Raw genomic sequence first — 112,965 nt, forward strand, 5'->3', positions numbered from 1 at the left:
ACCCGAATCACGCCGGCATCTATCTTGGCAGTGACCCGAGCTTGCCTGGCGAGGGGGCGGCAGTGTACGGCCCTGGCCCTTTTCTTCTTCACCATCTTTATGGCCGCCCGAGCGAGATCGTTGTATTCGGCGGGCCATGGCTGGAACGAACCCGGCTGATTCTCCGGCACAAGGAGGCTAAGTGAACTCAATTCATCACCCCCAGATGACCACCATTCTGCTGTCCGGATCACTGGCTCAGAAGTTCGGTCGAGTACACCGCCGGCAGGTCGACTCGGGCCAGACGTGGGAAGTCTTCAAAGCGCTCAAAGCGACGCTCACGGGATTCGCTGAGGAAATACGCCGGCTCGACGGGCTCGGCATGCGCTTTGCGATCTTTCGCAACCGAAAAAATGTCGCCGAGGCTGATTTCGCCCGAGGCGGATCGCGGGAGGTTCGTGTAGTGCCCGTCATCACCGGAAGTAAGCGCAGCGGAATCCTGCAAACGATATTGGGTGTTGTCTTAATCGCCGCCAGTTTTTTCGGAGCGCCGACCGCAGGTGTGGGCATCGCGCTGGTCGCAGGGGGCGTAATCCAGATGCTCAGCCCGCAAGCGGGTGGACTGAGCCAGAGCGCCTCGCCTGAGAACATGCCGTCCTATGCCTTTGGTAGCGCCAAGAACACCACGGCCAGCGGCAATCCGGTGCCGATCTGCATCGGCGAGCGCCGCTGGGGCGGTGCAATTATTTCCGCATCGATCTACGCCGAAGACAAAACCTGAACTGACAACGAAGACGCGACCGCCTCCGGGCGGTTTTTTATTGCCTGGAGAAAAGCATGGGCGCTGCACTGAAACTCGACATCCATGGTGAGAAGGGCGGCAGCAGCAGTCCGAAAGCTCCATCTGAAGCGGCCGATAGCCTGCGCTCCACCAACCTTGCCAAGCTACTGATCGCAGTAGGTGAGGGGGAGTTCGAAGGCACGCCGACTGCGGCAGACATCTACCTGGACAACACGCCGATTCAGGACGCGAGCGGCAACGTCAACTTCCCGAACGTGAAGTGGGACTGGCGGCCCGGATCGGTCGACCAGACCTATATCCCCGGCATCCCGTCCGTGGACAACGAAACGACCGTGAACGTTGAGTTGCGCAGTGATGCGGCATGGGTTCGCTCGGTCACCAACACTCAGCTTTCCGCGGTGCGCGTGCGTCTGGCCTGGCCCGCGCTCCAGAAGCAGGACAACGAGGGCAACGTCAGCGGTTACCGAATTGAATACGCGATTGACGTGGCCACTGATGGCGGATCGTATCAGCAGGTTTTGTCCGAAGCGGTCGATGGCAAGACCACCACCCGCTATGAGCGCTCGCGCCGTATCGACCTGCCGGCGGCAACGAGCGGCTGGCAGATCCGCGTGCGCCGCCTGACTCCGAACCAGAACACCAACAGGATCGCCGACACCATGCTGGTGGCCGGGCTGACCGAGGTCATCGACGCCAAGCTGCGTTACCCAAACACCGCGCTGCTGTATATCGAGTTCGACGCCGAGCAGTTCACCAACATCCCCGCCGTGACCGTAAGGTGCAAGGCCCGCAAATGGCAGGTGCCGAGCAATTACGACCCGGTCAACCGAACCTACTCCGGTGTGTGGGATGGCACCATGAAGCAGGCCTGGACCAACAATCCGGCCTGGGTCACTTACGGTATCTGCACCGAAGACCGGTTCGGGCTGGGCAAACGCATCAAGTCGTTCATGGTCGACAAGTGGGAGCTGTACCGGATCGCGCAATACTGCGACCAGTTGGTACCCAACGGCGTCGGTGGCCAAGAGCCTCGATTCCTGTGCGACATGAACCTGCAGGGCAGGGCAGAAGCGTGGTCGCTGCTGCGCGACATTGCCGGTATCTACCGCGCCATGACCTATTGGGCTCAGGGGCAACTGGTGATGCAGGCCGACATGCCGCGCGCGCAGGACTTCGACTACGTATTCACCCGCGCCAATGTCATCGACGGCAAGTTCAGCTACGGCAGCGCTTCGGCGAAGACCCGCTACACCCGCGCACTGGTCAGCTACGACAACCCGGACAACAACTACGACACCGATGTCATCCCTTTCGCCGACCTGGACATGCAGCGCCGGTTCGGAGACAAGCCCACGGAGCTGAGCGCGATCGGCTGCACGCGGGCGTCGGAAGCCCAGCGCCGTGGCAAGTGGGTGGTGCTGAGCAACAACCAGGACCGGACCGTTACGTTCAAGACTGGCATGGAGGGCGCCATCCCGCTGCCCGGCCACATCATCCCGGTTGCTGACACTCTCCTGGCAGGCCGGGAAGTGGGCGGACGCATCGCGACGGCAGCCGGCAAGGTCGTCACCCTCGATCGGGATACACGGGCAAAGCCTGGCGACCGCCTGATCGTGAACCTGCCCGGCGGCAAGGCCGAGGGCCGGACGGTTGAGTCCGTCGCCGGCCGGGCGCTTACCGTGACCAAGGCCTACAGCGAAACCCCGATTCCTGAACTGCAGTGGGCGCTGGATGCCGACGACCTCGCCATTCCGCTGTATCGGGTGCTCAGCACCAGACGCAGCGCCGAGGGCGAGTACGAAATCAGCGCCCTGCAGTACGAGCCCAGCAAGTTCGCGTACATCGATACCGGCGCGCGGCTCGAAGAGCGCCCGATCAGCGTCATTCCAATCACGGTTGTTGCTGCGCCTGCCAGCGTATCGCTGACTTCGACCACCGCCATCGCCCAGGGTCTGGCCGTCACCACCATGACGATCAGCTGGCCAGCTGTAAGCGGCGCCGTTGCCTATGACGTGGAGTGGCGTAAGGACAACGGCAACTGGATCAAGGTGCAGCGCACCGGCTCGACCAGTGTCGACGTGACCGGTATTTACGCGGGCGGTTACCTGGCGCGCGTTCGAGCCGTCAGCGCCTTCGATATCTCCTCGAACTGGCGCACGTCGATCCTGACGCAGCTGAAGGGCAAGGAAGGCTTGCCGCCGGCAGTGACAAGCCTCACCGCTTCGTCGCTGATCTTCGGTATCAGGCTGAACTGGACGTTCCCGCCTGGTGCAGAAGACACCCAGCGTACCGAGATCTGGTATGGCCCGACGACCGAACTGGCGTCGGCGACCAAGCTCAGCGACCTGGCCTACCCGCAGGCCGAGTACACGATGCAGGGCCTGCTGGCGGGCGTCCGTTTCTTCTTCTGGGCGCGACTGGTCGACCGGACAGGCAACATCGGTCCGTGGTATCCGGTCGGCTCTGGCGTCATGGGGCAGTCCGGCTCAGACGCCGCACCGATCCTTGAGCTGATCGCTGGCCAGATCGGCGAAACCGAACTCGGCCAGGACCTTCAGGACAAAATCGAGTTGATCGACGGCCTGCAGGAGCAAATCGACGCGCTGGACGGCCTGAAGGCTTACAACCCTGACGGAACCTACACCAGAGGCCAGATGGTGGTGGTCGACGGGCGCATCTATCAGGCGCAGCAGGATGTCCCGGCCAACACGCCGCCGCTGAACCTTGCCTACTGGGAGGACGTGGGCGACATGCTGGCAACGGCCAATGGCCTGGCTCAGCAAGTGGAGACGCACACCACTGAGTTGATCGAGCTCAACGGCGCGGTCACTGCGCAAGCGGCCTCCATGCAGGCGCTGCGCGCGGCCTACCGGGAGGACAACGGCGAGGGCGAGCTGGCTGACGCTCTGAAAGGTTGGGACAGCACAGCCAGCATCATTACCGAGGCAAAGGTTGCAGCGACCGCGAATGAGGCCACTGCGCGAACGGTCACGCAGCTGACGGCGACGGTGGGCGAGAACGCGGCTCAGGTAACCGATCTGCGGCAAGTGGTCAGCACCAATCAGGCCACTACCGCAGAGGCGATCACCCAGCTCAACGCGAAGGCGGGCGAGAACTCTGTTGCGATCCAGCAGACGGCGTCCGCGCAAGCCACGACAAACGGAAAGCTTGCGTCCATCTGGTCCGTGAAAATGGAGCTGACCTCCAATGGCCAGCCATATGCAGCGGGTTTCGGCCTGGGCCTTGAAGGTGGCGCGTCGGGGACCACATCGAACTTCGTGATCCGCGCAGATACCTTCGCAGTGATGAACACCAGCACCCAGAACCCGGAAGCTTTCTTCGCGATTACCGGCGGGCAGAGCTTTATCCGGTCTGCCTTCATCCAGGACGGCACCATCACCAACGCCAAGATCGGCAGCTACATCAGCTCGACCAACTACGTCGCAGGTCAGTCCGGATGGATCCTGAATAAGGACGGAACGCTGGAAATCAACGGCGCCATCGCTGGGCAAGGCCGACTGGTCATCACCTCTCAGAATGTTTCGGTTTACGACGCCAACAACGTTCTGCGGGTTCGTCTGGGCAAGCTGAGGTAACCCATCACCATGGAATACGGCATAGAAATTTCTGACGGAAACGGGGTGCTGACGCTCGGCATGGCGGATTTCACGATTCAGAAGCTCGCAGAGCTTTTGATCCCCGCCAAACGAGCAACCGGCAGTGGGGTGCGGACCGATTACATCCTTATGGATGTGCCGGGATATGACCCCTCTAGATGCTTCGTGACTATCACCCCCCGCGCTTACGCCCAGTATGCGCAGCCCGGATACCCAGATGCTTGGGGCTATGTACCGGTTTACAGAGACTTGGGAGGCACGCAAATCGCGATTTACACCTACGTAAACAGGCGCAGGGCGACCGGTGTAGGAAGCAACTATGCCGACGAATGGCTCGAAAACAACGTTGAGTGTGTGGTTGAAGTGGTGAGGGTGATCTGATGGACGAGTACGGGTTATCCGTCATGAATAACAGCAACTCCATCTTGATCAGCAACGACTATCGGATGCTCGTGTTTTCGGAAAGGGGGAATTTCAAGATCACCTCACGCTACACGGACCGAGAAGGATCTGGGGCAGTCACGTTTACAAAGGCGATTCAGACTACCGAAGCCCCTCAGATATTCCTCCGGCATGTAAGAGGTGTTCATAGCTCGCTCGGCGTGTACATCACGCTGGCAGGCGGCCCGGGAAACTGGACGGGCTTCACCGTGACGTCTGCTGTGAGAGGTGGAAGCTCTCTCCAGAACTACGATATGGAGTTTGTGGCGTGCAAATATTCGAACCAGACCAGCAAAGAGATGTACGGACTTGAACTCTATGACGGGGCAGCGAATCCGATTTTTGCTTCTGATGATCGGGCCGTTACGTACAGCAAGTTTGCGAAAAAATGGACGAGAACCCAAGGCAGCACAGTGGACGTGTATACCAGCGACCTGGTTATCGCCGGCGACGATTTCATATCCGTCTCGTCAATCGACCGCGGAGTAATGTGGTTTGCAGGAGGCGCGGGCTTTGTGGGTATTAGCTTGCTGGAAAATAACCTGCCCGTGCTGAAGATCACAGCCACCATCGCTGGTGGCGGATATTGGTACTACCAAGGTATCAACGACACCAGTTTCTGTATTCCCGTCTGCAAGTTCCCCATTAATCGATACTACAACTGACCTGGAGCGCATATGCCCTGGTACAAAGCCGGGACGGTTTCTGTCGTCCTGAATTCCAATGCCGTGATCGGCGCCGGTACCGCATTCATTGCCAACACCCGAGTGGGAGACGCCTTCCGCGGCCCGGACGGGCGCTGGTACGAAGTGACCAACATCGCCAGCGACACGGCCATGTCGATATCGCCAGCGTACCAAGGGCCGACCGCAAACGGCGGAAGCTATGCACTGGCGCCGATGCAGGGCTACGTCAAGGACTCGGCTGACGCGCTGCGTGCGCTGGTGAACCAGTTCGGCTCGAAGCTGGCTGCGCTGGGCACAACCGGCAACTACGACACCCTGCCGGTAGCGAAAGGCGGGACCGGTGGCACCGATGCTGGGACGGCTCGCACCAACCTAGGGTTGGGCTCGGTAGCTACCGAAAGCGTAGTGCCTGTAGCTAAAGGCGGCACAGGGGCGAACAACGGGCCGGCGGCATTAGACACCCTCGGATTAAAAGCTGGTAATTACTACGCAACTCTAGGCGGAATGGCACTTCGCGCCGCCGCAGGCGGATATAATATCCAAGGTGGATACATCGGTTGGAACACAGGGGGCTACGCTTTTAATGGCGCCATGAACTTCATCTGTAATCGTGGCGGGGGACTAGGCGGGTTTACTTGGCAATCGGTCAACGCTGATAACAGTGCAGGCGGGCCGGCCATGACCTATAGTTATGCGGGTCTTTTAAACGTGCCTAATATAGTCACTGCTGGCTTAACTAGCTCGGGCGTGATTACCGTTCCGTCGATAGAAATAGCGTCGGCCTATCCTTATATTGACTTCCACTTTAACAACACGCCAAGTGATTACGATGTGCGTCTAGCTAACGGCATAGCTGGAACTTTAAGCCTTACCGGAAAGTTTGAATCGTACGGGACGTGGTGCCGTAACGGCGTCAACGGCGCAAAAGGCGGCACGGTTCATAACTTCAATTGGACAGGCTCCAACGTAGACGTTTGGATTGACGCAACCTACGTCGGAACAATGACGCTCTTCGGTTCCGACCATCGGTTTAAAAAATACATCAAGGACGCCGAAGTAACCTCTTACCTTGACAGGATCGACGCGTACCGAATTGTGACCTATCAGCGCAAGGTGTTTGGTGACGTCTTCAAAGGTGACGGCACTACCTATCAGGGGCTAATTGCGCATGAGGCGCAGGCGGTAAACCCGCTGGCAGCTACCGGGGAAAAAGACGGTGTCGACGAAGAAGGCAATGCTCGAGTTCAACAGCTTGAGCCAATGGCGCTCATCACCGACCTCATGGGCGCAGTGAAAGAGTTGCGAGCTGAACTGAAAGCGCTAAAGGCCGCAACCGGCGCGGAGCCCGAAGCCGCTGCCGCCTGAGTGCCGAACGCAACACCCGCACCCCGCCGTCGAGCGGGTATTTTTTTGCCTGGAGAAGAGCCACCGCACATTCTCGGTTGCTTATACGCTTCAGGCGTTTTTCCGGCCGTTGCAATAGCTAATCGATAGAAGCTCATGTGGTACATGAGCTATTCATGAATGAGGGGAGGGATCTGGATGTCCCTCGCCATACATACGGAGGTGTGCGATGTCAGTTGATTTGAACCAGTACTGCCAGAAGCTGAGTAGAAGCGATGTGCTCAGTGCAAGAATGATTGGCTGGAACGGCCGCTGGTCAATGTTTGGAAGCTTCGTTCTCTGTTGCCAGTGTTTAAACGCGCAGTCGATTGACGACGCAGCGCGCCCCTTTGTGCATGTACCCGGCTGTGCGGCAAAGCACACCGGTAGTATGCCTTGGCAGGAACTGATCACGGTCCTGACGGATGTCCCCTGTCTTCCTGACCGGTTCGACTCCCGAAACGTGCGTCTCTCGTAACGAATATTTATCAGTCAAGTAGCCCGCCTAGCGCGGGCTTTTTTTCGTCTGGAGAAAAGCAATGCCAAGAATTTCCGCGCAGATGGCCGGCGGCGAGAACGTGCTCGTCTTCCTCGACATGATCGCCTTTTCGGAAGGCACCTCGACCGTGAAGGGGAGCGACGACGGCTACAACGTCCTGTACGGCGGTGGCCTGTTCCATGGCTATCAGGATCACCCACGCCAGCGCCTGACCTTTCCCATCAACGGCAAGCCCGTGACTAGCACGGCCGCCGGCCGTTACCAGTTGCTCGAGCGCTATTGGGATGCGTACCGCGTGAGCATGCGCCTGCAAGGCGGTTACACGCCGGAGAATCAGGATCGCATCGCGCTGGAACAGATTCGGGAGCGCCGAGCGCTGGAAGACATCAAGGCCGGGCGGATCGTCGAGGCCATTCAGAAATGCTCCAACATCTGGGCCAGCTTTCCCGGCAACAACTACGGCCAGAACCCGCACAAGGCAGAGAAGCTGCTGGCGTTCTTCGATAAGGCTGGCGGGACCTTCGCATGACGGCACTGCTCAAGGCGGTACCACTGCAGGTATGGGCGGTCATGCTGCTGATCGCCTTGCTCGCCGGCGCGCTGGTCTACCAGACTCTCGCTCTGGCCACCGCCCGAACAGAGCACGCCGGCTATGTGGCCGAGGTCGAAAAAACGGCCAGCGAGGCGAACAAGGCGGCACGCGTCGAAGAGCAGCGGCGCCAACGTGAGATCAACCAGGTACGAAACGATGCCCAACACCAGATCAAAGCTGCGGCAGATGATGCTGCTGTCGCTGCTTCTACTGCTGACAGCCTGCAGCAGCAAGTCGACAAGCTACTTGCCGGCCGATCCGCCTGCGATACCCGAGTTGCCCAGGGAAGCGCGACAGTCCGAGACCTCACCACTGTGCTTGCCGACCTGCGCCGCCGGGCTGACGAGAGAGCGGGAGAGCTGGCGCGAATCGCTGATGCAAGTCGAATAGCTGGGCAGGCGTGCGAGCGGGCTTATGATTCGTTGAGGTGAGCGTCAGGCGTCTCGCCTTTGCCCCACATTCTCGGCGGGACGTTGTGCTGCATAAGGAGAGCTTCGCGCTGTTCGAGGCAGTACTGCAGCGAATTGACTGTCTTCCAGTTCTCACAGGCGGCCCGCAGTAGTTCCGATATCCGCCCGTTCGCGTCAGCGAGTTCCTTTCGCAGGCCGTCCCGTTCCTTCGTCACCTGCGCATGCATGTCGACCAACCTGGCCACATGGTTGCGGTACCGGTTGATCTCTATGCGCAGCAGCAGGTTTTCTTCTGTCACCAAATGCGCATGCTGGCGGAGCATTTGTTCATCTGTTGGGGAGCCGAGCCAGTCGTCTGCGAAATCGATGTCCATGATGTACTTCTCAACACTGTTTTTATATACAGTATTCGGCAGGTCATCGTGAGGCAAGGAAGCTCCGACAAGCTGCGGGCAGATCAGGGTCTGCGCAGCTCGGCCATCCGCCGGTCGAATGCCTGGCTGAAGGCAATCTCCATAGCGTCGATATCAGCCGCTCGCATCGCCCCGACGCAGGTCAGGCCCCTCGCAAAGCCCTCGGCGATTCCGCCCAGGTGCGTCAGTTCGATCACGCCATCGGCAAGCTCGATGTCCGAGAGAATCCTGTTCACTTCCTTGCGGACCATATCGGGCATTACGACTTTGTCGAGGGTCATGGCGTCTCCTGCGCCGGTGCGCATTGGATTTCAGACAGTGGGTTCTTGCAGGTAAAAGATGGCCAGCCCGGTGAGGGATGCACCAGGCTGGCCTGCCGGAGAGGGCGAACGGGAATTCGGACCGGCTGGAACAATGTAGATGCTCGAAGCGAAGCGGGCAATTTTTGACAGATATGCGGTTGGTTGGGGTGATCGTTGGCAGGACGCCGAGATACTTGCTCATTCAGGCGTCATAAGCACCGCGAGCGTTATCCGAATGAATTCTTCATTCTTGTCGATTGTGTCCAGGGCGCCCCGGGCGTTATCGGCCACGTCGGCACCGCCTCGTTGCTCGACCCAGTTGGACAGCTCAAGGATAGCCGCCTCCAGGGCGATTTGGTTTTCGTAGAGTTTGGAGAGCAGTGCTGGTAGCAGGTCTGAATTCGGCATGGTCGTCTCTTCCGTGAAAGAGCGCAGCTTATCAGGAGGTGGGTGGGATGGTGATCGTTGGCAGGACGCCAGGAGAAGGGAGAAAATCGCCGAGTGACTTTCCGAGTGACTTTGCTAAACACGGTAAAACACAGTGAGGCATCGTTGCAGCGAGCGCCAAGCTGGGAGCCGTGTATTAACTGGGCTGTAGCCCCATCCGCTTGCATGGGGTGCTAGGGGTCGAGTGTTCGAATCACTCCGTCCCGACCATATATTTCAATGACTTAGCCCAACCTTTTCAGGTTGGGCTTTTTCATGTGCGTGAGATTTGCGTGACTCGGTTCATTTTCATGCCTTTTTCCTCTGCAAAATTGTGAGTACCGGACCGCGGGAGTCCGTCGACGACACTTTTGTTCGCCGCCTCGATGAGAACATCGCCATGGTCTGGAGATGTGACGGCAGCTCGGCGAATAGAAGCGATTGCTCTTCCCAGTTAAGTCCGCCACTCAGCGGAAGCCGGGAACAGGTGCACCTTCCGGCTTTCAACTGGGAAACCGAAGGGGGTGCATTTCAATGGACGTTTTCCGTGTCGAAGCAGAGGATGGCGCATGGGTGTTGTACAAGGCGCACGGCTATAAACCGATCATGCGCTCCGGCAACCAGGCAGACCTGATCGACCATGTCCAGTCGATGACCGCCGGGAGCGGGGCGGTGATTCGGTTCTGGTCGGAAACGGGCGTGCGAGAGCTTCGAGTGGGCCCGGTCGACGATGACGAGAGCGCTTCGCTGGAAGCTGGCGAATGAAGATAGCGCTGTGACGGCCAGTAGGATGGAAACGGGCCGACTTCGGCGGCTCGCGCTTCGACGTGGAGTCAGCCCTGGATGACGGTGATTACATGCTTGGTGTAGCAAACACTGTTATCAGGGATGTCTTTATTCACGAAGGCCATGGCGCCGACTTTCACGTTATCCCCTATGCGGATGTCGTCGCCGATAATGCAAACATTTGCACCCAGTTCAACATTATCGCCGATATAAATCAGCCCCTTCTGTCCGCTGGTTTTTACGCCGATGGTTGTGTTCTGACGAATGAACAACTTTTCGCCAATGCGTGCGGCGTCCGCAATCACTATGCCTACGCGGTGTGCGAAGGTGATGCCGGGACCTACCTCTGCTGCGAGCATGATATCGATCCCGTGAGTACGAACCAGCCGCGCGTGGATTCGCTGAGCGATTTTCGGATAGTTGAAGACACCTTTTGGGCGGCGATACAAATACTGAGCGAGTCGGAACCAGAACAAGTAGTGCTCCTGTTCTTTCTGTCGAATGCGCCGGATCATCCGCTTGAGCTTGAAGTCCTTTTCTTCGCCGCCCATTACCTCTATGCGCCAGTGTCGTTTCAGATCCGGCCAGTCCATGTATCCCACTTTGCAACTGCTCCCTGGTCATGCCGACCAACTGCTTGGTACCGAGATGCCGCATTGTATCGGGTTTGAAATGTGCTCGACACGATCACAAAGGTCGGCCGCGCGAACGAGCTCGCGTTTCTCGATATGATTGCGCACGCAGAACGCATCTTAACCGTGACAGGCAGCGACGACGGCTACAAGGTTCTGTACGGCGGCGGCCTGTTTCTGCGGTTATCAGAATTACCCGCTCAAACGCCTTACCTTTCCTGTCAACGGCAAGCCGGTCACCAGTACGGCGGCCGGGCGCTACCAACTGTTGGAGCGTTATTGGGCCGCGTATCGGGTGAGCATGCGCTTGCAAGGCGGTTACACGCCGAAGATCAGGACCGCATCGCGCTGCCGCAAATTCGCGAGCGCCCGGGCGCTGGAGATATCGGGGCATCTATTTCAACGACTTAGCCCAACCTTCTCAAGTTGGGCTTTCTCGCGCGTGTAACATTCGCGGGGGCATTCGACTCCCCGTGTCAGTAAATGATTCATCTCGCAGACCATCCGGCTGATTGCTAACAAATTTCAAGCTCAGATCCCCCCATACGTGCTCTCATAGCGACTGTCTTACATATCTCGCCAAATGAGTGCCTCGCGTTGCGGGAGCCACTCATTGGAGGTGGAGCGGAATAGAAGCATTACCGTTGTGCTAAACATGGAGCTTCATATGCCTAAGTCGTTACCCGCTTTCAACAGCTCCTACCGAAGCCGTGCGATTAACGTAGAGTTCCTCCACCACCCGAAAGGCATCACTGTCCGCTTCCAGGTGGACGAAGGGGACTGGCAATACAATCCTGAATATTTCTGGGAAAGTTATGCCGAAGCACAGGCTGGAGGGTTGGCGTTAGGCCGTCGATGCATCGACCGGATATCCGCCAACGATCAAGACTTTTGAGTCGGGCGTACATTCGGTAGAGCACCGCTCATCTGCTGATGGGCACTTCCGTCCGCCGGTTTCTCTCTCAATATAACCGGCGCAATTCCTGCGCCACAGGCGGAGAGACAACATGGTGAGAGAAGACAATGGGCCCGAAAGTGCTTATCCAGGTCCGGCTGAGCCAGGCAGCGAGGAAGAGAACTATCCCGATGCTCAGGGTGACGCAGACCAGAATGACGGCCCGGATTCGGTAGAAGGCGATGAGGACGATGATCTGGTTTTGCCGGACAACCCTCCCGTCGATGAGGACGAAGAGCCGTCCCCCGGCAACAGTGCCTGACAAGCCGACGAACAAACGAACCCCGCCTGATGCGGGGTTTTTTGTGGCGACTGGCGAACAGTGCCCGTCAATCCGGACGTCTTATCCATGATTCATAAGTCGTCCTCTTCTGACTGAGCAATCAGCCCGTCATGCGCCAGCGGCAGCAGCAGGGCCCGAGCAATCTGGCGTAGCGCTTCGTCCGGGTCGGGGCTGTTCAGCGCCTCAGCCGCGGCGCTGGCTGCGTCGGATGACGCTTTGCGCCAGGCCGACAGCACCAGACGCCCCAGCACTGACGGGCTCATTCCTGCGCTGGACAGCTGCTCAAGTGTGAACTCGTCGACTGCCGCGGCGAATTGCTCGAAGGTTACCGCCTGAGGTCCGTGCAAGCGTCGTCGAAACCGGACATCGCCGCCAAGCAGCAGTTGCTCCACGCCGTTTTCGAGCCATTCATGCAGTGCGCTGTCGCAGTTCTCGTCCGGAAGGCGGTTGTCATATTCAAACTGTGCACGCCTCAACGTCGCATCCATATGAGTCGTCTCCAGAGTCTGGAAGCTGGAAGCCCCGCGCGGGCATGACGTTCCAGGCGGGGCAGTGCGCCGGCTTCCACCAGCGCTCAGCATTTACACATGACGAAGGGCAAGGTCGCTGATAACGCAGATGGAGCCATCGCTGGCCGGCGTGGTATCGGTGTAATCGATCTGGTTATACACACCGCCGTGGAAACCCAGAACCTGGCTGAACCACGATTGATCCAGTTGCAGCGGCCCGGACGTGCCGGTGACCCCATTGCACACTGCGGTTACCGTGGCCACACCCGCCGACGTTACCTGAATGGTGATTTCGAACGGCGTGCCCAGCGGTACCTTGTCCAGCACTGTGGAGTTGACCGGATCGGTCTGGTTGAAGTCCTCGCGAAAGCCCATGGTGATCTTGCCTTTCTGCCAGAAGACCTTGATGGGCGGGCTGTCGTCGTTCTTCACATGCATCTGCGAGACAACGACCTTCTGCGCCGAGTTGACCTTGATCAGCGTCATCTTCTGGTAGTTGATATGCTGCGATGCGCTGGCGATGGACCAGTAAGCTGCTTCTTTCCACTCGCAGCGGGTGCGGTGGGTGCTTTTGCTCGATGCACCTTTGGTGGGTGCCGAAAACTGAATCGATCCGTCGCCCAGCACCGTCACCACACTGGGGAACTGTGCTATCGCCTTTGCACCATTGCACTCCAGCGCGACGGGGTTGGTCGTGGAAGTTGCCACCGGTGTTGCGATCGTTAGATTACTGATGTTTACGGCCATGGTTTTGCTCCTAGACGATAAAGATCATTGGCCTGGCACGATTGCCTTACCAACCTTGATGCAGCGAGCCGCATCCCGAATCGCCCGCAATGACAGGCGCTTGAGTGATGTTTTCGCCCCCTCGAAAGCAGAATCACATTATGTGTTTATAGTTGTCAACACGTAACGTGTTTTATTCGCGCATGGCTCTCCGAAGAAGTGTCCTACTGCCACGCTTACCTTTTCCTACAGCGTTGTATATGATTTCCATGCACTGTACGGATATACAGCTAAAAGGAGGAGTGTATGGCCAAGCACAAGATGTCGGCGTCGCAACAGCGCCAGGAGATTACGGGGATCGAGCGACTTGGCTTGAGGGTGTCGGCGATGATCAATCATCCGGTTGCGCAGACGCAGCGATGGGTGATGATTCATCGGCTGGATACGGACGGCGATCAGGAGTGGGAGGCGGTCATGGAGCTGCTGTCCGACACGGATGAACTGGACATGGTGTTCAATGACGACGGTACAGTGCTGCTGAGGTGGGAGCGGGCAAGTGATCAGGATCAGATCGTGAATCATGAAGAGGTCGATGCCATAAGCACGGCACCGCCTTTCTGAGGCGTGATCTGCGCTCGGTCGAGGCAGGGCGGTCACCGCGCCCTTAAAGAGGCGGTGGCCGCTGCGGAGCAATGGCCTCAATGGGCTGCGCCGGGGACTTCAGACCTTCCGCGCGTTCCAGACCAGAAGCACCTTGGCATGAATCGTTACGTCCTCGATCCGTGCGGGTTGATTGTCGTAATGCGGGCTGTCGGAGATCAGTCTGAAGTGGTCGGCATCGATCATCTGCAGACGTTTGATGTACAGCAGGTCCAGCCAGGTAATCACATAAATACCTTCACCTACGAACTCGTTGATTCCTCGGTCAACGATCACCGGGTCCTTGTCGTTGATCGTGCCTTCCATGCTCTGGCCCCAGCCCGTGATGACCGCGAGCGCCGCTGTCGAGGTGTAAGTCACGCCTTTTTCGCGCAGGACTTCCTCACGCACGATGAGGTTGCGGATGGCTTCGTTGTAATCAGCCGGAACCTGGCCGTGACCCATTGCGCCGCGGATATCGTATTGCGGGATCAATATTTCGTCATTGCGCGCGCGGACAGAGCCGCTGATCACTGTTTCGGCGTCCGCGTCAGGTTCGGCTGCCGCGGCAACGATCCGGCGACGGGCTTCGGCAGAGAGCCCACGGCCATGCTGGGCGAGCATCTGGCGAACCAGGTCTGCTGCGGAAGAGTCGATGTCAGGCCCCGACGACATGCGTGGAGCACTCGGACGGCCTTTTTCCGATTCAAGCGGTGCTTCCCGCAAATCCAGCAGGAGCTCGGATTTGTCGACGCCGAGCGCGCTTGCCATGGCTTCGATGTCCGCGAATGACGGCTCCCTGGAATCAGCCTCGTAATTGCCGATCCGGGATTGCGACTTCCAGCCACAGGCCTCGGCCAGCTGAGCCTGGGACATTTGCGCGATTTTTCTCAAGCGCTTGATGCGCTTGCCAATTGATTCGTTCATGCGCCGGATTCAATCACGAAATGAAATACCCGGCTTTCACTTATCGTGTTTACACATAACACAATACGTGTTTAAGTCTATGTGTCGCTTACCAGGACTGACTCTATGAACCACGTCCGCACCATTCGCAAACACGCTGGCATTACACAGGCCCAACTGCGCCGCGCTCTGGGCTGGAATCAGTCGCGAGTGGCCAACTACGAATCTGGCCTGCGCCGTCCGGGGCTGAGCGACGCGCGGCAGATTGTCGCCGCGCTGAATCTTCTGGGTGCCAGATGCAGCCTCGATGACGTATTCCCTCCCGCTCGCAAGTCGAAGCAGTCCGACCGTAATGCTCTGGCCGCATCAGGCCCCCCGGCGCAATCGACTGCATCTGAGCGGGCGGAAGGAGGTTCGATCATGACCTGACCCCGGACCTGGATCCCTAAACCTGAATCGCAGGCACAAAAAAGCCGGGGCGCAATCCCGGCTCTTTCAACAGCATCCGACGCAACACTGTGAGGCCGATTATGCACACGCCATTGACCGAAGTACAGGACCTCAGCCAAACCCTTTTTTCCGACGACCCTTTCGCTCACCTGACACGCAAAAAGTCGTACGGCACGTTTTCGCGCCGTGACTTCCTTGAGCTGATCGATGTGGCCATCGGCGCCGAGAGAGCCAGGATGCAACTGGCAGAGCAGGTTCGGTTGCAGGCCGCGAAGATCGAGCACCTGGAGAACCTGTTCAAGCAGGGCGTGACGGCGGCGCAATTCTGCAAAGGGCTCAACGGGGTAAACGCAAAGCAAGTGAACCCGTTTCTCAAAGCCCGGAACTGGCTCTACAACGAAAGCAGATCCGCCGTGCGCTGGCGGGTTACTTCCTACGCTCGCGACAGCTACATGACCGAGCACCAAGTGGAAATTACCCCGCACGGCAAAGAGCCTTTCATTTGCTACACGCCTGTTCTGCTGCGCAAGGGCGCCGTGCGGTTGTACGAGATGTATATGAACGGCGAGCTGCCCATGAAAAAGAACTGGGACGGCTCGTTCAGCCATGACAAGGCAGACAGGGAGGACGCGTGATGGCCCGCATTCGTACGGTCAAACCCGAATTCTGGTCGAGCGAGCAGGTCATGGCATGTCGCCCACTGGCACGGCTGCTGTTCATCGGGCTGTGGAATTTCTGCGACGACGGCGGCAATCATCCGCTTGCGCCAAGAACCATCAAGGCTCTGGTTTTCCCCGGCGACGCTATCAGCGCGGAGGAGGTCGCCGAGTTGCTGAGCGAGCTCGAACGCGCCGGCCTGACCCAGACCTACCAGTCAGACGGTAAGCACTACTTGCACGTCCTGGGCTGGAGGCACCAGAAAATCGAGAAGAAAAGCTTCAAATACCCGGCTCCGCCTTCGACAGTCATTGAGGCCGCGGCGAGCGATGGCCGAGCAGTCGACGAGCATTCGACGACCGCTCGCCACATGTCAGGGCACGGAAGGGAATGGGAACGGACTGGAGAACACATCACACAACCCGCGACGCCGCCGGCGGTCGATGCCAGAGCCGTCTGCGAAATGACGCTCGACTGGGTTCCCGATCCTGGTCTGTTGCGCAGTTACGCGTTGCGCATGTCGCTACCCGTCGAGCATTTCACCCAGGCGACAACGGCAGCTTTCGTTTGCCATTACTCGGCATCCGGCCGAATCGAAACCCAGGCCGCGTGGGTCAGTCTGCTGGTGAAATGGGTCAAGCGGGACCAGGCTGCCGCCAGCAACGTTCGCCATTTTCCGCGCAAGCCGCAGGTGAGGGTGCCGAATTTCGATGACGACACGTGGGTCGACGACTTGGGGGCTTTGTGATGAAGAACCTCAGCGATGTGATCGCCAGCCTGACCGATATGCCACGCCCACCATCGCCCCAGCCACAGGTTGATAGCCATGCGGCCGCCGTGGTGAATGCCCTTTTCAAGGAACTGCAGGCCATCTTCCCTGCATGGCGCCAGGCCTGGCCTGACGACGCCACGCTGAAGGCGGCCAAGCGCAGCTGGATCAAGGCGTTCATGGCCCAGGGCATCAGGCGGATCGAGCAGGTTCGCCATGGGGTGGAGAACTGCCGCAGACTGCCGACGCCCTTCGTGCCCGGCGTAGGAGAATTCGTCGCGCTGTGCCAGCCGACTCCGGAAGCGCTGGGTGCGCCGTCAAATGACGCCGCATTCGCAGAAGCCGTGGCCAACGCCCACCCATGCGTGAGCGATCAGCGTTCGTGGTCGCATCAAGCGGTGTACCACGCAGCTGCGCAATGCGGTTTCCATGCGTTGGCCAGCATGCCGGCTGACGTCAGCCGAAGGCTGTTTGAGCGCAATTATCAGATCACGTTGCGCCTGCTGCTAGAAGGCAAGCCGCTGCGCAGTATCCCGCTTGCGCTGCCGACGCGGGCCGAGGGACGCCGGACGCCCGGGGTCGGTCAGCGAGCGCTGGCCGAGTTGCGCAAGGGCCGACAGTCACCGACCGCCAAGGGGGCTGCATGATGAAGTTGAATTCAGCACGCCGTGCCTGGCATGACGCTTTCTATAACTCCGGTAGTAGCCTGGCGGTGCAGATCGAGCAGATCGGCCGGCTGGGCTGCAGCGTCCAGACCAGCACGAGGCGCACGGGCAGCGGGCGCGCCGCGCATCAATCCGTGGCGGCAAGGATTCAGCAGGCGATTTCGACACTGCCCTGGCATCTGCGGACGTTCGGCAACTTCATGTACAGCCCGATAGCCACGATCGACGAGCAGGAACAGGCTGAGGAGCTGGTGTTCAGTCTGGCCTACGAAGCGGGGCCACGGATGACTGCGCGCAAATTCGACAAGGCGCGCTACGTGGCACGGGCGATCCTGTTCCGCTATCGGCGTATCAACCAGGGAGGGCAGGGCGCGGGACTGGACCCGCTGCCAAGCGTGGAGCTGATGCGCAAGTGGATACTGGACAGTTTCGGCGTCGCTTTGCCCGGTGACCAATGGGCTCGGGATTGGGGCGGCTTCGTTCAACACTGTTTCATTGCATGCGACAGGCTGGACAGCGAAGCCCTGGCCGTTGTGTCACGCGCCCTCAATCTGATGAACCAGGTGGCTTGACGTTTTGTCGGCGATAGGTCAGTCTTTCGCCATATCGAGTATTTTGCCTACGGCAACTTGCTCAGACGGAGTCAGGATTAATTCCGTGAACAACCCCCGCCATGTAGCGGGGGTTTTTATGCCTGCCGTGAACCGAAGCCGTACATGAGATAGCCCTACTCGAAAAAGCCCCGACCTGTTCGGGGCTTTTGCGTTGTTGTGAATCAAACTTTTCGCAGGGAGTGCTTATGAGCGCAGATACAACACCCGGCGCCCTTTTGACCAGTGCAACCGGTGGGGGAGATGTGGCCATTGCGGCCTATCTGTTCTCATTCGACCACGGCATGGCGCTGGCGGCGATTGGCGGCTGCTGTTTTTTCCTGGGCGCCTCCGCCGCTTTGCCCTGGAGCACGCGCATTTTCTATGCGATGGGCTCCTGCATCATCGGTTACATGTTCGGAATAATGATGCTCAGCCTCCTGTCCTATAACGGCGCGGCGTCCTTGCTGGCATGCATTACATCTGCACTGGCGTCTTGGATCTTCGGCTCGCTCAAGCGCTGGGCTGATGGCGGACCACGGCCTGACTGGGTGGACTGGTTTGCGACCTTGGCAAAAGGCTTTTTGCCGGACTTCATGAAGCGAGGAAAGCGCGATGATTGATCTCCCCGAGTGGATTCACAGCTGCGCCATCTGGCTTGATGGCGTCATCCCCGACGTTCTGCTGAGTACGCGAGGCATCTGTCACCTGCTGATTTTTCTTGTGGTGGCAGGCTACAAGAGTGGCAACGCCAGACATCGCAAGACCGTCGGAGTCATTGCCGCCACGTTCGCCGGGGCCAACGCCGCCGAGGCCTATCGGGTGGCGGTCAATTTCACTCAGTTTTCCGCAGTGGTGCAGCCGCCGCTCACCCTGGTGATGCTGTGTGTCCTGTTCTTCGTGATCTATGCGCGGGGCAATGTGGCCCGCATGCTGCCGCATCATCGAACCGACCTGTTCCATTGAGCCTTGATTGCACACCCATTGAATGCCCGCCCCGCGCGGGCTTTTTTTTATCTGGAGGAAACCCGCATGCCGGTAATTTGCGAGCAGGTGGCCGGTTGCAGAAATGTTCTGGCTTTCCTGGACATGATTGCCTTCTCGGAAGGCACTTCGACCGTGAAGGGCAGCGATAACGGCTACAACGTGTTGTATGGCGGCGGCCTGTTCCAGAGCTATCTGGACCATCCGCGGCAGCGGCTGACCTTCCCCATAAAAGGCAAGCCGGTAACCAGCACGGCAGCCGGCCGCTACCAGTTGCTCGAACGCTACTGGGACGCGTACCGCACGAGCCTGCGGCTGCAGGGTGGCTACACGCCGGAAAACCAGGACCGCATCGCGCTCCAGCAAATCCGCGAGCGCCGGGCGCTGGAAGACATCAGGGCCGGGCGCATCAGCGATGCCATACGCAAGTGCGCGAACATCTGGGCCAGCTTCCCCGGCAACAGCTACGGCCAGAACCCGCATCAGACCGAAAAGCTGCTTGCCTTCTATGCCGCTGTCGGCGGGGCATTCGCATGATCGCACTGGCCAAGGCGGTCCCGCTGTGGGCATGGGTGGTCATTGCGCTGGTTGCGCTGCTCGGTGGAGCCCTCGTCTACCAGACCCTGGCCCTGGCTGACGCGCGCGCTGAGCATGCCAGTTACATTGCCAGGGTCGAAAAAGCCGCGCGGGACGCGATGGATGCGGCGCGTCGGGAAGAGTCGCGGCGGCAACAGGTAATCAACGAGGTACGGAACGATGCGCGAGCACAGATCAAGAATGCGGATGATGACGCTGCCGTGGCTGTCGCTACTGCTGACAGCCTGCAGCACCGGATCGATCAGCTGCTGGCCGACCGAGCCGCCTGCATTACCCGAATTGCCCGCGGAAGCGAGACAATCCGAGACCTCACCGTTGTGCTTGCCGACTTGCGCCGCCGGGCTGACGAGAGAGCGGGAGAGCTGGCGCGAATCGCTGATGCAAGCCGAATAGCCGGGCAGGCGTGCGAAAGGGCATACGACGGGCTGGTCAGATCGAGCCGTTGAGTCGCCAGAGACCAGGACGCGTCGCTGCCGGGCGGTGTCAGCCGGTTACCACGGTTCCGTTGATAAAAACCTCGCGGCGAGCGCGTCTACTGATGATTTCGTGCTTGGCGGGCAGATAGATAGTGTCGAAGCGCTCTCTGTCTACCGCGTAATGACTGGCCAGCTCCTCATACACAAGCTGGTCATAGCGAGCTTCGGTGATGAATCGATAGAGCTCTCGGCGATAGAAAAATCCCAGCTGGAACCCGAGCGTTTCACAAACATGGTTCCGGGGGCGGCTCAGGAAACAGTTTTCCAGATCGATCGCTTTGTGGCCCTGCTGCGGGTCCAGACTGACCATAACGTTGTTGGCCCAGAAGTCCATATGCGTCAGGTTTTTAGCGTGCAGCTCCCGGAGCAGGCCGAACGACAGGCGAATGAAATCTTCAACGTCATTATCCGGGCTCTGAATCCAGTCCATGCCATTGACGTGGGAGGCAAGCAGCTCGGTGAAGATGAAGAACTCCTGGGTAACACCAATTACCGATTTGCTGTAGCCGAAGCCGGCCAGATGAGCGACAGGCGCGCCACGCTTCTGCGCTTCCAGGGTATTGATGACTTCTTCGAGGGGCCAGTCGAACATCCCGTCGCGTTTGGCACGCCAGAGTGTGACGCGGATCTTGGGACGCAGGTTGTCCAGCGGCTGCGACTTAGCGAACACTTCGTGTTCCAGACCGGCCAGCGGAGCACTGACTCGCTCAAGCTTTCGGTGTCGACTGTGACGACGGGCTTCGATCAGGTGAGCAAATGCATTCTCGGCCGCATGAACCGGCGGCTTTGCCAGATGCAACTTCGCATTGAGATGCCTGAACGTCGACGGAAAGTGTTGAACGATATCCCTGCCAGCAAACATTAGAAACGCCATTTTCACGCAATTGTAACGAAATTATTACATGTGGCTCAGTCGTAGTACAACGCGAATCAGGCTGCAGGAAGCTTCAAAATCTGCAAGACCGCGCACCGCAACGAGATGTGAGTCCTCGGCGGGCGCTGCGATCCGTTCACTCTGCCGTCCGGCTGAAACAGCGAACCTTTGTCCGCCGGATCATATCCATGACAGTACGCCTTATCCCTGGCGCATCTATGGAGGAGCGATCATGAACAAAGACACCCAACTCCACTCGGGCCGTGGCAATGATGAGCCGCTGCCGGCGTCCAACGAACCGCTCAGCCCGGGTCGCACTGATCTGAACCCCAGCGATCAGGCCGGCGTGGATGAGTTGCCCGACAACGAGGGCCAGGTGCCGCTGGATTCCAACGATGAAGCGCCGGTCGTCCAGGACATGCCGGACGTAGATGTCGATAACGCCGAAATGGATGACGAGCCCAATCCCCGCTGAACCTTCGCAGGGGAGGAGAACAAAGCTGGCTGACCGGCCGTGCCGGGCGGGAATATCAGGCGTCGCGCAGCAGGTCGTTGGCGTTGAGCAGCGCCCATGCGATATCCGGCCGCGCTTCAAGGCCGCGCCGGATCGCTGTGCGTATCGATTGGCGAGTCTTGCGGCACAGACCGGTTTGCGCATGGACCACTACGTTGATGCCGCGCATGGTCCGCACTTCGTTCGGGCCGGGAGAAACCTCCAGGCGAACGCCCAGCTGCTCTTGGAGCCTGCGTTGCAGACGTTCGAGATCGGCCAGGCTTTCGATACTCTCCAGGCGACCGAGCAGACGCCTTTCTTCCTGGCGAGTCAGAAGCAGGATGCGCCGATCCGCATCGGGTGTGTCCAGCTTCTGCCACTCGCAGTCACAGGCGCCCGGCGGGCAGGTCTGGCGGGCAGGGCTGGTTTGAAGGATGCCGTTCATGGGCGCAGCATAGCGATAGCGGGTCGAGTCTGACCAGCACCGCCTGCGCTGTTTTGTCGCAGGCGCGTCAACGCCCGTCAGCACGCGGTTCAAGGGCCAGGTTACATATGTGACTTGGCGCGGCGGTGTTCGGCCTGACGTTGCGATGGTAAATTCGCGGCATGAAATTCGTCTGAAGCCACCGCCATCCGTGCCGGTGCCTCGCTTGCCTGCGGGATCAGCACTGACTGCCATCATGCAGCAGGCTGCGCTTTATCCTTCTGCGCCTTGTCCTTGATAGGACCGTTCTGACAGGACCGTACTGCATGACTCAACATCTGACCCGCCGCGAGGTGGTCACCGGTCTCTCGCTACTGAGCCTCGGGCTGCTGGCCGGCTGCGGTAACTCCAACGCCTTGCCGTTCAAGCACGGCAAGGACATGAGCAACGAGATCGTCGGCCGCAATTTCAAACTGAAGGATCCACAGGGAAATCCGGTTACCCTGTCGAGTTTTCGCGGCTTCATGCCGATGATTTTCTTCGGTTTTACCCAGTGCCCCGCAGTCTGTCCGACAGCGCTCGCCCGAGCGGCGCAGATCAAGAAGCTGATGGGCAGCGAGGGGGACTCTTTTCAGGTGGTGTTCATCACCCTTGACCCGGAACGCGACACCCCCCAGGTAATAGACGCATACGTGAAAGCCTTCGATCCGACTTTCGTGGCGTTGTCCGGCAGCCTTGAGGAAACCGCCGCCACGGCGAAAGAGTTCGGGGTGTTCTTCGAGAAAGTACCGTTGGGTGATACCTATACCATTTCCCATACCGCCACCAGCTATGTGTATGACACCCGAGGCGTGCTGCGTCTGGGCCTGTCACACAAACTGTCCGCCCAGCAATGCGCGGAAGACCTGCTCACTCTCATGGAAGTCTGCTGATGAACACTCGAATTGGTAATGCCCTTGTATCCGGCCTGCTGGGCCTCTCGCTGCTGGGTCTGAGCCTGCAGGCTCAGGCGCAGTCCAGCGTCGAAGACGCATGGGTGCGCGCCACGGTGCCGGGGCAGCCGGCAACGGGCGCGTTCATGCACATCACATCGACCACCGACAGCAAGCTGGTGGGTGTCAGCTCGCCAGTGGCCAAGACAGTGCAGATTCATCAGATGAGCATGAAGGGTGACGTGATGAACATGCAGCAGGTCGACAGCGTCGAGCTGCCTGCAGGCAAGACCGTGGTGTTCGACTCCAACGGATATCACGTGATGTTCATGGGCCTCGCGGCGCAGGTTAAGGAGGGCGATCAGGTCCCCGTGACGCTCACCGTGCAGGATGATAAAGGCGTCAGGCAGTCCATCGAAGTCCAGGCCCCGGCCCGCGCCCTTACAGCCCAGGACCACAGTCACAGCGGCCATTGACAGGTTGCTGGCGAGCACCAAAGGACCGAATGCAGGTGCGGCCGCGGACCCGTCCGCGAAGACGTACCCATGGTCATAGACGTCGTATCCATGGTCATAACCGCTGGGCCATGGATTGCCCACACTTCCGATGGGTGGGTGTAAGGTAGCTGGGCGCAAGCAACACTGTCTCTCTCAAAGCGGAGGTCGATATGAGTGCTCCCGTTCTGTCGAAAGTCCAGTTCAACGGTTATCAACTGGTGAGCGTCAACAGCGGGCCGTGGACGGTCTGTACGCCGAGTGACCGTCTCGCGTCGTTCAACACGCGGCAGGAAGCCATGGCGTATGCCGCCTCATTGCCAGTGCGCAACTGGGGCGCCAGGCCCGGCGCGAGCGCCTGAGCACACTGGACGGCATCGCCCGCTACAGCCCCATGAAGCGAAACGCGCATGGGGCTTTTTGTTGGGATGCACTGGACTATGCGCCTAAAGCATAAACAACCAACTAACTATTCTTTATCGGAACAAGCCTCTGTCAGACATGATTATCCAGAGCTATCAAACTCGCAAAGGTGACTCGGTGATCACTGCGCGCCGATTTTGTACAGCTGCGCACAGCAAACCCTGCAAGTTTTGGGGCCGCATCCTCAGGCAGGTGCGGCCCCTTTTTTATTCGCTCGGCAGCAAGAAGCTCCAGAGCCATGCCATGCCATGCCAAGCGCAGCGGCTTGGTGTAGTGTGCGCTCCCAAAACAAGGGGGCCACATGCAAGACTTGCTCAACGAAATCCTCGAAGAAGTCCGACCATTGATTGGCCAGGGCAAAGTTGCCAACTATATTCCCGCGCTCGGCGAGGTTCGCCCCGATCAACTGGGTATTGCTGTGTACGGCAACGACGGGCGGATGTTTTGCGCGGGAGACGCCAGGACGACGTTTTCGATCCAGAGCATTTCCAAGGTGTTCAGCCTGGTACAGGCCATCGGGCATTCCGGCGAGTCCATCTGGCAGCGACTGGGCCATGAACCCTCGGGTCAGCCATTCAATTCGCTGGTACAGCTGGAATTCGAGCGTGGCCGGCCACGCAATCCATTCATCAACGCTGGCGCGCTGGTGATCTGCGATATCAACCAGGCCAGGTTCGCGGCGCCGTCCCTGTCGATGCGCGATTTCGTGCGGCGCCTGTGCGGTAACGGGTCGATCGTGTCCGATTCGAAGGTGGCCGAGTCCGAATACCAGCACCGTTCGCGCAATGCCGCCGCGGCTTACCTGATGAAGTCTTTCGACAATTTCAACGGGGAGGTCGAGGACGTGCTGCGCAGCTATTTCCACCACTGCGCCTTGAGCATGGACTGCGTGGACCTGGCCCGGGCGTTCGGTTTTCTAGCCAACCAAGGCTATTGCCTGCACAGCGATGAGCAGATCCTGACCCCGCGACAGACCACCCAGCTCAACTCGATCATGGCCACCAGCGGGCTGTACGATGAAGCCGGCAATTTCGCCTATCGGGTCGGGCTGCCGGGCAAGAGCGGTGTCGGTGGCGGCATTGTTGCCGTAGTGCCCGGCCGGTTTTCGGTCTGCGTGTGGTCCCCGGAGTTGAACGCGGCGGGCAATTCGCTTGTCGGTATGGCTGCGCTGGAGAAGCTCAGCGCAAGGATCGAGTGGTCCGTTTTCTAGTGCCGCGTTGCAGGGGAGCAGGGGTTGAAGGAGTCGATATTCAGAGCGCTCGCCATGAGCCTGGCTGCGTTGGTGATGGCCGGTTGCGCAACCCAGCGCTCGCAGGAACCCAAGCTGACGCCGGAACAGGCGCGCGCACAGATCGAGCGCCTGATACCGGCCCAGACCGTCGACCGAAAGGGCTGGGCCGCCGACATTCACGCCGCATTCGCAGCCCAGGACATTGCGCTGACCACCGAGAACATCTGCTCGGTGCTCGCCGTGACCGAACAGGAGTCAACCTATCAGGTTGACCCTGCGGTCCCGGGGCTGGCGAAGATTGCGCGCGGCGAGATCGATCGCCGGGCGGCGCGATTGCGTATCCCGTCGGTGCTGATCAACGCCGCGTTGCGCATCCGTTCGCCCGGCGGCAAGACCTACGGCGCCCGGCTCGACGCAGCGCGTACCGAAAAGGAACTGTCGGCAATCTTCGACGATTTCATCGGCATGGTGCCCATGGGGCGGACGCTGTTCGGCAATTTCAATCCGGTGCACACCGGAGGCCCTATGCAGGTCAGTGTCGCGTTCGCCGAGAAGCGGGCGGCGGACTATCCCTATACGCCCGACGGCTCGATTCGGCGCGAAGTGTTTACCCGGCGCGGCGGCATGTACTTCGGCATCGCTCACTTGTTGGGCTACCCGGTCAATTACGACCGTTCGCTGTACCGCTTCGCCGACTTCAATGCCGGCTGGTATGCCAGCCGCAACGCCGCTTTCCAGAATGCCGTGAGCCGGGCGACCGGCATCGACCTGGCTCTGGATGGCGACCTGATCATCCACGGCACCACCACACTCGGCGCCACCGAAAAGGCGGTGCGCACGCTGTCGCGGCAGTTGGGCATGAACAATGCGGCGATCTGGAGCCAGCTCAAGCAGGGCGACAGCCTGGAATTCGAGGAAACCAGGCTCTACCAGCGGGTATTCGAGCTGGCGGAGAAGGCCGAAGGCAAGCCATTGCCGCGCGCGGTATTGCCAGGCATTACCCTTAAAAGCCCCAAAATCACCCGCAAGCTGACCACTGCGTGGTTTGCCGAACGGGTCGATGACCGCCGCGAGCGGTGCGTGCAGCGGGCGAGTGCGGGGCGCTAGGGCCGGTTTGGCAGAGCCTGGAGTTTCTCCAGGGTCATGGCGTCCGGAGTGCCGTCAAAAAAGGTGTCCAGCACTTCACGGAACACCTCGCGTTCCGGCGCGGCAGCGGCAAACAGGGTCATGCTCGAATGCAGCTTGAGGTCATCGGGCGAACCGAAGATCTGTTGCGCCGAACGATCCACTTGCGGAGCAATGATGCGCGCGCACTGTTCAAGCCGTGGGCCAAGCACCGGATGCCGCAGGTAGGCGCGCGCTTCTTCCAGGCCGCTGATGGCGTAACGCTGGGCCATGTCGCTACGGCCCAGGCCCTTGATCTGCGGAAACACGAACCACATCCAGTGGCTGCGTTTCCGGCCAGCCTTGAGCTCATCGAGCACCTGGTTGAAAACCGGCTGCTGAGCGTCGACAAAGCGTTGCAGATGATAGGCATCGTTCATGATTGACCCCGTGGAACCCCGATGACGGGGCTTGCGATGAATGTGCCAGCGGCTGAAGGCCGCGCCGTATGATGTCCGCCTTGTTGTTGAGTCATCCTTTTGTTCAGAGTTCGTTTACGTATGTTGGCAGTTCAGCGCTTCACCTCTTTCATTCAACAGGCCCTGCGCGCCATGCAGCTGGTCTGGGGTACGTCCAGACGCTTGTCGCTCGGGCTGGTGCTGGCCACGTTGGTGGCGGGACTGCTGCCGGCGCTGGCCGCATGGCTGGGTCAGCGTATTGTCGACGCGGTCGTCGCCGCGATGCAGCTGCACGCCAGCACCGGTGAGGCGCCGCTATGGCCGGTGCTGCGTTTCGTGCTGCTTGAAGCAGGCGTACTGGCGCTGCTGGCCGGCGCGCAGCGCGTGCTGTCAGTACAGCAGGCATTGCTGCGGGTGCAGCTGGGGCAGAAGGTCAACCGGCTGATTCTGGAGAAGGCGCAGACGCTGTCCCTGCTGCAGTTCGAGGATTCGGAGTTCTACGACAAGCTGGTACGGGTGCGACGCGAGGCCTCGACCCGGCCGCTGGCACTGGTGACCAAGTCGCTGGGGCTGATGCAGAACCTCATTTCGCTGATCAGCTTTGCCGTGCTGCTGGTGCATTTTTCGCCTTGGGCGCTGCTGATCCTGGTGCTCGGCGCCTTGCCGGTGTTCTTCGCCGAGGCACACTTTTCCGGCGACGCCTTCCGCCTGTTCAGCCGCCGCGCTCCGGAAACCCGGCAACAGAACTACATCGAGACGCTGCTTTCCCACGAAGGCTACATCAAGGAGGTGAAGCTGTTCGGCTTCGCGCCTCTGTTGCTCAAGCGCTATCAGGACACCTTCGAGCGGCTGTACGCCGAGGACCGCCGCCTGACCCTGCGCCGTGATGGCTGGGGTTTTGTGCTCGGTCTGCTGGGCACCGCCGCGTTTTACCTGGCGTACGCCTGGGTGGTGATCGATGCGGTGCACGGGCACATCACGCTCGGGCAGATGACCATGTATCTGGTGCTGTTCAAGCAGGGGCAGGCCGCCGTGAGCAGCAGTCTCAGCGCGATCAGCGGCCTGTACGAAGATGGCCTGTATCTGGCCGATCTCTACGAATACTTGGGTCAACCCGTCACCGCGCAGACAGGTCACTTGCGTGAAGGGGCCGTGCCCGGAGACGGGCTGCGTTTCGAAAACGTCAGCTTCAGTTACCCCGGCAGCGGTCGGGCGGCGCTGGAGCACATCGACTTACACCTGGCACCGGGCCGCAGTGTGGCGCTGGTCGGCGAAAACGGCTCAGGCAAGACGACACTGATCAAGCTGCTGACCCGCCTGTACCGACCGGACAGCGGACGCATTCTCCTCGACGGCAGCGACTTGCAGGACTGGGAAGAAGACGCGCTGCGCACCCGCATCGGGGTGATTTTCCAGGACTTCATCCGCTATCAGTTCCTGGTCGGAGAAAACCTCGGCGTTGGCGATATCGACGCGTTCCATGACGAAGATCGTTGGCGCGAAGCCGCCGCGCAGGGCATGGCTGCGCAATTCATCGAACAGCTCGACAAGGGCTACGCTACCCAGCTGGGGCGCTGGTTCGCCGGCGGGCAGGAACTGTCGGGCGGGCAGTGGCAGAAGATCGCACTGTCGCGCGCTTATATGCGCCGGCATGCCGACATTCTGATCCTCGATGAGCCTACCGCGGCGCTCGACGCAGGTGCCGAGGCCGCGGTTTTCGACCATTTTCGCGAGTACGCCAAGGGCCGTATGACGCTGTTGATCTCGCACCGGTTCTCAAGTGTGCGCAACGCCGAGCACATCGTGGTACTGGAGCAGGGGCGTGTGCTGGAACGCGGCGATCATGCCAGCCTGGTGGCGGCGGGCGGGCGTTATGCAGCGCTGTTCGACCTGCAGGCGCAGGGTTATCGCTAAATGAAACTGCGCGCGGGCAATGACAAAATACTTGCAGTGACCCTTCGCACGGCGTTCCATAGCAAGTCTTTGCCATGCGCCGATGTACGCGCCGGCTGTACTGATTGACACCTTCAACGGAAAAAACGGAGCCATCGATGCAATATCGTTCATTGGGCAAAACCGACGTTTCGGTCAGCGCTATCTCTCTCGGTACCATGACCTGGGGCGAGCAGAACACCCAGGAGCAAGCGTTCGAACAGATCCGCATGGCCAAGGAAGCCGGGGTCAATTTTATCGACACCGCCGAGATGTATCCCGTGCCGCCACGCGGTGAAACCTACACCAAAACCGAAAGCATCATTGGCGAGTACTTCAAGAAGTACGGCGACCGCAGTGACTGGGTTCTGGCGAGCAAGGTTGCGGGGCCCGGTCGCATGGATCACATCCGCGATGGCAATCCGCGGCTGGATCGCAAGAACATCACCGCCGCGCTAGAGGCTAGCCTCAAGCGGCTGAACACCGATTATCTGGACCTGTACCAACTGCACTGGCCGGACCGCAAGACCAACTTCTTCGGCGTGCTCGGTTACACCCATGACGAGCAGGATGTTGCCGTCGACATCGAAGAAACCCTCGCCGTGCTGGGCGATCTGGTCAAGGCCGGCAAGATCCGCCATTTCGGTCTGTCCAACGAAACGCCGTGGGGTACCCATCGCTTCCTGCACCTGGCCCAGACCCATGACCTGCCGCGTGCCGTGTCGATCCAGAACCCCTACAACCTGCTCAACCGCAGCTTCGAGATCGGCCTGGCGGAAATGGCCATTCGCGAACAGATCGGCCTGCTGGCCTATTCGCCGCTGGCGTTCGGCATGTTGACCGGCAAATACGAGAACGGCGCACGCCCGGCTGATGGCCGTCTGACCCTGTTCGACCGCTTCCAGCGCTACAACAATCCGCAGGCCGTCAGCGCGACTGCCCGCTATGTTGCGCTGGCTCGCGAGCACGGGCTGGACCCGTCACAGATGGCGCTGGCGTACGTCACCAGCCGTCCGTTCGTGACCAGCAACATCATTGGGGCCACCAACCTCGAACAGTTGGCGGTCAACCTGGGCAGCATCGATGTGTCGTTGTCCGATGAAGTCATCGCCGGCATCGAAGCCATCCACACCGCGCAGCCCAACCCGGCGCCCTGACCGGCAGCTGCTTTGAACTTCCGTTCAGCCTCGTCAGTCAGCATCTAGGGTGCATACTTCGAGGCTGAACTGATGGAAATTTCACTCAAGCAGCAAGTCGCGCTGGTCACCGGAGCCAGCTCCGGGCTGGGTGCCAGTGCCGCGCGCGCGCTGGCCACCGCGGGGGCAGCAGTAGTCATCAATTACAGGTCCCAGGCCGAGCCGGCCGAACAGCTGGCGCGGGAAATTCGTGACGCCGGCGGCCAGGCGCTGGCGCTGGGCGCCGACGTATCCAGCGAAGAAGACGTCGAGCGCTTGTTTGCGCAGACGATCCGGCATTTCGGCGCGCTGGATATTCTGGTCGCCAATTCCGGTCTGCAGAAAGACGCCGCCTTCGTCGACATGTCCCTGGAAGACTGGAACACCGTTATCAACGTCAACCTGACCGGGCAGTTTCTGTGCGCCCGCGCGGCATTGCGCCAGTTCATTGCCCAGGGCATGCGCCCGGATGTGTCGCGCGCCATGGGCAAGATCATTCACATGAGCTCGGTACACCAGCTGATTCCCTGGGCCGGGCATGCCAATTATGCGGCTTCCAAAGGTGGCGTGGACCTGCTGATGCGCAGCCTCGCCCAGGAAGTCGGCGAGCTTAAAGTCCGCGTCAACAGCATCGCGCCCGGCGCGATCCGCACGCCGATCAACGAGGAGGCCACCAGTGGCGATGCGCAACAGCAGTTGCTCAAACTGATTCCCTACGGCCGTGTCGGCGATCCTCAGGACGTCGCCAACGCAGTCGTCTGGCTCGCCTCCGACGCGTCGGATTACGTCCACGGCAGTACGCTGTTCATCGACGGCGGCATGAGCCTTTATCCGGAGTTTCGTGGTAATGGCTGAGCGTTTGGAAGAAGCACAGAATCCCATCCAGAACCACGGCATCATCGGCGACATGCGCAGCGCGGCGCTGGTCGCCGATACCGGCAGCATCGACTTCTGCTGCTGGCCTGATTTCGACAGCCCGTCGATTTTCAGCGCGTTGCTCGACACCCCGCACGCCGGGATTTTCCAGTTCGCGCCGGATTTGCCCAACGCCCGGCGCCTGCAGATCTATCTGCCTGACACTAACGTGCTGCAGACTCGCTGGATCGATGAGCAGGCCATTGTCGAAGTCACCGACCTGATGCCGATCGGGCACAACCCCGACGATCTGCCACGTCTGGTGCGCCGCGTGCAGGTGCATGCCGGGACCGCCACCATCCGCATGCGCTGCCGGGTGCGCATGGATTACAGCCGGGCCGACACCACCGCGCATCGAGACGGCGATTCAGTGTGTTTTCAGGCAGTCGGCCAGCCAGGCATGCGCCTGTCAGCAAGCACCGTGATGCATATCAATGATGACACGGCTTGCGCCGACTTCGAGATCAAGGAAGGCCAGACCATCGAGTTCATTCTCGGCGGCGTGGATGACCCGCAGGTAGCCGCCGGGCAATGTACGCGCTATCTGGAGGACACCCTGAAGTTCTGGCGGCAGTGGAGCCGGCACTCCCAGTACCGCGGGCGCTGGCGGGAAATGGTCACCCGCTCGGCGCTGGCGCTCAAGCTGCTCACCTCACGCAAGCACGGGGGCATCGTGGCCGCGGCGACCTTCGGCCTGCCGGAAAACCGTGGCGGCGAGCGCAATTGGGACTATCGCTACACCTGGATCCGCGACGCGTCGTTTACCGTCTACGCCTTCATGCGTCTGGGCTACACCAGTGAAGCCAACGCCTATATGCGCTGGGTGCGTGGCCGCCTGGACGACGGCGTCGACGGCTGCGAGAAGCTGGGAATTCTCTATGCGTTGAACGGCCGGCAGGAGCTTCCTGAAGAGAATCTGGATCACCTCTCGGGCCACGGCGGCGCCACGCCGGTGCGCATCGGCAACGGCGCCTACACTCAGGTCCAACTGGACATCTACGGCGAACTGATGGATGCGGTGTATTTGGCCAACAAATATGGCGAGGCTATTTCCCATGACGGTTGGGCGCACGTCGTGCGCCAGGTCGATTATGTCTGCGAGCACTGGAGCGACCGTGACGTCGGCATCTGGGAAAAACGCGGCGAAGATCAGCACTTTCTGCATTCACGGCTGATGTGCTGGGTTGCGCTGGACCGCGCCCTGCGTCTGGCGGCCAAACGTTCGTTGCCGGCGCCTTTCGAGCGTTGGGATAACGTGCGGCAGGCCGTTCACGACGAAATCTGGGAGCACTTCTGGAACCCGGAGCTGGGCCATTTCGTGCAGTACAAGGGTAGCCGCAGCCTGGACGCGGCCATGCTGCTGATGCCGCTGGTGCGCTTCGTCGGGGCCAGCGACCCCAAGTGGCTGGCGACCCTGGAAGCCATCAAGCGAACCCTGGTGCGCGACGGCATGGTTTACCGGTATCGCAACGATGACACCCACAACGACGGGCTGGAGGGAACCGAAGGCGCATTCGTTGCCTGTTCATTCTGGTATGTCGAATGCCTGGCCCGTGCCGGGCGCGTCGAAGAAGCTCATCTGGAGTTCGAACAGCTGTTGCGCTACGCCAACCCGCTGGGCCTGTACGCCGAAGAGTTCGACAGCTATGGCTGCCATCTGGGCAACACGCCTCAGGCGCTCAGCCACCTGGCGCTGATCAGCGCGGCGAGTTTCCTCAATCGAAAACTCGACGGCGGGGACGGGCTGTGGCAGCCCTGATATCGGCGTTCACTTGGTGTGCAGGGCATAACCGAAAGGCATGCCTTCCAGCACGAAGTCATCGGCGATCATTCCGCAAAAACTCAGGCGCGCCAGGTACACGCCCGGATTTCCGAGGTAGGCGCGCAAGTCCATGCTTTCGCCGCACATGACCAGCGTGCTGCCGCGTAGCAAACCCACCGCCTGACCGGCGCGCAATGCGCCCATGGGCGTCGGGTCGGCGACGATCACCGAGCCCTCCGGCACGCCCCATTCATAGGCCTGCACAAAACGTTGCGCAGAGCGGTCGGGCAGGTACGGGACCATGACGTAGCGGATGTCTTCTCTGAACGGCAATGACTCTTTATGGGTCGGCAATTGAACCAGACCGCCGGCATAGGCTGAATAGGCAAGCAGGATCGCCAGCGGGCCGCTGAGTACGGAAAGGTTGAGCACGCTGTTGCCCAGCGGCTTGCGGGGCAGCCACTTGCGCAGTTGCAGCACGCCGAGAATGCTCAGCAGGGCGATGCCCGGCAGGAACAGGGTGAAGCGATCAAACACGTTGTAGGAAACGGCGAACACCAGGTTCAGGATTGCCGCCGACCATAACAACCATCGCGAGCGGGTGGCGGGTGGCAGCAGCCCGAGCAAGGACGGGCCAATCAGCGACAGCAGCAGGACGCACAGGGCATTCTTCTCGTGCCAGAGCACGTCGAAGCGCAGCAGGTTGGCGGTCCAGTCGCTGCCATCCGCCAGCACGGAATGGTCAGTCAGGTAGCTTCGTCCGATATCCAGCAGCCCCGTGCCTGCGCGCAGCTCATGGATCACTGCGGGGTAGGCCGCAACGCAGCCCAGCAGAAAACCCGGCAGCGTCAGCAGAACCCGGGCGCGGTGCTGGATCAGCAATTGCACGTACAGCGGCAGCAACACCACAAAGGTCAGCGGATCGACGCAGGCCGCCAGCCCGGTTACCAGGCCGATCGACAAGAGGCTTCGCGATACGCTCAAGCGCTTGCTCAGCCCCAGGTGCAGCCAGTAGGCCAGCAGCACCAGCAGCGTATGCAGCAAATAAACCTCGGCCTTGGTCGACACCCAGAACACGGCATGGGAGAGCATAGTGGCGGCGGCGGCCAGCAACGCCTGGCGTGGCGTTGCCCCGACGCTTGCGGCCAGGCGGACGACCAGCCAGGCCAGCGGTACGAGCAGCATCGAGTTGAGCAGGCTCAGCGCTCGCGACCCGAACAATGCCTGGAATAGCGTGCTGACCATGTGATACAGCGGGTGGGCGCCGAGCGACTCGCTGAAGTATCGGCCCTGTGCGGCGTCGGCGAGCAGCGCGCCATTGTCCGTCCACTGGATCGGACCATTGGAGGCGACGACGCTCATCAGGATCGCAATCGATAACAGCAACAGTGGAACCAGGGTCGGGGGTAGACGTCCGGTGTCGGGGGTCATGGGTTGCTCCTTGTGTGAAGACTGTCTGGCTGCGGCACGCTCAAGAGACTGTTGCAGTCACGGCGCAAGATCCGTAGCGGGGCACGGTCATGGACTCAGCCTCCTGAACACCGGCTGGGGAAGGGCGTCGATGACCGGCATGATCAGCGCCCGGATGCCCGATGCATACAATGTCGTGGCCTTGCGCTCGATGCCGGCGACGATTCGCTGCGCCGCTTTCGATGGCTGGCGTGTCAGGCGGCGGGTGCTGTCGTGGAGGGTCATCACATGGGCGCCGACTCTGCACAGCCGGGCCTGCAAACCCTCGCAGAACGTGGACACCGCCGCCTGACTCGATCCATAGACGTAATCGGTTGCTCTTGCGCAGTCGCCGGTATCCAGAGGAAGCACGACCAGGCTGCCGCAGCGCTGACGTTCCAACTGTTGCGCCAGTACCGTCAGCAGGGTGATGACGGTCGCCGCGTTGGTGATGAATGCCTGTAGCGTGAGGCCCACGTCCAGTTCGCAGGCTTTCTGGTCGGGCGCGGTGCCGTAGGCGACCAGCGCCACGTCGATACGGCCCAGCGCGGTTGCGGCCAGGCCGAGCATGCGCGGGTGCTCGCCGAAATGCGCGGCGTGCATGGTGTGCAACGTGACCGCTTGCGCGCCTTGCGCCTTGAGCTCGACGGCTGCGCTGTGCAACTGCTCGGTATCGTCCGCGACCAGAAAGAATTCCGCGCCCTGAGCCGCCCACAGACGGGCGCAAGCGGCGGCGGTGGCCGAAGTGGCTCCGATGATGAGGATTCGTTTCATGGCTGCGCTCGTCTACCAGTGTTGCACCCGGCGATTGACACACTATGGAACGAAAGTGGACATACGCCTCTTGAATAAAAACTAACGGCAGACCAGGGCACGCCAGGCGGCTGACGCCGGGATTTATCGGCGCGAAAGGCGGCTGATCGATAAAGCTGATGGCGCCGGACAGCAGCGCTGTCGTCGGGCAAACGGTTGGAGTCATAATGACGCACTGTCAATCTCCGCCCTGGAGTCGCGATGACCCACCCGCTGCTGCTGGAACTGGTGCCTCTCGTCGCCGATCTTTCTCGCGAGCTTCCCGACGAGGAGCGCTACCGCCGCCTGCTCAGATCACTGCGCCAGCTTTTGCCGTGCGACGCGGCCGCGTTGCTCAAGCTCGAAGACGACGTGCTCGTGCCCCTGGCTGTGGACGGCTTGAGCGCCGACACGTTGGGGCGGCGATTCCGGGTCCGGGAGCACCCGCGTTTCGAAATCCTCCTGGAAAGTCCCGGTCCGGTACGTTTCTCCACGGACTGCGATCTGCCCGACCCGTATGACGGGCTGGTGGAAGGGCACGGCCATCTGGAGGTTCACGACTGCCTAGGCTGCGTGCTGTATTTCCAGGACCGGCCCTGGGGCCTGATCACTCTGGACTCGCTAGACCCGTCACGGTTCGGCAGCGTCGACCTTGATGGCGTACAAGCATTTGCCAGCCTGGCGGCGGCCACGGTGATGGCCAGCGAACGGATGGAGCAACTGACCCGTGCTTTCGACGACCAGCGACAGCTGGCCGAGGTATACAAGCGCGCCGCCGGCGGCCGGGCCCCGCGTGAGCTGATCGGGCAGAGCGCGGTACACAAGACGCTGATGCAGGAAATTCAGCTGGTGGGCAACAGCGCATTGACGGTGCTGGTCACCGGCGAAACCGGGGTCGGCAAGGAGCTGGTGGCCGAGTCCATTCACCTGCATTCTCCCCGCGCGCACAAGCCGTTGATCAGCCTCAATTGCGCGGCTTTGCCGGAGACTCTGGTGGAGAGCGAGCTGTTTGGTCATGTCAAAGGCGCATTTTCCGGGGCCGTGAACGGTCGCAGCGGCAAGTTCGAGCTGGCCAACGGCGGAACCCTGTTTCTCGACGAGGTGGGTGAGCTGCCGTTGCCCGTGCAATCGAAGTTGCTGAGGGTGCTGCAAAGCGGGCAGTTGCAACGGGTCGGCTCGGATCAGGAACATCGCGTCGACGTGCGGATCATCGCGGCAACCAACCGGGTTCTCGCCGAAGAGGTGCGCGCCGGCAGATTCCGCGCCGATCTGTATCACCGGCTCAGCGTCTACCCGCTGCATGTGCCGCCGTTACGGGAACGGGGCCGCGATGTACTGCTGCTCGCCGGGTACTTTCTGGAGGAAAACCGGCTGCGCATGGGCTTGCGCGGCCTGCGCCTGAATCCCGAAGCCCAGAGGCTGTTGCTCGGTCACAATTGGCCCGGCAATGTTCGTGAGCTGGAACATCTGATCAGCCGCGCGGTGCTCAAGGCGCTGGCCATGCATCCCCAGCGACCACGCATCCTGACCATCGAGCCGCAGGCATTGGGGCTCGATGAGGTGCAGGCCACGACCGGGCCGGTCGCGGCTCCCGGAGCGCTGCTGGATACCTCGTCCGGGCTCGGCCTCAAAGAAGCCGTCGACGCCTGTCAACGGGCGCTGATCGTTCAGGCGCTGGAACAGCATCAGGGTAAATGGACCGATGCGGCGAAGGCGCTCGGCGTGGATCGGGCAAACCTGAATCGGCTCGCCAGGCGCCTGGGTATCAAATAATTCCACTGCAGCAGCGGTCGACGGAGGGCACGCCGACCTTCGCGAAACCGGCCCACGACAGGACCGTTGCGCCAGAACACGGAATTAATGCGCGTCAGCCGCGGTCCGTTATTGACTCGCCCCCAGTAACTGAGGTCCCGCCCTCGATGGCCCTGCCTAAACATTACCGCATCGACTACCTGCTCAATGGTGCGTTCAAGAGCTTCTATATCCGCGCCGAACAAATGGACGCGGCGCTGGCCTGGCAGCACGCCAGTATCGACGCAGGCCTGGTGCGCATCCCCAGATTCCGTACGGCAAAGATTGCCCCGGTCAGCAGGCCCAGCGCCGAGCAGTACGGCATCAGCAATGTCGAATGGGCTCAGGCCTGAGCGGGCTTCGCTGAAGTTGCGCTGATCAAAAGGACGGCCCGAAATCGGCCGCGAGGGGGTTCGAGACATGACGTCGATTCAACCCATGCAACAGGGCGCGGTTTTCGAAACCGATCTGCCGGCGCGACTCGACCGGCTGCCGTGGGGACGATTTCACACGCTGTTGGTCATTGCCCTGGGCATTACCTGGCTGCTCGACGGCCTGGAAGTCACGCTCGCCGGCTCAGTGGCCGGGGCGCTGAAGGACAGCCCAACCTTGAATCTGTCCAACAGCGACATCGGCCTTGCCGGCGCGGTGTACATCGCCGGCGCCGTGCTGGGTGCTCTGCTGTTCGGCTGGCTGACCGACCGGCTGGGGCGTCGCAAGCTGTTTTTCATCACCTTGCTGCTTTACGTTGGTGCCACCGCTGCCACGGCCTTCTCGTTCAATGTCTGGAGCTTCATGCTGTTCCGGTTTCTCACTGGAATGGGCATTGGCGGCGAGTACACGGCCATCAATTCGACGATCCAGGAATTCACCCCGGCTCGTTATCGCGGCTGGGTAGACCTGAGCATCAATGGCACCTTCTGGCTCGGCGCGGCGCTCGGAGCAGGCGGCTCGATCATCCTGCTCGACCCGCAATGGATCGGCGGCGAACTGGGCTGGCGGCTGTGCTTCGGCATAGGAGCGGTGCTCGGGTTGTTCATTCTGCTGATGCGTCTCTGGCTGCCGGAAAGCCCGCGCTGGCTGCTGATTCACGGGCGTGTGGCGGAAGCGACGCGCATTGTCGAAGGCATCGAAGCGGACCTGCGCCGCCACGGCCACGAATTGCCGGCACCAGACAGCAAACCGCTGCGCCTGCACGTGCGCAGCCATACGCCACTGGCTGAAATCTTCCAGACGCTGTTCGTATCCTTTCGCCAGCGCTCGCTCGTCGGGCTCACGCTGCTGACCGCTCAAGCGTTTTTCTATAACGCGATTTTCTTCACTTACGCGCTGGTTCTGACCGACTTCTACGACGTGCCGGCCGAGCAGGTTGGCTGGTACGTGCTGCCGTTGGCGTTGGGCAACTTCTGCGGCCCGCTGGTGCTGGGGCGCCTGTTCGATGTGGTGGGCAGGCGCGTCATGATCAGTCTGACGTACGGTATTTCCGGGGTGTTGCTCGCGGCAAGCGGCTACCTGTTCGAGCGGGAAATCCTCGATGTGACGCAACAGGCGATCGCCTGGATGGTGATCTTCTTCTTCGCATCGGCGGCCGCCAGCTCGGCTTACCTGACTGTCGCCGAAACCTTTCCGCTGGAGATCCGCGCCTTGGCCATCGCGGTGTTCTATGCCTTCGGCACGGGCCTGGGCGGAATCATCGGGCCGACGCTGTTTGGCGAGCTGATCGAGACTCAAGAGCGGGCCAACGTGCAGATCGGTTATCTGATCGGCGCGGGGCTGATGATCTTTGCCGCCATCGTGCAGGCGCGGTGGGGCGCGGCGGCGGAGCGCAAATCGCTGGAGCAGGTGGCGCGGCCACTTTCTCAGGCTGCGGACGTCTAGCTGGCTGCGACAACGGCAACCGGCACCGATAGGGTAATTTCCTTCAATACACTCATGTGCCTGCCTCGTACCTTGAACCGGGTTCGGATTCTGGCCGAGCATGCTTCACGTGCTCGGCGCTGCGCTTGGCTTTACCTTGCTGCTGGTGCTGATCGGCTTCGGTCTGCACGAAACATTGCGCCAATGGCCGTTCTTGACCGGGCTGATCCGCTGGGCAGGCATCGCGTTTCTGCTGTACATGGCGCTGCGCCTGACAATGGACGACGGCCAGCTGAGCGTCGGGCAGCAGGGCACGCGTCCGTCAATGCTCTATGGCGCGCTGATGCAGTGGCTGAACCCCAAGGCCTGGTTGGCATCCATTGCCGGGATGGGTGTATTCGTTGCCAACGGCGAAGCGCGCCTGATCTGGCAATTTACGGCGATCTACTTCGTAGTCTGTTATGCGTCACTGGGATGCTGGGCTTACACGGGTAGTTTTCTCAGCCGGTATTTGCGCAGCGCGGCGGGTGTGCGGTGGTTCAACCGGATCATGGCCGCATTGCTGGTCGGCGATGTTGCATCAGGGTAAAGAACGCGATGGCGGTGCAGTGTTTGTGCAGTCTTTCCAGCTGCGGATCGATCAGAGTTCGAGAGAGGTGCATAAGGCCGTCGTACAGCTACCGTCCGTCGCCGACCGAGCGCGCTTCTACGAACGGCAGCAGCTCGTCACGCCAGAAAAAAGGCGTGGCTGAAGCAGGGAAAGGTGACGGCGGTCCATGTGGATGTCTCGCTGGCAGAGCTTCGAGACTAGTGTATTTCCATCAAAATTGCCCGCGATCTGCCGCATGGCGGTTGGTGCGATGTGCCTGAAGAAACGCAGTCGCCGGGTTTACTGCCGCTTCGCGCCAAATCGCCAGCAAGCTGGCTCCTACGCCCGACGGGCCGAATCAACAGCGGATCGCCGCAGGGCGTAGGAGCGAGCTTGCTCGCGATCTGCCGGGAACCGGCAGCAGGATGGTCAACCTCGTCGACCAGACCTTATATGTACGGACTGCTTACTTCGGTGCAGGTACGATATCGACGATCTGGCCGTTCACCTTCTGATAACGCACATACTTGTCGTTGATCTGAATCCATTCGCTTTCCTTGGCAGGCTCTTTCAGGCCTTTGGCCTTCCAATCCTTGATACCTGAATCGCTGCGGCGGAACTGCTCGGGGACGCGAGAGCCCAGTTCCAGCTCGTGACGGTTGTACTGGGATTCCTCGACCTTGGGCTCCGGCTTTTCGTCAGCCTGCACAGGGAGGGTAACGACCGAGAAGCTGCCAAGCAGGGTCAAGCAGGCGATCAACGATTTGCTCTTCATATGTCACTCCATCATGGGACTAATGCGGGCGGCTTAATGCCTGCCGTTATGAATCGGACCTTGCGCGCCGCAAATCATTCGATCGGCTTGTTCGCCTGGCCGTCAACGCCAGCTGACAGAATCTTCACCTGCCTGCCGACATTTGCAGTCCAGTAATCAATCACTTCTTGCTATGGTGCGCGCCGAAATATTTATTTACATGTTTTTGTCATTCATCGAGAAGCTGTAGAAATGCCCAATGCCATTACGCTCAAGGACCACGAAAAGGAAACCAGGCTGGTCAATCGCCGGGTGATCGCCTGCGCCACGCTGGTGGCGTTACTGAGCGTCTGTCTGATCCTTCGCATGTACTTCTTGCAGGTCACCGAATTCGCGTACCACTCGACCATCTCCGAAAACAATCGGGTTCACGTGCTGCCGATTCCGCCTGAGCGGGGTTTGATCTATGACCGCAACGGCACGGTGCTGGCCGACAACCGTCCGAGTTTCAACCTGACGCTGACCCGCGAGCGCGCCGGCGACTGGCATCGGGTGATCGACGAGCTGATGAGCATCCTGTCGCTGCCCGACGAAGATCGCATTCTGTTCGACAAAGAGCTCAAGCAGGTACGTCACCCGTTCGAGCCCGCCACGTTGCTGTACGAGCTGACCGAACAGCAGATCGCCTTGCTGGCGGTCAATCAGTACCGGCTGCCCGGCGTGGACGTGGCGGCGCAGTTTGTGCGGCACTATCCGCTGGGCGCGCACTTCGCCCATTCCATCGGTTATGTCGGGCGCATCAACGAGAAGGAAGCGCGGCAACTGGACACCGAATACCGCGGCACCCAGTCGATCGGCAAGACCGGCATCGAACGCTTCTATGAATCCGAGCTGCATGGCCACGTCGGCTATGAAGAAGTGGAAACCAACGCTCAGGGCAGAGTGTTGCGCGTGCTGAAACACACCGACCCGGTGCCCGGCAAGAACATCACCCTGAGCCTGGACGTGCATCTGCAGGAAGCCGCCGAAGCCGCGCTAGGCGACCGCCGTGGTTCGGTGGTGGCGCTTGATCCGGAAACCGGCGAGGTGCTGGCGATGGTCAGCAAACCCAGCTTCGATCCCAACCTGTTCGTCACCGGGATCAGCTTCAAGGCCTACGCTGCGCTGCGCGATTCGATTGACCGGCCGCTGTTCAACCGCGTGCTTCGCGGCCTGTATGCGCCAGGCTCGACGGTCAAGCCTGAGGTCGCCATCGCCGGTCTGGACACCGGTGTGATCAACGCTTCGACGCGGGTCTTCGACCCCGGCTACTTCCAGCTGCCGGACTTCGACCACAAGTACCGGAACTGGAACCACAGCGGCGACGGCTGGGTAGACATGGACGCGGCGATCATGCGTTCCAACGACACCTATTTCTACACCCTGGCACACAAGCTGGGCATCGACAGGCTGTATGACTACATGACCATGTTCGGCATCGGCCAGAAAGTCTCGCTGGATATGTTCGAGGAGTCTGCAGGCTTGATGCCGTCCCGTGAATGGAAGCGCGCGACCCGCCGTCAGGCCTGGTTCCCGGGCGAGACGGTGATCCTCGGCATCGGCCAGGGCTACATGCAGGTCACGCCGTTGCAACTGGCCCAGGCCACTTCGCTGATCGCCAGCAAAGGCGTCTGGCATCGTCCGCATCTGGCCATGGAAGTCGGCCACGTTCCACCGGTCGACGAGCATCCGATGCCCAACATCGTATTGCGCGATCCACACGAGTGGGATCAGGTCAACGAAGGCATGCAGATGGTCATGCACGACCCGCGCGGTATCGCCAGGGCGGCGGCGCAGGGGGCGCAGTATCGCATCGCCGGCAAGAGCGGCACCGCGCAGGTCGTGGCCATCAAGCAGGGCGAACGGTACGACCGGATGAAAACCCTGGAACGCCACCGCGATAACGCCTTGTTCGTCGGCTTCGCTCCGGCCGAGCGGCCGAAAATCGTGGTTGCGGTAATGATCGAGAACGGCGAGGCGGGCGGGCGTGTGGCCGGCCCGGTCGTGCGCGAGATCCTCGATGCCTGGCTGCTGGATCAGGACGGCAAGCTCAAGCCGCAATACGCCGCGCCGAGCCGGCCGAGCGCGAGCCCGCACGCATAGCCCCACGCATAGCTTGCGCCCGGACGGAGGGGCTCGGCCTCAGGAACTGAACCACGTGCAGGTTCTGTGAACTGTCGAACCGATGGCGGGTCGACCACAGCAGGCGCAGCCGCCGCTGTGGCGGCGCGCATGGATCTTCATCGCCTCGACAAGGAACCCCGCATGTCCAAGACCATTGCCGACTACCTCGTGCAAACCCTCGCAGCGGCCGGTGTTTCCCATATCTGGGGAGTGGCCGGTGACAGCCTCAACGGCCTGACCGACAGCCTGCAACGCACCGGGTCCATCCGCTGGATGCACACTCGCCACGAAGAAGTCGCGGCTTTCGCCGCCGGCGCTCAGGCCGCCAGCAGCGGTAAGCTCGCGGTGTGCGCCGGCAGCTGCGGCCCGGGCAATCTGCACTTGATCAACGGCCTGTATGACTGCCACCGCAGCCGGGTTCCGGTGCTCGCGATTGCCGCACACATTCCGTCCGCCGAAGTGGGGCTGGATTATTTCCAGGAAACCCACCCCACCGAGCTGTTCAAGGAGTGCAGCCACTTTGTCGAGCTGGTCAGCAAGCCCGAACAATTCCCGCGCGTTCTGGAGCGTGCGATGCGCGCCGCCATCAGTCAGCAAGGCGTGGCAGTGATCGTGGTGCCTGGAGACGTGGCGCTCGAACAGGCTCCCGATGTTGCCGCCAACTGGGTCGAGGTGAACCCGCCAAGCGTAGTGCCAGCCGAGCAGGACTTGCAGACGCTGGTCGGGATGCTCGATGACGCCAAGGCCGTCACCCTGCTGTGCGGTGCAGGCTGTGCCGGTGCGCACCAGGAAGTCATGGCGCTGGCCGACACCCTTGGCGCGCCGATCGTGCATGCGCTGCGCGGCAAGCAATATGTCGAATACGACAACCCCTTCGACGTCGGCATGACCGGGCTGATCGGCTTCAGCTCCGGTTACCACGCAATGCTGTCGTGCGACTCGCTGGTCATTCTTGGCAGCAGTTTTCCTTACCGCAATTTCTATCCGCAGGATGCAAGAATCATCCAGATCGATCTTGACCCGACCCAGCTCGGCCGCCGTACGCCAGTGGCGTTGGGTCTGGTCGGTGGTATCAAGGAAACCCTGCAGACGCTGCTGCCCCGACTCAAGCCTCACACCGACAGGCGCTTTCTGGACAAGGCGCTCAAGCATTACGCCAAGGCGCGCGAGGAGCTGGACGAACTGGCGACGCCAACGCCTGCGGACAGGCCGATTCACCCGCAATACCTGACGCGCATGGTCGACGAGATGGCCGACCAGGATGCGATCTTCACCGTGGACGTCGGGTCGCCAACCCTGTGGGCCGCGCGTTATCTGCACATGAATGGTCAGCGCAAGCTGCTCGGCTCGTTCAACCACGGCTCGATGGCCAACGCCATGCCACAGGCGCTGGGCGCCAAGGCACAGCACCCGGATCGCCAGGTTGTCGCGCTGTGTGGTGACGGCGGGTTGTCCATGCTGATGGGCGACCTGCTGAGCATTCGCCAGCTGAACCTGCCGATCAAAATGGTCGTGTTCAACAACAGCTCGCTGGGCTTCGTCGACATGGAAATGAAAGCGGCGGGTTACGTTCCTCACGATACCGACTTCCACGAGACCAATTTTGCCGGCGTGGCGCTGGGCGCCGGTATTCTGGGCATTCGCGTGCAGTCCGCCGATGAGCTGCCCGCTGCATTGCGCAAGGCCTTCGATCATCCGGGGCCGGTTCTGATCGACGTCGTCACCGCCAAGCAGGAACTGGGCATCCCGCCGAAGATCAAGCTGGCCCAGGCCAAGGGTTTCAGCCTGTACATGATGCGCGCCGTGCTCAGCGGGCGCGGTAATCAGGTGCTGGAACTGGCCCGCACCAACCTGCGCTGATTCTGGCTTCGCCCGCCGCCGCTACGCTAGTCACAGCGCGGCGGCTGGGCGTCGGCGGGGTGGTGAACCCCGTCCGAGGTTCCTACCGGGCCGAGGTCGAAGGGGTTCACGCCTTCCAGGCATCCTACGTTGTAGCCATATTCCTCCGGGTTCGAGCGCCGCTGGTGGTGCGTGTAGACCCCACAGTGGCCGCAGAAATAATGTTTCGCGGTCAGGGTGTTGAACTGATAGAGCTTGAGCATGCTTTGCCCATGCAGCAGGCGAATCCCGCCAGCGGCGACCGTGGCGACCACCGCTCCGCGGCGTCGGCACATTGAACAGTCGCAACGATACGGGTCGACGATGCCGTCCGGCAGGTCCAGCTCCAGCATGACCGCGCCGCAGTGACAGGACGCTCGATGAACAGGGTTGATTCGGGTCGGTCCGACTTTCTTGATCATGATTGAGGCTCCTTGTGCGTGGGTTGAGCGTAACCGCCCATTGCCGACCTTGCCCGTTCCACCCGACGAGGCCGGTGCGGTAAGGCGAGCAGGCGTGGATATTGCAGCACATCGATACAAGCCAGACGGCTTGCAAATGTGGCCAGCTAGGGCAAAGTCTCGTCCTGCTGCAGCCGCTGCCGGTTCGCTTGCAAACGTCCCGACCCCAACACTGCTGGAACCCTCCATGAATCGTAACGATCTGCGCCGTGTCGACCTCAATCTGCTGGTGATCTTCGAAGCCCTGATGTTCGAGCGCAACCTGACCCGCGTGGCCGAAAAACTGTTCATTGGCCAGCCGGCGGTGAGCGCCGCGCTGGGCCGGCTGCGCGACCTGTTCGACGACCCGCTGTTGCTGCGCAACGGCCGCGGCATGGAACCGACCGCTCGCGCGCTGACCATTCTGGAAGAAATCCGCCCGGCACTGGACACCATTTCCGGCGCGGTCAGCCGCGCCAAGGAATTCGACCCCGCGACCAGTTGCGACGTGTTCCGCATCGGGCTGTCCGATGACGCCGAGTTCGGCCTGCTGCCGCCATTGCTCAACCAGCTGCGTGAAGAGGCGCCGGGAATCATTGTAGTCATCCGTCGCGCCAACTATCTGCTACTCCCATCCTTGCTGGCTTCGGGCGAGATTTCGGTCGGGGTCAGCTACACCGTCGATCTGCCGGCCAATGCCAAGCGCAAGAAACTGCGCGACATCGGATGCAAGGTCATCCGTGGCGACTCCCGACCGGGCGAGCTGACTCTGGACGAATACTGCGAGCGCAAGCACGCCATGGTGTCGTTCTCCGGCGACCTGAGCGGCAATATCGACCTCGACCTTGCGCGGGTTGGCCGCGCCCGCAAGGTGGTGCTCGCCGTTCCGCAGTTCAACGGCTTGCGGGCGCTGCTGGCCGGTACCGAACTGATCGCGACAGTTCCCGATTACGCGGCCTGCGCCCTGGTTGAAGGCAGCCAGTTGCGCGCCGAAGACCCGCCGTTCCCCATCGTGCCGGCCGAGCTGGCGATGGTCTGGAGCGGCGTGCATGACAACGATCCGGCCGAGCGCTGGCTGCGCTCGCGCATCGCCGAGTACATGTCCGCGCCGCTGCAAATCCAGCCCTGACCAGCTGCGCTCCGAGGGCCGGTCGGGCAGCCGCGGGCCGCCGGCCGAGAACCATTCGCAAAGAAAGCACATCGATTCAATCATTGAAAACGTAGCGACGGCACTATCGCTTGCATCCAGGGTGCCGTCGTAACGCAAGCGCAAGGCCTGCCAGCACGCAGGCAACAGACGGCCCCGGAACCTGAATCCATTCGTGTTTGCCGGAGCCGCTGCTCATGTCCAATCCCCTTGTTGTCGACGCCCAGTCACGCGTCGTGAACAGCACCGTGTCCAACGAAGTCGTCACCCTGGTCATCAAGCACCGGGTCAAGGCCGGGCAAGAGGCGCAGTACGAAGAGTGGCTGCGTCGTATCGTGACTATCGCGGGCGGTTATCCCGGTCATCTGGGCGTCGATGTCATTCGCAGCACGTCGGCGGGCCTGCGGCTGTTTACCTGTGTCCTGCGCTTTCATTCCACCGAGGCCATGCAGAGCTGGCTGGACTCCGATGAGCGTCGCCGACTGGTCGAGGAAGCCGCGCCGATGCTGGCGGACGGTGATCAGACGCAGGTCAACCCGCACAACGAATTCTGGTTTACACCGGGCTCGGACGAGAGCACACAGCCGCCGCGCTGGAAGCAGGCGTGCGTGTCGTTTCTGGTGATTCTGCCGCTGACCCTGTTCGTGCCGCTGTTCTGGGGGCCGGTGTTCAGGCTCAGCCCGTGGCTGTCCGGTTATGTGGCCAGCACGGCGTTGGTGACCATCACCATCGTGCTGCTGGTGGTTTATCTGATGATGCCGGCCGCGACCCGACTGCTGGCGCCCTGGCTCAATGCACCGAAGCGCGGTACCTCAGGAAAATAAGCCCATGACAGACGAAAAAACCGATCTGCAGCGCCGCAGTTTCATCGCCAAGAGCTCATTGCTCAGCGCCGCCGCAGCGATTCTGCCTTCTCTGCCGTTCTCCGCTCTTGCCTCTCAAACATTCACCAAAGGTGCAGCAATGGATGTCGATCTGATTCTTTTCAACGGCCAGTTCCACACCGTCGATCGAGAAAAGCCCAAAGCCAGCGCCGTCGCGATCAGCGGCGGGCGTTTCGTGGCGGTCGGCACCGAGGCTGAAGTCATGGCGCTGCGCGGCAGCCAGACGCAAGTCATCGATCTGCAAAAACGCACCGTGATACCGGGCCTGAACGACTCGCACCTGCACCTGATCCGTGGTGGCCTGAACTACAACCTTGAACTGCGCTGGGAAGGCGTGCCGTCGCTGGCCGATGCCTTGCGTATGCTCAAGGATCAGGCAGACCGCACGCCGACGCCGCAATGGGTGCGGGTCGTGGGCGGCTGGAACGAATTCCAGTTCGCCGAAAAACGCATGCCGACGCTTGAAGAGCTCAATCAGGCAGCGCCGGATACCCCGGTTTTCGTTCTGCATCTTTATGACCGCGCCTTGCTCAACCGTGCCGCGCTGCGTGTTGCCGGCTACACCCGCGACACGCCGAACCCGCCGGGCGGAGAAATCGTGCGCGACAGCCAGGGCAACCCGACCGGCATGCTGGTGGCCAAACCCAATGCGATGATTCTCTACTCGACGCTGGCCAAAGGGCCGAAGCTGCCGCTGGAGTACCAGGTCAACTCGACCCGCCAGTTCATGCGTGAACTCAACCGTCTTGGCGTGACCAGCGCCATCGACGCCGGTGGCGGCTTCCAGAATTATCCGGACGACTACGCGGTCATCGAGCAGCTGGGCCGCGAAAAGCAGCTGACCGTGCGCATCTCCTACAACCTGTTCACGCAGAAACCCAAGGAAGAACTGGCGGATTTCAAGAACTGGACCAGCACCGTCAAGCTGCACCAGGGCGACGACTTCCTGCGCCACAATGGGGCAGGGGAGATGCTGACGTTCTCGGCGGCGGACTTCGAAGACTTCCTCGAACCGCGCCCGGACCTCGCTCCAGGCATGGAGCAGGATCTGGAGCCGGTAGTGCGCCACCTCGTCGAACATCGCTGGCCGTTCCGCCTGCATGCGACCTACGACGAGTCCATCAGCCGCATGCTGGATGTGTTCGAGAAGGTCAACCGGGACATCCCGTTCAACGGCCTGCCGTGGTTCTTCGACCACTGCGAAACCATCACGCCGAAGAACATCGAGCGGGTGCGGGCGCTGGGCGGCGGTATCGCCATCCAGGACCGCATGGCGTTCCAGGGTGAATACTTCGTTGATCGCTACGGCGCGAAAGCGGCGCAGATGACGCCGCCCATCAAGCGCATGCTGGCCGAAGGCGTGCCGGTCGGCGCGGGTACCGACGCGACGCGAGTGTCGAGCTATAACCCATGGACCTCGCTGTACTGGATGGTCAGCGGCCGGACCGTCGGCGGCCTGGAGCTGTATCCGGAAGGTCTGTCGCGAGACACCGCGCTGGAGTTGTTCACCCATGGCAGCGCCTGGTTCTCGTCCGAGCAGGGCAAGAAGGGCCAGATCAAGGTCGGCCAGCTCGCCGATCTGGTGGCGCTCTCGGCTGATTATTTCAGCGTCGACGAAGAAGCCATCAAATGGATTGAATCGGTGCTGACCGTGGTCGACGGCAAGGTCGTCTTCGGCTCCGGCGACTTCGAAAAACTCGCGCCCCCGGCGGTTCCGGTGCTCCCGGACTGGTCCCCGGTGGCCAAGGTGGCGGGGCACTGGCGCCCGACATCGCCGGTGCTGGCGCAGGTTCACCAGTGCAGCGGGCCCTGTGCTGTGCATTCCCATAGCCACGAGCGCGCGCGGCTTTCCAGCGTACCGGTCAGCGACTTCCAGGGTTTCTGGGGCGCCTTCGGCTGTTCCTGCTTCGCGTTCTGATCGTTTCAAGGCTGTTCTGCCTATGCGGCACCGATGCTTGCGCCGGTGCCGCCGGATACTCAACCCAAGGAGTCAATCATGAGCACTGCTATCCCTTACAAACGCCTCAACAAAGACGAAGCCGTTGTCCTGCTGGTCGACCATCAGACCGGTCTGATCTCTCTGGTGCAGGATTTCTCGCCCAATGAGTTCAAGAACAATGTGCTGGCACTTGCTGACATCGCAAAGTTCTTCAACCTGCCAACCATCCTGACCACCAGTTTCGAGAGCGGCCCGAACGGCCCGCTGGTGCCCGAGCTCAAGGAAATGTTCCCCGACGCGCCGTACATCCCGCGCCCCGGCCAGATCAACGCCTGGGATAACGAGGATTTCGTCAAGGCGGTGAAGGCGACCGGTCGCAAGCAATTGATCATTGCCGGCGTGGTGACCGATGTCTGCGTCGCGTTCCCGACCCTGTGCGCTCTGGCGGAAGGTTTCGAAGTGTTCGTGGTAACCGATTCCTCCGGTACGTTCAACGAGACGGTGCAGCAGGCGGCATGGGCGCGCATGAGCGCGGCGGGCGCGCAACTGGTCAACTGGTTCTCGGTGGCCTGCGAACTGCAGATCGACTGGCGCAATGACATGGAAGGCCTCGCCAACCTGTTGTCCCAGCGCATCCCCAACTACCGCAACCTGATCAACAGTTACAGCGCCTTTACCAGCAAGTAAAAACCCTCGCTCCTCGGCGCCGGCGTGACTGTACAGTCACGCCGGCGCTTTCTTTTGGGGCGGTCCGGCGATTATGTAGTGCATGAAAATAATCACTACATAATCATTGACGCCCCCGTTTTCGTTTTGCATTATGCAGCTGTCTCCCTGATCGGGAGGGCTGGAAATGTACAGAACAGGCTCGGCAAGCCGTCGAGATGTTTCAGGATGCAGGCTGCTCACAAGGCAGATTGATGAAGTTGACCCGGCACGACTGCGCGACAGCAAGAAGCTGGCGAAACCGCCTCATGACGCTTGTGGCCGATTCTTCGCAATCGATGGCCAAGTCGTTTGGTTTCACCACTTCTTCTCTCCCGGGTGCCGCGTGTAGCGGTTTTTCATCAAGGCTACCTGTATGTCCTTGGGGCTGACCGTATTCGATGAATCGTTCGGCACATGAACTTGCTGTATCCACTTGATCAGGCTTACGAGCGAAGGAGCATCAACATGAATATCACCCGTCACGTCACCCTTGATGAACTGGCTCGTCTGTTTGCAGCCCGTAAAGACACGCTGGACTGCCACCTGCTGTGGCTGTCGCATTCGGGCGAAGTGCATCTGGACCCGATGTCACCGTGCTCGCAGGAGAACGAGTTTCGCGACGCGCACCCCGATATGCGCGCCTGCGTGAAGATGTTCCGCCGTGGGCAGGGCTATGTAGGCAAGAAGGCCGCTGCCGACACTGCTTATCTGGAAGGAATAATGAACGACCTGAAAGCCGAGTGGCATCGCGCTCAGGGCCACGGAAGTCGCGTCGCATGACTGGAGGCCAGGAGCGCCCGCCAGGGCGCTTCGGCTGTCACCAAACGCCGGCTTGTGTATCAGGCTTGAAAAATTTCTTGTCCAAGCCTTGTACACATCCGTTTGAGTAATATAACTTTCAAACAGGGGTCAGCGGCGACGGCGCTGATGTGACCGGTTTCGGTCTAGACCAAACCGCTGATTCTCTCTGATTCGCGCTGAACGAAAAACGCCTCACAACGTGAGGCGTTTTTTTAAGGCTGAAGCAATTGCTCAGCCGCCGGTCATGTTCATGAAGCGCACCACCTGAACGTCATCGTTCAGCGTGAAGTTGTGGCTCCAGGGCTTGAGCTGCATCGCGTCGACGATGGCTTTCTCCAGCTTGTGGGGCTGGCCGGGATTGGCGCGCAGCACGGCTTTGAGATCGGCCGAGTGCTCGTTGCCCAGGCACATCAGCAAACGGCCTTCGACGGTCAGACGCACCCGATTGCAGGTTCCGCAGAAATTATGGCTGTGCGGCGAGATGAAACCGATGCGGATATCCGGCGCTTCAGCCAGACGCCAGTAGCGCGACGGTCCGTTGGTCGAATCTGCCGAAGGGACCAGCGTGTAGCGCTCGGCGATGCGCTCGCGCACCTGGTCGCTGGAATAAAACGACTCGGCGCGGCTGTGTTCGCTGATTGCACCCAGCGGCATTTCTTCGATAAAGGAAACATCCAGCTTGCGGTCAATGGCAAAGGCAAGCAGATCGTTGATCTCGTGGTCATTGCGGCCCTGCATCACCACGCAGTTGAGCTTGGTATGCGTGAACCCGGCGGCATTCGCCGCGTCGATGCCGGCGATGACCTTATGCAGGTCGCCGGTGCGGGTGAGTTCACGGAAACGGGCCGGATCCAGGCTATCCAGACTGATGTTGAGGCGGCTGACGCCGGCGTCAAACAGCGGGCGCGCCAAACGATCCAGCTGCGAACCGTTGGTGGTCATGCATAACTCGCGCAGGCCGGGCAGGGCGGCGATGCGTTCGCACAGACCCACTACACCCGAACGTACCAGCGGTTCGCCGCCGGTCAGGCGAATCTTTCTGGTGCCCAGGGCAACGAACCGCTCGGCAATCTGAAGGATTTCCTCCAGCGACAGGATCTGCTGCCGCGGCAGGAAGGTCATCTCTTCGGCCATGCAATACACGCAGCGGAAATCGCACCTGTCGGTTACCGACATGCGCAGATAATCGACTTTGCGGGCAAAGCGGTCCATCAGGACGTGATCTGACATTTCACCTTCTCAAAACGCTATGTGCGCAGCTTGCGCAGTCCGGCTGCGGGAGTCCAATCGCTTGTTGCGATGGCTTCATCGACTCGCTCTATGACTCGCCGTTGCGGCTCTCGTCCTTGCTGGGTGTGTAGCCTTCGTAGCGGTCCAGTAGCGGCTGGATGCTGATGCCGTGCACCAGGATGCTCAGCGCGACAACCGATAGGGTCAGGCCAATAATGACCCCTCCGCTGTCTTCCGGCAAACCATGAGTCAATGCAAAGCACAGATAGTAGAGACTTCCGATGCCGCGTATGCCGAACCAGCCCACCAGAGCTTTCTGCCGATGGTTTAGCAGGCGCCTGCCAATAAGCAGCCAGACCGCCGCCGGACGAATGATGCAGAACAGCGCCAGGCCAAGGCCGATGGCGCGCCAGTCCCAGTAAAGCGCAAGGGACGCGCCCAGCAAGGTGATCAGCAGAACTTCCATCGAACGCTCGACCAGGCTGCCGAAGGCCAGCATATCGCCCATCATCACCCCGGCGGCCAGTTGGGAATCGCTGAGTTCCTCGACCTCCGCCACGGTGGCTTTCTCCACGGATGACGTCATGTGGCCGATGACCGGTTGGGCGATGTGCTCAGATGGCACCTCCGAACGGGTAATGCGCGCTTCGGCCTGACGCAGGCCGAGCCCTGCGGTGAACACCGCGAGAAACCCGTAACCGCCAATCCAGTCGGCGGCGACGTACGACAGGGCGATTAGTGCCAGTGCCAGAAAGTCATTGGGCGATGCGGTGCTGTCACCGTTCTTGATGCGCAGAAAAATCATCAGATGGCCCACGCCCCGACCCATCGCGTAGCCCAGCAGCAGGCCGGCGGGTACTGCCCATAGCAGTTTTCCCAGCGCCCAGTGGGTCATCCAGTTTGGCTCCAGCGAGCTGGAACCGAGTACGAACAGTGCGAGGTAGACGAACGGGAAGGCGGTGCCGTCATTCAATCCTGCCTCGCCGGACAAACCGAAGCGTAAACGGTCCTGATCCTGGGCGTTGGTCACCTGCACCAGGCCGGCGAGCACCGGGTCGGTGGGTGACAGCATCGCGCCCAGCAGCAGCGACAGGCCCCACGACAGGCCAAGCAGGTAATGCGCGGCCACACAGGTGCCGGCGATAGTGGCGATCATCACCGGGCCGGCGAGCCAATAGGCCGAGTGCCAGGTCCTGTCGCGTAGCGGCAGGCGTAATTTGATCCCGGTGTTGAACAGCGAAAACAGCACGGCGACTTCGGTCAGCCGTTCCATCCAGCCGGCAGCTTTCGCAAAGTCCAGGTTGATCATTTGCAGACCCATGGGCCCGATGACGAACCCGAACGCAAGACATACGGCCGAGGTGGTTACCGGCATCCAGCGCAGGTAGGAAGAGGTCAGTGCGAGAAGCATCAACAGCGCGCCAAGCACGGTCATGCAGATTGTGAAGCTCATAAAGGCGGACCTTTGAGAATGTTGCAGAAACAGGGGCTTGGGCTTGTGACTGCGAGGTGGCGCAATAATTTGAAATATCTGCATAGCGTTGATCTGATGATCTGGCGCGGCGACAGCAAAGGTGGTGGATGCGGTGTGTCTGGCGTGCCCCGGATGGCTGATTTGCTGCCGCTGCGCGCCAGATCGCGGATAAATCCGCTCCTACGCCCTCCGGGCAGAAGCACGGAGATTGCTTTTGATTCTGCCCGGAGGGCGTGGGAGTCCAGCTTGCTGACGATCTGCCGGGAACCGGCAGCAATGGGGTAGGTGCGGTGTGTCTGGCGTGCCCCGGATGGCTGATTTGCTGCCGCTGCGCGCCAGATCGCGGATAAATCCGCTCCTACGCCCTCCGGGCAGAAGCAAGGAGACCGCTTTTGATTCTGCCCATAGGGCGTGGGAGTCCAGCTTGCTGACGATCTGCCGGGAACCGGCAGCACTGGGGCTGGTGCGGTGTGTCTGGCATGCCACGGATGGCTGATTTGCTGCCGCTGCGCGCCAGATCGCGGATTAATCCGCTCCTACGCCCTCCGGGCAGAAGCACGGAGATCGCTTTTGATTCTGCCCATAGGGCGTGGGAGTCCAGCTTGCTGACGATCTGCCGGGAACCGGCAGCAATGGGGCTGGTGCGGTGTGTCTGGCGTGCCAGGGATGGCTGATTTGCTGCCGCTTCGCGCCAGATCGCGGATAAATCCGCTCCTACGCCCTTCGGGCAGAAGCACGGAGAGTGCTTTCGATTCTGCCCGGAGGGCGTAGGAGTCCAGCTTGCTGACGACCTGCCGGGAACCGGCAGCACTGGGGCAGGTGCGGTGTGTCTGGCGTGCCCCGGATGGCTGATTTGCTGCCGCTTCGCGCCAGATCGCGGATGAATCCGCTCCTACGCCCTCCGGGCAGAAGCACGGAGATCGCTTTTGATTCTGCCCTGAAGGCGTGGGAGTCCAGCTTGCTGACGATCTGGCGCGCAGCGGCAGCAACAGTCAAAAGATCCTGCGCCCCGGCACTTATGTGGCGAAATGCTGTCACATCCACGCGCTCAGGATCGGGCGCGTTTGACACGCTTGGAGCAATTTGGCGGGGCCCTCCCGCCGAGCGAGCATCATCCGGGGAACCCCGCGCAAGGAATGCGGCCAGCACAGACCTATTTCTCATCGGTTGACACTCTATGCGCTTTCTCCTTGACCCCCGTCATGACATTGATGCAGCTCTGCTTGGCTATCGCCGGGTGTTCTGGGCGCTGGCGCTGTTCAGCGGAGTGATCAACCTGCTGGTGCTGGTGCCGTCGCTGTACATGATGCAGGTCTACGACCGCGTGCTGACCAGTCGCAACGAAACCACGCTGTTCATGCTGACCCTGATCGCGCTGGGCCTGTTCCTGTTCAGCGGGCTGATCGAGTGGGTGCGGGGGCAGGTGATGATCCGTATGAGCGCGGGTCTGGATGACGCATTGGGCGAGCGCGTCTTCGATGCCGCCTTCGCTCGCAGCCTGCGCGAGCACAACGCCAATCCGGCGCAAGTGCTCAGCGATCTTGCCACTCTGCGCCAACTGATCACCGGGCAAGGCCTGATCGCCTTGCTCGATGCGCCCTGGCTGCCGATTTTTCTACTGGTGGCATTCATTTTTCATCCCTGGTTCGGCGTGCTCACGCTGGTACTCGCGCTGGTCCTGATCGGTCTGGCGCTCTGGGGTGAGCTGGCTACCCGAACGCGGCTGGGCGAAGCCAACCGGCTGGGCGTGCAATCCGCTGCGTACGTCAACAGCACACTGCAAAACGCCGAAGTCATCCAGGCGCTGGGCATGCTGGGCCCTTTGCGTGATCGCTGGAGCCTGATGCAACAGCGCATCATCGCGGCTCAGGCGCACGCCAGCGATCGCAGCGCGCGCATCACCTCCGCGACGCGCTTTGTGCGGATTTCCGGCCAGTCGCTGTCGTTGGGGCTGGGTGCCTTGCTGGTGCTCGAAGGTCAGTTGTCGGCGGGCATGATGATCGCTATGTCGCTGTTGCTTGGGCGGGCGCTTGCGCCAGTGGAAATCGCGATTGGCTCGTGGAAACAGTTCACTTCCGGGCGTCAGAGTTATCAACGGCTGAGCCAATTGCTGCACCAGCATCCCCGCCAGCCGCTGCGCATGCCGCTGCCTCCGCCCAGTGGCGCGCTGCGCCTGGAACAACTCTATGCCGGGCCGCCCGGTGCTACTCAGCCGAGCCTGCGGGGCATCAATCTGGCGCTGAAGAAAGGTGAAGTGCTGGCCGTCATCGGCGCCAGCGCCAGCGGCAAATCGACCCTGGCCCGGGCGATGGTCGGTGTCTGGCCGCCGATGGGTGGTTCGGTGCGCCTGGACGACGCCGAGATCAGCCAGTGGACGCACGACGCGCTGGGCCCGTACCTCGGTTATCTGCCTCAGGATATCGAGCTGTTCGACGGTAGCGTGGCCGACAACATTGCTCGCTTTGGTGAGCAGGACGCCGAGAAAATCATCGCCGCCAGCCGCCACGCCGGGATTCACGAGATGATTCTGCGTTTTCCCAAAGGCTACGATACGCCACTCGGTCCCGGTGGCCTCGGTCTGTCCGGCGGGCAGAAGCAGCGTCTTGGCCTGGCTCGGGCGCTGTACGGCAACCCTTCGCTGATCGTGCTCGATGAACCCAATTCCAATCTGGACGAAGCCGGCGAACTGGCGCTCATCCAGGGCATTTCCACTCTCAAGGCGGCTGGTAGCACAGTGGTGCTGATCACCCATCGGCCGAGCGTGCTGGCCGTCGCCGACTACATTCTTCTGCTTAAAGACGGCACGCAGCAGGCCTTCGGGCCCCGAGATACCGTGCTCAAAGCGCTGATGCCCGCCGCCAAGGCGCCGGCTGTTCGGGAGGCTGGCAGCAATGTGTGACGTGACCCCGACAAAAGAAGCGCGCAGCGAGCATCGCTTGAGCGTGCGCAGCCCCGACGCATTGCCGCAGGCCAGTACAGACGCGGGCAGCGCGGCGCGCTATGGCGTTGGCTTTCTCGCGGTAGCGCTCGGCGGTTTCCTGTTGTGGGCTTGCCTGGCACCTCTGGATCAAGGGGTCATCGGCAGCGGCAAGGTAGTGGTTGCCGGCGAGCGCAAGGCTGTGCAGTCGCGGGTCGGCGGCGTGGTCGAAAAAATGTATGTCAGCGACGGTGATCGCGTTGTTCAAGGGCAGTTGCTGGTGCAGCTCAACACGCTGCAGGCGCAGGCCCAGCTGGACGTCACGCTGGGCAAGTTGCTCAACGATCGCAGCATTGAGGCGCGGCTGATCGCGGAGCGCATGGGCGAGTCGACAATCCAGTGGCCCGCCGAGTTGCTGGAGCGGGCCAATGAACCGCGTGTCAAGGCGGCCATGGCGTTGCAGAGCCAGCTGTTCCAGACCCGGCGCGCCGAACTCGGCAGCCGCCTGCAGATCCTCGAACACGAGGTGCAGTCGCTGCAGCAGCAACTACGTGGTTACGAAGGCGTGAAGCGAAATTACGATGCGCAGATGCAGTTCCAGCAGCAGGAGCTGGTGGGCTTGCGCGATCTTGCCCGCGAAGGCTACGTGCCGCGCAACAAGCTGTTCGAGGCCGAACGCAACGCCGCGCAATTGGCCGGGCAAATCGCATCGGGTGTTGGCGACATCGGCAAGACTCGCCAGGCCATTAACGAAAGCCGCCTGAAAATTCTGCAAACCCAGCAGGAATTTCGTCGCGACGCCGAAACCCAGCTCAGCGAGGTGTCCGCTGAAGCGGCAGGCTTCGCCGATCAGATTCGCGCCCTGCAATTCGAAGTCGACAACGGCGCCATTCGCGCGCCGGTGGCCGGTCAGGTCATGGATTTGAGCATTCATACTGAAGGCGGCGTCGCTCAGGCGGGCCAGACGCTGATGCAGGTGGTGCCGCTCGATGCGCCGATGGCGATTACCGCGCGCTTCGAACCGCTGATGGCCAACAAGCTGCGGCCGGGGTTACCGGTGCACGTACATTTCACCGCGCTGCAACGGGTCGATACGCCCACGGTGACCGGGACAGTCAGCACGGTATCGGCCGACCAGTTGCTTGATGAGCAGACGCATCAGCCGTACTTCTCCGCCAAGGTCGACATTCCCGCCGACACCATGGCTGCGCTGCAGAGCGCAGGTCTGCTGGTGCGTCCCGGCATGCTTGCCGATGTCACCGTGGTCACCGGCGAACGCACCCTGATGAACTACCTGATGAAACCTCTGCGCGAACGTCTGATCGCCGCTTTCAAAGAAGAATGACATGACTCATCGCAATCGCTATGGCCTGCAATTGTTCATGGGCCTTTGTGTCGGCTGGGCTGGATCGGCTCCGGTTCTGGCGGCAGGGGCAGGCTTGAGCCTGACCGCCGCGTACGATGCCTCGCGGGCCAATGATCCGACTCTGCAGTCGGCCAGCCACGCGTACGAAGCCTCCCGGCATGAGGAGGACATCGGTCGCGGCGGCCTCTATCCGCAGCTGTCGCTGAGTTCGCGGTACGGCAGCGGCGGGCGCACCGACGGTGGCGATGACACCGGCTACGTCAACAGCAATGACTATCAGGCCAACAACGTGACCCTTGCCGCGCAGCAGCCGCTGTACGACAAGGCGCGCTGGGCTGCCTATCAGGTAGGCAAGGCGCGAGGCGCGCTCGGTGTCGGGCAGTTCGACGTCGCCAGCCAGAGCCTGTTCGATCGGGTAGCCAAGAGTTACTTCGACGTCGCTCGGGCAGAAAACGAAATAAAGTTGATCGGCCAGCAGAAGTCGGCCATCGCCGGTCTCGTCATCCAGAGCAAAAAGCTTTATCAGGCGGGGCAGGGTGCAATCACCGATATCGATGAAGCTCAGGCGCGACTTGATCTGGTGGAGGCGCAGGAAGCCGAAGCCCAGGCTCGCCGGATCGCCGCGCTGCGCGCGCTGGCCGGGCGTACCAAAATGCCCGTGGATGACATTCAGCCGATGCGTGAGCAAGTGGACGCCAGCGGGCCCATCCCGCCGGAGCAGGACTTGCCCTACTGGACAGCGGTGGCCCGCGATGCAAGCCCGGAGCTGGCGGCGCGCCTGGCCGCGGTGAAAGTGGCCGAAGCCCAGGCGGACACCCAGCGTGCCGGGCATTACCCGACTTTGTCGTTGACTACGCAGTTGACGCGCCGCGAAACCCGTCAATACCAGGAGCTCGATCCGCGCCAGGACACTTACTACGTTGGTGTGCAGCTGGACATTCCTCTCTACCGTGGCGGAGCGGTACGCGCTTCGGTCGCTAAGGCCGAGGCGCAACTGGCCGGCGCGCAGTCCGACTACGACGTGCAGCGTCAGCAGCTGGCCGAAGACATCGAAACGGATTACCTGGGCGTGGTGGCCGGTTTCACCAAGAGCAAGGCGATGCAGCGCGCGGTCGAGTCCAACCAGCGGGCGCTGACCTCCACCGAGAAGGGTTTTCAGGGTGGCGTGCGCTCGACCGTGGACATTCTCGATGCCCAGCAACGGTTGTTCCAGGCGCGCCGAGATCTGCTCAACACCAAGCTCGACATGCTGCAGAGCTACGTGAGCCTGCACACCCACACCGGGCAGATGAACCGCGCAGTGCTTGAGAAGGTGCAGAGCCTGTTCTGAATCGACCCAGACTTGGCGGCATGTGAGTGGGTAGGAGCGCGCTTGCCCGCGACCCATACGACGCGCTGTTTCAGGCAAACCGCGTAAGGCTTTTCGCGGGCAAGCGCGCTTCTACCGGGCAAAAAAAACGGCCTCCACTGGAGGCCGTTTTGCGTTCACAAGGTCAGTCAGGCCGCGAAGTCGCTGGCATGCAGCTCCTTGACGCCCACCAGCTGGATTTCGAAATCAGGCGTCGCATCGGCATTCACGTTGCCGTAGAGAATCCCGTCGGCGAAACGCAGCTGGCCGGTGGCGTCAGTCGCGTCAAAGGCATCGCTGCCAATGAACCTGAACGCGTCCATCCCTGCGGTCAATGGATTGGCATCCCAACCTGTGAAGTCGAGCAGATCGCCGTCGGCGCTCTTGAAGCCGCTGATCACGTCCCGTAATGCACCGACGCCCACTTCCCCCAGCGAACCGAACACATAGGTGTCGGCACCCGAGCCGCCCGTCAGCGAATCCGTTCCTTCGCCGCCGATCAGTCGATCGTTGCCCGAACCGCCGACCAGCGTGTCATCGCCTGCGCCGCCGTTGAGCACGTTGGCGCCGCTGTTCCCGGTCAGGCTGTCGGCAAAAGCGCTGCCGGTCAGGTTTTCGAAGTTCTTCAGGGTGTCCAGCCCTGAGCCGACGGTGTCCTGCTGCGCCGAGGTCGAGAGGGTCGCGGTGATTCCGGCCAACGCGCGCGCGAATGACACGGTGTCAATGCCATCGCGGCCATCCAGCACGTTGTTGCCCGCACCGGCGAACAGCACGTTGTCGAGCGCATTACCGATACCGTTGGCCGCATCGCTGCTGTTGATGTACAGATTTTCCACGTTGCTGCTCAGCGTGTACGTGGCCAGCGTGCTGTACACGCTATCGACGCCGCCCGATACCCGGTCGGCGTTGGTTTCGATCACGCTGTCGCCGCTGTTGTCGACGAAATAGGTGTCGTTGCCATTGCCCCCGCTCATGCTGTCACCGCCGCCCGCGCCGTCCAGGACGTTGGCCGCCGCGTTGCCGGTGATGAAGTTGCGCAGGTCATTGCCCTTGCCGTCGATGGCGGAGACGCCGGTCAGCAGGAGGTTTTCCAGATTCGCGCCGAGTGTCCAGCTGACCGAGGCCTGCACCGTGTCGATCTGCGAGGGCGAGTCGCTGGTTTCGATCACGCTGTCGAATGCGTTGTCGACGACATAGATATCGTTGCCGTCGCCACCGTTCATGCTGTCCGCGCCCAGGTCACCATCGAGCGTGTCATTGCCGGAGGTGCCCACCAGGGTGTCGGCCTGATCGGTACCGAAAATCTTGCCGCCTTCGTTCTGTGCGCCGTCGAAGATGTCCTGCACGCTGTTGTTGTCGGTCGGGTCGCCTTTGAAACCCAGGTCGTCGGCGATGTAGTCAGCCAGACGCTGTCCCACGATTTCAGCGGACTCTTCGTGCAGGTGCCAGACGTCATCGGGATAAACCAGCGGATCAACTTCGTGACGCAGCGGCAGGTCGGTGTAATCCACCGCCAGCTTCACGTCTTCGCGTTCGGCGGCAATTGCTTCCTGCACCGCTCGGACATAGCCGACGCCTTCAACGATGCCGGCGATCTTCTCTTCCGAGAAACCGCGGGCGCGGGCGGCGTCCTGGTCGTAGTGCCCGGTTTCCATCATGTACACGTTGAAGTCGCCGAACTGCGCGTGCAGGTAGTCGAATACGGCAAGGGTCGCGGCCTTGTACGAGGCCGCGGCTGCCTGCTTGTCCGAAGCACGGGCAATCTCCTGCGCCGCTTCCTCACCCTGGCCCCAGATGATGCCCATGGTTACGTTGTCGATCGACTTGAGCTCGCCGAGCTGGTCCTGCAACAAGGCCACGGCGCGCAGCAAGGCCGGACCCGGCTGGTTGGTGTCGGTCAGCCACCAGCATAATTTCAGCTCTTCGGCGCCCAGGGTCGACATGCCGTTCACTGTGCTGCCGCCCACTGCGATGTCGATGCCGTTGCCATCGGCGTCGTTGAACTGGCTGCGCACGTCATAGGTGGTGTATTTGCTCAAGCCGTCGACCAGCGCCGAAGTACCGGACTGGTCATCGTCCTCGGTCATGCGCAGCAGGCGTGCGTTGGACTGGCCGAGGGTCGGCAGGAACAGGATGTCCTGCTGGGCGCGCTGGCCAAAAACGAAATCGTCGGCGGTCAGCGTGTCCAGGTAGTTGCCGCTCAGGGCGATTTCGAAGCGGTTGCCATCGGCGTCCGCCTGGCTGGATTTGATGTATGTCTTGTCGCCGGCTGCGTTGAGGCTCACATAGAGAGTGCCGTTGCTGCCGTCGCCCAGGCCGAGGAAGCCAAGAGCGGACACATCGATCTTGTCCTCACCGTGGGTGAAGTCGTAGATCGTATCGGTGGCGGTTGCGCCGCCCGAGTCGTAATCGCGGTAGCTGTCCTGCAGGTTGGTATAGCGGAACGTGTCGGCGCCTTCGCCGCCATACAGCGCGTCGCGTCCCGCGCCGCCGTCGATGATGTCTGGTCCGGCACCTGCCCTGATGGTGTCATTGCCACCCAGACCAAGGATCAGATCCGCGCCAATCGTGCCCGACAGCGCCTCAGCGTTGTCGGTCCCGGTGACTGTGGTGTCCGGGGCATCGGCGACCGTCATGGCAAAGCTGTCACTGACCGACGCGCCCGACGGATCGGTAGCTTTGATCAGCACGTTGTAGTTGCCTGCCGCAGTGCTGGTCGGCGTGCCGCTGAAGGTCATGGTGGTGCTGTCGAAGGTCAGCCAGTCGGGCAGGGCGCTGCCGTCGCCCAAGGTGGCGGTGTAGGTCAGCGAATCATTGTTGCCGTCAGAAAAGCTGTTGCTGGTAACGGTATAGGTGAACGGCGAGCTTTCGGTGGCGTTCTGATCGAGCAGTGGAATCACCACCACCGGCGCCACGTTGCTCGGGACGTTCTGGTCGGCGAAGACGAAATGGCTGCTGTTGAGCGTGCTGGCCAGGTTACCCGCCAGCGAAATCTCGAATCGGTTGCCGTTGGCGTCCGCCACGTTGTCCTTTATATAGGTGCGGTTGTTGCCGGCGTTGTAGGTCACTTGCAAAGTGCCGTCGAAGCCGTTGCCCAGGCCGCTGTAGCCCAGTGCCGAGAGGTCGATCTTGTCGGCGGATACATCGAAATCCAGGATCTGGTCACTGGCGCTGGTCGTGGCGGTCCGGTAGCTGTCCTGGCCGGAGCTGAAGCGGAACACGTCCGCACCTGCGCCGCCAGTAAGTTTGTCTGAGCCGGCGCCGCCAATCAGAACGTCGTTGCCGTCGCCGCCATCGAGCGTGTCATTGCCCGCGCCGCCGAATATCTGGTCGTTGCCAGTCGTGCCCGTCAAAATGTCGCTTTTCGGGGTGCCATTGATCACGCCCGGGGTGGCAGGCACGTCCTGGACCGCGAGCGTGAAGTTGTCGCTGACGCTTGAGTTGCTGGCGTCGGTCGCGGTGATCTTGATCGCGTAGGTGCCAGAGGCGTCGCCGCCCGGCGTGCCGCTGAAGGTGCGGGTGGCGGCGTCGAAGGTCAGCCAGTCCGGCAGCGGACTGCCGTCGGCGAGCGTTGCGGTGTAGCTCAACGTGTCGTTGTCCGGATCGGTGAAACTGGTGCCGGGCACGACGTAGCTGAACGGCGTGTTTTCGGTAGTGTTCTGGTCCAGCAGCGGGTTGGCCACCACCGGCGCCTGGTTGACCACCGGGGCAGTGGCGAAGACAAAGTTCGCGCTGGTCAGCTTGTCCAGGTAGTTGCCGTCCAGCGCCACCTCGAAGCGGTTGCCGTCGGCATCGGCGGTCAACGACTTGATGTAGGTCTTGGTGCCGGCTTCGTTGAGCACCACGTAGACCGTGTTGTTCATGCCGTCGGCAAGGCCCGTGAAGCCGAGCGCCGATAGGTCGATCTTGTCGGCGGTAACGTCGAAGTCGGTGATCAGGTCGCCCAGGTTCGCGCCGCCCTCATTGTAGTTGCGGTAGCTGTCAGTGCGGCTGGAGAACACGAAGGTGTCGGCCCCGGCGCCACCGCTCAGGGTGTCCTGTCCGGCACCGCCGTCGAGTCGGTCGTCACCGCCGCCGCCCGCCAGGCTGTCGTTGCCGGCCAGGCCCAGCAGGGTGTCCACGCCGTCGGTGCCTTGCACAGAGTCATTGCCCTCGGTGCCGGTGAGCGTGCGGTTGAAGATGAAATTGTCGGCGGTCAGTTTGTCGACCAGATTACCGGCCAGGATCAGCTCGAAGCGATTGCCGTTGGCGTCGGCGTCGTAATCCTTGATGTAGGTGCGGTCGTTACTCGCGTTGTAACTGATCTGCAGGGTGCCGCCCCGGCCATTGCCCAGCCCGGTGAAGCCAAGATCTGCCAGGTCGATCTTGTCTTGAGTCACATCGAAGTCGGTGATGGTGTCGTCGAAGCTGGTGGTGGCCGTGCGATAGCTGTCGGACTCGCTGGTAAAGCGGAAAATGTCTGCGCCCGCGCCGCCGGTGAGGTTGTCTACGCCCGCGCCGCCCACAAGAATGTCGTCGCCCGCGCCGCCGTTGATCGTGTCATTGCCCCCAGCGCCATAGAAGATCTCCTTCGCATCGCTGCCCAGCAGGACGTCGTTGCCGTCGGTGCCTTGAACGGCCACCACTGGCACGGTCTCGCTGACGTAGCTGCCGTCGCCATACAACAGCGTGTCGCCCTTGCTGGTGTTGCTGATGGTGTTGCCGATGATCGCGTTGCGGTCGGTGCCATCTTCATTGCGCTCGGCGACGCCGTAGGTCGACTGTGCGCTGCCGGTGATGGTGTTGCCCTGGATGGTGTTGTCGCTGCCGTTGAAGTATTTGCCTGATACACCGTTGGTGTCGTCGTAGGACTGAATGATGATTTCCGGCACTGCGCCACCCAGCGCGTTGTTGGTCAGGGTGTTGTTGGTGACATCGACGTTGGTGCTGCCGTAAATGCGCACGCCCGCGCTGTTGTTGTCATGGATGTCGACGCCGGTGACGGTGACATCGCTGGACAACTTGATCAGAACGCCCTCGGCGCCATTGCCGTAGACCTCTCCGCCGGTGATGGTGATGTTGCCCGGCGACGGGATGTTCTCGCTGCCGCGCTGCACGACGATCCCGCCACCGCCGTTGCCATAGGCCACGTTGTTGCTGAGGGTGAAATCGTGGGTGCTGGTAACAACGTTGAAGCCGTGACGATCGTTATCGTAGGCAATGTTGTTCTCGAAGATGCTGTCGCTCAGGAAGTCGGCGACGAAGCCGTCCAGGCCATTGCCGTGGGACACGCTGTTCTTGATGACCATGTTCACGGTCTGCTCGTGCGGGTCGAAGCCGTAGCCCGAGCAGTCCTTGATTTCCACGCCATCGAGGGTGACGTTGGAGTCGTAACCTTCCTGGCCTGGGATGTAGCCGTTGAACCAGCCATCGATCTTGCCGGTAGTGTTGTCCCGATTGCCGTCGAGGGTCAGGTTGCTCAGCCCGAAATCGTGGGTCTCTTCGCCGTAGGCGGAGCGGACGATGCCAGTGATTTTCGTGTCCGAACCATCGGCGACCTTGATGTTCGAGACGCCCATGCCGTCGCCGTACATGTAGACATTGCTCTTGAGCATGAGGCAGCCGTCGGACGGTTCCTCGCCTCCGGTCACAATGTAGGTCCCGGGCGGTATATACACCTGGCCGCCGCCGGCCGCTGCCGCCGCATCGATCGCTTGCTGGATGGCGGCTGTATCGTCAGTGACACCATCTCCTTTGGCGCCAAAATTTTGGACGTTGAAAATCATGCACTTATCTCCGATTTCAGGCTGGGAACACGATGCGTGCCAATATCCAATCGGCGAGCATGGTGGTATGACCCTGCGGAATCGGAAAGTTGTTGCCGTATGTCGGGAAAATGTCGGTTTTTGACGGCTGAAGCGGCTTGTCCAAATATGGCGCCATATTAATGACGTTTTAGGGTTATGGTTTTGTGTTTGTCAGGCCAAGGGGCCTTGCCCCGGACATCCGGAATTGCGAGCCGTATGCCCGTGGAAGGCCTGTTCAGGGCGTGATGAATCACGCGGTGTGACGGATCCGGCCCACGTCCCTGGATGGCGAGAGTCCGAACTGTCGGCTGTATTCCCTGCTGAACTGGGAGGGGCTTTCGTAGCCAACTCGGTAGCAGGCGCTCGAAGCGTCCAGTCCCTCATTGATCATCAGCCGGCGAGCCTCCTGCAAACGCAGCTGCTTCTGATACTGCAGCGGGCTCATAGCAGTTACTGCCTTGAAACGGTGATGAAGGGTCGAATGCCCCAGATTAGCTATCCGCGCAAGATCGTCGATCCTCAGCGGCTCGGAGTAGTGCTGGTTCAGCCAAGTGATCGCCCGGGTGATGCGATGCGTCTGCGAATCGCCAACGGCAATTTCGTAAAGTCGGCGTCCGTGGTTCCCGCGCAGAAGGCGGTAATAGATCTCACGTAGCGCCAGCGGCGCGAGCATGCCGATGTCCCGAGGAGTGTCCAGCATGCGCACCAGTCTTAACATGGTCTCAAGCAGCGGCTGATCGATCCTGTCGAGGAATAGGCCTCGCTGCGGCTCGTCGGGAACTCCCGCTGGAGGAGCATCCGCTATGAGCTGAGCAATTTCCGCCGGGTCGAAGTCCAGTCTTAGGCACAGATAGGGCGCATCTGCGGTTGCCTCGGTGACCCGCCCGGAAACCGGCAATGTAACCGAAACCACCAGATAACTGAGCGGATCGTATGCATACTGTTCCTCCCCCAGCCCTATCTCTTTACTTCCTTGAACAATCAGGCAAAGCGCGGGCTTGTGGACCGTATGGATCAACTCGGAGGGCGCGTCAGAACGTATGACATGCAGCGGCGCCACGGCAGTTTCGTAAATGCCTGGCTTTTCAAAGCGCTGGGTCAGCAGTCGTACCAGTTCATCCCGATAGACTCGATTGTCGCCAAGGTTCGAATTGTTCGTCATGTCCATCAACACCCCCCAAAGTTGCACCAGAACCGAAGTGAGATGTGGTCGGCGGCCTGGACCGTCGACCACGTCCATGCATTGTCAATTGCGGTAAAGCACCATGCCTGCGTGGTAGAGGACCCCCTCCCGAAAAATACCATCGGCGGTGAAGCCGGTATCGTCCCAATACCGAATGTAATCACCTTGAACCTCGTAGCGTCCCTGGTATGCACTCGTCTTTTTACCGCGGGCTTCATCATAACGACCGTTTGGTAGCAGCTCGTGACGAATGTATCCATCAGCCGTAACCCACACTCCGGCGTATGACGGGTTGCTGCTCGTGCCTGAATCGGTGGCCATAACGACCTCGCTGCAAAAAATTAGCACAATGATTAACGGCGCAAACCTCGGCGTATTCACTCACGCAGTCCGGAAACCGGGAGTGCGCTCGGAACCGTCTGCCGCAACGCGGAAACCGGGAGTGCGCTCGGAACCGTCTGCTGCAACGCGGAAGCCTGGAGTGCGCTCGGAACCATCCGCCGCAACGCGAAAGCCGGGGGTGCGCTCGGAACCATCCGCTGCAACGCGGAAGCCGGGGGTGCGCTCGGAGCCGTCTGCTGCAACGCGGAAGCCTGGAGTGCGCTCGGAACCGTCTGCTGCAACGCGGAAGCCTGGAGTGCGCTCGGAACCATCCGCCGCGACGCGGAAACCGGGAGCGGACTCGGAGGCCTTGTTGGAAGCCTGAAGGCTATGCGTGGCCTTCACGGTGTTCTGGACGAAAGACGATGCAACGGGAGAGGCACTAGCTGCCGAGATGATGCAGATGTTCAGTGCGGTCCCGATCACAAGTTTGCTAAAGTTTTTCATGGTGAGTTCCTCATGTGTTCATTAACAGGGTGGCGGCCTGTCCGAGCCGTTGTTGTCATCCGTGCCGTGAATAAAGATTAAGTGCGGACGGCGGATCGCCGTTATCTCGAACGTGTCGCAGATTTGCCTGATCCTCCGGGGCAAATGCGTTTCGGGAATGCAGACTGGCGAGGGTGCGCCTGACCTCCGTCCGGCGAACTTGCGTAGATGCTTCTTGCTATCTGGAGATACCGACTTCCCTGTCGGCGGGAGCGATTACTTGCCGCCCGGACCTATCGCCAGCACAGGGAAATCCGCCCCACGGGCGGTGGCCTCCCAGGCACTGAATTCGGCATGCATGGCCGACAGCTTGGCCGTTGCGACTTCGAAGGCTTTATTACCCAGCAGCAGTCGTTGCGGAGGCTGCGCAGCGGTGACTGCGGCGTAAATCGCGGCGGCTGCCCGGGCAGGATCGCCTGGCTGCTTGCCTACCGAGGCGTGATAAGCGCGGCGTGCCTCGCCGGCAGTGGCGTCATAATCGGTGATCGGTTCACGCACCTCAGTCGCCGATCCCGCCCATTCGGTACGAAACGCACTGGGCTCTGCCGTCATCACGTGAATGCCCAGTGGCTCGACCTCGGCGCGCAGGCTTTCCGATAGCCCCTCGACTGCGAACTTGCTCGCGCAGTAGTAACCCACGGCAGGGAAACCGGCGAGGCCGCCAATGGAAGTCAGGTTCACGATCGTTCCTCGATGACGCTGGCGCATGCCGGGCAGGACCGCGTGAATCATGTTGGTTGTGCCGAAGAAATTGACATCGAACAGCCGGCGAGCGGATTGCGGGTCAGTCTCTTCGACCGCGGCGAAGTAGCCGATACCGGCGTTGTTGATCAGCACATCCACCGATCCGAACGCGCGCTCCGCTTCAGCCACGACGGCCTTTGCCTCCTCGGCGTCGGTCACATCCAGCGGCAGCACCAGGGCTTCACCGAGCCTGGCGAGATCCTCCACCTGCTCGGTCTTGCGCGCAGTCACAACGACACGCTCGCCGCGTTCCAGCAGGTGAGCCGCGATGTAGCGTCCGAAGCCGGTGGAGCAACCGGTCACCAGCCAAGTGTTGTTCTTACTCATGGTGTGTTCCTCTTGGGCAATGGATGGGGTCAGCAGTCGGCCGGTTCGGACTGGCGCTCGAAGCTGCGGATTTCCGGGGCCTGGCTGCAGAATTCGTCAAGGTCTTTCATGAACGCTGCTACATAAGGCGTTTGCATATGGCCTGCGAAGTCGTCGGGCGAACGCCAGTCCTCATAAACGAACCAGCGGTCGACCGAATCGTTAGCACGGTAAATCTCGTAACGGAGGCAGCCGGGCTCTTGCCGGGTGGGGCCGACCAGCGCCAACAGGCGCTGGCCGAGTACCTCGCTCTGCCCAGGTCGGGCTGTGAAAAAAGCGACGTTGGTCAGCATGCTCATAATCATTCTCCAGTGCCTGCGGGGTGCTGATCAGCCAGCCGTTACGGTCATGCCGCCGTCCGCCATGACCACTGACCCGACCAAGAAGCTGGCACGGTCGGAGGCGAGAAACGCAACCACTTCGGCAATCTCCTCGGGTTGCGCGGCACGGCCGATGGGAGCGGCTTCACCGTGCTGGGCCAGGAAGCCCGGGCCGTCATCAACCACGTTGTTGAGGATGTTGGTCACCACGTCACCAACGCCGATGGCATTGACACGAATACCGTGCTCGATCGCCTCCAGCGCAAGCGTGCGGGTCAGCTGCGCCAGCGCACCCTTGGAAGCTGTGTAGGCTGCAATGGTCGGGAATGCGAAATAAGACGCATAAGAGGCGATGTTGACGATGGCTCCGGACTTGTTCGGCATCATCGCCTTGACCGCTTCGCGGCAATGCAGGAAGGCCGCTGTGGCGTTGACCGACTGGATGCGTTCCCAGTCTTCGCGGGTCATGTCAATGACCAGCTTGTTGATGATGATCCCGGCGTTGTTGACCAGAATATCCAGGCGACCGAACGTCTCGACGGCTAACCCGACTGCGCGTTCGGCGGCGCCGTCTTCGGTGATGTCGGCCACCAGTGGCACCAGCCCCGGGCGGGCGAGTTCTTCAACGGCGGGGTTGATGTCTTCAGCCACGACCATGGCGCCACGCGCATGGAGCAAAAGTGCGATAGCCTTGCCAATGCCACTGGCAGCGCCGGTGACCAGCGCGACCTTGCCTTCAACTTCGTTTGGGATGCTGTGCTTGATCTGAGTCATGATGCTCTCCTGCCTGGCGAACCGCCGAGATATTCGGCGGCTCAGCGCCGTGGGCGCCGTCGTTATCGACGACTCAACTGTCTCGCAACGAGCACGGCCGAGCTTTGGCAGGTTTGCCGAGGCTGTCGGAGTTTTGCGCCGAAGTGCAGCATTGGGTGAGCGCGACTGCGCCGCTTCGACCCGCTGGCTTATCGAGGAAACCCGGATAAGATGTGCTGAAACATTCGAGGAATCTGAATGATTTCAGACCCGGGTACGCCCACGCTTGACCAGTTACGCGTATTTCTTACCGTGGTGGACGTGGGGAGTTTTGCAGGTGCGGCGCGCAAACTGCATCGCGCCACTTCAGTGGTGAGCTATGCGATTTCCAACCTGGAAATGCAGCTGGGCGTAAGCCTGTTCGACCGCAAAACGACCCGCAAACCGCAGCTGACCGATGCCGGCCGGACCGTGCTGGCTGAAGCACGTACCATCTATGGTGGGATCGACGGTCTGCGAGCCAAGGTTCGTGGGCTATTGCATGGCCTGGAAGCAGAAGTGCATCTGGTGCTGGATGTGATGCTGCCCAACGCGCGCGTGGTCGATGCGCTCAAAGCTTTTCGTGAGCAATTCCCTACCGTGTCGCTGCACTTGCATATCGAGGCCCTGGGGGCCGTGACACAACGGGTCGTCGACCGTGTAGCGGCGCTTGGCGTGAGCGGTCCGCTGACCACGGGCGTTGACGGCGTCGAACGTATAAACGTCGGTAAGGTGGCATTGATACCGGTCGCCGCCCCCGGTCATCCGCTCGCGCAGCCGGGGCCACACGAGCCGGGTGCAGGCCGCTCGCATGTGCAGCTGGTCCTCACTGACCGTTCCCGGCTAACCAGGGACCAGGAATTTGCTGTCATTGGCACCCGCACGTGGCGTCTGGCTGATCTGGGCGCCAAGCATCTGCTGCTTCGCGAGGGCATCGGTTGGGGCAACATGCCCATCGACAAGGTGCATGACGACTTGACCAGTGGCCGGCTGGTGCATCTGGACCTGCCCGATTGCCCAGGTGGCGATTATGTTTTCGACGTCATCTATCGTACGGACACACCGCCCGGGCCTGCGGCTGCCTGGTTGATCGAGCGATTCAAGTCGCAGGTGTCCGACGGCATCTGACTCTCCAATAAATCGAACACGGCGGTGCAACCGGATGTCTTTCCTGATCAATGCCGCCATGAGAAATTGGCTCTGTCGCGGCTGCCCGCCCGCTGATCATTTGAACGAGCGACAACCATGACGAGTGCCGAGCAACTGCTGCACCAGTACGAATCGGAAGGTCCGGCACTGAGCGATGCCCAGCGCATCACCGCCGAATCGATGCCGCGTCATTTGCCAGGGACGCCACGTATGCTGCCGCTGTATCCGCAGATACAGGATGTGATGGTGCAGGTGTTCAGCCATCGCAGCATCGTCGAGCCGATACTGGTGCCCGCCGTCGTGGAGCCTTTGCTGGTATTGATCCTGGCAGGCGCGGCCAGGGTCGAGGAGCGTTCCCTCGGCGGGAAATGGGAAGCCGTCGATGTGCAGGCCGGTGATTTCTTCCTCACCAACACCAGCGAGCCCTATGAGATGCGCTGGCAGACTATCGGGTGCGAGTCCTTCGAGGTGCTGCATCTGTATCTCGGCCTGCCACTGATCGACCGGGCCGCGCAGGATCTTCTGGGTGAGCATGCAGCAGCGGTGAGCTTTCTCGACATTTCAGGTGCTCGGGATGAACGGGTGAGTTTCATGCTCGATCAGCTGCGCTTCGAGCTGGTCGAGGAGCGTCAGCCCAGCCCATTATTCGTGCACTGCGTGGCTCAGGCACTGACGGTGCATCTGATACGCAATTATCTCGACACGCATGGCGGGGTGCGACGCAGCAATGCGCTGCAGGCATACAAGCTGCGTCGGGTTCTCGAAGCGATGAACGAAGGCCTGGCCGACGACTTCAGCCTTGCACATTTTTCTCGGCTCGCCGATCTGAGCGAGTATCACTTCAGCCGGATGTTCAAGCGGGCCACCGGGCTTTCGCCATCGCAGTATTTCATCCGCCTGCGCATGAGCCGGGCCCGGCATCTGCTGCTTGAGACCGACCGCAGCATTATCGACGTCGGGCTGGACGTCGGTTATTCCAGCCCCAGCCATTTTTCCCAGGTTTTCCGCCGCGAGGTGGGGGTCACGCCAAGCGCCTATCGCCAGGCATGAAGACGGCTAGAGGTTCTGTGGTCGCATCGAATTGCACGTTCTGAAAACAGAAGGACTGCGATCACGCCTTTGTTTCGACCTGCTCGTGCAGTACCGCCGATGCCTTGCTCCTTCACATGCGTCCGCAAATTGTCTGCGACAAAGCGCTGTGCTATACAGGTCGCATTCGACGCTCATCACATGTACGGTACAGTCGCGAGAAGGTCATGACGAAAATCCTGAATATCCTGTTTGGCAAGCCCGGCCAGGGCATGAGCGCCAAGGACCGGGAAATCACCGAGTCGATCAGAAAGCTGAAAAGCCTGGACGTGGTGGAAGGCAGGGTCTCCATTTCTGCCTCTGAGGTGGTCACCGAGGATTTCATCAAGGAACGTGAGCAGGCACGCCGTCTCCTGAGTGCATAAATGGGCATTCTTCTGCTGTTACCGTTTCTGGTAAGCGGTTACTGGATCTGCATCAACCACCCTCGCATCGCCCTCAGTCTGCACCGCTATGAAGGGCAACTGCTTTATCTGCTGGTGGCTCGGGAAGGTATCTTCTGTTTTCTGATCGCGTCTGCACTCAGCGCGCTTCTTCTGTCCCTGCGATTAGTCTCGTTCAGCCTCCCGGAGAGCGTCGGCGCGCAGGTGGTGACGCTCGACTATTTCTCGCGCCTGCAGGACTGGTTGATCGCCCATGAGCTGACATCTCCCGCGAAGGCTGATATCGGGGCTTTCCTTGTGCAGGCGGCAGCGCTGTGCCTGGTAGTGCCCAAGGTCTGGACGGCCTTCGCGGTATGGCGACTCAAGCGCATCTACAATCTGAACACCCGTGCAGAGCTGGATACGCTCTTGCTTTCTCAGTTCGCTGCGAGCAATCCGCGGCTGGAGCTGCTGATGAGTTCGATCCTGCACCCGAAGCGCAAATACCTGTTCACCATGGATGACCGGAAAGTCTATGTAGGCAGCGTCATCGGCATAGGCAAGGCAAGCGAGGCGCAAGGGGTCGATCAGCACTTTCTGCTTGTGCCTTTCCTCAGTGGCTATCGCAACGAGGAAACCCTGCAAGTAGAAATGACGACTGACTACGCCGATGCCGGGGAGAGCGTCATCATGCTCGCCCAGGAAAAAATCTCTTCGGCCATGCTCTGGAAAGAAGAAGTCTGGGAACGATTCAAGACCGTGCGGGAAGCCGGCAAGTCGAAACCCGTGTCAGTGGCGCCAAGGTTAAGGGACCGGCTGCCCAAACGTACTTGACGCCGCGAGCGGCGCAGACGTCGAACCCGTGGTCTGCGCTTCTGTAGTAGAAGTGCGCGCTGCGCGAATACGCCTGAAGCTGAAACCAACCCGCCCGCACCAGCTCGAGCCTAGAGGCCGACCCCTGCCACTCGGGTCAGCGCACCCGCTCGCGGCTTTGCACCGCCAGGTCCAGCGCTTTCTGCATGTCGAGCCGGGCCGAGCGACCTACGTCTTTGTCGTTGAGCTGATTCCTGCGTTCGGATGGCAGGATGGGTGCTGTCAGGTCCTCGGCATCCATCGGCTCGAAATCGAAGTTTTCGCCAATCGTCATGGCGCTGCGACGGAGCAGCATTCGTAGCTGCTCAGGCGTCAGTTGTGGGTTGATGGACAACATTGCCGCCACGACACCGGCCACCATCGGCGTCGCGTAGGACGTTCCGCAGTGCACTGCGCCCGTCTCTGCGGCTCTGGCGGTCGAAGCATGAGCGCAGGCAGCGGCGGTGATGTCCACGCGCATGTCGATATTGGAGGAGCTGCGCTTGACGGCATACGCGGGGTCATCCACGGCGATCCCTTGCTGATCGCTGCGCTGATGTCCGCCGACGACCAGAAGCTGATCGGTGATGAAGGAGGAGGGCAGTCGGTATTCGTCGGTGCCGGAAAACGACGAGCCGTTGCCGGCTGAGTTGATCACCACCACGTCAGGGTGCTCTTTGCGTAGCCAGAGAAAGAACTCTTCCAGCAGTTCTTCATAGCCGCCCATGGCGATACCCGAGCGCAACAACGAATCCACGTCGTCGCCGGCGACGTTTTTCGCGCCTACCCGGTGGATGCCCCAGCTCCAGTTGAGTACCCGCACACCATCCTCGACGAGGTTCACCGAGGCTGCAATGTTGGCCGTGATCCCGGCGTCGGAATTGCGCTCGACGATAACCTCGAAACCGCCGCCGGCCTTGGCCAGCCCACGAAGAAAACCGGTATTGCCACCGTCGTTCCAGCTTGCGGCGAGAATTCCGGCAACCGTGGTTCCGTGGCCGTCCGGCTTTGCCGAATCCCGGGCGTAGACGCAGACGCCAGGCACTGAGCAACCACCCAGGTAACCGGCAAAGTCGGCGGTGTCGAAATCGACATCGCGCTCGATCAGACCGATCCGGACCGGTGTGGGAGTGATCGGCGCCTGCCGCGCCGGAATACGCCGCTGGTAGTAGTTCACCGCATCGATAAAGCGGTTCGCTGCCCATTCGTCCGAGTCCGGAGCCGGTTTCACGGGCTCTTTACGCTGACTGACCGCTTCTTCGGTTTTTTCCGCCGCGGACTCCTCAATGACCACTGCGTCCACGCTGGTCTCTGCGCCGAGGCGCAGCACCAGCGCATCGCGCTGGACCAGATCAGTCGCGGGCAGGCGAAGCTGGTACAGGTTCAAAGGCGCGATACTGCCGACCACTTTGGCGCCGTACTTGGCCGCCAGACGCTCGGCTTCCTGGCGGCCATCGTGATCTTCTTCAATCAGCACGCTGACCAGATCGACGTAGGTGGTGAGGCCATCCATATTCTTCGCGACTTCCTTCGGCCCGGCGGCCAGAACATGGCTGTTGCGCAGCGTCAACCACACTGCATTACTGGCGCGCTGACCGTCTGTAAGCAGCAGCGGCCCGCTCTGGTAATCCTTGCTGTCAAGACGTATGCGCAGGATGTCCCCGTCTCGCTGAACACTCCCGGCCGCAAGCGCTTTTCCTGCGAGCGACAATGTCGGCGTCTGCGCCGCCAGACCGCGCACGGAAAGGCACCAGTCCTGTTGTCGGACTTCAAGCAGGTCACCACAACGATTCAGTTTCTCCAGCCGCAGCGGCTCCTCGGCGTGGACCGGAGGGCAGACGGCCAACATAGAGACCAAAGCGATAGCAGCGAATCGAAAGGGCATGAACAGTACCGTGGCAGAGATTCTGCTGTTCGGACTCCACGGCCAGCCGCTTCGTTCAACGGTCGGTGCGAGGCTTGCGCAGCCACGTCGACCTGCAGGGCGCGCCGTTTCGCGGACGAGCTTACGCGCCCGCTGAATATAAATGCAGTTGAATGGCCCAGCCCCATACTCGCAGCTTGCAGCAGCATGGCGCGTCCTTGCGCCTATACAACCTAGAAGCTGTACTTGGCGGTCAGCATCATGTTGCGTGGGGTACCATAGCTGTCTCCGGCGTAATCCACCGTGGTGGCGATCGCCGAGTAGTAGCGGCGGTCGAAAATGTTGTTGGCATTGAGCTGAAGATCCAGATGCTTGTTGACCTGGTAGCCGGCCATCAAGTCGGTAACCGCGTAGGCGCCTTGGTCCAGTCGATAGCGGTTGCCGTCGGCGAGGTCGATGTCGTTGTACATGCGGCTCTGCCAGCTGATGTTGCCACCCACGCGCAGGCGTTGCAGCGGGCCTTGGAAACGGTACGTCGTGGACAGCTTGAACATGTGCTCCGGAACGTCGGTGTCGAAGCGCTGGTTCTCGTCCTCGGGATTGGCGTCGTCCTTGATGGTGTGCACGCGGGCGTAGGTGTAACCGCCGCCAACCTGCCAGTTCTCAGTCAACGCGCCTTGCAGTTCGAAGTCGATGCCCTGGCTGCGGATCTCGCCGGAAGCCTCGTAGCAGCTCGCTTGCGGGCAGTTCGGCACGAAAACCTGGACCGCGCGGTTTTCCTGGTCGACACGGAACACTGCCAGGCTTGCGTTCAGGTTGCCGTCGAAGTACTCGCCCTTGATGCCGATTTCGTAGTTCTTGCCCACGATTGGCTTGATCGGGGTAGCGGAGGTGTCTTTCTCGGTCTGCGGCGTGAAAATGTCGCTGTAGCTGACATAGACCGAGTGGTGGTCGTCCAGGTCATAGATCAAGCCGGCGTAGCGGGTCACGTTGCGGGTGACCTTGTAGTCACCGTCGCCGTCGCGATTGTCGTAGTCATACCAGTCCAGCCGTCCACCCAGGATTAGCTTCAACGGGTCGGCCAGACTCAGGCGGGTGGTCATGTACACGCCATCTTGGGTCGTCACCGCGCGGCTGTTGTCGTCATGCACGAAATCCGGTTTGCCTGCGCTGATCGGCCAGTTGGTGTCGTACGGAACATAGTTGTGAGTCGTCATGTTGTAGATGCGCTTGCTGGCGCCGACGACCAGCTCATGCGTTCGCCCTAAGGCTTCGAAGGGGCCGCTGACGAAGGCGTCCATACCGGCCTGATTTTCATCGTGGGCGGACTGGTAGACCGTGCGTGCCAGCGTGTTCTCGAACCACCGTGACTGATACGAGCCCGAAAACAGGCCGTTCTGTTCGGCATAGTTGGCATTGACCTGCAACTGCCAGTCGTTGGCGAGGCGCTGACGGAGCTCGGCGAATACGGTGTTGATCTCCTGGTCCTTGTTTTCCCAGTCGGTTCCGGGGTTGTACGACCGTGGCAGGTCCAGGTGATGACCATTCTGGCCAATCATCGAAGAGCCCCAGAAGTAGTTGGTCTTGTCTTTCTGGTGAGAGAAACCGAGGGTCAGGGTGGTGTCTTCGCCAAGGTCGGCCTCGGTGACGGCGTAAAACAGGCCATGATCCTCTTCCACACCGTCGATGAAACTGTTGGCATCACGATAGGAGGTCACCACTCTGCCGCGCAGGGTACCGCTGTCGTTCAGCGGGCTGGAGGCATCGACCTCGCCACGATAGTCGTCCCAACTGCCGGCGGCACCGGTCAACGTGACTTTCTGCTCGGCCAGCGGCCGCTTGCGTACCAGGTTGATGGCGGCGGAAGGGTTGCCGGCGCCTGTTACCAACCCGGTGGCGCCGCGCACGACTTCCACCCGGTCGAACATCGCCAGATTAGGCTGCGCGCCCACCGTTACGCCGCTGTAGCCGCTCGGGATGCCGTCGTACATGAGATTGTCGATGTCAAAACCGCGCGCCGTGTAGGCCTGGCGACCGGGACCGTTGGAAAAATTCAGATACAGCCCCGGTGTAGCCCGAACGACATCGTTGATGCTGGTCATGGCCTGGTCGTCCATGCGCTGGCGGGTGATCACGGTGACAGCCTGGGGCGTTTCACGCATTGTCAGCGGCAGCTTCGTCGCCGTGGACATTGCGCCTGTGGTGTAGGAGTTGGAACCTTCAGTGGTACTGCCCAGCTGAGAGGTGGTGATCGCTGTCGCGTTCAGTTCGACGGTCGTCGCGCCCGAGGTATCCCGCGCCGCTGCGCTGTCCTCGGCCATGGCAGGATTCAGCGTGGCCATGCAGACCGCCATGGCCAGAATGCTGCGTGACGGGTTGAAGCTGCGGTGCGAAATAGCGTGCGACATGAAAGCTCCTGAGACTGGTGGTAACAATGAGAATCGTTATCATCAATTGTGTCAGGATTTGTTACAGTCACAAAGCGTTTCAAAACATAAAGTTACAGGCCGCCGAGCGTGGGAGGCGGGGCCATGACTTTCTCGGCCCCGACTCGCCACAATCCTGCCTGGTCGCAACCTCTACAACGTCGGGCGCTTGGAACCGGGATGGGCCAGCACATAAATGGGGCCGTTGATCGGCTGGCCACTGATATAGCGTGTGCCCGGCACGATCGCCACCAGCGTCCATCCCGCTTTGATGAGGTCTTCGGCGTCCTTGGGGCTTGAGGCTTCCTGTAGCTCTTTGACTTCATGCAATTGCATCGACAACAACTCCTGTCAGTGGGTGGGCGATGTGAAGCGACCAGTGACACAGCGAAATGGACCTGTTTGGGGTATCAGCGGCTGCATGGCCCGAACGCGCGCCTGGTGCCAGCGGGCGGTCGCCTGCGCCGCGAGGCACCTTTCGCCGCGTCCTGGCAGTTAAAACCGCTGCTCGACCGGCGTCAACTTCGCCATCAGTCAACGCCCTGCATAGCGCCCCGGATCAGCGCGGCCAGCGTTTCGATCGCGTCGTCCTGGCCATGACGTCCCCTTACCAGCGAAGCTGAAAGCGCTTCACCAGCGCCGACAAGTCCGGTGCAGCGGCGCTCCAGTTCGGCGGGTGGCAAGGCGACGTAGGGCTTGAGCACGGCGATGAACATTTGCACGCAGTTATCCAGAAGCTCCTGAAAGACAGCCGCCTTTTCGTCACTGCCGGCCAGCGCGGCGCCCACGGCAAAGAACTCGTCGCTGGTGTCAGCCGCGCACCGGATGTAGGCACTGGCCAGGACCCGCGCCGTCTCCTCCAGATTGAGCGTCGCGTTGGACATGGCGTCACGGAAAGCATTGACCCGCTCGGTATCGATCCACTTGTAAAGCTCGATCAGGAGACCTGAACGGGTGCCGAAATGATCGTAGACCACAGGTTTGGACACGCACGCGCAAACGGCCAGATGGCCCAGAGTCAAACGGTCGGCGCCTTCCTCGCGCACGATCAGTAACGCGGTGTCCAGCAACTGGCGTCGTCGGTCCGCTTTCGAAAGCCGGCGACCGGATGCCGTGGGGGTTGGGGATGTGTTGTCTTTCTGCACTTGATCGTTCCCAGATCAGAAACCTACGAATGGTAGGTTACGAGGTCGAAAGGTCATGCTAGCTTACCTACCAATAGTAGGTTACAGGCTCAAAACGAGGAGATCACGCTATGTCAGTCAATCCTGTCCTGTTAATGGGTGGCTCAGGCGCCATCGGCCACCATACTGCCCGAGCGTTACGTGCCGCGCATCCTGATATACCGCTGTTGATCGGCAGCCGCGATCTTGAGAAAGCCCGGCAGGCCGCCGAGCAGATCGGCGGCGCTGAAGGCGTGGTGATCGACCCAGGCTCAGGTGACCTCGGGCTCGGCGACCGGCCGGTCAGCGGCGTCGTGGTCTTCTACATGGACCACGCGCTCGCCGGGCTTCGCTTCGCGCAACGGCGCGGCGTGCCGCACCTCAGCATTTCTTCCGGCATCTTCGAGATCGCACCGGAAATCGCGGCCTATATGCATGCGCCCGGCGCGTCGCCCATCGTTCTGGGTTATGAATGGATGGCAGGCGCGACGACAGTGGCGACGTTGCACATCGCCAAGGCATTCAGCCGGATCCATGACATCAGCATCCACGCTCTGGTCGACGAACAGGACACCGGCGGCCCGACCGTCGCCGCTGACTTCGAGCACCTGAACCGCATGCTGCCCGCCGCGCTGACACGGCGGGGTGACGTGTTCGTCTGGCGCGAAGGAGCGGATTCCACAGTCAGTTTTCACGCCGTGGACGGAACGCAAATGGAAGGCTCCGGTTTCTCGTCCATCGACGTGACCGGCCTGGCGGCCGCGACCGGTGCGCCCAATGTCCAGTTCAACATGGCCATCGGCGTGAGCTCGACCCGGCGTCAGGGCGGTGCGATGTCCACCGAGATCATCATCGAGCTCGCGGGCGAGGACCTGAAGGGCGAACAGCTGTATACACGTCATGCCCTGATCCATCCGGCAGGCGCCGCGCCGCTGACCGGCCTGAGCGTCGCGATGCTGCTTGAACGTCTGCTCGGGCTGGACGGCCATCCGCCCACCGCGCCGGGGCTGTACTTTCCTTATCAACTGCTGAACGCCGCTGCGTATCTGGAGCGCCTGAATCAGGAGGGCGGTGAACTGCGCGAGCTGCGGTAGATCAGTGGGGGGCACTTTGTAACAAAAGGCATATTTATTGCTTTGCTAACAATAACCCAATGGATAGCTAGCAAAGATAAGGCCTTGACCCATGATCGCTACCTCCAATCGTGCTGTGATTTGTACGCCTCATGCTCAGGCCAGTGCCGCCGGGATGCGGATTCTCGACGCAGGCGGCACTGCCATCGATGCGATGTTGGCGGCAAGTGCGATGCTGGCGGTGGTGTTCCCGCACATGACCGGCCTGGGCGGCGATGCCCTATGGATGATCCACGACAGCAAGGTGCGCACCATCGTGGGGATCGGGCAGGCCGGGCAACGTTTGCCCGACGGCGGCGCCATCAGCGTGCGAGGCCCGGATTCGGTCGCCAGTACGGCCGGTGCGATGGCCAGCTGGCAGACCGCGGCGAACATCAGTCGTCAGGAGTGGGGTTCCAGGCTGGGCTGGGCCGACCTGCTGGAAGATGCCGCGAGCGTGGCGGATGCAGGCGTTGCGGTTTCACAGTCGCAACTGTTCTGGCAGACCCTGCGTCAGCCGCTCATCGAGCAACTGCCCGATCTGCACCGTCTGTGCAAAACCAACGGGCGCTGGCTAGGCGAGGGCGATACGCTGCGTCAGCCGGAGCTGGCCAACACCCTTCGGCATCTGGCAAAACACGGCGTCGAGGATTTCTACAAGGGCGAGCTTGCCCAGGCTTTCGGTGCGGCGTTCGATCAGTTGGGTTGCGGCTTGACGACCGCCGATCTCGCCGCGACCCAGGCGCACGAAGTCGCGCCGATTTCGGTGCGTTACCGCGACGGGCGACTCTACAATGTCGCGCCGCCGTGCCAGGGCCTGTACACCTTGCAGGCCATGGCCGCACTGCAACACAAGCCGCTTGCGCAAGTCGGCAACGGCAGCGCGCTTTACTATCACTATCTGGTTGAAGCCATCAAACAGGGCCTGCTGCGGCGTAATGAGCAGTTGCGCGATCCGTTGATCAATCCCTGGGATTTTTCAGCCACGCTCGACGACGCGCAGGTCCGAAGGTATGCCGATGCGATCGACGATCAGCGCGCCGCGCCATGGAACGAGCCGGGAAGGCCCGCCGATACGGTCTGGATGGCCGCGACCGATGCCCAGGGCCGGACGGCCTGCCTGATCCAGAGTCTGTTTCACGACTTCGGTTCAGGCTGCATTCTGGGTGACACCGGTGTGCTGTGGCAGAACCGCGCGGCGGGTTTCAGCGCCAACCCTGAACACGTCAACGGCTGGGCTCCCGGCAAGCGACCGGCGCACACGCTCAATCCGTCGTGTTACTTGGCTGACGATGGCCGCCGCTGGTTCTTTGGCACGCAGGGCGGCGATGGTCAACCTCAGACCCAGACGGTGCTGGCGACGCAGTTGATCGACTACCGGCAGCCGATCGATCAGGCTCTGCAAACCCCGCGTTTTCTGCTGGGCCGCAGTTTTTTCGACAGCACCGACAACCTCAAGCTGGAAGGCGACATGAGCGCGACCGCAATCGAAGGGCTCGCGACGCTGGGGCATGAGGTCGAAATCATCCCTGCCCGCAGCCCCATGACCGGCCATGCCGGGATCATCGCCATCGATGCGCAGGATCGCCGTAGCGCCATGCATGATCCGCGAGGCGAGGGGACTGGGCTCGGGCAGGCGGGCTGACCGGCGACCAGGGAATTTGCCGGGTGCGGGCCGCTGGCGGATAATGCCGCCGATTGTCCGTCACACGCAGCCTTGCGTGTCGGCATGAGGTTTTTTGCACAACAGAGGAAAGGATGGGGTTGAGCACTGTCACCGCCAAACAGCTTGAGGTGCAACGTATCGCGGATGCGCTGTTCAAGGCTATTGCCCAGCACCGCCTGCCGCCCGGCACTCGGTTAGTCGAAGCCCAGATCGTCGAAACCCTGCAGGCTAACCGCAATCATGTGCAAGTGGCGCTGCAGCGGCTGGCCATGCAGAAAGTGGTGACCATCGAAGCCAACCGTGGCGCCATGGTTGCCCAGCCCACCGCGAAGGAAGCGCGGGATATATTCAGCGCTCGTCGAGCCGTTGAACGGGCGATAGTCGAGGCGATCACTCCGGCCATGATGCGCAAACAGCGCCAGCGTATCGCCAGCCATATGAACAATGAGCGCAAGGCGACCAACGACACGGATAGAAGGGCCATCGTTCGTGAGCTGAGCCAGTTTCACCTGCTGCTCGGGGAGATCAGCGGCAACGCCGTACTCAGCGACATCCTCTCCAACCTGATGGTCCGCAGCTCATTGATCGTGGCGCTGTATCAGCGAAACGACGTGCCATCCTGTGCCTCCGATGAGCACCAGGACATCGTCACGGCGCTCGAAAAAGGCGATAACGAAAAGGCTGTGGCCGTCATGCTCGAACATCTTGACGAACTGGAAGCGCAGCTGGCTCTGGAAGAGCGAGCGTCGGAGGAGTTCAACCTCAAGCAGGCGTTGAGTGATTGATCTCCTCGCCAGCAAGCTGGCTCCCACGCCCTTCGGGCAGAATAACAAGCGGCTTTGCGAGCACTCTGAGCTTCTGCCCGAAGGGCGTAGGAGCTGGCCGGGCGGCGCTCCGCTTGCCTGCGATCTGGCGCGAAGCGGCAGTAAATCGGGCGACTTCGGGCAGAGTCACAAGCAGCTTTGCGAGCACCCTGAGCTGCTGCCCGGGGGCGTTAGAAGACTGTTCCTCAAACATAGAATCTCCACAGTTCAGCAGTGTGCCGCAGCCCTGTGGGAGGCAGCTTGCTGGCGAACGGGCCGGTACAGTTAAAGCATTTTTGTCGCCTGTACCTGTCTCTTCGCGGACAAGTCCGCTCCCACAGGTCCAGGCCCAGTTTAGGTAAAGTACAGGCGCAGCTCACGTCCCTGCGGGAGCCAGCTTGCTGGCGAGGCGCTCCCACATGTTTGCAGGCCAGCGCCCCAGCCACCTCTTACAGCTTGAGCAATTTGCCGATCGGTCGATTGAACGTTTGCCGCCCGCCCTTGAACCCCATCACCGGTGCGGCTATCTCGGCAATCACCGCTGCAGGCGAGGGCGCGTCGAACACGATGAAATCGGCACGGCAACCTGGTAGCAGGCCGTAGTCGGTCAGTCTCAGCAGGCGTGCCGACTCGCTTGATACCCAGGCCAGGCATTGCAGCAACTCAGGCACGGTGCCCATCTGGCTGACGTTGGCAAACAGGTTGGCTTGGCGGATCAGCGAAGCATCGCCATAGGGCGTGAACGGGTTGCCGATGTTATTGGTGGACACCGAACAGGTCACGCCGCATGCATGCAGATGCGCCAGTGGCGCAAGCCCTCGCGGTTTGTTGTGAAACGCTTCGCGCCCCATCAGAAAAAGGTCCGTGGCGGGCAGGCATGTCACCTGCACGCCAGTCCGGGCCAGATGCAGCCCAAGTGCCGTCAGCGGCTCCTTGGGCAGGGTCGAAAGCTTGGTCGCATGGCCAATGGTCACGCGTCCGCCCCAGCCATGCGCTTGCGTGCAGCGTGCGACTTCCATGACCGTCATGCCTTCGGGGTTCAGATCGAAATCCAGGTGCAGGTCGAGATCGCAGTCGAAACGGGTCGCAAGCTCAAACAGCCGCTGGATCTGCCCGATCGGGTCATTGTCCATGTACGGGCAGCCGCCCAGGACCGTTGCGCCGCTTTCCAGAGCCAGACACAGCAGCGCTTCTGTACCGGGATTATTCAGCAAACCCTCCTGCGGGAACACGCATATCTCCAGGCTGATCGCCCACGCATAGTCAGCCTGCAGGCGGCGGATGGCATTGAAGCCAGTCAAGCCGATCTGCGGGTCCAGTTCGACATGGGTGCGCATGTGCGTCGTGCCTTGCATGATCGCCTTGTCCAGCACCTGAGCGCCGCGCCGGTAGACATCGTCTTCGGTGAACTCTGCTTTCGCCGCCCGGGTCTGGGCCACCGCTTCGGCCAGCGTGCCTTCATGCAGGTGGCAGCGATGCATGATGCAGGCCTTGTCCAGATGAATATGGGTTTCGATTAGCCCGGGCATTATGAGTTGACCCTGCAGGTCAAGAACCTCGCATTGACTGGCGGCCGGGCTCAGGGCGCTGACGAAATGGCCGTTCTCGACGTAGAGTTCGGTGTGGCCATTGCCGTCGCCAAGCCTTGCATTGATGATCTTAAAAGCAGTCATGCGCTGGCTCCCTCACCCAGGTAAGCGGCTGCCAGTTCCTTGTCGTTGCGCAACTCGGCGGCGCTGGCGGCTTTGACGATGGTCCCGGTTTCCAGCACATAGGCGCGATCAGCCACCTGCAGAGCCAGGTTGGCCATCTGATCGACCAACAGAATGGTCACGCCCTCATCACGCAACGCGGCCAGTGCGTCGTAAAGCTCGCCAATCATGGCAGGCGACAGGCCCAGAGAGGGCTCATCGAGCAAGAGGATCTTCGGCTTGGCCATCAGGCCGCGACCGACCGCAACCATCTGTTGCTCGCCCCCCGAAAGCAGCCCGGCCGGGTTGTCGATGCGGTCCCGCAGGCGTGGGAAACGTTTGAGGATCGCCTCGATTTCGGCAGCGGCATCGAAGGCTTCATCTCGCGAATAGCCACCGAGCAACAGATTGTCGCGCACGCTCAGATAGGGAAAAACCTGACGGCCTTCCGGTACCAGCGCAAGGCCTTTCGCGGCAATCGTGCTGGCGTTGGCCTGTTCGATGTTTTCGTTGTCGAGCAGAATGCTGCCGCCGCTGGCGCGATGCAGGCCGGCCAGGCATTGCAGGATGCTCGATTTGCCGGCGCCGTTTGCGCCAAGAATCGCCACCAGTTCGCCTGGGTTGACCAGCAGACTGACCTTGTCGACCACCGCTGAAGCGCCGTAATCGATCACCAGATCCTTGACGTACAGGCGCGCGTCGCGACTGCCATCCCAGCCCTGCGCGCGAGGCGTGGCCTGATAATCGGTTCCCCCCAGATACGCCGCGATCACCTGCGGATTCTGACGTACCTCAGCCGGAGGACCGGAGGCTATCGGCTTGCCAGCGTCAAGCACCAGCAAGTGCTCGGACACCGACATCACCAGTGCCATGTCGTGTTCTACCAGAATGACCGTCAGGCCGAAGTCCGCCAGCCTGCGCAGCAGCACGGCCAGATCGTCGGTGTCCCGACGACTGAGGCCGGCTGCCGGTTCATCCAGCAACAGCACCGCGGGCGCGGTCGCCAGGGCGCGGGCGATTTCCACCAGGCGGCGGTCCACGTGGGGTAAACCCTCGGCGGCAATGTTCACTTCGCCGCGATAGCCCACCAGTGCCAGCAGATCCAGCGCCAGGCTGTGCTGCGCTTCGGTCGCCAGGCTGAACGGCAGACCCAGACGACCTTTCTGCATCGCTACCAGCAGGTTATCGAGTACCGACATTTCGCCGAACAGCAGCGTGGTCTGATAGGTGCGGGCGATACCGGCGCGCGCGCTTTTCCAGGCGGGCAGGCCGGCCAGCGGCTGTTGCAGTTCGATCTGGCCGCTGTCCGGCGCGTAGAACCCGCTGATCATGTTCAGAACAGTGGTTTTCCCGGCGCCGTTGGGGCCGATGATGCTGGTGATACTGCCAGCGGGCGCATGCAGGCTCACGCCTTGCGCGGCTTGCACACCGCCGAAGCGAATGCCGATATCAGTAACCCGCAGCCCTGCGGACGGGCCACGGCTGCGTAAGTGCGCGGCGATGCGTTGCTGATCGATCTGCGTCGGCGGCAGCAGACGGGACGGTTTGACCCAGCGTCGGGCGAGGGCGCCCAGCAGGCCGTTGGGCGCGATCCACAGCACGATCAGCAGCAGTACGGAAAAGATCAGCAGACGATATTCGGCAAAATCCGACAGCAGTTCCGGCACCAGCACGATCAGCAGTGCGCCAATCAGCGGCCCGAACAGCATGCCGCTGCCGCCGACGATCACAGCCAGCACGAACAGAATCGATTGCGAGAACGGAAAGGACTCCGGGTTGATGAACATCAGCAACGGCGCGAGCAAGCCGCCCGCCAGCCCGGTCAAGGCCGCGGACAACGCGAACGCCAGGGTTTTGCTGATCACCGGGTTGAAGCCCAGCGACCGCGCAGCGATCTCAGAAGCCTTGACCGCACGCATCGCCTTGCCCCAGCTGCTGTGGCTCAGGCGCAGATAGAACATCAGCGCGCCGATCATCAGCGTGGCGGCCAACAGGGCCAGCAGAATCGCCGGATCGAGGCCGGCGAATTCCGGCAATGGAATACCCATCAAGCCATTGGAGCCTCCGGTTACATCCCGCCATTCGATCAGGCTGTGATGCACCACGAAAGCGAAGGCAATGGTGATCATCGCCAGATACGGCCCGCTCACCCGAAGCGCCGGGATCGCCAACAGCGCGCCAATCAGGCCCGAAACAGCACCGGCCGTTGGCAGGGCCAGCCAGAGCGGCCAGCCCGCCATGGTCAACAGCGCCGACACATAAGCACCGATCGCGTAGAAAGCGATATGCCCGAAGGAAATCTGCCCGCTCAGGCCAATCAGAATATTCAGGCCGACACCGACCACCGCCGCCAGCGCGCAGAGGGTGAAAACCAGTAACGAGTAGCTGTCCAGCGTGAATGCCATGACGCCGCAGACCAGAGCGAGCAGGGCAATGAATGCCGGAGCGGCCAGGGTTTTGATGTTTTTCATACTTTGACCAGTGCCCGGCTGCCGAACAGACCGTTGGGACGAATCGCCAGCGCCAGAATGACCAGCGCGAACGTGAATATCTGCGTGAATGCAGAGCCGAAGTACAACGTGATCAGCGCTTCAGCCAGCCCGAACAGCAGCCCGGCGGCGAACACGCCACCTGCGCTGCCGATGCCGCCGAGGATAGCCACCGCAAAGGCTTTGAGGCCGAACAACATGCCCATCTCTGCGTTGACGCTGAACAGCGGGGCAATAAGCAGGCCCGCCACCGCCGCGAACAGCGTGGAAACGGCAAAGGCGATAGCGACCACCCGGTTGACGTTGATACCCATCAGCATCGCCGCGCGGGGATTCTGCACGCAGGCTTCAAGGACCTTGCCCAGCCGGGTGTAGCGCCGCACCAGATACAGCGCCAGAGCAATGGCCGCGCCTGCCAGGGGAATCAGCATTTGCAGGGCGCCGACGTTGCTGCCGAACAACTCGATGTTCGCATTCACCAGGCTGCTCTCGAACTGGCGAGGCTCCTTGCCAAAGGTGAACAGCGCCAGGTTGTCCACCAGAATGCCGCCGGCCACTGTTGCCATCAGCCAGGCCTGTGAGCCGCGACTGTGGAACGGCCGCACCAGCCAGCGCTCGATCGCCAGGCCATACAGCGCGCAGAGGACCAGTGTCAGCGGCACCGCCAGCCACACAGGCCAGCCCCAGGTAATGCAAAGCGTGTAGCCCAGCACCGCGCCGACCATCATGGCGCTGCCCTGGGCAAAGTTGACGGTGCGCGAGACGACGTAGGTCAGGTGAAAACCCAGCGCCAGCAATGCGTACATGCTGCCCAGGCCCAGGCCAGTGATGATGGCGGCGGTGAACATGGCTTACTCCTGAGGCTTGAGCGGTACGATCTGGTCGTTGACGAAATGCGTGAAGATATAATCGTCAGGCCCCAGCGCGTCGTGTTTCGTTGCGCTGAACGGTTGCTTGTAATGCTTGATCAAACCGTCGTAGTCGCTGATTGCAAAAAAGCCGTCGCGTACCGCCGGGCCGTTGGTATTGCCGGCTTTCTGGATGGCTTGAGCCGCGAGGTGCAGCGCGTCATAGGCGTTGGCAATGCCGACTGCCGGCGTGACGTCAGCCAGCGTCTTGATCTGCGGATAAGCGGTTTTCAACGCAGCCAGCAGTGCGTCGCCCTTGGCGTTGTTGTGTTCGGTGAATACGTAGGTCTGGACGAAATGCACCCGGGAGGCATTCGGACCGGCCAGTTCGCCGAAGCGACCACCGGCCGGACCCCAGTGAGACACCACCGGCACGTCCCAGCCCATGCGGTCCAGGGATTTGACGACCTGCGCCGACGGCCCGACGTTGCCGACCATCAGCAGGGTGTCCGCACCGGCGTTCTTCAGGCGGGTCAGTTGCGGCACTACATCCAGATCACTGTCTTGGATGCGTTCGACGCCGGCATTGGGCAGACCGCGTTTTTCCAGGGCGCGCTTGAAGCCCGCCTCGTTGGATTCGCCCCACGGGTTGTTGATGAGGATCATCCCCGGCTTTTGCATGCCGTTATCCACGCCGTATTTCACCAGCGCCTCATCCACCAGCTCATCGACCGCTGAGACCCGGAACACGTAATTATCGGCTGCGCCGTTCTCGGTGATTTTGGTGCCTGCGGCCCAGATGCCCATGAACGGCACTTTCATCTGATTGGCCAGCGGCACAATGGCCAGGGAAACCGGCGTATCCAGACCACCAAACAGCACGGTGACTTTTTCTCGCTGTACCAGTTCGCGCGCCGCGAGCATGCCCTTGGACGGGTTGCTTTCGTCATCACGACGCACCAGCTCCAACTGACGCCCGAGCACGCCGCCGCTGGCGTTGACTTCGTTGATGGCCATGGTCAGGCCGCGAGTCAGGGCTTCGCCGGATTTGGCCGACTGGCCGGAAAGGGCGGCTACCAGACCGACCTTGATAGGCGGTTCGGCCGCTTGCGCGCCACCGAACATTGCCATGTGGAGCGTGACTGCCGCAGCCACGGGGAACAGCAGACGTTGCAAGTTTGGAAGCCGGAAAGCCATAGTGAATTCTCCTGATTGCTAGCAGTTGCACGTTTATTGCTAGCAAGTAGGATGCCAGTCACGGCCGCCTTGAAAAGCGCAGATTTATCGCCGTACGAGCGCCGTTTTACGCGCCAGTTTGAGGCGGATCGCACCATGTAGAGGCATTTACAGCCCGCCTGATTATTCTCTAAAGAGGGATTTACCGATGTTTGAAGCAAACGCAGATGTACAGATTGTTAGCAATTTTCTTGAGGCTTCGATGGCTCCGGATCCAGTCCGCGCCGCGACCTTCATGAGTGACGATGTGAAGATCACCTTCACGGGAGGGCGAGCGATGCCCGATCCGCAGGCAATCACTGCGTTCAACGGTTCACGCTATAAGTGGGTCAAGAAACAGCTGGGGAATTTCGACTGGATGGATCGTGGCGACCACACGGTGGTGTATTCCACCGGAACCCTGTTCGGCGAATGGCCGGATGGTCGCAGTTTCTCGGGCAATCGCTATCTGGATCGCTTCGAAGTACGTGACGGCAAGATAACCCGCATGGACGTCTGGAACGACAGTGCCGAGTGGCTGCTGACGCCGGAGATTGCCAAGGACTGAATGGGCCTGGCAGATACTTGTGGGTATCAGCAGCTGGCGCCGCGCCTGATTCACTCCACCGCCACCCAGTGATCGCTCGCCACGGCAGTGAATCGCTGGGCAGGTGCAACGAACCCGGCCTGCTTGATCGGGTCGGGACGCTCCAGTTCCTTGAGCAGGCTTTTGAAGTCACGCCGGCGACCGACCTGAGGCACTGGCACTGCCGCCAGCAGGCGTTGGGTGTACGGGTGCTGCGGGTTGTGCAGCACCTGGTCCCGCGCGCCGATCTCGACGATGCGGCCGCCATACATCACCGCGACCCGATGACAGATCCGCTCGACCACCGCCATGTCGTGAGAAATGAACAGATAGCTCAAACCGTGCTCGGCGCGCAGCCGCTCAAGCAGGTCCAGTACCTGCGCCTGCACCGAGACATCCAGCGCCGACACCGACTCGTCGGCAATGATCACCTTGGGGTTGAGCGCAAGGGCACGGGCGATGCAGATTCGCTGGCGCTGGCCGCCGGAAAACTGGTGCGGGTAGCGCTCCATGGCTTCGGCCGGCAGATCGACCTGTCGTAGAAGTTGCGCGACTCGCTCGCGACGTTCGGGTTCAGGCATGTGGTCGTGGATCGACAGCGGCTCGCCCACCAGATCGAATATGGTCTTGCGCGGGTTGAGTGCGGCGTAAGGGTCCTGGAAAACCATTTGCACGTTACGCCGCACTCGTTGCAATGCGTCCGCGCGCAGCCCGTTGAGCTCTTCTCCCAGCAGCTTGACGCTGCCCTGGTAGCTCAGCATGTTCATCAACGCCTTGCCGGTGGTGGACTTCCCGCAGCCGCTTTCGCCTACCAGGCCCAGGGTCTCGCCCTGGCGCAACTCGAAATTCACACCTTCCACGGCATGCACCGAGCGCGGAGCTGCGAACCAGCCCTGGCGCATGGCAAAGCGCACGGTGAGGTCCCGCACCGCCAGCACCACTGGAGGCTTGTCCAATACCGCGGGCGGTGGAGCGCTGCCGAGTACCGGTACGGCCGCCAGCAGTTTGCGCGTATAGGCCGCCTGGGGCATGGTGAAAACCTGGTGCAAGGTGCCGCGCTCTTCCATGCGGCCCTGGTTCATCACCACCACCTCGTCGGCCATCTCGGCAACCACACCCATGTCGTGGGTGATCAGCAGCAGGCTGGTGGCGAACTGTTGCTGCAGCTCGCGCATCAGTTCAAGGATCTGCGCCTGAATGGTCACGTCCAGCGCCGTGGTCGGCTCGTCGGCGATCAGCACCTGCGGCTGGCACAGCATGGCCATCGCAATCATCACCCGCTGGCGCATGCCGCCGGACAGCTCATGAGGGTACTGCGTGAGGCGTTTGTCGACCTGCGGCATGCGCACGGCGTCGAGCATGTCCCGGCAGCGCTGGCGGACTTGATCCCGGCTCAGGGCCTCGTGCCGACGCAACGTCTCGGCCAGTTGCCGGCCGACGGTCATCAGCGGGTTGAGGGAGGTCATCGGCTCCTGAAAAATCATGCCGATGCGCTTGCCACGCAACGCCTGCATTTCACGTTCCGGCAAGCTCAGCAGATCGCGGCCATCGAACAGGATGGCGCCACCCGGGACGCTTGCCGCCTTGGGCAGCAAACCCATGATCGCCAGCGACGACAGCGACTTGCCGCTGCCCGATTCGCCGGCAATGCACAGGGTTCGGCCCGGATGCAGTGCGAAGCTCAGCTCTTCGACCACTCGCCGGCGGGAAGCGCCGCCGCCGACATCAATGTTCAGTCGCTCCACTGACAGGCTGGGCAGATCGTCAGGCATCAGTTGAATACCACCTTTGGAAAGTAGAACGACACCACCCAGTTGGGCAGGTCGACGATCTCGCTGATGCGCAGATCCCCGCACACCGAACACAGCATGTAAGCCTGCTCGGCAGGCATTCCGTGCTCGCGACACAGCCAGTCGATGGTGTTGGCGACAGCCTGGCGCGCGGCCTGCATCAGGTCGGGGCCGATGCCGGTAAAGGCTTCGTAGCCCGCGCTGTCCAGATGGCGGGTCACCGGGCCCGGGGTGCTGAAACGTGGGGTCGCAAGCGGCGTCTGCTTGATCAGATCGAGCTTGACCACCACATCCATTGCGCTCTCGATCGCCGTGCCACACACCTCGCCATCGCCTTGGGCGGCGTGGGTGTCGCCGATGGAAAACAGCGCACCGGCGACTTCCACCGGCAGGTACAACACACTGCCGGTCGCCAGGTCACGGATGTCCAGGTTGCCGCCCACTCGGCGCGGCGGCACGATGGAATGAAGCCCGGCCTCGGCCGGCGCGACGCCGACAGTACCGGCGAACGGTTTGAGCGGGACCTTGGCGAAGTCGCCGAAAGCCGCGGGCGCAAGGCTCTGGGTGTCGTAATGCCAGAGGGCCAGGGCTGGCGCCTGGAACTGGTCCGCCAGCAGGCCGAAGCCGGGAATATTGGCGGTCCAGCCGAAGCCGCCAGGCTTGAAGCTGTCCAGCGTGATCTTGAGCACGTCGCCGGGCTCGGCACCCTCGACGTAGATCGGGCCGGTCACGGGGTTGATCTGATCGAACGGCATCACGCTGACATCGGCAACCTGCGATTGGGCCGTGAAATAGCCGTTCGAGGAGTCCCGGCAGTTCATTTGCAGGGTACTGCCGGGCGCCACGCGCTCGACGGGTGTGAAGCTATGATCCCAGCCGAAGTGGCTGTTGACGCTGTGAATCGTCTTGACCAGGCAGTTCTGGCACATGGGTCATTCCTCTTTGCATTGGGGCTATGGCCTGCTCCGCAGCGCTTGCCGGGAGCAGGCCGGAGCGGGATCACTTCACCCAGATGTAGTCATAGTTGACCGGCACATGCACCGGGTCGACGTACAGCGCATCGTCGCCGCCCATGCGCTTGGAGCGCACGGTGAAGCGTTGCTCGTTGAAGACCGGCACCCACGGGGCGTCCGCCATCGCGTCGGTGAAGATCGTCTTCCAGGCTTCGGTGCGTTCAGCCTGCTGTTCCGGGCGCGCCATCGCATCGGCCTTGGCCGCGCGCTCATCCAGCGCCTTGTTGCAGTACAGCGCCCAGTTCCAGCCGCCCTCGACCGCGCCGCTGCAGCCAAGGATCGGGCCGTAGAAGTTCGACGGGTCCGGGAAGTCCGCGATCCAGGCCATACCGCCCGACCACACCATGGGCGCCTGATCCTTCGAGCTGCCGGCGGCAATCACGTTGGCCTGGGCCAGCGATTTGATCTGCACGCGAATGCCAACCTTGGCGAGATCCTGCTGGATGGACTGGGCAATACGTGGCTGCGGGTCGGTATTCATCACGTAGAGCTCGGTGTCGAAACCTTTGGCCATGCCGGCGTCGGCGAGCAGCTTTTTTGCTCCTTCGACGTCGTAGGCGAACCCTTTGTATTGCGGGTCATAACCTGGCATCGCGGGTGGCAGCGGCTGATTGGCCGGCACCGCCCGGCCGTTGATGATGCGCACGATGCGCTCTTTACTGATCGCCATGTTGACGGCCTGCCGAACCTTGAGATTGTCGAACGGCGGCAGGGTCGTTTTCAGAGTCACGTAACCGGTCTGCAACTGATTGCCGGTCACCAGCAGCGGTTTGGAGGCCGGGTCGTTCTTGAACTGCAGGAACTGCGCCGGCGGCACGCCGTCTCCCGCGATGTCGACCTCGCCCTTGTTCAGGCGCAGCAGCGCCACGGTAGGATCCTGGCCGATCTCGAAGGTGATCTTGTCAACGTACGGCAGGCCTTTCTGGAAGTAGTCGGGGTTCTTGACCAGCTCGATCTTTTGCCCCAGCTTCCATTCGCCCAGGCGGAAGGCGCCACTGCCGACCGGGTGCTTGCCAAAGTCGGCGCCCCACTGATCTACCGCCTCTTTGGGCACGACCGAGGCGAAGTTGATGGCCATGATGTGCAGGAACGTCGCGTTCGGCGCGCTGAGGGTGATGGTCAGGTTCTGGTCGTCTATCACCTTGATCCCGCTCAGGGTCTGGCTTTTGCCAGCGGTCATGTCTTCATAGCCCGCGATCGAGCTGAAGAATCCGGCGCCGGGGCTCTGAGTTTTGGGATTGACCGCGCGTTCCAGCGAGTATTTGACGTCGCCCGCGACCAGTTCCCGACCGTTCTGAAACTTCACTCCCTTGACCAGAGTGAAGCTGTAGACCAGGCCGTCGGCGGACACGCTGTAGTCCTGCGCCAGGCTCTTGACCAGTTCGGTGGTGCCCGGTTTGTAATCCATCAAGCGGACAAACAGGCTTTTGATCATCGACCAGTTCTGCCAGTCGTAGCCGATGGCCGGGTCCAGCGTCGCGACATCGTTCTGATAGGTCACCACCAGATTGCCACCGCTCTTGGGCGTATCGGCCCACAGCGGCGTGGTGAACAGCGTGGCCGCCACGGCCAGGGTCAGCGCTTTGATTTTCATTCTTGTGCCCCGTTGTGTTGATGGATTCAGTGCTGCTTGATATCGATGCGCGGGTCCACCAGCGGGATCACCAGATCCGCCAGCAGATTGCCGAGGACGATGGCGACTGCGCAAAGCGTGGTCACGCCGACGATGACTGGAATGTCCACTTGCTGAATGGACTGCCAGGCGAGCTGGCCGATGCCTGGCCAGCCGAACACCGACTCGACCACCACCAGCCCGCCCATGAATACCCCGATGTCGATGCCGATCATGGGAATCACCGGCACGATGGCATTGGGCAGCACGTGCACGAAGATCACCCGCGCGCGGCTCAGGCCTTTGGCCCGCGCGGTGCGGATGAAGTCCTGATGCAGCACTTCGATCATCGAAGAGCGCACCATGCGCGCGTACCAGCCGCTGCCAAGCAGGCCGAGGGTCAGCGCCGGCAGCATCAGATGGCTGGCGCCGCCGTAGCCGCCCAGCGGGAACCAACCCAGCTTTACCGCGAAGAGGTACAGGAACAGCATGGCGGCGATGAACTGCGGCGCCGACACGCCGACGAACGAAAACGCCATGAGCAATTTGTCGGCGAAACTGTCGCGCTTGAGCGCGGCAAGCGTCCCTAGACTGATGCCGATCAACAGCTCGAAACCGATACCGACCGCCATCAGCTCCAGTGAGGGCTGGAGGCGCGCGCCAATCAGCTCACTGACGGCGGTGCGCTGGATGTACGAACGGCCCAGATCGCCCTGCAGCAGATTCCACAGATAGCCGACGTATTGCTGGTAGAACGGCTGGTCGAGGCCAAGCTGCGCGCGGATCGCCGCCACGACTTCGGGCGTCGCGCTGCGCCCGGCGATCTGCCGTGCAGGGTCCGCGGGCAGCAGGAACAGCAACAGGTAGGTGATGAAGGTCACGCCCAGCAGAATCAACAGCGCATAACCGATCCGACGAAAGATGAAAGGCAGCATCAGCGGCGCCCCTTGAGTGTGGGGTCGAGTTCATCGCGCAGGGCGTCTCCGACCAGATTGAACGCCAGTGACAGCAGGATGATCGCCGCGCCGGGAATGAACACCAGCCAGGGCGCGGAGGTGAAGTAGGTCTGGCTTTCGAAAATGATGTTGCCCCAGCTCGGTGTGGGAGGCTGCACACCCACGCCCAGATACGACAGCGTGGCCTCCAGCAGTACGGTGGTGGAAATGCCGAGCGTCGCCCAGACCAGAATCGTCGGCAGCAAATGAGGCAACAGGTGCGAGAACAGGATGCGCAGCGAACTGGCGCCCAGGGTGCGCTCGACAGCAACGAAATCGCGAGCACTCAGCGCCACGGTTTCGGCGTAGATGACCCGGGCGATCTGCACCCAGTTGACCATCGCGATCACCATCGCGACGATCCACACGCTGGGCTGGAAGATCGCCGAAAGGGCGATTGCCAGCAGCAGGGCAGGGAACGCCATCATCAGGTCGGTCAGGCGCATCAGCACGCTGCCCGTCCAGCCGCGCACGAAACCTGCGGTCAATCCCACAAGCGTGCCGATCAGCACCGCAAGGCCGTTGGCCAACAGGCCGATGAACAGCGAGGTGCGTGCACCGTAGATGAGGCGAGACAGCAGGTCGCGACCAAGCAGGTCGGTGCCCATCCAGTACGGCGTGGAGGGGGCCAGTGGCGCGCCTTCCATCGACAGACCCTCGACGAACTGCTCGTCGGGGTCGAATGGGCTCAGCCACGGCGCCAGCGCCGCCACCGCAACCACGGCCAGGATAAACAACAACGACAGCGCCACGACCGGCCGACGCAGCAATGCTTTGAATGTGTTCATGCGCGGCCCTCATCGCGCGTCGCCAGGATGTCCACGCACAATGCTTCGATGGGGCGGTTGAGCTGCATCGACAAGCTGCGAAGCCGCTCGTAGGCAGATGCCTCGTCGATGTGCTGAGTGACCATCAGCCTTGCAAGCGCCTGGCCCAGTAGCGGGCGCATCGCCAATCGCTGCTGCAGCACCGCGAGCTGTTCGGCGTCAGCACGTTGTCGGTCGCGCAACCCCACCGCCATCATCAGCGTGGTGTAAATCGACCCTTGGCTGATGGGTTTGTTGAGCAGTGCCGTGGCGCCCAATTGCAGTGCCCGCTGGATTTGCGACAGCGTTTCGTGGGCGGTGAGCGCCACAATCGGAATGCTGGCGGCGTCCAGCGCCTGCACGGCCCGCGGGCTGGCGAAATGCTCAATCTCGATGATGGCTGCAAAACAGCCACGGGTATCGCAGGGTGCATCGCACCGCAGCGCCTGCGCCTGAATCCCCAGGCGCTGCAGACTTTTACCCAGGCTGGCCTGGCTGCGCTCATCGCAGTCGATCAACAGCAGGTGGCCCTGATCAAGGGCCGGAAATGCTCGTGCTTTCATTTGACGATCCTCAAACGCGGTGCCATTGCGCCGTGCCGCTCGACCACGCTGGCGTGCAGATCCGTGGTAGTCAGGTAAGGGTCGGCCGTGACCGGTTGCGCGGCCGAATGCAGGATGTGGAAGCGACCCTCGCGCAGTTCCGCGATGTGGCTGGGAAGGGCGCTGTGGTGATTGCGCGCTGATAGGCTCAAGGTACCGAGAACGCTGTCCATGGGGTGACTGAACAGGTGCTCGCAGATGGCCGCGGGCGAGGCGTCCGCACATGCCTGCAATGCATCGGCGAACAGCCATAACGCAGCATAGGCGCTGGTGTAGTAGTGCGAACAGCTGCGCGGGCCATGGCGTTGCTGGCGTTGGCAAAACGCCGGATTCGCGCTTTCGAAAAACGGGCCGCAGGACAGCAGCCGCAAGGCGTGCATCGGCCCCACTGCGTCGAGTTCGGCCTCAGTCAGGTTGCAGCTCAGCACCGGCAGGCGTAGCCCTTGTCCGGCGCAGGCGCGATCCAGCTGCTGGAGAAAGGCGTAGGACGACTCGCCGACCAGGTTGTTGAGCACGAACGCCGGTCGCTCCTGCATCAGGGTTTCCGTCAGCGCTTCAAAGCCGGTTGCGCCCAGATGCCAGTACCTCTCACCCAGAACCTCGGCGCCGTTGGCCTCCAGCATCTCGCGGGCGATGCGGTTGCTTTCCCAACCCCACACATAGTTGGAGCCCAGCAGAAACGCCCGCCGCCCGAACTGCTTGAGGGCGTAATGCAGCAAGGGCAGCAGCGTCTGGTTGGGGCAGCCGCCCAGGTACAGCACGCTTTCGCTGCTCTCATAGCCTTCGTAAGGGCTGGAATACCAGAGCAGGCCGCCATGCTGATCCAGGTCAGGAATGATTTCCTTGCGACTGGCCGACAGTGTTGTGCCGAAGATGTGCCTGACTCCGGCACCGAGCAGCTGCGCCACACCGCTGTTGTAGGCCGTTGGCTCGCCTTTGGGGTCAGCGCAGATGGCCTGGAGGCGGAAGCTGTGGCGAGCCTCGGCGTTGATCTCCACCAGCGCGTCTTGCAACCCGTGCAGAGCGCTGCTGCCCATGCGCCGATAGGTGCCTTGGGTGGAGAGCAAAAAGCCGACTGGGACCACGGGGCGAGAATCCAGCATGATTTTCATCCAAAAAAAAGCCTGATCCACCCGGCAATGGGTTGATCAGGCTTCGATACCTGGCGCATTCGATGGCGCATGTGTGGGCGAGACTTAAGGAGCGAACCCCGGCTTGCCGATGTGACTATAGCTATGAAATAAGCGTGCCAATCGTGAAACAGCTGCCGGGCACGGTTTTACCAGCACCCGACGGACCGAAACGCCTCGCGATGGGGCGGCCCGCCTGTTCATCGCTTTATAACAGAGCACACGTTGGGCTGCGTCAAGCGCACTGACCCGAGGACCAATCGCTGCCGACGCGACCGCCACGGATCCTCGGCCGCTCCGATCCCTCACGCTCACGCCTGCTCCAGAGATTCGGTCACCCCCTGATCTTCACCGAGGAAGCCGCCGCTCTGGTGCTGCCACAGCCGGGCATAAGTGCCGTTCTTCGCCAGCAGTTCGCTGTGAGTGCCTTGCTCGATGATTCGCCCGTCGTCCATGACGATCAGCCGGTCCATGGCGGCAATGGTGGACAGGCGGTGCGCGATGGCGATTACGGTCTTGCCCTTCATCATTTCGTCGAGGCTTTCCTGGATGGCCACTTCGACTTCCGAATCCAGGGCGCTGGTCGCCTCGTCGAGCAGCAGGATCGGCGCGTTCTTGAGCATCACCCGGGCAATCGCAACGCGTTGGCGCTGGCCGCCCGACAGCTTGATGCCGCGCTCGCCCACCAGGGTGTCGTAGCCGGAGTGGCCCTGCCGGTCGCTGAGCTGGCTGATGAAACCATCGGCCTGGGCGTTGGCCGCTGCCTGGCGGATCTGCTCGTCGGTCGCATCGGGACGCCCATAGGCAATGTTGTCGCGAATGGAGCGGTGCAGCAGAGACGTATCCTGAGTAACCATGCCGATGGCGCTTCGCAGGCTGTCTTGCGTGACTTTAGCGATGTCCTGCCCATCAATGCGGATCTCACCGCTGTCCACGTCATAGAAGCGCAGCAGCAGGTTGATGAGCGTGGATTTGCCCGCGCCGGAGCGGCCGACCAGACCGATTTTTTCGCCCGCCCGGATGCTCAGGCTCAGACCATTGAGCACCTGGCGTTCGCCGTTGTAGTTGAAGCTGACATTGTCAAAGGTCACCGCGCCGCCGGAGGTCACCAGCACACCTGCGTCCGGCGCGTCCTGCACCTTCGGGCCGCGGGTCAAGGTTTCCATGCCGTCCTGTACGGTGCCGATATTCTCGAACAGCGAAGTCATCTGCCACATGATCCAGTGCGACATGCCATTGATCCGCAACGCCATGGCGGTGATCGCCGCCACCGCACCGGTGCCCACCTGACCCTGATGCCATAGCCACAGCGCATAACCGCCGGCTCCCATGATCAGCCCGACCACCAACGCCTGATTGACGATCTCGAACTGGCTCACCAGCCGCATCTGGCGAAAACCGGTCTGCTTGAAATCTTCCATCGCGGCGCGCGCGAAGTGCGCTTCACGCCTGGAGTGGGAAAACAGTTTCACCGTGGTGATGTTGGTGTAGGCGTCCGAAATACGTCCTGTCATTGATGAGCGCGCGTTAGCCTGTTCCTGGCCGACTTTTCCCAGCCGGGGAACGAAGTACGACATCGCCAGCCCGAACAGTGCGACCCAGGCAATGAAAGGCAGCATCAGTTTCAGGTCGAAGCCGCCCGCCAGCGCGATGATCGCGATGAAGTACACCCCGATTCCCGGCACGATCTCGATGATCGTGAAGAGCACTTCGCGCACCGACAGTGCGGTCTGCATGACCTTGGTAGTGACCCGGCCGGAGAACTCATCGGAAAAGAACGAAAGGCTCTGCCGCAGCATCAGGCGGTGGAAATCCCAGCGCAGCCGCAGCGGCAGATTGATCGCCAGAATCTGGTGCTGCACCATCGTGCGCAACGCCACCAGCCCGATGCTGGTCAGCAAGACGATGCCGATCCCCCACAGCACGCGGCTTTCCTGCCCGGTTACATCGCCGCCTGCCTGCCATGTGGAGAGCAGGTCCACGACTTGCCCAAGGAAGGAAAACAACCAGGCTTCGTAAATCGATACGGCGGCGCTGAGCAGCGCGAATGCCAGGATATATCCACGCGCGCCCCGCGTGCAGGCCCAGAGGAATCGCCCCAGGCCATCGGGCGGCGGCGGTACTTCGTCAGGCGGGAAAGGGTCGAGGCGTCGTTCGAATGCGCCAAGCATAGTGATCTCCAAAACGGTGCGGTTCGGGAGATTCTGCCATTGAAAGGCAGCTTTGAGGGTTTTCCAGGCCACGGCGTACGGCGCTGATCATTGGCAACGCCGGCACACAGCGGTCAGCCACCGGGAAACGACTTCCAGCTCGGTGTCGCTGAAACCCTCTGTCAGCCTTGTATTCAACGGGCCCAGTTCGCTTGTCGCTTGCTGTGCCGCTGCTCGGCCCGCGTCTGTCAGCCAGAGCCGGTAGCTGCGCCTGTCATGTTCATCGACCCTGCGGTCGATCAGCCCCGAGCCGACCATGCGATCCGCCAGCCCGGTCATCGCCGACGGCGCGATATCCAGGGCCGATGCCACTTCGCCGCTCAGCGCGCCGTCCTGGGCGCGAATCACAAACAAGGCCCCGGCCTGCGTTGCGCTGATGCCCGCTGTGTTCGACACATGCCGCTTGATATGCCTGGCCAGATTCTTTTGCGCGGCATTCAGCAGGTAGATGTAACGACGGTCATGCTCCATGGCGATCACCCGGCAGTTTGCTATCCATCCAGCGTGCCACCATTGGCCACAGGGTGTCTGCATGTCGCTGACGGAAGAATCCCATATGGCCGACAGGCGACCCGTCACTGTCAGCAGGGCTCAGCTGGCGTCGCTCGACGCTGCATCCGGTCAGGTGTCCCATCATCAGGTCGATGGCGGGTGCCGGTGCCCAGGGATCGTCATCGAACCCCAGTGCCAGCACCGGCATCGACGGCCGGGCAAATCTGGCGGCGGCATTGACCGCGGGATCATCGAAAAAGTAATGGCGAAGGCTCGTCCAGCGCGACCATTCGCGCATGACATTCGCGGGCAAGTCCTCTCCGATACCCAGACTGCGGCCCGGAACGTACCCGAACACCTTCGCGGTGAGAGGGCCGACGACCTTCAGGAGTATCGCGACTTTCAAACGCTCCAGGCCCGGCCTGATAAACCTCAGACAACCCGCTTGCGAGCAGACGGTGACCGCGGCGCTCAGTCTGCTGCTGCTTTGGCACAACCCGATTGCGTGACCTCCAAAGCTGTGTCCTACCGCCAGATGGGCAAGGCCTGGATAGCGCTGAGAGACCCATTCGGTCACCCCTTCGACGTCGTTATCCGCCCACGATGTGAAGCCGGACGCCACCTCTCTGGGGTGCGGTCCATCCCGGCCAACGCCTCGGTAGTTGTAAGTGACGACCGCAAAGCCGTGCTCCGCCAGAAACCGGGCAAAGGGGAAATACATCCGCTCGGTGACCGCCGTTGCCGGATTGATCTGTACCACTGCCTTGGCGGGGCCCGTTGCTTCATGAACGGTAAGCTCAAGCGCCGTTCCATCAGGGCAGGTGGCGGTGTGTTTCGTAGGCGTCATGATGATATTTCGCATGTGAAATAGAATACTTAACATGCGAAACATCTCTGTATCAAGCCGTATCTGTTGCCGAAGCGAGGTGGTGACAGGGAGGTAAGTCAGATCATCGCTTTAAGGCTGGCAGCGCCACTGATGGCGAGTTTCAGGAAGATACCCAGCCATTTTTGCAGAAGCGCCAATGTGTAATGCGGTTTGTAGCTGAAGTGCCCGGCGGCGGTGAGGGGTAATACCCAGAACAGAAGCGTGGTAATGGAGCGTTTTCTGATGGTTGATTTTACGAGTCTCTTGGTGAACCTAAAAAGCTTGAACACTTTCCTTCCTGCAGATTGAGGGATCTCTGTTTGACATGTGCGGCGTAGCTGTTGAAGGGAGCAGCGTTTTACACCGTTCGTCGCGTCCGGGGAATCGCAAACTCGACCAACGGTGCGGGATTTGTCGCTGGCGCCTGTATGAGTCAACCCTGCTCGGCAGAGCGGCTGGGGCAGCAATGTTCGTTCTGTGCCCAATCTTCATCTAGTCTCTTGTCCAGCCAGTCAACCAGGCCATGGACATGAAACCCGACAACCTTTCCCCTGCGGTGGTGACGCAAGGTCTGCGTCTGCCATCGGTCGATGCTCTGCTGCGCAGCGCTGAATGTCAGCCGCTGGTACAGCGCTTTGGTCGTAGCGCGTTACTCGCCGCACTGCGCGCGCTGCTCGATGAGTTGCGCGAGCCGGCGCGCCTCGGGCATCTGCAAGCCGTGGAGTTGAGCGAGGCGGTGCTGGCCGGGCGTGTCGGCGAGCGGCTTGCTCAGCGTCATGCGCCAAAGGTACGCAGGGTGTTCAATTTCACCGGCACCGTGCTGCATACCAACCTGGGCCGGGCGCTGTTGCCTGACGAAGCCATTGAGGCGATCACGCTGGCGGCGCGCTATCCGATCAATCTGGAGTTCGATCTGGCGACCGGCAAGCGTGGCGACCGTGATGACCTGATCGCCGGGCTGATCCGTGAATTGACCGGCGCCGAAGCCGTGACAGTGGTCAACAACAATGCCGCGGCGGTATTGCTGGCCCTCAATAGCCTGGGTGCCCGCAAGGAAGGCGTGATCTCGCGCAGCGAACTGATCGAAATCGGCGGCGCGTTTCGGATTCCGGACATCATGGCCCGGGCTGGCGTGAAGCTGGTGGAGGTGGGCACCACCAACCGCACCCACGCCAAGGACTACCAGAGCGTCATCAGTCCGCGCACCGGCTTGCTGATGCGTGTGCACACCAGCAACTACAGCGTGCAGGGCTTCACCAAATCCGTGCCTACCGACGAGCTGGCCCGTATCGCCCATGCGCACGACCTGCCGTTGCTGGAGGATCTTGGCAGCGGCACCTTGATAGACCTGACTCGCTGGGGTCTTCCGGCCGAACCGACGGTGCAGCAAGCGTTGGCGTGCGGCACCGATCTGGTGACGTTCAGTGGCGACAAGCTTCTGGGCGGGCCGCAGTGCGGCATCATCGTGGGTCGACGCGAACTGATCGAGCGAATCAAGAAAAACCCACTCAAGCGCGCGCTGCGCGTGGACAAGCTGACGCTCGCGGCCCTGGAAGCCGTGCTCAATCTGTATCGCGATCCGGATCGCCTGGCCGAGCGGCTGACATCGCTGCGACTGCTGAGCCGACCGCAGGCGGACATCCAGGCCCAGGCCGAACGGCTTGCGCCATTGCTGGCGGCGCGGCTGGGAGAGCGCTGGGACGTCAGCGCCGTGCCGATGCCGGGCATGATCGGCAGCGGCGCGCAGCCTGTGGCGCGGCTGGCCAGCGCGGGGTTGTGCGTGCGGGTCTTGCAGCCCAAGCGGCTGCGCGGACGGGCTTTGCGGCAACTCGAAGAAGCGCTGCGCGGCTTGCCGATTCCGGTCATCGGCCGCCTCGCCGATGACGCCTTGTGGCTGGACCTTCGGCAACTGGACGACGAGGCGGCGCTGGCGGACCAGTTGACCGGGCTGGCGCCGGGGGCCTTGTGATCGTTGGCATGGCCGGCCACATCGATCACGGCAAAACTGCGCTGCTGCGCGCGTTGACCGGGGAGGAGGGCGACCTGCGTCGCGAGGAGCGTGAGCGCGGCATCACCATTGATCTGGGGTATCGCTATGCCGATCCGGGCGCAGGGCAGAGTGACGGGGCGTTGACCGCTTTCATCGACGTGCCGGGGCATGAGCGCTTCGTGCATAACTTGCTGGCCGGTGCCTTTGGTATCGACCTGTTGCTGCTGGTGGTGGCCGCCGATGACGGAGTGATGCCTCAGACCCGCGAGCATCTGGCCATCGCCGAGCTGGCCGGCACGCCGCGGGCGATCGTCGCAGTAAGCAAGGCTGACCGGGTCGACGCCGACCGCGTGGCGCAGGTATGCGCGCAGATCACCGCGCTCATGGCTCCCGGCCCGCTGGCTGGCGCACCGCAATTCATCGTTTCGAACCTGAACGGAGAAGGGATTGCCGAGCTGCGCCGCGCGCTGGCCGAGGAAACCGGTCGGCTGCACGCCCGGCAGGCCGATGGCTACTTTCGCCTGGCCGTTGACCGCGCCTTCAGCGTGGCCGGTGCCGGCGTGGTGGTGACCGGCACCGCGCTGGCCGGGCAAGTTGGAGTCGGTGATGAATTGTTGCTCAGCCCGTGCGGACGCAAAGTGCGGGTACGCGGCCTGCATGCTCAGAACCGAAAGGCGCAGCAGGCTCGGGCCGGGCAGAGGGTCGCGTTGAACCTGGCCGGCGAACGACTGACGCTGGATCACGTACGACGTGGGGACTGGCTGATCGATCCGTCGCTGCATGAACCGACCAGCCGCATCGACGTCCGGCTGCGGCTGCTGCCTGGTGAAGCACGAGCGTTGAAGCACTGGACGCCGGTGCACGTGCACATGGGCGCGCAGGACGTCACTGGCCGGGTCGCGTTGCTTGAGGCCGAAACGCTCGAACCCGGCGCCAGTGCGCTGGCGCAACTGCTGCTCAACGCGCCGACTCATGCGGTGCACGGCGACGCGCTGGTTATCCGTGACCAGTCGGCCCAGCGCACGCTGGGCGGCGGTCGGGTAATCGATCCTTATGGACCGGCGCGCCAGCGTCGCGCCGCCGGGCGCGCGGCGCAGTTGAAAGCGATGACCGGCGAGGGGCTCGAAACAGCGCTGCACGAGCTGCTGCGCAATGCGGTGAATGGCCTCGATATGGCGCGGCTGGAGCGCCAGTTCAACCGTCCGCGCGCAGGCTGGACGCTGTCGGCCGACGTTCTCCAGATCGATACGCGCCTGGGCCCTCGCTTGTATGACCGGGCCCTGTGGCAACAGTTGGGCGAGCGACTGAGCGCCGGTCTGCAGCACTTTCATGAAGAGCAGCCGGACGAACTCGGCCCTGATCGCGACCGCCTGCGCCGTTACGCTTTGCCGGAGCTGGAGCGAGCGCTCTTCATTACTCTGCTCGAAACGCAGCTGGACGAAGGTCGTATACAGGCCAGCGGCCCATGGTTGCATATGCCCGAACATCGGGTCAGTCTCAGCCCCGACGAGCAGCAGTTGCATGAGCGGATCTGGCCGCTGCTGGAACAGGCCGGGCTGGAGCCGCCCTGGGTGCGCGACCTCGCCGGTGTCACGGGGCGCGCCGAAAGCGAGGTGCGCCTGCTGCTGCGCAAGCTGGCGCGGCTCGGGCTGGCGCATCAGGTGGTCAAGGATCTGTTCTATCCTCAACGCACACTGGCTCGGCTTGCGCTTCTGACCCAGGAGCTGGAGGCACGCGACGGAGCCATTCATGTCGCGGCCTTTCGTGACCTGATCGGTATCGGTCGCAAGCGCAGCCTTCAGTTGCTCGAACATTTCGACCGGGTGGGCCTGACCCGACATGCGGGTCAGGGCCGCCGCATACGCCCCGATAGCGCCCTGTTGATGCCTTGGGCGGGCGAGGGGTAAACCTGTTCAAGGAAGGCATTCGCGTCCGGTGGCGCGGCCGGGCTTCAAACCCGGTTGGGGACGGCAGCCGTTCCCGGGTGAGTTCGACTCTCACTGCCTTCCGCCATATTCCGCGATTTTTCAGCCCGGTTTGCCGGCAAGCCATCCGGCGAATCATCCGCCGCGACACCGACCACTGGTCACCGGCTTATCTGAACGCGTGTCGGAGGACTACAGTCAACCAGGGGAACCGCTCTCGATCCGAAAGCATTAAGGAGGCATCCCATGGCTGTGAATGTATCCCGGCGACAGTTTCTCAAGTTAGGTGCCGCCGGTGTCGGTGCCTCAAGCATGGCCATGATGGGCTTTGCCCCGGATGAAGCCATCGCGTCGATTCGCTATTTCAAACTCACTGGCGCCAAAGCCGTGCGCAATGTCTGCACCTACTGTTCGGTAGGTTGCGGCATGCTGCTGTATACCCGCGGCGACGGTGCGCTCAATGTCGCCAATGAAGTGTTTCACGTCGAAGGCGACCCGGACCATCCGGTCAGCCGCGGCTCGTTGTGCCCGAGGGGCGCGGGCGTGCTGGACTTCATCAAGAGCGAATCGCGCCTCAAGTACCCGCAAGTGCGAGAGCCGGGTACTGATCACTGGCGCACCATCGACTGGGAGCAGGCGCTCGACCGCATCGCCCGGCTGATGAAGGACGATCGCGACAAGAACTTCGAGACCCATGACGAGCAGGGGCGCCTGGTCAACCGCTGGATGACCACTTCGATGGTCGCGGCTTCGGCCTGCACCAACGAGACCGCTTACCTGACGCAGAAGATTGCCCGCAGCCTGGGCATGCTCAAGGTCGATAACCAGGCTCGCGTCTGACACGCTCCGACGGTGGCAGGTCTTGCCCCTTCATTCGGTCGCGGTGCCATGACCAATCACTGGGTCGACATCCGTAACGCTGACGTCATTCTGTCGATGGGCGGAAACTCGGCTGAAGCGCATCCGGTGGGCTTCCGCTGGGTGATGCACGCCAAGGAACACAACAATGCGATCCTGATTTCCATTGACCCAAGGTACAACCGCACCACCGCGGTGTCGGACTACCACGCCTGGATCCGTACCGGAACCGACATCGTCTTCCTCGGCGGGCTGATCAAGTACCTGATCGAAAACGATCGCTATCAGCACGAGTACGTGCGTGCCTACACCGATGCCAGCCATCTGGTCAAAGAGGGCTATGGTTTCGATAACGGGCTGTTCGTCGGTTACGACGAAGCGCGGCACCAGTACGACAAGGCGGCGTGGAATTTCGATCTGGACGAAAAAGGTCAGGTACGGGTTGATCAGACCATGCAGCACCCGCGCTGTGTGTTCCAGCTGATGCGTGCGCATTACAGCCGCTACACCGTGGAGATGGTCGAGAACGTCTGCGGGATTCCGCGCGAAAAAGTCCTCCAGCTATGGGGCCTGATCGCGCAGACCGCGGCGCCTGACAAGTCCATGACCATTCTCTATGCGCTGGGCTGGACGCAACATTCCATTGGCTCGCAGATGATCCGCACCGGCTGCATGGTGCAGCTGCTGCTGGGCAACATGGGCATGCTGGGCGGCGGCGTCAACGCCCTGCGCGGGCACTCCAACATCCAGGGCCTGACCGACATCGGGCTGCTGTCCAATCTGCTCCCCGGTTACATGACCCTGGCGGGCGTGCAGCAGCAGAACTACGACGATTACATGAAAGAGCACATCAAGCTGCCGCAGCTGCCTGATCAGGTGTCCTACTGGAAATACTACGACCGCTTTTTTGTCAGCCTGATGAAAGCGTGGTGGGGCGATGCAGCTACCCGGGAAAACGACTGGTGCTATCACTGGCTGCCCAAGCTCAGCGAGCCGTTGTATGACGTGCTTTACGCCATCAACGACATGACCCAGGGCAAGATGACCGGCTGCTTCTGCCAGGGCTTCAACATCCTGGCCGCCTTCCCGAACAAGGCCAAAGTCACCAGCGCCCTGTCCAGGCTCAAGTTCCTGTGCATCATGGACCCGCTTGCCACCGAGACGGGCGAGTTCTGGAAGAACTACGGGACTTACAACGACGTCGATCCGAGCACGATTCAGACGCAAGTGTTCCGCCTGCCGACCACCTGTTTCGCCGAGGACAACGGCTCGATCACCAACAGTTCGCGCTGGCTGCAGTGGCACTTCAAGGCAGCACCGCCGCCGGGCAAGGCGCGCGCCGACACCGGGATCATGGGCGCGCTTTTCAATCGGCTGCGCAAGCTGTACCAGGAGGAAGGCGGTGCCTTTCCCGACCCGATTCTCAACCTGACCTGGCGCTACAGCGATCTGGAAGAGCCCGGTGCCGACGAATTGGCGATGGAATACAACGGGCGCGCGCTGGCCGATATTCGCGACGACCAAGGCAAGATCGTCCGGCCCAAAGGCCAGCTGCTCAACGACTTCGGCGAGCTGCGCAACGACGGCACGACTGCATGCGGATGCTGGGTTTATTCGGGCGCATGGACCGAGCAGGGCAACCAGATGGATCGGCGGGATAATTCCGACCCGTACAACAACGGCACCACCCTGAACTGGGCCTGGGCCTGGCCGCTCAACCGTCGAGTGCTCTACAACCGCGCCTCGGCGCGTCCCGACGGTGCGCCCTGGTCAGTGCACAAGCGCCTGGTCTGGTGGAATGGCGAGCGCTGGGTCGGGGCCGACATCCCGGATTATCCGGTGACCGCGCCGCCAGAAAAGAATGTCGGCCCGTTCATCCTTACCGAAAGCGGGACCGGACATTTCTTTTCCAGCGAGTGGCTGGGCGAAGGGCCGTTCCCGGAACACTACGAGCCTTTCGAGTCACCCATCGAAGGCAACCCTCTGCATCCGGGCAACCCTCGGGCGGTGAGCAACCCGGTAGGCCGGGTGTTCGCCGAGGACCGTGAGCAGTTTGGCAACAACAAGGATTTTCCCTATGCGGCGACGACGTACCGACTGACCGAGCATTTCCACTTCTGGACTACGCATGCGCGGCTCAACGCGATCATGCAGCCCGAGAAATTCGTGGAAATCAGCGAGGTACTGGGCAACGAGCTGGGCATCAAGCCCGGAGATCGTGTGCGGGTGCGCTCCAAACGCGGGTTTATCGAAGCGGTGGCCGTGGTTACCAAACGTCTGGTGCCACTGCAGGTCGCCGGGCGCACGGTGCATCAGATCGGTATTCCGATTCACTGGGGTTACACGGGCGTCGCCCGCAAGGCCCACCTGACCAACACCCTCACGCCGGTTGTCGGTGACGGCAATACCCAGACGCCAGAGTTCAAATCGTTTCTGGTGAACATCGAGAAGCTAGGAGGAAGTGCCTGATGCGCGGCGACCAAATGAATACCCAGAACTTCATCCAGCGCTCGGCCACCGTCGAGCAATCGCCGCAGATGCGCAGCGGCGGCGTGGAGCCGGTGGCCAAGCTGATCGATGTATCACTGTGCATTGGCTGCAAGGCCTGCCAGGTTGCCTGCTCGGAATGGAACGACCTGCGCGATGAAGTCGGCGAGTGCGACGGCACTTACAACAATCCTCAGGACCTGAGCCCGACGTCTTTTGAAGTCATGCGCTTCAGTGAGTACGAGAACGAAAAAGGCGATCTCGAATGGCTGATCCGCAAGGATAACTGCATGCACTGCGCGGACCCCGGCTGCCTGAAAGCCTGCCCGTCACCGGGGGCCATCGTGCAATACGCCAATGGCATCGTCGACTTCAACTCCGAGCACTGCATCGGCTGTGGCTACTGCGTTGCCGGTTGTCCCTTCAATATTCCGCGTGTCTCCAAGAAGGACAACAAGGCCTACAAATGCACGCTGTGTTCGGATCGGGTGTTCAACGGGCTGGAACCCGCATGCGTCAAGAGCTGCCCGACCTCGGCGATTATGTTCGGCACCAAGGCGGCCATGCACGAGCGCGCCGATCAGCGCGTGGATTACCTCAAGGGCCGCGGCTACGAAAACGCCGGCGTATACGACCCTGCCGGGGTCGGCGGCACCCACGTGATGTACGTGTTGCAGCATGCCGACAAGCCGGAAATTTACAGCGGCTTGCCAAACGACCCGCACATCAGCCCGGTGGTGGACATGTGGAAAGGCGTGACCAAGCCCTTGATGTCGGTGGTACTCGGCGTTTCGGTGATGGCGGGGTTCTTCCACTACATCATCAAAGGGCCCAAGGAAGAGCCTGAAGATGATCCCGACCCGGTGGAATCCGCGCGGGCCACCGAAGAAGACCGTCGAGAGGAGGGCCGGTCATGAGCCATTCCAATGTACAAAAAGGCATCCTGCGCTACGGCTGGTGGTCGCGCACTAACCACTGGCTGATAGCGATCTGCTTCGTGCTGTTGAGCCTGAGCGGGCTGGCGCTGTTCCATCCATTCTTCTTCAGCCTGACGGGACTGTTCGGCGGCCCGACCGAAGCCCGCATCATCCATCCATACATTGGCGCGTTCATGTCGGCGTTCTTTGCGGTCCAGGCGATACGCTTCATGCCGGCCAATCTGTTCCGTTCCTACGATATCCAGTGGGTGAAGCAGATCGGCGACGTGCTCAGCAACCGCGATGAAAAACTGCCGCCGATGGGGCAGAACAACCCCGGGCAGAAAGCCGTGTACTGGCTGTTTCTCGCCACGGTTCCGGTGTTGCTGGTGACCGGGATCATCATCTGGCGGCCGTTTTTCGCCGATGAGATGCCGCGCGAACTGCTGCGCTGGTCCGCGATGATCCACGGTTACGCGGCCTTCATCGCGATTCTCACGCTGATCATCCACGTCTACTCGGCCATCTGGGTCAAGGGCTCGATCCGCGCCATGACCCAGGGCCGGGTCAGCCGCGCCTGGGCCAGACACCACCATCGGCTCTGGTACGACGAAATCGTGCGCGGTGAGCGCAAGGGCGACGATACCCAGCTGCCCGGACACAGCGAGCCCGCAGATTCGAAACGGCGCTAGACCAGCGCGCGCTGTGTGTCGCGGTCAGCTTTGATCCGCCAATGAACAATTCTGGAGCGTTCGTGGAACATACATTCGGCAATGCGCCAAGCGGCCTGCTTGAGGCTCCCCATGTGATGCTGCCGAGCGCCAACGTGTTCAGTCAGCGGGCATTGCGGTTACGTGAACTGGTCAAACAGGTACCGGAGCTGGATGAATTTCTCGCGTTCATGGCGCGACTGGTACAAGTGCAGGATCAGGTGCTCGGTTCCGTCAAGCCGGGCTGGCAACCGGCCGAAGGGGCTTTCGATCAGGCGCTGGAGCACGGCATGCCCGCGCTGGGCTTCGAGGTGCTGAGTCGCGTCGTCGACTGGCAAGCGGATCTGATCGCCATTCTCGACGCGCTGGACCTGCACGTCGGTCAGGCCCAGCGGCCGTTGTTGAGCGCTTTGCGCGAGGCGACGCCGGACATGCTGAAAGGTATCGCGGACGACGTGCTGCACGGCCGCCCCGGCGAGCCTGACCACCGTGGGCTAATGCCTTTGGTGGCTGCAGCATTGCAGGTCGCCTGGGTCCGTCTGGCGCTGCGACTGCCGGGCACGCCCCGGCGGCCGGCACGCGAGGCTCAAGGCCTGTGCCCGACATGTGGCTCGGCACCCGTCGCCAGCCTGATACACAACGAGCAACCTTGCAGCGGCGTCCGCTACCTGTATTGCGGGCTCTGCTCGACCCAATGGCATCTGGAACGCGTGCGCTGCAGCGTCTGCGACCATGGGGGCGATCTCTTGTACCTGGGGCTCGACAACGACGAAGGCAAACCTTATCTGCCAGTCCAGGCCGAGGCCTGCGGACACTGTCAGCATTACCTCAAACTCATGCAGCGCCAGCTGCACGGACGCGCCGAACCCATCGCCGACGACCTCGCCAGCCTCGCTCTGGATTTCGTGCTGGCAGAACAGGGGACGTACCAGCGCAGCGGCTACAATCCTCTGTTTATTGCTGGAGAGTAGGCCGTCCGCATGCCCCTGTCGGGTTGCCGTTGACGGTCCCCGCGCTCCGCCCCACGGATTGAAGGCATTGAGAGGAATCAGCGATGATCGATCTGGAAAACTGGAACCTCACGATCCCCGAAGGCACACCCGCACGAGTCATCGATACTTTTCGGCTGGTGAATGGGTATTCCGACAAGTACTTTCGGCCAGGGGAAACGCTCTTTTTCTGGGCTCCGGTTACGGGCTCTTCCACGTCGAAATCCGAATTTCCCCGCAGTGAACTCCGGGAGACATTCAAGGACGGAAAGCTGCGCAACTGGACGTACCCCGAGGCCGATCATCGCCTTCAGGCCAGGCTGACGGTCGAAAAGGTGCCGTCGAGCGGGAGGGTTGTGATCGGCCAGATCCACCGCTATCAGGACGACGGGCCCTTGCTCAAAGTTGAATACCTTTACGACCATTCCAGACGCACCGGCAGAGTAGTAGCCAAATACCGGCTCAAACCGCAGAGCGACGACTCAGAAGTGGTTGTTGCGCAGGACGTGGATCTGCGGGAGGAATTTTCCTACGACGTCAGGCTGAGCTCCGCAGGGTACTTGAATGTCTCCAGCCAGGACGCTGAATGGGGACGACAACTGAGTACGAGCTGGAAGAACAAGAAGCTGTACTTCAAGGCGGGAGCCTACACCCTCGACAATACCGGCTACAGCACGGAAGGCTCCCGGGTGATATTTGAGCGTCTGTCGGTACGCCACACGACCCGCTGACGTTATGGCGCTATCGATGCGGGCCGGTATGGCCGGTATGGGCCAGTATGGGCCAGTATGGATAGCCCGTCCGGATCGTCGCACCGCTGCGTGCCGGCTAAAACCGTCGCTCAGATAACGGCCAGTGCCTGTGCCAGATCCGCGCGCAGGTCTTCGACGTCCTCAATGCCCACCGACAGCCGCACCAGGGCGTCGGCAATGCCCAGTCTGGCGCGGTTTTCCGCGGGAATGCTGGCGTGGGTCATGATGGCCGGGTGCTCGATCAGGCTTTCGACTCCGCCGAGGCTCTCGGCCAGTGCGAAGATTTTTACCTGCTCCAGGAAACGCCGCGCGCCAGCCAGGTCGGTGTTGAGGTCCAGCGAGATCATGCCGCCAAAGCCGCGCATCTGCCTGCACGCCAGGGCGTGCTGCGGGTGGGAAGGCAGGCCGGGGTAATACACCCGCGCGACTTGTGGTTGCTGCTCAAGCCATTGCGCCAGCTCCAGCGCGTTCTGGCAGTGGCGCTCCATGCGCAGCGCCAGGGTTTTCACTCCGCGCAGGGTCAGGAAGGCGTCGAACGGGCCGGCGATGGCGCCCACCGAGTTCTGCAGGAAACCCACTCGCTCGGCCAGTTCGGGGTTGTCTCCCACAACCGCGATGCCGCCGATAACATCCGAGTGGCCGTTGAGGTACTTGGTGGTCGAGTGCAGGACGATATCGAAACCCAGCGCGAGCGGGCGCTGAATCCAGGGGCTGGCGAAGGTGTTATCCGCGACACAGAGGATGCCTCGGTCGCGACAGATTTCCGCGATGGCCGCCAGATCCGTCAAGCGCAGCAGAGGATTGCTCGGTGTTTCGACCCAGACCATTCGCGTGTCCTCCTGTAGCTCCGCTTCGAACACGGATAGATCGGTCATGTCGACGAAGCTGAAACGGTGGCCGGCACTGCGGCGGCGGACGCGGTCGAAAAGCCGGAACGTACCTCCGTAGAGATCGTCGCCGGACAGGATGTGGGAACCGGCGTCCAGCAATTCCAGCACCGATGAGATGGCGGCCAGCCCCGAGGCGAACGCGAACGCTTGAGTACCGCCCTCAAGATCCGCCACGCAGCGCTCCAGCGCCCAGCGCGTCGGGTTGTGCGAGCGGCCGTAATCCAGCCCTTTATGCACGCCGGGGCTTTGTTGCAGGTAGGTGGAGTTGGCGTAGATCGGCGGCATCAGCGCGCCGGTGCTCGGGTCCGGAGCTTGTCCGGCATGAATCACTCTTGTTGCGAAAGACTGGGCAGGGTTGGTGTCGTCGTGCTGGCTCATGCAAGGGATCTCCGCAAATGATTGAGCAGGTCGACCCGGGTAATCAGGCCATGAAAACCCGAGGCATCGGCGATGATTGCCACCAGCCCACGGTCCAGTTCCTGCTGAAGTTCATCGAGCCCCGCGTCGGGCGGCAGGGTTTCGAGTTTGTCGCTCATTGCGCTGGCAATGGCAGTATGGAAATGCGCGGCGTCCTGGTGGACGCGAAACAGTATGTCGGATTCGTCAATCACACCGACCAGCCGCTTGCCGTCCACCAGCACCGGCAGTTGCGATACATCGGCCAGACGCATGCGCTGGAAAGCGGTGAGCAACGTGTCGTCCGGAGCCACGCTGATCACCCGGCCATCCTCGAAGCGTCGGGCGATCAGATCGCGCAGGTCGCCGTATCGCCTGCGCTGCAACAGGCCTTGGTCGGTCATCCACTGGTCATTGTAGACCTTGGACAAATAGCGGGTTCCGGTGTCGCAGACAAAGCTCACCACACGCTTGGGTTCGGTCTGCTCGCGGCAGTAACGCAGGGCCGCGGCCAGCAACGTGCCGGTCGAGGAGCCGCCGAGAATACCTTCGGCGCGCAGCAACTGCCGGGCCTGATCGAAGCTTTCTTCGTCGCTGATCGAGTAGGCGTGGCGCACGCTGGAGAGGTCGGCAAAAGAGGGAATGAAATCTTCTCCGATGCCTTCGACTGCCCAGGAGCCGGGGGTCGGTAGCGTGCCACTGCGGCTGTATTCGGCAACGACCGAACCGACCGGGTCGGCCAGCACCATCTCAAGGTCCGGCTGCACACGCTTGAAAAAGCGCGTAAGGCCGGTGAGTGTTCCAGCCGAGCCCACGCCGACCACGATAGCGTCCAGATCATGCTGGGTTTGCGCCCAGATTTCCGGCGCGGTGCTGCATTCATGGGCCAGCGGGTTGGCGGGGTTGTTAAACTGGTCGGCAAAGAACGCGCCGGGAATCTCCGCCGCCAGCCGCGCGGCGAAGTCCTGATAATAATCGGGGTGACCTTTGCCAACGTCGGACCGAGTGATATGTACCTCAGCGCCCATCGCCTTGAGGTGCAGAACCTTCTCGGTCGACATCTTGTCCGGCACCACCAGCACCACCCGGTATCCCTTGGCACGGCCGACCAGCGCCAGGCCAAGACCGGTATTGCCGGCGGTCGCTTCGACAATAGTACCGCCGGGCCGCAGACGACCATCGCGCTCGGCGGCGTCGATCATCGCCAGACCGATGCGATCCTTTATCGAACCGCCGGGGTTCTGGGATTCCAGCTTGAGAAACAGCGTGCATGGCCCGGTATCGATGCGACTGACCCGCACCAGCGGGGTGTTGCCGATCAGTTCGAGTACGGCAGGGCGGGAGTCAGCTGACATGTCATCTCCTCAATGCGCGATACACAGGAGAACGACGGCGGTCTGCCTGCGTGTTCAAACAGCCTAGACCCGCCGCGGCCGGTGGCAAACAAAAGCCGTTGCCGGAAGGGCTACTCGGGGAGCGGCCGCCGCCTGCCAGGGCGGCGCACAGGATCGAGCAACTGCTGTTAAAGGCCCATTGCCCTGCGAAACGCATCTTCAGCTGCTGGTCTTTCTTTTCGGCGGAAGGCGCCGACGCCAACGCTGTGACTGTTGAAAGGCAGCCGCCGCAAACCCTGACGCCCGAGCTAGAGGCGCGCGTTGCGAATATCAGTGACATCGATATTCAGGATGCATCAGAGTGGTTTTTCATTGGCGGATCGGGATCGTAAGGTTGCTCCAACGAAACGATTTCGACACCACCAACTGGAGTAACCGATCATGAAAACGTCCATCGCCTTTGGCTTTGCGGTATCCATCCTGGCTTCGACCGCTGCATTCGCCACGCCCCAGGCCAGCGGTCAACGTCCCGTTGCCGACACTGCCAGTGTGACCACCATCGATTCGAAAGTGGTTTCCACCGACAGCGTCAAGCCGTTCGACAGCAAATCGTCCGGCACCGTGGTTGTCGCCGAGAACCGCAAGGAATTCGGTTCGGGCTATCAGCGCTACTAAGCACAGCCTGTTGCAACGCAGAGCCCGGCAGACGCCGGGCTTTTTGCTGTCTGCGCCGGGCGCAGGCGGTTTGCGATTGCAGGCGGGAGCGTGATTCGAGAGCGCTGCCTGAACGGCGCAGAATGTGTGTTTCCAATCATTTGTTTGTTGTTAGAGTATGACGCGCCTGGATGGCGCTCGGCCCTGCGTGCGGGCGATCCACATCGGGTTCGCTGTCCCCGAACATAAATACA

At 61.5% G+C, this 112,965-nt stretch carries 105 protein-coding genes, 1 tRNA gene and 2 pseudogenes (1 of these 108 running past the window's edge); 64 read left to right on the plus strand and 44 right to left on the minus strand.

The window, feature by feature from the left end; genetic code table 11:
- From J3P77_RS09760 to J3P77_RS09795, 8 genes are all read left to right on the plus strand, one after another.
- On the plus strand, window positions 1–185 hold the 3' portion of the coding sequence (locus J3P77_RS09760) for a C40 family peptidase (RefSeq protein ID WP_434681377.1). 571 nt of this gene lie to the left of the window's left edge; only the last 185 of its 756 coding nucleotides appear in the window; its start codon lies beyond the left edge, outside the window; the stop codon is at window positions 183–185.
- A 20-nt stretch (window positions 186–205) separates the two neighbouring features.
- A complete protein-coding gene (locus J3P77_RS09765; protein ID WP_434681945.1) occupies window positions 206–760 on the plus strand; it encodes a tail assembly protein in 555 nt (184 codons plus the stop codon).
- Between the two features lie 56 nt (window positions 761–816).
- Complete coding sequence (locus J3P77_RS09770) at window positions 817–4,377, plus strand: phage tail protein (RefSeq protein ID WP_434681379.1); 3,561 nt, start codon at window positions 817–819, stop codon at window positions 4,375–4,377.
- Between the two features lie 9 nt (window positions 4,378–4,386).
- Complete coding sequence (locus tag J3P77_RS09775) at window positions 4,387–4,779, plus strand: hypothetical protein (protein ID WP_434681381.1); 393 nt, start codon at window positions 4,387–4,389, stop codon at window positions 4,777–4,779.
- 23 nt (window positions 4,780–4,802) lie between these two features.
- Complete coding sequence (locus J3P77_RS09780) at window positions 4,803–5,504, plus strand: hypothetical protein (protein ID WP_434681383.1); 702 nt, start codon at window positions 4,803–4,805, stop codon at window positions 5,502–5,504.
- 12 nt (window positions 5,505–5,516) lie between these two features.
- The gene (locus J3P77_RS09785; RefSeq protein WP_434681385.1) at window positions 5,517–6,890 is read left to right on the plus strand and encodes a tail fiber domain-containing protein; all 1,374 of its coding nucleotides are present in this window, start codon (window positions 5,517–5,519) and stop codon (window positions 6,888–6,890) included.
- Between the two features lie 557 nt (window positions 6,891–7,447).
- Window positions 7,448–7,936 (plus strand): glycoside hydrolase family 24 protein, encoded by a 489-nt coding sequence (locus tag J3P77_RS09790; protein ID WP_434681386.1) that lies wholly within the window; start codon window positions 7,448–7,450, stop codon window positions 7,934–7,936.
- Window positions 7,933–8,430, plus strand: coding sequence for a DUF2514 family protein (locus J3P77_RS09795; protein WP_434681387.1), 498 nt, complete (start codon window positions 7,933–7,935; stop codon window positions 8,428–8,430). Before J3P77_RS09790 ends, J3P77_RS09795 begins: the two co-directional genes overlap by 4 nt.
- Here the strand turns inward: J3P77_RS09795 and J3P77_RS09800 are convergent.
- The 3 genes from J3P77_RS09800 to J3P77_RS09810 all read right to left on the minus strand — a co-directional run bounded on the left by J3P77_RS09800 (window position 8,412) and on the right by J3P77_RS09810 (window position 9,532).
- Window positions 8,412–8,783: a hypothetical protein gene (locus J3P77_RS09800; protein ID WP_434681389.1), complete on the minus strand. Its 372-nt coding sequence runs from the start codon at window positions 8,781–8,783 to the stop codon at window positions 8,412–8,414. The genes J3P77_RS09795 and J3P77_RS09800 overlap by 19 nt on opposite strands.
- 83 nt (window positions 8,784–8,866) lie before the next feature.
- Entirely contained in the window at window positions 8,867–9,103 is a 237-nt protein-coding gene (locus J3P77_RS09805) for a hypothetical protein (RefSeq protein ID WP_434681390.1), read from the minus strand.
- Window positions 9,104–9,322: 219 nt separating this feature from the next.
- Entirely contained in the window at window positions 9,323–9,532 is a 210-nt protein-coding gene (locus J3P77_RS09810) for a hypothetical protein (RefSeq protein ID WP_434681391.1), read from the minus strand.
- Window positions 9,533–10,084: 552 nt separating this feature from the next.
- Between J3P77_RS09810 and J3P77_RS09815 the strand changes: the two genes are divergently transcribed.
- The gene (locus J3P77_RS09815; protein ID WP_434681392.1) at window positions 10,085–10,315 is read left to right on the plus strand and encodes a hypothetical protein; all 231 of its coding nucleotides are present in this window, start codon (window positions 10,085–10,087) and stop codon (window positions 10,313–10,315) included.
- A gap of 68 nt (window positions 10,316–10,383) precedes the next feature.
- Here J3P77_RS09815 and J3P77_RS09820 read toward each other — a convergent pair whose 3' ends face one another.
- On the minus strand, window positions 10,384–10,929 hold the full coding sequence (locus J3P77_RS09820; RefSeq protein WP_434681393.1) for a serine acetyltransferase: 546 nt from the start codon (window positions 10,927–10,929) through the stop codon (window positions 10,384–10,386).
- A gap of 81 nt (window positions 10,930–11,010) precedes the next feature.
- Here J3P77_RS09820 and J3P77_RS09825 point away from each other — a divergent pair, with 81 nt between their 5' ends.
- The 3 genes from J3P77_RS09825 to J3P77_RS09835 all read left to right on the plus strand — a co-directional run bounded on the left by J3P77_RS09825 (window position 11,011) and on the right by J3P77_RS09835 (window position 12,185).
- A complete protein-coding gene (locus J3P77_RS09825) occupies window positions 11,011–11,379 on the plus strand; it encodes a hypothetical protein (RefSeq protein WP_434681394.1) in 369 nt (122 codons plus the stop codon).
- Between the two features lie 256 nt (window positions 11,380–11,635).
- Window positions 11,636–11,863 (plus strand): hypothetical protein, encoded by a 228-nt coding sequence (locus J3P77_RS09830; protein ID WP_434681395.1) that lies wholly within the window; start codon window positions 11,636–11,638, stop codon window positions 11,861–11,863.
- A gap of 112 nt (window positions 11,864–11,975) precedes the next feature.
- A complete protein-coding gene (locus J3P77_RS09835) occupies window positions 11,976–12,185 on the plus strand; it encodes a hypothetical protein (RefSeq protein ID WP_434681396.1) in 210 nt (69 codons plus the stop codon).
- Window positions 12,186–12,277: 92 nt separating this feature from the next.
- Here the strand turns inward: J3P77_RS09835 and J3P77_RS09840 are convergent, their stop codons facing one another.
- Window positions 12,278–12,694: a hypothetical protein gene (locus tag J3P77_RS09840; protein ID WP_434681398.1), complete on the minus strand. Its 417-nt coding sequence runs from the start codon at window positions 12,692–12,694 to the stop codon at window positions 12,278–12,280.
- A 93-nt stretch (window positions 12,695–12,787) separates the two neighbouring features.
- Complete coding sequence (locus J3P77_RS09845; protein ID WP_434681400.1) at window positions 12,788–13,462, minus strand: polysaccharide lyase family 7 protein; 675 nt, start codon at window positions 13,460–13,462, stop codon at window positions 12,788–12,790.
- Window positions 13,463–13,747: 285 nt separating this feature from the next.
- Between J3P77_RS09845 and J3P77_RS09850 the strand changes: the two genes are divergently transcribed.
- A complete protein-coding gene (locus tag J3P77_RS09850) occupies window positions 13,748–14,062 on the plus strand; it encodes a DUF1654 domain-containing protein (protein ID WP_434681401.1) in 315 nt (104 codons plus the stop codon).
- 99 nt (window positions 14,063–14,161) lie between these two features.
- On the opposite strand, the gene J3P77_RS09855 is transcribed toward J3P77_RS09850, so the two are convergent.
- Window positions 14,162–15,007, minus strand: coding sequence for an XRE family transcriptional regulator (locus J3P77_RS09855; protein WP_434681403.1), 846 nt, complete (start codon window positions 15,005–15,007; stop codon window positions 14,162–14,164).
- Window positions 15,008–15,112: 105 nt separating this feature from the next.
- Here J3P77_RS09855 and J3P77_RS09860 point away from each other — a divergent pair, with 105 nt between their 5' ends.
- The 9 genes and pseudogenes from J3P77_RS09860 to J3P77_RS09900 all read left to right on the plus strand — a co-directional run bounded on the left by J3P77_RS09860 (window position 15,113) and on the right by J3P77_RS09900 (window position 20,144).
- Complete coding sequence (locus tag J3P77_RS09860) at window positions 15,113–15,415, plus strand: helix-turn-helix transcriptional regulator (protein WP_434681404.1); 303 nt, start codon at window positions 15,113–15,115, stop codon at window positions 15,413–15,415.
- A 215-nt stretch (window positions 15,416–15,630) separates the two neighbouring features.
- Window positions 15,631–16,071, plus strand: a pseudogene (locus J3P77_RS09865) (transporter); the annotation flags it as partial.
- The gene (locus tag J3P77_RS09870) at window positions 16,071–16,841 is read left to right on the plus strand and encodes a DnaT-like ssDNA-binding domain-containing protein (RefSeq protein ID WP_434681405.1); all 771 of its coding nucleotides are present in this window, start codon (window positions 16,071–16,073) and stop codon (window positions 16,839–16,841) included. The pseudogene J3P77_RS09865 and the gene J3P77_RS09870, both read left to right, overlap by 1 nt.
- Window positions 16,841–17,509, plus strand: coding sequence for a replication protein P (locus tag J3P77_RS09875; RefSeq protein ID WP_434681406.1), 669 nt, complete (start codon window positions 16,841–16,843; stop codon window positions 17,507–17,509). Before J3P77_RS09870 ends, J3P77_RS09875 begins: the two co-directional genes overlap by 1 nt.
- Window positions 17,506–18,099, plus strand: a complete 594-nt coding sequence (locus J3P77_RS09880) for a hypothetical protein (RefSeq protein ID WP_434681407.1) — start codon at window positions 17,506–17,508, stop codon at window positions 18,097–18,099. Before J3P77_RS09875 ends, J3P77_RS09880 begins: the two co-directional genes overlap by 4 nt.
- Before the next feature lie 227 nt (window positions 18,100–18,326).
- The gene (locus J3P77_RS09885) at window positions 18,327–18,740 is read left to right on the plus strand and encodes a hypothetical protein (RefSeq protein WP_434681409.1); all 414 of its coding nucleotides are present in this window, start codon (window positions 18,327–18,329) and stop codon (window positions 18,738–18,740) included.
- The gene (locus tag J3P77_RS09890) at window positions 18,733–19,083 is read left to right on the plus strand and encodes a phage holin family protein (RefSeq protein WP_434681410.1); all 351 of its coding nucleotides are present in this window, start codon (window positions 18,733–18,735) and stop codon (window positions 19,081–19,083) included. Before J3P77_RS09885 ends, J3P77_RS09890 begins: the two co-directional genes overlap by 8 nt.
- 66 nt (window positions 19,084–19,149) lie before the next feature.
- On the plus strand, window positions 19,150–19,638 hold the full coding sequence (locus tag J3P77_RS09895; RefSeq protein WP_434681411.1) for a glycoside hydrolase family 24 protein: 489 nt from the start codon (window positions 19,150–19,152) through the stop codon (window positions 19,636–19,638).
- The gene (locus J3P77_RS09900; RefSeq protein ID WP_434681412.1) at window positions 19,635–20,144 is read left to right on the plus strand and encodes a DUF2514 family protein; all 510 of its coding nucleotides are present in this window, start codon (window positions 19,635–19,637) and stop codon (window positions 20,142–20,144) included. Before J3P77_RS09895 ends, J3P77_RS09900 begins: the two co-directional genes overlap by 4 nt.
- A 37-nt stretch (window positions 20,145–20,181) precedes the next feature.
- On the opposite strand, the gene J3P77_RS09905 is transcribed toward J3P77_RS09900, so the two are convergent.
- Complete coding sequence (locus tag J3P77_RS09905; RefSeq protein ID WP_434681413.1) at window positions 20,182–21,036, minus strand: hypothetical protein; 855 nt, start codon at window positions 21,034–21,036, stop codon at window positions 20,182–20,184.
- A 244-nt stretch (window positions 21,037–21,280) separates the two neighbouring features.
- Here J3P77_RS09905 and J3P77_RS09910 point away from each other — a divergent pair, with 244 nt between their 5' ends.
- On the plus strand, window positions 21,281–21,523 hold the full coding sequence (locus J3P77_RS09910; protein ID WP_434681415.1) for a hypothetical protein: 243 nt from the start codon (window positions 21,281–21,283) through the stop codon (window positions 21,521–21,523).
- Between the two features lie 55 nt (window positions 21,524–21,578).
- On the opposite strand, the gene J3P77_RS09915 is transcribed toward J3P77_RS09910, so the two are convergent.
- Complete coding sequence (locus tag J3P77_RS09915) at window positions 21,579–21,986, minus strand: hypothetical protein (RefSeq protein ID WP_434681416.1); 408 nt, start codon at window positions 21,984–21,986, stop codon at window positions 21,579–21,581.
- Window positions 21,987–22,291: 305 nt separating this feature from the next.
- On the opposite strand from J3P77_RS09915, the gene J3P77_RS09920 reads away from it, so the two are divergent.
- From J3P77_RS09920 to J3P77_RS09940, 5 genes are all read left to right on the plus strand, one after another.
- The gene (locus tag J3P77_RS09920) at window positions 22,292–22,897 is read left to right on the plus strand and encodes an SCO family protein (protein WP_434681417.1); all 606 of its coding nucleotides are present in this window, start codon (window positions 22,292–22,294) and stop codon (window positions 22,895–22,897) included.
- Window positions 22,897–23,373: a copper chaperone PCu(A)C gene (locus tag J3P77_RS09925; RefSeq protein WP_434681419.1), complete on the plus strand. Its 477-nt coding sequence runs from the start codon at window positions 22,897–22,899 to the stop codon at window positions 23,371–23,373. The genes J3P77_RS09920 and J3P77_RS09925 overlap by 1 nt, the downstream gene beginning before the upstream one ends.
- Window positions 23,374–23,564: 191 nt before the next feature.
- A complete protein-coding gene (locus tag J3P77_RS09930) occupies window positions 23,565–23,753 on the plus strand; it encodes a DUF2188 domain-containing protein (protein WP_434681420.1) in 189 nt (62 codons plus the stop codon).
- Window positions 23,754–24,115: 362 nt separating this feature from the next.
- Complete coding sequence (gene glsB, locus J3P77_RS09935; RefSeq protein ID WP_434681422.1) at window positions 24,116–25,024, plus strand: glutaminase B; 909 nt, start codon at window positions 24,116–24,118, stop codon at window positions 25,022–25,024.
- Window positions 25,025–25,078: 54 nt separating this feature from the next.
- Window positions 25,079–26,152 carry a DUF1615 domain-containing protein gene (locus J3P77_RS09940; protein WP_434681947.1) on the plus strand — a complete coding sequence of 358 codons (1,074 nt, stop codon included), beginning with the start codon at window positions 25,079–25,081 and terminating at the stop codon, window positions 26,150–26,152.
- Here the strand turns inward: J3P77_RS09940 and J3P77_RS09945 are convergent.
- Complete coding sequence (locus J3P77_RS09945; RefSeq protein ID WP_434681423.1) at window positions 26,149–26,589, minus strand: DUF1810 domain-containing protein; 441 nt, start codon at window positions 26,587–26,589, stop codon at window positions 26,149–26,151. The two genes, J3P77_RS09940 and J3P77_RS09945, sit on opposite strands and share 4 nt — an antisense overlap.
- Window positions 26,590–26,709: 120 nt before the next feature.
- Here J3P77_RS09945 and J3P77_RS09950 point away from each other — a divergent pair, with 120 nt between their 5' ends.
- The 4 genes from J3P77_RS09950 (at window position 26,710) to J3P77_RS09965 (ending at window position 32,388) form a co-directional block, all read left to right on the plus strand.
- Complete coding sequence (locus tag J3P77_RS09950; protein WP_434681424.1) at window positions 26,710–28,521, plus strand: ABC transporter ATP-binding protein; 1,812 nt, start codon at window positions 26,710–26,712, stop codon at window positions 28,519–28,521.
- A gap of 137 nt (window positions 28,522–28,658) precedes the next feature.
- Entirely contained in the window at window positions 28,659–29,696 is a 1,038-nt protein-coding gene (locus J3P77_RS09955) for an NADP(H)-dependent aldo-keto reductase (RefSeq protein ID WP_434681427.1), read from the plus strand.
- A 72-nt stretch (window positions 29,697–29,768) separates the two neighbouring features.
- Window positions 29,769–30,569 (plus strand): SDR family oxidoreductase, encoded by an 801-nt coding sequence (locus J3P77_RS09960; RefSeq protein WP_434681428.1) that lies wholly within the window; start codon window positions 29,769–29,771, stop codon window positions 30,567–30,569.
- Entirely contained in the window at window positions 30,562–32,388 is a 1,827-nt protein-coding gene (locus J3P77_RS09965) for a glycoside hydrolase family 15 protein (protein ID WP_434681429.1), read from the plus strand. The genes J3P77_RS09960 and J3P77_RS09965 overlap by 8 nt, the downstream gene beginning before the upstream one ends.
- 9 nt (window positions 32,389–32,397) lie before the next feature.
- Here J3P77_RS09965 and J3P77_RS09970 read toward each other — a convergent pair whose 3' ends face one another.
- Both J3P77_RS09970 and J3P77_RS09975 read right to left on the minus strand, forming a co-directional pair.
- A complete protein-coding gene (locus J3P77_RS09970; protein WP_434681430.1) occupies window positions 32,398–33,822 on the minus strand; it encodes a DUF2723 domain-containing protein in 1,425 nt (474 codons plus the stop codon).
- An 87-nt stretch (window positions 33,823–33,909) separates the two neighbouring features.
- Window positions 33,910–34,614 (minus strand): SDR family NAD(P)-dependent oxidoreductase, encoded by a 705-nt coding sequence (locus J3P77_RS09975; RefSeq protein WP_434681431.1) that lies wholly within the window; start codon window positions 34,612–34,614, stop codon window positions 33,910–33,912.
- A 240-nt stretch (window positions 34,615–34,854) separates the two neighbouring features.
- Here J3P77_RS09975 and norR point away from each other — a divergent pair, with 240 nt between their 5' ends.
- The 4 genes and pseudogenes from norR to J3P77_RS09995 all read left to right on the plus strand — a co-directional run.
- Window positions 34,855–36,405 carry a nitric oxide reductase transcriptional regulator NorR gene (norR, locus tag J3P77_RS09980; protein ID WP_434681432.1) on the plus strand — a complete coding sequence of 517 codons (1,551 nt, stop codon included), beginning with the start codon at window positions 34,855–34,857 and terminating at the stop codon, window positions 36,403–36,405.
- 146 nt (window positions 36,406–36,551) lie between these two features.
- Complete coding sequence (locus J3P77_RS09985; protein ID WP_434681433.1) at window positions 36,552–36,776, plus strand: DUF6555 family protein; 225 nt, start codon at window positions 36,552–36,554, stop codon at window positions 36,774–36,776.
- A 67-nt stretch (window positions 36,777–36,843) separates the two neighbouring features.
- Window positions 36,844–38,301, plus strand: a complete 1,458-nt coding sequence (locus tag J3P77_RS09990; protein ID WP_434681434.1) for an MFS transporter — start codon at window positions 36,844–36,846, stop codon at window positions 38,299–38,301.
- 82 nt (window positions 38,302–38,383) lie between these two features.
- Window positions 38,384–38,869 (plus strand): annotated as a pseudogene (locus J3P77_RS09995) (LysE family translocator); the annotation flags it as partial.
- A 466-nt stretch (window positions 38,870–39,335) separates the two neighbouring features.
- On the opposite strand, the gene J3P77_RS10000 reads toward J3P77_RS09995, so the two are convergent.
- Window positions 39,336–39,644, minus strand: a complete 309-nt coding sequence (locus J3P77_RS10000; protein ID WP_434681436.1) for an RcnB family protein — start codon at window positions 39,642–39,644, stop codon at window positions 39,336–39,338.
- A 231-nt stretch (window positions 39,645–39,875) separates the two neighbouring features.
- Between J3P77_RS10000 and mrdA the strand changes: the two genes are divergently transcribed.
- Window positions 39,876–41,765: a penicillin-binding protein 2 gene (gene mrdA, locus J3P77_RS10005; protein ID WP_434681437.1), complete on the plus strand. Its 1,890-nt coding sequence runs from the start codon at window positions 39,876–39,878 to the stop codon at window positions 41,763–41,765.
- 162 nt (window positions 41,766–41,927) lie between these two features.
- Window positions 41,928–43,646 carry a ubiquinone-dependent pyruvate dehydrogenase gene (gene poxB / locus J3P77_RS10010; protein ID WP_434681438.1) on the plus strand — a complete coding sequence of 573 codons (1,719 nt, stop codon included), beginning with the start codon at window positions 41,928–41,930 and terminating at the stop codon, window positions 43,644–43,646.
- Between the two features lie 26 nt (window positions 43,647–43,672).
- Here poxB and J3P77_RS10015 read toward each other — a convergent pair whose 3' ends face one another.
- Entirely contained in the window at window positions 43,673–44,086 is a 414-nt protein-coding gene (locus J3P77_RS10015) for a GFA family protein (RefSeq protein ID WP_434681439.1), read from the minus strand.
- Between the two features lie 226 nt (window positions 44,087–44,312).
- Here J3P77_RS10015 and J3P77_RS10020 point away from each other — a divergent pair, with 226 nt between their 5' ends.
- The 5 genes from J3P77_RS10020 to J3P77_RS10040 all read left to right on the plus strand — a co-directional run bounded on the left by J3P77_RS10020 (window position 44,313) and on the right by J3P77_RS10040 (window position 49,562).
- Window positions 44,313–45,233: a LysR substrate-binding domain-containing protein gene (locus tag J3P77_RS10020; protein WP_434681440.1), complete on the plus strand. Its 921-nt coding sequence runs from the start codon at window positions 44,313–44,315 to the stop codon at window positions 45,231–45,233.
- A 215-nt stretch (window positions 45,234–45,448) separates the two neighbouring features.
- A complete protein-coding gene (locus tag J3P77_RS10025; protein WP_434681441.1) occupies window positions 45,449–46,075 on the plus strand; it encodes an antibiotic biosynthesis monooxygenase in 627 nt (208 codons plus the stop codon).
- A gap of 139 nt (window positions 46,076–46,214) precedes the next feature.
- Window positions 46,215–48,053, plus strand: coding sequence for an amidohydrolase (locus tag J3P77_RS10030; protein ID WP_434681949.1), 1,839 nt, complete (start codon window positions 46,215–46,217; stop codon window positions 48,051–48,053).
- Between the two features lie 78 nt (window positions 48,054–48,131).
- Window positions 48,132–48,761, plus strand: coding sequence for an isochorismate family cysteine hydrolase YcaC (gene ycaC, locus J3P77_RS10035; RefSeq protein WP_434681442.1), 630 nt, complete (start codon window positions 48,132–48,134; stop codon window positions 48,759–48,761).
- A 486-nt stretch (window positions 48,762–49,247) separates the two neighbouring features.
- A complete protein-coding gene (locus J3P77_RS10040; RefSeq protein ID WP_434681443.1) occupies window positions 49,248–49,562 on the plus strand; it encodes a hypothetical protein in 315 nt (104 codons plus the stop codon).
- 252 nt (window positions 49,563–49,814) lie between these two features.
- Here the strand turns inward: J3P77_RS10040 and moaA are convergent, their stop codons facing one another.
- A complete protein-coding gene (gene moaA, locus J3P77_RS10045) occupies window positions 49,815–50,813 on the minus strand; it encodes a GTP 3',8-cyclase MoaA (RefSeq protein WP_434681445.1) in 999 nt (332 codons plus the stop codon).
- Window positions 50,814–50,901: 88 nt separating this feature from the next.
- Window positions 50,902–52,266, minus strand: coding sequence for a cation:proton antiporter (locus tag J3P77_RS10050; RefSeq protein WP_434681446.1), 1,365 nt, complete (start codon window positions 52,264–52,266; stop codon window positions 50,902–50,904).
- Window positions 52,267–53,464: 1,198 nt separating this feature from the next.
- On the opposite strand from J3P77_RS10050, the gene J3P77_RS10055 reads away from it, so the two are divergent.
- Genes J3P77_RS10055 through J3P77_RS10065 form a run of 3 tightly spaced genes read left to right on the plus strand, consistent with a single transcriptional unit; the run spans window position 53,465 to window position 57,900 of the window.
- Window positions 53,465–55,186 (plus strand): type I secretion system permease/ATPase, encoded by a 1,722-nt coding sequence (locus J3P77_RS10055; RefSeq protein WP_434681447.1) that lies wholly within the window; start codon window positions 53,465–53,467, stop codon window positions 55,184–55,186.
- Complete coding sequence (locus tag J3P77_RS10060; protein ID WP_434681448.1) at window positions 55,179–56,549, plus strand: HlyD family type I secretion periplasmic adaptor subunit; 1,371 nt, start codon at window positions 55,179–55,181, stop codon at window positions 56,547–56,549. The genes J3P77_RS10055 and J3P77_RS10060 overlap by 8 nt, the downstream gene beginning before the upstream one ends.
- 1 nt (window position 56,550) lies before the next feature.
- Window positions 56,551–57,900: a TolC family outer membrane protein gene (locus J3P77_RS10065; RefSeq protein ID WP_434681449.1), complete on the plus strand. Its 1,350-nt coding sequence runs from the start codon at window positions 56,551–56,553 to the stop codon at window positions 57,898–57,900.
- Window positions 57,901–58,067: 167 nt separating this feature from the next.
- Here the strand turns inward: J3P77_RS10065 and J3P77_RS10070 are convergent, their stop codons facing one another.
- From J3P77_RS10070 to J3P77_RS10100, 7 genes are all read right to left on the minus strand, one after another.
- Window positions 58,068–63,683: a putative Ig domain-containing protein gene (locus J3P77_RS10070; protein ID WP_434681451.1), complete on the minus strand. Its 5,616-nt coding sequence runs from the start codon at window positions 63,681–63,683 to the stop codon at window positions 58,068–58,070.
- A 271-nt stretch (window positions 63,684–63,954) separates the two neighbouring features.
- Window positions 63,955–64,872 (minus strand): AraC family transcriptional regulator N-terminal domain-containing protein, encoded by a 918-nt coding sequence (locus J3P77_RS10075; RefSeq protein WP_434681950.1) that lies wholly within the window; start codon window positions 64,870–64,872, stop codon window positions 63,955–63,957.
- Window positions 64,873–64,950: 78 nt separating this feature from the next.
- Entirely contained in the window at window positions 64,951–65,208 is a 258-nt protein-coding gene (locus J3P77_RS10080; RefSeq protein ID WP_434681452.1) for an Atu4866 domain-containing protein, read from the minus strand.
- A gap of 60 nt (window positions 65,209–65,268) precedes the next feature.
- Entirely contained in the window at window positions 65,269–65,715 is a 447-nt protein-coding gene (locus J3P77_RS10085) for a hypothetical protein (protein ID WP_434681453.1), read from the minus strand.
- Window positions 65,716–65,970: 255 nt separating this feature from the next.
- The gene (locus tag J3P77_RS10090; RefSeq protein WP_434681454.1) at window positions 65,971–66,825 is read right to left on the minus strand and encodes an oxidoreductase; all 855 of its coding nucleotides are present in this window, start codon (window positions 66,823–66,825) and stop codon (window positions 65,971–65,973) included.
- A 29-nt stretch (window positions 66,826–66,854) separates the two neighbouring features.
- Window positions 66,855–67,163: a putative quinol monooxygenase gene (locus tag J3P77_RS10095; protein ID WP_434681455.1), complete on the minus strand. Its 309-nt coding sequence runs from the start codon at window positions 67,161–67,163 to the stop codon at window positions 66,855–66,857.
- A 30-nt stretch (window positions 67,164–67,193) separates the two neighbouring features.
- Window positions 67,194–67,958, minus strand: a complete 765-nt coding sequence (locus J3P77_RS10100) for an SDR family NAD(P)-dependent oxidoreductase (protein WP_434681456.1) — start codon at window positions 67,956–67,958, stop codon at window positions 67,194–67,196.
- 237 nt (window positions 67,959–68,195) lie between these two features.
- Here J3P77_RS10100 and J3P77_RS10105 point away from each other — a divergent pair, with 237 nt between their 5' ends.
- The 4 genes from J3P77_RS10105 (at window position 68,196) to J3P77_RS10120 (ending at window position 71,410) form a co-directional block, all read left to right on the plus strand.
- On the plus strand, window positions 68,196–69,104 hold the full coding sequence (locus tag J3P77_RS10105; protein ID WP_434681458.1) for a LysR family transcriptional regulator: 909 nt from the start codon (window positions 68,196–68,198) through the stop codon (window positions 69,102–69,104).
- A gap of 201 nt (window positions 69,105–69,305) precedes the next feature.
- The gene (locus J3P77_RS10110) at window positions 69,306–70,175 is read left to right on the plus strand and encodes a helix-turn-helix domain-containing protein (protein WP_434681951.1); all 870 of its coding nucleotides are present in this window, start codon (window positions 69,306–69,308) and stop codon (window positions 70,173–70,175) included.
- 206 nt (window positions 70,176–70,381) lie between these two features.
- Complete coding sequence (locus J3P77_RS10115) at window positions 70,382–70,579, plus strand: hypothetical protein (RefSeq protein ID WP_434681459.1); 198 nt, start codon at window positions 70,382–70,384, stop codon at window positions 70,577–70,579.
- The gene (locus J3P77_RS10120; protein WP_434681460.1) at window positions 70,580–71,410 is read left to right on the plus strand and encodes a hypothetical protein; all 831 of its coding nucleotides are present in this window, start codon (window positions 70,580–70,582) and stop codon (window positions 71,408–71,410) included.
- A 136-nt stretch (window positions 71,411–71,546) separates the two neighbouring features.
- On the opposite strand, the gene J3P77_RS10125 is transcribed toward J3P77_RS10120, so the two are convergent.
- The 4 genes from J3P77_RS10125 to J3P77_RS10140 all read right to left on the minus strand — a co-directional run bounded on the left by J3P77_RS10125 (window position 71,547) and on the right by J3P77_RS10140 (window position 76,863).
- Window positions 71,547–73,313, minus strand: a complete 1,767-nt coding sequence (locus J3P77_RS10125) for a S8 family peptidase (RefSeq protein ID WP_434681462.1) — start codon at window positions 73,311–73,313, stop codon at window positions 71,547–71,549.
- A gap of 212 nt (window positions 73,314–73,525) precedes the next feature.
- On the minus strand, window positions 73,526–75,634 hold the full coding sequence (locus J3P77_RS10130) for a TonB-dependent siderophore receptor (RefSeq protein ID WP_434681952.1): 2,109 nt from the start codon (window positions 75,632–75,634) through the stop codon (window positions 73,526–73,528).
- Between the two features lie 237 nt (window positions 75,635–75,871).
- On the minus strand, window positions 75,872–76,054 hold the full coding sequence (locus J3P77_RS10135; RefSeq protein ID WP_434681464.1) for a hypothetical protein: 183 nt from the start codon (window positions 76,052–76,054) through the stop codon (window positions 75,872–75,874).
- 194 nt (window positions 76,055–76,248) lie between these two features.
- Window positions 76,249–76,863: a TetR/AcrR family transcriptional regulator gene (locus J3P77_RS10140; protein ID WP_434681465.1), complete on the minus strand. Its 615-nt coding sequence runs from the start codon at window positions 76,861–76,863 to the stop codon at window positions 76,249–76,251.
- Window positions 76,864–76,973: 110 nt separating this feature from the next.
- Between J3P77_RS10140 and J3P77_RS10145 the strand changes: the two genes are divergently transcribed.
- The 3 genes from J3P77_RS10145 (at window position 76,974) to J3P77_RS10155 (ending at window position 80,444) form a co-directional block, all read left to right on the plus strand.
- Window positions 76,974–77,975: an NAD(P)-dependent oxidoreductase gene (locus J3P77_RS10145; RefSeq protein WP_434681466.1), complete on the plus strand. Its 1,002-nt coding sequence runs from the start codon at window positions 76,974–76,976 to the stop codon at window positions 77,973–77,975.
- A 91-nt stretch (window positions 77,976–78,066) separates the two neighbouring features.
- Window positions 78,067–79,638 (plus strand): gamma-glutamyltransferase family protein, encoded by a 1,572-nt coding sequence (locus J3P77_RS10150; RefSeq protein ID WP_434681467.1) that lies wholly within the window; start codon window positions 78,067–78,069, stop codon window positions 79,636–79,638.
- A 113-nt stretch (window positions 79,639–79,751) separates the two neighbouring features.
- Complete coding sequence (locus tag J3P77_RS10155; protein ID WP_434681469.1) at window positions 79,752–80,444, plus strand: GntR family transcriptional regulator; 693 nt, start codon at window positions 79,752–79,754, stop codon at window positions 80,442–80,444.
- Between the two features lie 467 nt (window positions 80,445–80,911).
- Here the strand turns inward: J3P77_RS10155 and J3P77_RS10160 are convergent, their stop codons facing one another.
- The 4 genes from J3P77_RS10160 to J3P77_RS10175 are packed head-to-tail and all read right to left on the minus strand — an operon-like array spanning window position 80,912 to window position 86,687.
- Entirely contained in the window at window positions 80,912–82,135 is a 1,224-nt protein-coding gene (locus J3P77_RS10160) for an amidohydrolase family protein (protein ID WP_434681470.1), read from the minus strand.
- Window positions 82,132–84,624: a branched-chain amino acid ABC transporter ATP-binding protein/permease gene (locus J3P77_RS10165; protein ID WP_434681471.1), complete on the minus strand. Its 2,493-nt coding sequence runs from the start codon at window positions 84,622–84,624 to the stop codon at window positions 82,132–82,134. Before J3P77_RS10165 ends, J3P77_RS10160 begins: the two co-directional genes overlap by 4 nt.
- A complete protein-coding gene (locus J3P77_RS10170; protein ID WP_434681472.1) occupies window positions 84,621–85,490 on the minus strand; it encodes a branched-chain amino acid ABC transporter permease in 870 nt (289 codons plus the stop codon). The genes J3P77_RS10165 and J3P77_RS10170 overlap by 4 nt, the downstream gene beginning before the upstream one ends.
- A 3-nt stretch (window positions 85,491–85,493) precedes the next feature.
- Window positions 85,494–86,687: an ABC transporter substrate-binding protein gene (locus J3P77_RS10175; RefSeq protein ID WP_434681473.1), complete on the minus strand. Its 1,194-nt coding sequence runs from the start codon at window positions 86,685–86,687 to the stop codon at window positions 85,494–85,496.
- A gap of 241 nt (window positions 86,688–86,928) precedes the next feature.
- On the opposite strand from J3P77_RS10175, the gene J3P77_RS10180 reads away from it, so the two are divergent.
- A complete protein-coding gene (locus tag J3P77_RS10180; protein WP_434681474.1) occupies window positions 86,929–87,273 on the plus strand; it encodes a nuclear transport factor 2 family protein in 345 nt (114 codons plus the stop codon).
- A 50-nt stretch (window positions 87,274–87,323) separates the two neighbouring features.
- Here J3P77_RS10180 and J3P77_RS10185 read toward each other — a convergent pair whose 3' ends face one another.
- The 11 genes from J3P77_RS10185 to J3P77_RS10235 all read right to left on the minus strand — a co-directional run bounded on the left by J3P77_RS10185 (window position 87,324) and on the right by J3P77_RS10235 (window position 99,099).
- On the minus strand, window positions 87,324–89,063 hold the full coding sequence (locus J3P77_RS10185; RefSeq protein WP_434681476.1) for an ABC transporter ATP-binding protein: 1,740 nt from the start codon (window positions 89,061–89,063) through the stop codon (window positions 87,324–87,326).
- On the minus strand, window positions 89,063–90,010 hold the full coding sequence (locus J3P77_RS10190; protein WP_434681477.1) for an acetamidase/formamidase family protein: 948 nt from the start codon (window positions 90,008–90,010) through the stop codon (window positions 89,063–89,065). The genes J3P77_RS10185 and J3P77_RS10190 overlap by 1 nt, the downstream gene beginning before the upstream one ends.
- 70 nt (window positions 90,011–90,080) lie before the next feature.
- On the minus strand, window positions 90,081–91,688 hold the full coding sequence (locus tag J3P77_RS10195; RefSeq protein ID WP_434681478.1) for an ABC transporter substrate-binding protein: 1,608 nt from the start codon (window positions 91,686–91,688) through the stop codon (window positions 90,081–90,083).
- A 26-nt stretch (window positions 91,689–91,714) separates the two neighbouring features.
- Entirely contained in the window at window positions 91,715–92,641 is a 927-nt protein-coding gene (locus J3P77_RS10200) for an ABC transporter permease (RefSeq protein ID WP_434681479.1), read from the minus strand.
- Complete coding sequence (locus J3P77_RS10205; protein WP_434681480.1) at window positions 92,641–93,489, minus strand: ABC transporter permease; 849 nt, start codon at window positions 93,487–93,489, stop codon at window positions 92,641–92,643. The genes J3P77_RS10200 and J3P77_RS10205 overlap by 1 nt, the downstream gene beginning before the upstream one ends.
- Window positions 93,486–94,070, minus strand: coding sequence for an ANTAR domain-containing response regulator (locus J3P77_RS10210; RefSeq protein WP_434681482.1), 585 nt, complete (start codon window positions 94,068–94,070; stop codon window positions 93,486–93,488). The genes J3P77_RS10205 and J3P77_RS10210 overlap by 4 nt, the downstream gene beginning before the upstream one ends.
- A complete protein-coding gene (locus J3P77_RS10215; RefSeq protein ID WP_434681483.1) occupies window positions 94,067–95,212 on the minus strand; it encodes a transporter substrate-binding protein in 1,146 nt (381 codons plus the stop codon). The genes J3P77_RS10210 and J3P77_RS10215 overlap by 4 nt, the downstream gene beginning before the upstream one ends.
- A gap of 338 nt (window positions 95,213–95,550) precedes the next feature.
- Window positions 95,551–97,410, minus strand: coding sequence for an ABC transporter ATP-binding protein (locus tag J3P77_RS10220; protein WP_434681484.1), 1,860 nt, complete (start codon window positions 97,408–97,410; stop codon window positions 95,551–95,553).
- An 87-nt stretch (window positions 97,411–97,497) separates the two neighbouring features.
- Window positions 97,498–97,920, minus strand: coding sequence for a MarR family winged helix-turn-helix transcriptional regulator (locus J3P77_RS10225; protein ID WP_434681485.1), 423 nt, complete (start codon window positions 97,918–97,920; stop codon window positions 97,498–97,500).
- Window positions 97,910–98,788 (minus strand): alpha/beta hydrolase family protein, encoded by an 879-nt coding sequence (locus tag J3P77_RS10230; RefSeq protein WP_434681486.1) that lies wholly within the window; start codon window positions 98,786–98,788, stop codon window positions 97,910–97,912. The genes J3P77_RS10225 and J3P77_RS10230 overlap by 11 nt, the downstream gene beginning before the upstream one ends.
- A gap of 98 nt (window positions 98,789–98,886) precedes the next feature.
- Window positions 98,887–99,099, minus strand: a complete 213-nt coding sequence (locus tag J3P77_RS10235) for a hypothetical protein (protein ID WP_434681487.1) — start codon at window positions 99,097–99,099, stop codon at window positions 98,887–98,889.
- 239 nt (window positions 99,100–99,338) lie between these two features.
- Here J3P77_RS10235 and selA point away from each other — a divergent pair, with 239 nt between their 5' ends.
- The 8 genes from selA (at window position 99,339) to J3P77_RS10275 (ending at window position 109,416) form a co-directional block, all read left to right on the plus strand.
- A complete protein-coding gene (gene selA, locus J3P77_RS10240; protein ID WP_434681488.1) occupies window positions 99,339–100,778 on the plus strand; it encodes an L-seryl-tRNA(Sec) selenium transferase in 1,440 nt (479 codons plus the stop codon).
- Complete coding sequence (gene selB / locus J3P77_RS10245; RefSeq protein WP_434681489.1) at window positions 100,775–102,706, plus strand: selenocysteine-specific translation elongation factor; 1,932 nt, start codon at window positions 100,775–100,777, stop codon at window positions 102,704–102,706. Before selA ends, selB begins: the two co-directional genes overlap by 4 nt.
- Before the next feature lie 10 nt (window positions 102,707–102,716).
- A tRNA-Sec gene (locus J3P77_RS10250) sits at window positions 102,717–102,812 on the plus strand.
- A 164-nt stretch (window positions 102,813–102,976) separates the two neighbouring features.
- Window positions 102,977–106,051: a formate dehydrogenase-N subunit alpha gene (gene fdnG / locus J3P77_RS10255; protein ID WP_434681953.1), complete on the plus strand. Its 3,075-nt coding sequence runs from the start codon at window positions 102,977–102,979 to the stop codon at window positions 106,049–106,051.
- Entirely contained in the window at window positions 106,051–106,986 is a 936-nt protein-coding gene (gene fdxH / locus J3P77_RS10260) for a formate dehydrogenase subunit beta (RefSeq protein ID WP_434681490.1), read from the plus strand. The genes fdnG and fdxH overlap by 1 nt, the downstream gene beginning before the upstream one ends.
- A complete protein-coding gene (locus J3P77_RS10265; RefSeq protein WP_434681491.1) occupies window positions 106,983–107,678 on the plus strand; it encodes a formate dehydrogenase subunit gamma in 696 nt (231 codons plus the stop codon). Before fdxH ends, J3P77_RS10265 begins: the two co-directional genes overlap by 4 nt.
- Window positions 107,679–107,794: 116 nt before the next feature.
- Window positions 107,795–108,667, plus strand: a complete 873-nt coding sequence (fdhE, locus tag J3P77_RS10270) for a formate dehydrogenase accessory protein FdhE (protein ID WP_434681954.1) — start codon at window positions 107,795–107,797, stop codon at window positions 108,665–108,667.
- 83 nt (window positions 108,668–108,750) lie between these two features.
- On the plus strand, window positions 108,751–109,416 hold the full coding sequence (locus J3P77_RS10275; RefSeq protein WP_434681492.1) for a polysaccharide lyase family 7 protein: 666 nt from the start codon (window positions 108,751–108,753) through the stop codon (window positions 109,414–109,416).
- Window positions 109,417–109,526: 110 nt separating this feature from the next.
- On the opposite strand, the gene J3P77_RS10280 is transcribed toward J3P77_RS10275, so the two are convergent.
- Window positions 109,527–110,705 carry a cystathionine gamma-synthase gene (locus J3P77_RS10280; RefSeq protein WP_434681493.1) on the minus strand — a complete coding sequence of 393 codons (1,179 nt, stop codon included), beginning with the start codon at window positions 110,703–110,705 and terminating at the stop codon, window positions 109,527–109,529.
- Entirely contained in the window at window positions 110,702–112,078 is a 1,377-nt protein-coding gene (locus tag J3P77_RS10285) for a pyridoxal-phosphate dependent enzyme (protein ID WP_434681495.1), read from the minus strand. Before J3P77_RS10285 ends, J3P77_RS10280 begins: the two co-directional genes overlap by 4 nt.
- Window positions 112,079–112,128: 50 nt before the next feature.
- Here J3P77_RS10285 and J3P77_RS10290 point away from each other — a divergent pair, with 50 nt between their 5' ends.
- Together J3P77_RS10290 and J3P77_RS10295 are read left to right on the plus strand one after the other, a co-directional pair.
- The gene (locus tag J3P77_RS10290) at window positions 112,129–112,449 is read left to right on the plus strand and encodes a hypothetical protein (RefSeq protein ID WP_434681496.1); all 321 of its coding nucleotides are present in this window, start codon (window positions 112,129–112,131) and stop codon (window positions 112,447–112,449) included.
- A 49-nt stretch (window positions 112,450–112,498) separates the two neighbouring features.
- On the plus strand, window positions 112,499–112,732 hold the full coding sequence (locus J3P77_RS10295) for a hypothetical protein (protein ID WP_434681498.1): 234 nt from the start codon (window positions 112,499–112,501) through the stop codon (window positions 112,730–112,732).
- The last annotated feature ends 233 nt before the right edge of the window (window positions 112,733–112,965 follow it).

The organism is Pseudomonas sp. R1-18, assembly GCF_051132095.1.
Taxonomy (GTDB): Bacteria; Pseudomonadota; Gammaproteobacteria; order Pseudomonadales; family Pseudomonadaceae; genus Aquipseudomonas.

Excerpts from the sequence above, each read along its gene's own strand:
- J3P77_RS10075 (WP_434681950.1), bottom strand. The coding sequence starts at position 64,872 with ATGGACATGACGAACAATTCGAACCTTGGCGACAATCGAGTCTATCGG.
- J3P77_RS10090 (WP_434681454.1), bottom strand. The coding sequence starts at position 66,825 with ATGAGTAAGAACAACACTTGGCTGGTGACCGGTTGCTCCACCGGCTTC.
- J3P77_RS10215 (WP_434681483.1), bottom strand. The coding sequence starts at position 95,212 with ATGCTGGATTCTCGCCCCGTGGTCCCAGTCGGCTTTTTGCTCTCCACC.
- J3P77_RS10155 (WP_434681469.1), top strand. The coding sequence starts at position 79,752 with ATGGGGTTGAGCACTGTCACCGCCAAACAGCTTGAGGTGCAACGTATC.
- J3P77_RS09840 (WP_434681398.1), bottom strand. The coding sequence starts at position 12,694 with ATGGATGCGACGTTGAGGCGTGCACAGTTTGAATATGACAACCGCCTT.
- J3P77_RS09855 (WP_434681403.1), bottom strand. The coding sequence starts at position 15,007 with ATGAACGAATCAATTGGCAAGCGCATCAAGCGCTTGAGAAAAATCGCG.
- J3P77_RS10020 (WP_434681440.1), top strand. The coding sequence starts at position 44,313 with ATGAATCGTAACGATCTGCGCCGTGTCGACCTCAATCTGCTGGTGATC.
- J3P77_RS10145 (WP_434681466.1), top strand. The coding sequence starts at position 76,974 with ATGTCAGTCAATCCTGTCCTGTTAATGGGTGGCTCAGGCGCCATCGGC.
- J3P77_RS09765 (WP_434681945.1), top strand. The coding sequence starts at position 206 with ATGACCACCATTCTGCTGTCCGGATCACTGGCTCAGAAGTTCGGTCGA.
- J3P77_RS09810 (WP_434681391.1), bottom strand. The coding sequence starts at position 9,532 with ATGCCGAATTCAGACCTGCTACCAGCACTGCTCTCCAAACTCTACGAA.
- J3P77_RS10055 (WP_434681447.1), top strand. The coding sequence starts at position 53,465 with ATGCGCTTTCTCCTTGACCCCCGTCATGACATTGATGCAGCTCTGCTT.
- J3P77_RS09795 (WP_434681387.1), top strand. The coding sequence starts at position 7,933 with ATGACGGCACTGCTCAAGGCGGTACCACTGCAGGTATGGGCGGTCATG.
- J3P77_RS10015 (WP_434681439.1), bottom strand. The coding sequence starts at position 44,086 with ATGATCAAGAAAGTCGGACCGACCCGAATCAACCCTGTTCATCGAGCG.
- J3P77_RS09835 (WP_434681396.1), top strand. The coding sequence starts at position 11,976 with ATGGTGAGAGAAGACAATGGGCCCGAAAGTGCTTATCCAGGTCCGGCT.
- J3P77_RS09950 (WP_434681424.1), top strand. The coding sequence starts at position 26,710 with ATGTTGGCAGTTCAGCGCTTCACCTCTTTCATTCAACAGGCCCTGCGC.
- J3P77_RS09930 (WP_434681420.1), top strand. The coding sequence starts at position 23,565 with ATGAGTGCTCCCGTTCTGTCGAAAGTCCAGTTCAACGGTTATCAACTG.
- fdhE (WP_434681954.1), top strand. The coding sequence starts at position 107,795 with ATGCTGCCGAGCGCCAACGTGTTCAGTCAGCGGGCATTGCGGTTACGT.
- J3P77_RS09845 (WP_434681400.1), bottom strand. The coding sequence starts at position 13,462 with ATGGCCGTAAACATCAGTAATCTAACGATCGCAACACCGGTGGCAACT.
- J3P77_RS09920 (WP_434681417.1), top strand. The coding sequence starts at position 22,292 with ATGACTCAACATCTGACCCGCCGCGAGGTGGTCACCGGTCTCTCGCTA.
- J3P77_RS10040 (WP_434681443.1), top strand. The coding sequence starts at position 49,248 with ATGAATATCACCCGTCACGTCACCCTTGATGAACTGGCTCGTCTGTTT.
- J3P77_RS09875 (WP_434681406.1), top strand. The coding sequence starts at position 16,841 with ATGAAGAACCTCAGCGATGTGATCGCCAGCCTGACCGATATGCCACGC.
- J3P77_RS09955 (WP_434681427.1), top strand. The coding sequence starts at position 28,659 with ATGCAATATCGTTCATTGGGCAAAACCGACGTTTCGGTCAGCGCTATC.
- glsB (WP_434681422.1), top strand. The coding sequence starts at position 24,116 with ATGCAAGACTTGCTCAACGAAATCCTCGAAGAAGTCCGACCATTGATT.
- J3P77_RS10050 (WP_434681446.1), bottom strand. The coding sequence starts at position 52,266 with ATGAGCTTCACAATCTGCATGACCGTGCTTGGCGCGCTGTTGATGCTT.
- J3P77_RS10220 (WP_434681484.1), bottom strand. The coding sequence starts at position 97,410 with ATGCTTGGCGCATTCGAACGACGCCTCGACCCTTTCCCGCCTGACGAA.
- J3P77_RS09965 (WP_434681429.1), top strand. The coding sequence starts at position 30,562 with ATGGCTGAGCGTTTGGAAGAAGCACAGAATCCCATCCAGAACCACGGC.
- J3P77_RS10185 (WP_434681476.1), bottom strand. The coding sequence starts at position 89,063 with ATGCCTGACGATCTGCCCAGCCTGTCAGTGGAGCGACTGAACATTGAT.
- J3P77_RS10000 (WP_434681436.1), bottom strand. The coding sequence starts at position 39,644 with ATGAAGAGCAAATCGTTGATCGCCTGCTTGACCCTGCTTGGCAGCTTC.
- J3P77_RS10285 (WP_434681495.1), bottom strand. The coding sequence starts at position 112,078 with ATGTCAGCTGACTCCCGCCCTGCCGTACTCGAACTGATCGGCAACACC.
- J3P77_RS09820 (WP_434681393.1), bottom strand. The coding sequence starts at position 10,929 with ATGGACTGGCCGGATCTGAAACGACACTGGCGCATAGAGGTAATGGGC.
- J3P77_RS10110 (WP_434681951.1), top strand. The coding sequence starts at position 69,306 with ATGCCGCGTCATTTGCCAGGGACGCCACGTATGCTGCCGCTGTATCCG.
- J3P77_RS10225 (WP_434681485.1), bottom strand. The coding sequence starts at position 97,920 with ATGGAGCATGACCGTCGTTACATCTACCTGCTGAATGCCGCGCAAAAG.
- J3P77_RS10200 (WP_434681479.1), bottom strand. The coding sequence starts at position 92,641 with ATGCTGCCTTTCATCTTTCGTCGGATCGGTTATGCGCTGTTGATTCTG.
- J3P77_RS10030 (WP_434681949.1), top strand. The coding sequence starts at position 46,215 with ATGGATGTCGATCTGATTCTTTTCAACGGCCAGTTCCACACCGTCGAT.
- J3P77_RS10280 (WP_434681493.1), bottom strand. The coding sequence starts at position 110,705 with ATGAGCCAGCACGACGACACCAACCCTGCCCAGTCTTTCGCAACAAGA.
- J3P77_RS10105 (WP_434681458.1), top strand. The coding sequence starts at position 68,196 with ATGATTTCAGACCCGGGTACGCCCACGCTTGACCAGTTACGCGTATTT.
- J3P77_RS10230 (WP_434681486.1), bottom strand. The coding sequence starts at position 98,788 with ATGACGCCTACGAAACACACCGCCACCTGCCCTGATGGAACGGCGCTT.
- J3P77_RS10165 (WP_434681471.1), bottom strand. The coding sequence starts at position 84,624 with ATGAAAAACATCAAAACCCTGGCCGCTCCGGCATTCATTGCCCTGCTC.
- J3P77_RS09790 (WP_434681386.1), top strand. The coding sequence starts at position 7,448 with ATGCCAAGAATTTCCGCGCAGATGGCCGGCGGCGAGAACGTGCTCGTC.
- J3P77_RS09945 (WP_434681423.1), bottom strand. The coding sequence starts at position 26,589 with ATGAACGATGCCTATCATCTGCAACGCTTTGTCGACGCTCAGCAGCCG.
- J3P77_RS09880 (WP_434681407.1), top strand. The coding sequence starts at position 17,506 with ATGATGAAGTTGAATTCAGCACGCCGTGCCTGGCATGACGCTTTCTAT.
- J3P77_RS10085 (WP_434681453.1), bottom strand. The coding sequence starts at position 65,715 with ATGAAAAACTTTAGCAAACTTGTGATCGGGACCGCACTGAACATCTGC.
- J3P77_RS09915 (WP_434681416.1), bottom strand. The coding sequence starts at position 21,986 with ATGAACGGCATCCTTCAAACCAGCCCTGCCCGCCAGACCTGCCCGCCG.
- J3P77_RS10275 (WP_434681492.1), top strand. The coding sequence starts at position 108,751 with ATGATCGATCTGGAAAACTGGAACCTCACGATCCCCGAAGGCACACCC.
- J3P77_RS10070 (WP_434681451.1), bottom strand. The coding sequence starts at position 63,683 with ATGATTTTCAACGTCCAAAATTTTGGCGCCAAAGGAGATGGTGTCACT.
- ycaC (WP_434681442.1), top strand. The coding sequence starts at position 48,132 with ATGAGCACTGCTATCCCTTACAAACGCCTCAACAAAGACGAAGCCGTT.
- J3P77_RS09970 (WP_434681430.1), bottom strand. The coding sequence starts at position 33,822 with ATGACCCCCGACACCGGACGTCTACCCCCGACCCTGGTTCCACTGTTG.
- J3P77_RS10100 (WP_434681456.1), bottom strand. The coding sequence starts at position 67,958 with ATGACTCAGATCAAGCACAGCATCCCAAACGAAGTTGAAGGCAAGGTC.
- J3P77_RS10080 (WP_434681452.1), bottom strand. The coding sequence starts at position 65,208 with ATGGCCACCGATTCAGGCACGAGCAGCAACCCGTCATACGCCGGAGTG.
- J3P77_RS10295 (WP_434681498.1), top strand. The coding sequence starts at position 112,499 with ATGAAAACGTCCATCGCCTTTGGCTTTGCGGTATCCATCCTGGCTTCG.
- J3P77_RS10130 (WP_434681952.1), bottom strand. The coding sequence starts at position 75,634 with ATGGCCACGCTGAATCCTGCCATGGCCGAGGACAGCGCAGCGGCGCGG.
- J3P77_RS10135 (WP_434681464.1), bottom strand. The coding sequence starts at position 76,054 with ATGCAATTGCATGAAGTCAAAGAGCTACAGGAAGCCTCAAGCCCCAAG.
- J3P77_RS09895 (WP_434681411.1), top strand. The coding sequence starts at position 19,150 with ATGCCGGTAATTTGCGAGCAGGTGGCCGGTTGCAGAAATGTTCTGGCT.
- J3P77_RS09890 (WP_434681410.1), top strand. The coding sequence starts at position 18,733 with ATGATTGATCTCCCCGAGTGGATTCACAGCTGCGCCATCTGGCTTGAT.
- J3P77_RS10210 (WP_434681482.1), bottom strand. The coding sequence starts at position 94,070 with ATGAAAGCACGAGCATTTCCGGCCCTTGATCAGGGCCACCTGCTGTTG.
- J3P77_RS09830 (WP_434681395.1), top strand. The coding sequence starts at position 11,636 with ATGCCTAAGTCGTTACCCGCTTTCAACAGCTCCTACCGAAGCCGTGCG.
- J3P77_RS09960 (WP_434681428.1), top strand. The coding sequence starts at position 29,769 with ATGGAAATTTCACTCAAGCAGCAAGTCGCGCTGGTCACCGGAGCCAGC.
- J3P77_RS09905 (WP_434681413.1), bottom strand. The coding sequence starts at position 21,036 with ATGTTTGCTGGCAGGGATATCGTTCAACACTTTCCGTCGACGTTCAGG.
- J3P77_RS10190 (WP_434681477.1), bottom strand. The coding sequence starts at position 90,010 with ATGTGCCAGAACTGCCTGGTCAAGACGATTCACAGCGTCAACAGCCAC.
- J3P77_RS10205 (WP_434681480.1), bottom strand. The coding sequence starts at position 93,489 with ATGAACACATTCAAAGCATTGCTGCGTCGGCCGGTCGTGGCGCTGTCG.
- J3P77_RS10195 (WP_434681478.1), bottom strand. The coding sequence starts at position 91,688 with ATGAAAATCAAAGCGCTGACCCTGGCCGTGGCGGCCACGCTGTTCACC.
- J3P77_RS10125 (WP_434681462.1), bottom strand. The coding sequence starts at position 73,313 with ATGCCCTTTCGATTCGCTGCTATCGCTTTGGTCTCTATGTTGGCCGTC.
- J3P77_RS09870 (WP_434681405.1), top strand. The coding sequence starts at position 16,071 with ATGGCCCGCATTCGTACGGTCAAACCCGAATTCTGGTCGAGCGAGCAG.
- J3P77_RS10115 (WP_434681459.1), top strand. The coding sequence starts at position 70,382 with ATGACGAAAATCCTGAATATCCTGTTTGGCAAGCCCGGCCAGGGCATG.
- J3P77_RS09860 (WP_434681404.1), top strand. The coding sequence starts at position 15,113 with ATGAACCACGTCCGCACCATTCGCAAACACGCTGGCATTACACAGGCC.
- moaA (WP_434681445.1), bottom strand. The coding sequence starts at position 50,813 with ATGTCAGATCACGTCCTGATGGACCGCTTTGCCCGCAAAGTCGATTAT.
- J3P77_RS09805 (WP_434681390.1), bottom strand. The coding sequence starts at position 9,103 with ATGACCCTCGACAAAGTCGTAATGCCCGATATGGTCCGCAAGGAAGTG.
- J3P77_RS09925 (WP_434681419.1), top strand. The coding sequence starts at position 22,897 with ATGAACACTCGAATTGGTAATGCCCTTGTATCCGGCCTGCTGGGCCTC.
- J3P77_RS09940 (WP_434681947.1), top strand. The coding sequence starts at position 25,079 with ATGAGCCTGGCTGCGTTGGTGATGGCCGGTTGCGCAACCCAGCGCTCG.
- J3P77_RS09850 (WP_434681401.1), top strand. The coding sequence starts at position 13,748 with ATGGCCAAGCACAAGATGTCGGCGTCGCAACAGCGCCAGGAGATTACG.
- J3P77_RS09975 (WP_434681431.1), bottom strand. The coding sequence starts at position 34,614 with ATGAAACGAATCCTCATCATCGGAGCCACTTCGGCCACCGCCGCCGCT.
- J3P77_RS09990 (WP_434681434.1), top strand. The coding sequence starts at position 36,844 with ATGACGTCGATTCAACCCATGCAACAGGGCGCGGTTTTCGAAACCGAT.
- J3P77_RS10265 (WP_434681491.1), top strand. The coding sequence starts at position 106,983 with ATGAGCCATTCCAATGTACAAAAAGGCATCCTGCGCTACGGCTGGTGG.
- J3P77_RS10175 (WP_434681473.1), bottom strand. The coding sequence starts at position 86,687 with ATGGCTTTCCGGCTTCCAAACTTGCAACGTCTGCTGTTCCCCGTGGCT.
- J3P77_RS10095 (WP_434681455.1), bottom strand. The coding sequence starts at position 67,163 with ATGAGCATGCTGACCAACGTCGCTTTTTTCACAGCCCGACCTGGGCAG.
- J3P77_RS09770 (WP_434681379.1), top strand. The coding sequence starts at position 817 with ATGGGCGCTGCACTGAAACTCGACATCCATGGTGAGAAGGGCGGCAGC.
- J3P77_RS10025 (WP_434681441.1), top strand. The coding sequence starts at position 45,449 with ATGTCCAATCCCCTTGTTGTCGACGCCCAGTCACGCGTCGTGAACAGC.
- J3P77_RS09900 (WP_434681412.1), top strand. The coding sequence starts at position 19,635 with ATGATCGCACTGGCCAAGGCGGTCCCGCTGTGGGCATGGGTGGTCATT.
- mrdA (WP_434681437.1), top strand. The coding sequence starts at position 39,876 with ATGCCCAATGCCATTACGCTCAAGGACCACGAAAAGGAAACCAGGCTG.
- J3P77_RS09775 (WP_434681381.1), top strand. The coding sequence starts at position 4,387 with ATGGAATACGGCATAGAAATTTCTGACGGAAACGGGGTGCTGACGCTC.
- J3P77_RS10120 (WP_434681460.1), top strand. The coding sequence starts at position 70,580 with ATGGGCATTCTTCTGCTGTTACCGTTTCTGGTAAGCGGTTACTGGATC.
- J3P77_RS10060 (WP_434681448.1), top strand. The coding sequence starts at position 55,179 with ATGTGTGACGTGACCCCGACAAAAGAAGCGCGCAGCGAGCATCGCTTG.
- fdxH (WP_434681490.1), top strand. The coding sequence starts at position 106,051 with ATGCGCGGCGACCAAATGAATACCCAGAACTTCATCCAGCGCTCGGCC.
- J3P77_RS10150 (WP_434681467.1), top strand. The coding sequence starts at position 78,067 with ATGATCGCTACCTCCAATCGTGCTGTGATTTGTACGCCTCATGCTCAG.
- J3P77_RS09815 (WP_434681392.1), top strand. The coding sequence starts at position 10,085 with ATGGACGTTTTCCGTGTCGAAGCAGAGGATGGCGCATGGGTGTTGTAC.
- J3P77_RS10160 (WP_434681470.1), bottom strand. The coding sequence starts at position 82,135 with ATGACTGCTTTTAAGATCATCAATGCAAGGCTTGGCGACGGCAATGGC.
- poxB (WP_434681438.1), top strand. The coding sequence starts at position 41,928 with ATGTCCAAGACCATTGCCGACTACCTCGTGCAAACCCTCGCAGCGGCC.
- J3P77_RS10065 (WP_434681449.1), top strand. The coding sequence starts at position 56,551 with ATGACTCATCGCAATCGCTATGGCCTGCAATTGTTCATGGGCCTTTGT.
- J3P77_RS10180 (WP_434681474.1), top strand. The coding sequence starts at position 86,929 with ATGGCTCCGGATCCAGTCCGCGCCGCGACCTTCATGAGTGACGATGTG.
- J3P77_RS09785 (WP_434681385.1), top strand. The coding sequence starts at position 5,517 with ATGCCCTGGTACAAAGCCGGGACGGTTTCTGTCGTCCTGAATTCCAAT.
- selA (WP_434681488.1), top strand. The coding sequence starts at position 99,339 with ATGAAACCCGACAACCTTTCCCCTGCGGTGGTGACGCAAGGTCTGCGT.
- J3P77_RS09780 (WP_434681383.1), top strand. The coding sequence starts at position 4,803 with ATGAATAACAGCAACTCCATCTTGATCAGCAACGACTATCGGATGCTC.
- J3P77_RS10170 (WP_434681472.1), bottom strand. The coding sequence starts at position 85,490 with ATGTTCACCGCCGCCATCATCACTGGCCTGGGCCTGGGCAGCATGTAC.
- J3P77_RS09985 (WP_434681433.1), top strand. The coding sequence starts at position 36,552 with ATGGCCCTGCCTAAACATTACCGCATCGACTACCTGCTCAATGGTGCG.
- norR (WP_434681432.1), top strand. The coding sequence starts at position 34,855 with ATGACCCACCCGCTGCTGCTGGAACTGGTGCCTCTCGTCGCCGATCTT.
- J3P77_RS09885 (WP_434681409.1), top strand. The coding sequence starts at position 18,327 with ATGAGCGCAGATACAACACCCGGCGCCCTTTTGACCAGTGCAACCGGT.
- J3P77_RS09910 (WP_434681415.1), top strand. The coding sequence starts at position 21,281 with ATGAACAAAGACACCCAACTCCACTCGGGCCGTGGCAATGATGAGCCG.
- J3P77_RS09800 (WP_434681389.1), bottom strand. The coding sequence starts at position 8,783 with ATGGACATCGATTTCGCAGACGACTGGCTCGGCTCCCCAACAGATGAA.